Source organism: Streptomyces sp. NPDC055099, assembly GCF_053607685.1.
On record NZ_JBSGUA010000001.1, the window covers coordinates 525,083 to 639,198 of the forward strand.

Genomic DNA, 114,116 nt, shown 5'->3' on the forward strand with positions numbered 1-114,116 from the left:
GGCCGTGGACGACCTTGATGACCTCGTCGAAGTCGAGACCGTGCCGCTCGGACCAGCGCCGCCAGCAGCGCTCGACCACCGCGTCGGAGTTGACGAGGGTCCCGTCCATGTCCAGGAGGAGAGCCCGGGCGGTCAGAACAGAGGCGGTCTCAGCCGTCATCGGCGTACTCCAGAGGCACAGAGGACAGAGGGGGTGCGGAGATGTCGCGGGAAAGGATCAAGGCAGCTCCGCCCGCCGGTCAGGGAACACGGGCGGAGCCACTTTGTTTCTCCACGATACAAAAAGGGGCCAACAGACGCCAGCACCGCAGGTCACACCCCTTACAGGGCATCAAGCCCCCGCCCCAGCGCCCCGACAAACCCCGAACCCCAAGGCCCGGGGCCCGACCGCCCGCCCGTCCGCCCGTCCGCCCGTCCGCCGCTCAGGCAATCGCCTCGTACAAGCTCCACACCCCGAGCCCCAGCATCAACAGCGCCGCGATCTTGGTGATGAGCGCCAGCGGCACCCGCTTCATCAGCGCCTTTCCGCCGACGATGCCGAGCCCGGCGACCGCCCACAGCGCGAGCACCGCACCGAGACCCACGGAGAGCGGGTCGTCGTACCGAGCGGCCAGGTTCGCGGTCATGATCTGCGTCAGGTCACCGAACTCCGCGACCAGGATCAGCATGAAACCCGCGCCGGACACCTTCCAGAAGCTCTGGTCCTTGGGCTCGCGGACCTCTTCCTCGTCCTCGCCGCCCTTCAGGAGCAGCATCGCCGCCCCGCCGAGGAAGAGGACGCCGGTGAGGGCGTGCAGCAGTTGCTGCGGCAGGAGCGTCAGGACGCTGCCCGCCGCCACGGCGAGCACGACATGGACGACGAAGGCGGCCGCGACCCCGGCGAAGACGTACGAGGCGCGGTAGCGCGTCCCGAGGACGAGCCCGGCCAGCGCTGTCTTGTCCGGAAGTTCGGCAAGGAAGACGACGCCGAAGACGAGCGCCGTCACGCTGATGCTGATCAAGGTTCCTCAATCGGTCGGGGCTGCCCCACCGAGAGCAATCTGTACCTCACGTACGACACCTCGGCACGGCAGCACACACGGACGTACACGGTCATGTACGTCGGGTACTGCTTGCCGAAGGTCTCGCTGGCCGACCCGGTCCGCCGCGGTACACCGCGTGGACGACGGGGCCTGCCTCCGGGCGCCGGCTCAGGCGAGCTGAGCAGTATGTCGACGGTCCGGCGAAGAGCTACTCCCCTTCTGCGCCATCCATCGTACGGGACGCACGAACACCCCGGACCAGGGTCTTTCGACCCCCCATCATGTGACCCGGGTCACTCAAATCCAACTCCCGTACGCATGAACGCACATGACACGGCGCCAGAACTCTTGAACTGAGCACCTGATTGACGCGACCCTGTCACCTGACGCACATCCGCAGGAAACCCCACCGCGTCAGCATGGCCGCCCCAACGGCCAACATCCCCCCACATCAAGGGAGTTCGTATGTCCGCTGTCTACGCGCGTCGACGTCTCGCCACGGTCACCGCCCTGACCGCTCTCACCTCCGCGGCGGCCCTCCTCACCGGCGCACCCGCCCAGGCCGCTCCCCCGGCGCCGGTCTCCGCCGCCACGGCCCGCACCTACCTGGGCCAGCTCACCGAGAAGGCAGAGGGTTCGTCCGACGGCTACAGCCGCGAGAAGTTCCCGCACTGGAGCACCCAGTCCGGCGCCTGCAACACCCGCGAGGTCGTCCTCAAGCGCGACGGCACGAACGTCCAGCAGGACTCCAGTTGCGCGGCCACGTCCGGCACCTGGAAGTCCCCGTACGACGGCGGCACCTGGACCGCCGCGTCCGACGTCGACATCGACCACGTGATCCCGCTCTCCGAGGCCTGGAAGTCCGGCGCGAGCAGCTGGACCACCGCCCAGCGGGAAGGTTTCGCCAACGATCTCAGCCGCCCCCAGCTGATCGCCGTCACCGACAACGTCAACCAGAGCAAGGGCGACCAGGACCCGGCGGAATGGATGCCGCCCACCACGTCGTACCACTGCTACTACGCCCGGATGTGGGTGGACGTGAAGCACCACTACAACCTCACGGTGAACGCGGCGGAGAAGACCAAGCTGGCGTCGGTCCTCAACGGCTGCTGAGACCAGCGGCTCGCATGAGCCGTGAGACCAGCGGCTCGCATGTGCGGTGAGACCGCCGGCTCGCATGAGCGCTGAGGTCACCGGCCTGTAACCAGCGGGAATCCCCGGAACCTCCCCACTGGCCTCCGTCGTTCCGTACCGTACGGGGCGACGGAGGAGAGTGATCATCGTGGCACGGCTGCGCCTGGGTCCACTGCTGAGGTATGTCGACGGTTCGACGGCGACGGTCTGGGTCGAGGCCGACCGCCCGTGCACCGCCGAGGTGCGGTGCGCCGACGGCTCCAAGGGCACGGCGAACACGTTCCAGATCGCGGGCCATCACTACGCGCTCATCCCGGTCACCGGGCTGCGTCCGGGCACGGAGACCGCGTACGAGGTGCGGCTCGGCGACAGCGGCGCCCCCGTGTGGCCGCTGCCGGACTCGCCCTTCCCGCCGAGCACCATCCGCACGCCCGGCGACGGCGACGACGAGGCGCTCCGGGTCACCTTCGGGTCCTGCCGCTGGGCCGCACCGCCGAGCGACGAGCACGACCCCGTCGGGCCCGACGCCCTCGACACCCTCGCCGCCCGCATCGCCACCGGCACGCCCGCCGACCGCCCGGACGTCCTGCTCCTCCTGGGCGACCAGGTGTACGCGGACAACACCTCCGAGGCGACGCGGCGCTGGCTCGCGGCCCGCCGCAATCTGAACGACCCGCCGGGTGACCAGGTCGCGGACTACGAGGAGTACACCCACCTCTACTACGAGTCGTGGCTCGACCCCGAGGTGCGGTGGCTGCTCTCCACCGTGCCCAGCTGCATGATCTTCGACGACCACGACGTCATAGACGACTGGAACACCAGCGCGGCCTGGCTCGCCGAGATGCGCGCGACGCCCTGGTGGCGCGAGCGCGTGCTGAGCGGCCTGATGTCGTACTGGGTCTACCAGCACATCGGCAATCTGCCGCCCGCCGAACTCGAACGCGACGAGCTGTACGCCACGTTGCGCTCGACACCCGACGGCACGGACGCGCTGCGCGCCTTCGCCTCCGCGTCGGACGCCGATGCCGGGGCGACCCGGTGGAGCTACCGCCGGGACTTCGGCCGCGTACGCCTGCTCATGATCGACACCCGGGCGGCGCGCGTCCTGGACGAGCAGAACCGCGCGATGATCGACCCGGAGGAGGCCCGCTGGCTGCGCGAGCAGGCGCTGGACGGCGTGGCGGGCAGAACGGGTGGCGAAATCGGGGCGGGCAGCACGGGTGGCGAAATCGGGGCGGGCAGCACGCGCGGTGGCTACGACCACCTTCTGATCGGTACGTCGCTGCCCTGGCTCCTGCCGCACCTCATCCATGACGCCGAGGGCTGGAACGCCGCGCTGTGCCGTGGCGAGCGAGGGGCGCGCTGGGCCCGCTTCGGCGAGAACCTGCGTCGGCGTTCGGACCTGGAGCACTGGGCGGCGTTCCCCGCGTCCTTCGACGCCCTGACCTCCCTGATCGCCGAGGCGGGCACGGGAGCGGGCGCCCCGGCGACGGTGTGCGTGCTCTCCGGCGACGTCCACCACGCGTACATCGCGGAGCCCACGTGGCCGGACGGCGGCGGTCCCGAATCCCGCGTCCTGCAGCTGACGTGCTCCCCCGTCCACAACTCCATCCCCGCGTCGATAAAACTGGGCTTCCACTTCGGCTGGAGCAGGGTGGGCCGGGCGCTGGGCCGCCGCTTCGTACGCCACGGCCGTTCGGCACCGGCAGCCATCAACTGGCGCAAGACAGGCGGGCCTTGGTTCGGCAACCAGCTCATGACGCTGACGTTGCGGGGCCGCTCGGCCCACGTGCGTCTCGACCAGGCGCAGGTGGTGAAGGGCGTGGGCACGCACCTGAAGACGACCCAGGAGTCACAGCTCTCTTGACGCGGCGGGGGCGTGGCTCACGGGTTCGCGAGACCTCGTGAGACCCCTCAGGCCCCTTTGTTTTCCATAACCCCCCATAGGACACAGGCGCTTCACACACCTCACGTGACACAGGACACACCTGTCCGGTGATCCTCCGCTGCGGGGTTCGCCTTCCGGTGCCGCGGCGGCATGATGAGGCGGACCGTCCGCTTCCATCGCCCTCAACACCCCGCATCCCCCACCGCCCCTTGCAATGCCCGGGAGTCACGCCTTTGTCCGCACCATCCGCATCGGCCGCACCGGACCATGACGTCGCAGACGCAATCGCAGACGCAGAGGCAGTCGCAGTCGCCGTCGTCGGCGCGGGGCCCCGCGGGACGAGCGTCCTCGAGCGCCTCTGTGCCTCGGCAGCCGAACTCCTGCCGCCGGGAGCACGGCTGACGGTCCACGTCGTCGACCCCTCACCCCCGGGGCCGGGGCGTGTCTGGCGGACCGCCCAGCCGGCCGAGCTCCTCATGAACACGGTCGCCTCCCAGGTGACCCTCTTCACCGACGAGAGCGTCGACTGCGCCGGACCGATCCGGCCGGGGCCGAGCCTGTACGCGTGGGCCGCCGCCGGGCACGCGCCGGGGCTCGGCCCGGACGACTACCCGACGCGCGTCTGCTACGGCCGCTACCTGGAGTGGGTCTTCGCCGAAACCCTGCGCGCCGCGCCCGGATCGGTCCGGGTCGAGGTGCACGCGGCGCGCGCGGTGCGGCTGGACGGCCCGAGCGACGGCCCCCAGTCCCTCGTGCTCGACAGCGGTCGCGAACTCACCGGGCTCGGCGCCGTCGTCCTCGCCCAAGGGCACCTCCCCGCGGTGGGTGACGCCACGCAGGAGCAGTTCGCCGCGCACGCCGCGCGCCACGGCCTCCGCCACATACCACCGGCCAACCCCGCCGATGTGGACCTCTCGGCCATCGCCCCCGGCGAGCACGTCCTGCTGCGCGGGCTCGGCCTCAACTTCTTCGACCACATGGCGCTCCTGACGCAGGCGCGCGGCGGACGCTTCGTCCCCGCGCCCGGGGGCGGGCTGCGCTACCAGCCCTCGGGGCACGAGCCGAAGCTGTACGCGGGGTCGCGGCGCGGCATCCCGTACCAGGCACGCGGCGACAACGCGAAGGGCCCGTACGGACGTCACGAACCGCTCGTCCTGACCCCCGACGTCATAGCCCGTTTCCGCAAGCGCGCGGACAGCGGCGACGCCCCGGACTTCCTCGACGATATATGGCCGCTGGTCGCGAAGGAGGTCGAGACGGTCTACTACACCGCCCTCGTGCACCCCGCCGGACGCGGCGAGGAGTTCCGGGACGCGTTCCTCGCGGCGCCACACCGCAGCCCTCAAGAAGAGCGAGTCCTGGCCGAGTTCGGGATTCCCGGGACCGCGCGCTGGTCCTGGGACCGCCTCGCGCAGCCGCATTCCGGCCGTAACTTCCGTTCCCCGGACGACTTCCGCGCCTGGCTGCTCGCGTATCTGCGCGAGGACACCGCGCAGGCCGCGCTCGGCAATGTCGCGAGCCCCCTGAAATCAGCCCTGGACGTGCTGCGCGACCTGCGCAACGAACTCCGCTTGATCCTCGACCACGGCGGCCTGTCCGGGACCTCACGCCGCGAGCACCTGGACCGCTGGTACACGCCGCTCAACGCCTACCTCTCGATCGGCCCGCCCCGGCGCCGGATCGAGGAGATGACCGCGCTCATCGAGGCGGGCGTCCTCCATGTGCTCGGCCCGCGTCTCGACGTGCGCCCCACCGCGGACGGGACGTACCTCGCGCACTCACCCGACGTACCGGGGTCGGCTGTGTCGGTCACCACAGTGATCGAGGCCCGGCTCCCCGAACCGGACGTGCGGCGCACCGCGGACGAACTGCTCGGGCACCTCCTGAGGACCGGGCAGTGCCGCGCCCACGTCGTCGACGGCCACGAAACCGGAGGCGTCGACGTCACGCCTCGCCCTTATCACCTGATCAACCGTCAAGGTCGTGCGCACGTAAGGCGGTACGCGTTCGGCGTGCCCACCGAGGGCGTGCACTGGGTGACGGCCGCCGGGGCCCGGCCCGGTGTCGACTCGGTGACCTTGTCGGACGCGGACGCGGTGGCGCGGGCCGTGCTGCGAACGGCGGCGGGCGTCGCGAAGATCCCGTCGGCGAGGGGAGTGATCCCGTCCGCAGGGGAAACGGAATCGCCCGAATGGCCAGATGTTGAACTTGCAAGCATTGATTAGGTTCACCTAACCTTGGGCCTCCACTCGGTTACCGTCCCCGAAAACCGAAGGAGTCCCCCACCATGACTGGACGTCTCAACAGCGCCCAGCCCTACGCCCTCGGGCTTTTCCGCATCGTCATCGGCCTGCTCTTCGCCTGCCACGGCGCCGCCTCGCTCTTCGGAGTGCTCGGTGGCGCGATGGGCGGCGGCACGGTCGACGCGGGCACCTGGCCCGGCTGGTACGCGGCCGTCATCCAGCTGGTCGGCGGCGGCCTGGTCGTCCTCGGCCTCGGCACCCGCGCCGCCGCGTTCATCTCGTCCGGCTCGATGGCGTACGCCTACTTCAAGGTGCACCAGCCGGAGGCCCTGTGGCCGATGCAGAACGGCGGCGAGGCCTCCGCGATCTTCTGCTGGGCCATGCTCCTGCTCGTCTTCACCGGCTCGGGCGCGCTCGGCCTGGACCGGCTCTTCGCCTCGCGCGGCGAGAGCGCCGACAAGGCCGCCTCGGAGCGGACCCCGGTGGCCGCCTGACCCCGGTGGCCGCCTGACACGGGTGGCCGCCTGACGCGGACGCGCGCTCAGGTGCACCTGTGACGGTGCCCCCTTCCTCGTACGCGTACGAGGAAGGGGGCACCGTCACGTCTGCATCGTCAGCCCCGTCGCGCGCCCCGGGAGTGTCATCGCTCCCCCGAGGGCCTCAGTGGGTGGGAAGGAACGGCACCGTGAAGCACGCCACCCGCTCCCCCGCGCCGCCCCGCTCGCGGTGCAGCACGACGGATCTGGCCTCACCCGGCCGGAACTCCCAGTCATGGCGGGCCGTCGCCGTACCCGAGCCGTCCGTGCCCGCGGTGAAGTCCAGCCAGACCTCGTTCTCCGCGTTCACGTAGGCCGGGTCCTCGGAAGGCTGGACCGGGTCCTTGCGGTGCTGGTAGTGCCCGCCTGCCGCCTCGGGGTCGACACCGCACGGCTTCTGGTGCACGTGTGCGCCGTACGCGTGGCCAGGCTGCATTCCCTTCACCCGGAGCGTGACCGACATGTCGTTCGGCCTGCCTCGCTGGTCGATCTCGATCTGGGACCCGGCGGGAACCAGCTTCGTGTCGTAGGTGACCGCCCACACGTACATGGAGGCCGCGGGCGGTGCGAACCGCCCCCCGACCTTCATCTCGTAAAAGGGCGCACCCTGGTGCGAGGGCACTCCCTCGTCAAAGGGCGCACCGCCACCGGCCGTGCCACCGCCCGCTGCGAGCACCGCCGTTGCCACGGCCCCGGCGAGCATTCCTGCCACCATCGCCCCGCTCCTTCCGTACCGTCCGCCGACCTGCCGGTCGCTTGAGTTGGTGATGATGTTGGTACGGGACTTCGGCGCGGTATGCCCCATCGGGGGCGGCAGCCGGGTGAACGTGATGTAGCGAACATATGAGCCCCCCGTGGATCTCCGCGGACGGGCGCGGCGTACGCTGTACAGCTGTCACCAAGCCGCCCCTGCCGCTCCCCCGCGACGTCGCGGCAGTCAAGTCGTCGGCCGGGGAGTTACGGGGAATTTCGGTGCTTGAGAATCTGGGCTCACTGACCAGCAGCCCGTGGATCTACGCGGTGGTCGCGCTCTCCGTGCTCTTCGACATCGTCGTGCCCGTCCTGCCGAGCGGCGTCCTCGTCATCACGGCGGCCACGGCGGCCGCAGCGGCGGGCACCAGCGCGCAGAGCGTGCCGCACGCCGTCCCCGACATCCTGCTCCTGCTGCTCTGCGCGGCCACCGCCTCAGTCCTCGGTGACCTGGCCGTCTACCGCCTCGCCTGGCGCGGCGGCGACCGCCTGGACCGGGCCATCGCCCGCTCGCGCCGCCTGACCACCGCGCAGGAACGTCTCGGCGCGGCGCTTTCCCGGGGCGGCGGCGCCCTGGTCGTCATCGCGCGCTTCGCCCCCGCGGGCCGCTCGATCGTCTCGATCGCGGCGGGAGCCGCACACCGCAAGGTGCGCGAGTTCCTGCCCTGGTCGGCGTTGGCGGGGGTGGCCTGGGCGGGATACAGCGTCGCGCTCGGCTACTTCGGCGCGCAGTGGCTCGGCGCGACGTGGCTGGCCACGGGCGTCTCCCTGCTCGCGCTGTTCGCGGCGGGCGCGGGGGCGGCGTTCCTGGTCCGACGGCCGCGGACCGCGACGGCTACGGCCACGGCCACGGCGGGCACGCCTGCGGCGACCGCGGCGAATTAAGCCGCCGGGGCTTCCTCGGGCGCCTGCTCGGCGGCCCGCGGTTTGCCTCCTCCGCGCACCTCGATCCCGGCGAGCAGCTCGGCGGTGGCTTCGGCGACCGCGTCCACGGCACGGTCGAAGACCTCACGGTTGTGCGCGGCCGGGGCACGGAACCCCGAGACCTTGCGCACGTACTGGAGCGCGGCGGCCCGGACCTCCTCCTCGGTGGCGTCCTCGGGGATGGCGGGCGGACGGAGCGTCTTGATGCTGCGGCACATGCCTCCAGCTTGCCGCGAGTGTGCCGCGCGCGGGAAGTCGTGCGGAAAGTCGTGCCTGCGGTCGCTCAGAAGTCGTGTCGCGACCGCGAGAGCCCTCGCACTCGTAATTCGAACAGGAGTAGCATTACGGGGTGCCTGCAACCCCTGCATACGACTTTCCGGACGACCTCCTCGCGGGTCAGGAGGAACTGCACCAGGTCCGGGCCGAGCTCCTGGCCCTGCTGAAGCGGCTCCCCTGGTCGGTCACGCCCCTCGACGGCTTCAGCGACGACCACGGCTGGCGGAAGGTGGAGCGCCCCGCCTCCCCCGGCTGGACCCCGGACGAACAGGCGGAGGTCGAGAAACTCCGGGCGCGGGAAAGGGAGTTGGCGGTGTTTGTCACTTGTCACCGCTTCTGGGAACAGCTGACGGGACCCGACGCGGTGGCGGCTCGCGCACGGCTCAAACACATACACGAGAAAGTCATTGACACCGGGTGACGGCGGGCGTTGACTCCCCCTACGCCGAGGAGGTGCTGCCATGAATTTCTGGTTGGTCGTCCTGCTCCTTGCACTGGTCGGCCTGGGTTTCAGCCAGCCGCTTCTGTGGCTGGCCGCTGCGGCGCTCGTCTTCTTCATGGTCCAGCAGTACGACCGCGGGGGCTCGGGCAAGAGCAGCAGCGGAAGCGGTGCGGGCGCGGCCCCTGGTGGCGGGGGTGGCGGAGGAGGCGGAGGCGGCGGCTTCCCCAAGACCTACCGCGACTACCGCATCCGCAAGGAACGCCAGGAGCGCTGGGACCGCAGGTACAGGCGCACGCACCCGGGTTCCGGCCGCTGAGCGGACCGGTCGCCCCAGGGCGGCCGTGCCCGCCGACGCGACCTGTCGTCGGGCCGCGCGCCAACGGCGGCGACCACGACACCGGTTACGGTCCCGGCGCCGCCCGCGTCTACCGGCGCATCCGCAAGGACGCCTACGCCGGCAACTGGACGACCCGGGCCAGGAAGCTGTTCCGCGTCGGCGATTCACCCACGGGCCACGAACAGGCCTGACGTACGCGGACACCGCACCGCAGCGCCCGCGATCAACAGCGCCTGCCCTCCCCCCTCTCCCCGACTCCCCCCCCTGAGCGCCGCCCCGCCTCAGCCTCCGAGCGGCGCTCCGGCGGGAAGCCCTCCGAGCGGGGCCCCGGCGGGAAGCCCCCCGAGCAGTGAGACCGCGCTCTGTGCCGCGCCCTGCGCCGCGCGGTCGACCGTGGACGTGACGGCCGAGGGGTTGTTCGCCCGCAGCTCCCCGGTGGCAGGGTCGACGGCGACCTGGTCGAGGGGGTTCTGCACGTCCTCCAGGCCCGACGTGACGCGCGCGACGGAGTCGAGCAGCGCCCCGGCATCGGCGGGCGGCTGCGACGCGGCATGCTCGGCGTGCGCGGCGGAAGCGGTTCCCAGCGCGAGACCGACACCGAGGAGACCGGCGGTGGCCTTGGCGATCTTCATGAGATGAATCCTTTCCGGCGAGGGCCCCACACAGGCCATGCCGAACTCTTCAACTCACCCAAGATCCCCAAAGTTCTGGACGACCACCCGATCGATCGGGCGGCAGTCCCGCGGTGGCGCCCTCCGGTCGGCAGGCGGACGATGGAAGGTAAGGGGTCGGCTGGTGATGACGTCGGCCGTGGGCCCCGCGGCGACTCCAACTGACTCCGGACATGTGGGCGGGGCCCGGACGGAGGAAGTTGTCATGATCGAGGTCAAGGCGGTCGAAAAGCCGGACGAGCGGCGCGATTTCCCTCGCGGCCACCTCGAAGCTGTCCATCTCACGGGACTGGACTTCGCCGTGGGCACCTTCGAGCCCGGCTGGCGCTGGTCCGAATCCGTCGCCCCGCTCGCGGGCACGGAGAGCTGCCAGATCCACCACAACGCCTATGTCGTCAAGGGACGTATGCACGTCCGCATGGACGACGGAGGCGAGGCCGAGGTCGGCCCGGGCGACGTCTTCGTGTGCCCGCCCGGCCACGACGCCTGGGTGGTCGGCGAGGAGCAGGTCGTGGTGTACGACTTCGCGGGAGGCATGGCCCAGGAGTACGCGAAGGCGGACGGAAACTAGCCGTTTTGCAAAAGCACCGGCCCAGTCGTCGAGGGTTGTCCGACTCCGTCGCGTTCCGATGCCGCCCCTCTCGCCTCCGGGCGGGCGGGGCGGCATCTGCTGGTGCTGCTGCGACTTCTGGTGCTCAAGTCACTGCCGTCCCGATCTCAGGTTTAGCCCTGCGGTAACGAAGGGACTCTCCAACTCGACTTCGGCATAACGTGGTTGTTGAGAGAGGGGGCCCCGTCCATGCAGAACAAATCCGTGATCCTCGTCGTCGACGACCACAAGGACACCCTCTTCGCGTTGGAGAGCGCCCTGGCCCCTCTCGGCTATCCGCTGGTGAGCGCGACCAACGGCGACGACGCGCTCAGGGTGGTGCTGCGCGGAGACGTCGGGCTCATCCTGCTCGATGTGCGCATGCCGGGCGTGAGCGGTCTCGACGTCGTGCGCTACGTACGGCGCCTGGACCAGACGCGCGCCATACCCATCGTCCTGCTCACCGGTTTCGACGTCAGCCGCGAGGTCGCAGCGGCCGCCTTCCTGCTCGGTGTGGCGGACGTGGCCCTCAAGCCCATCGACCCGCTGACGCTGCGCACGAAGGTCCGCTACCTCTTCGACACCTACGAGCAGCTGAAGACCATGCGGCAGCAGATCGAGGCGCTCCAGGCCCAGTTGAGGGCCGGAACCGTCAAACCGACGAACGACAGCCACTCGGAACCCGGCTGGACACCCAGCCCCCAGGTGGAGACCTGACGCCGGCCCCCAGGCGGAAAGCCGGCGCGAGGAGCCACGTGACGCGACAGGGCCCCCACGCACACGAAACCGGCCCCCCGTCCGATCAAGGACGGGAGGCCGTTCCTGCCGCTTGCCTGCACGGCGTCACTGTGGGCGCGGACGGTTTCGAACCGCCGACATCTGCCTTGTAAGGGCAGCGCTCTACCGCTGAGCTACGCGCCCGGGATGTTTCGACAGCCTACCTTGCCTGCGGCCCCGGGCCGCAAACGCGTGCGGGAGCGGTCCCCGGCCGGTGGGGGCGCGGATGTTTCCGCCCGCAGCGAAGACGGCAAAGTCTCGGGGCGCAGCGCGAACTAACCGGCCCGTGTGTTCGTCATTAACCGGTGGGAGAATGTGACACCGGGCAAGGCGGATGACAGCACGGGAGAGGGATAGTGACGGCGACACCTTCGCAGCCGTACACACCGGACACGTCGGATAGATCAGCACTGCCGGACGAGGATGTGCGTCGCTGCGGGAGCGTGCGGCCTCATTCCCGCCCCGCGTCCCGTTCCCGCCCCGCGCCCGGTTCCGGCCCCGCGCCTGGTTCCCGCCCCGAACCCCGTTCCCGCCCCGGCCTCCGCCCGAGCCCTCTGCGTGACGCCGTGGCGCTCGTCCTCCTGCCTCTCCCCCTCCTCGCCCTGGCCATCCCCGCCGCCTTCGCGGGCGGCGGCACCCGGCGGTGGTTCGGCGGGCGCGGGGAGAGCGTGCGGGCCGACGCGCAGGCCGCCAAGGACGCGGCGGCCGCGGCCTTCTACGAGCTGGACACCGCCCAGCGGGATCTGCGCATCTCCATCGAGACCATCGTCGCCGTCGACTCCACGCCCGCCGCCCGGCGTGCCGTGTCCGACTTCGAGGCCATCGGGCGGCGGATCGACGAGGCCAGCCACCAGTACATCAGCGCGGTGGACGCCCACGATCTCGACCGCGACGACCTGGAGGCCTCCGTCGCCGCCCGCGCGCGGACCGAGCTCACCGAGGCCAAGGCCGAGCTGGACAAGGCCAAACAGGACCTGGACCGGTTCCAGCAGGGGCTCGGCCCGCTGCTCGACAAGGCGGAGACACAGCTCGCCCGGCTCGCCCCGGCCGTCGAGCGCGCCCGCCAGACCCTCCTCGCCGCCAGCAACGCCCTCGACGCCGTGCGAGGCGCCGGGCTCAAGGCCGACGATCTCGCCGCCCGCCTGGCCGCCCTCGGGCCCGAGCTGACCAAGCTCAACCAAGGAGCGGGACAGCACGGCGTGCCGGAGACGCTGCAGCGCGCCGACCGCGTCCTGCGGGACGCCGACGCCGTGCGGGCCGAGGCCGAGCGGCTGCCCGAGCGTGCCGCCGAGATCGACCGCCGCCTCGTCTCGCTGCGTACGCGCGCGCAGGCCCTCACCACGCGCAGCGGCCAGGTCGAGCCGGTCCTCAGCGAGCTGCGGCGGCGCTTCACCGTCGCCTGCTGGCAGGACCTCCAGCGCGTGCCGGACCAGGCCGCGGAGAACGTGCGCCAGGCCGAGATCAAGCTCAAGGAGGCCCGCCAGGCGCGCGACGAGCAGCGCTGGCCGGACGCCACGTCCTTGCTCTCGACGGTCCGCGCCCTGCTGAACTCGACGGACGAGGCGGTCTCGGCCGCCGGCGACCGGCTGCACCGGCTGAACGCGGTGGCGAAGGACCCCCAGCAGGAGATCGAGCGCACCCGCTTCGCGATCCGCGACGCCCAGCGCCTGGCCATGGCGGGACGCCAGACCCCGGAGCAACGTCACGCCCGCCCGCTGGACGAGTCCGTCGCCCGACTGGACCGCGCGGTGGCCTCCCTGGAGGGGCGCCACCCGGACTACTGGCACTTTCTGACCGAGACCGAAGGCGTGCGGCAGGCGGTGGGCCGCGTGGTCACCCAGATCAGGGAGGAGCGCGGGCAAGGGGCCTGAGGGCCCAGGGGGCGCAGGGGCGGGCGTGCCCCGAGGGCGCCTGGTGGCGGTCCGTGGCCCGCGGGCGGATCCTGGAGCTACGTACGCCGACATCGGGAGGCGGACATGGCCACGCACGTACTTCACCCAGGGACGAAGCGGCCCAGGCGGCGCGTCACGCTGAACGAACACCTGCCCGTCGACCACCGTCTCAGCACGATCTACCGCGTCGGCGCGGGCCTGATGGGGCTCGTCCTGATCGCGTTCGGCATCCTCGGCCTGATCGACAAGGTCGGCTTCTTCGACACCGGGGGCGACACCGTCGCCGGTCTGAACACCAACGGCGCGCTCAGCGTCCTGTCGATCTGTGTCGGGCTGCTCCTGCTCGTCGGCATGGTGATCGGCGGCAACTTCGCGTCGACGCTCAACATGATCCTCGGCTGCGCCTTCATCCTCAGCGGCTTCGTCAACCTCGCCCTCCTCGACACCGGCTTCAACTTCCTCGCCTTCCGCATCCAGAACGTGCTGTTCAGCTTTGTGGTGGGCGTCCTGCTGATGATCTTCGGGATGTACGGGCGGGTCGGCTCGGCCCTGCCGCACGACAACCCGTACTGGCGGGCACGCCACCCCGAACAGGTGCGGCACGCGGGGCGCGGGCAGGGGAGCCGCCGCCCGGAGCCGAGGTCCAAGGTCCCCGGCACCGAGACCTAGGGTCCGTGGGCAGGGCCCTGGCCCTGAGCAGGCACGCTGATCCCTCTGTGCGAGCCTTGGGGCATGTCGGACCTCACCACTGCCTTCAGTTCAGCCCTGCGGACCCGGCGCCTGGTCGCCATCGTGCGCGGCACCGACGCGGAAGCCTCCTTCCGTACGGTCATGGCGCTCGTCGAGTCCGGTGTCCCGCTCGTCGAGGTCTCCCTCAGCGGCGCGGACACCCTGGGCGTCCTGCGGCGAGCGCGCGCCGAGCTGGGCGGCGAGGCCTGGCTCGGCGCGGGCACGGTCCTCACCGCGGACGACGCACGGCGCGCCGCGGACGCGGGGGCGAACCTCGTCGTGACGCCGGGGCTCGGAGCCGGAGTGGACGAGGCGCTGCGGCGTGAACTGCCCGTGGCGGCAGGGGTGCTGACCCCCACCGACGTGATCGCGGCGAGCGCGGCCGGCGCCACCGCCCTGAAGATCTTCCCGGCTTCGGCGATGGGCGGCCCCGCCTATCTCAAGGCGCTGCGGGCCCCCTTCCCCGACCTCCCCTTCGTACCGGTGGGCGGCGTGGACGCGGCCGCCGCCGAGGAGTATCTGGCGCTCGGCGCGGTCGCGGTCGGCGTCGGCTCCCCGCTGATCGGGGACGCGGCGGACGGCGGCGACCTGGACGCGCTGCGCAAGCGCGCGGCGCAGTTCGTGGCGGTCGCGGGGTCCGGCCGATGAGCGCCATGGCTCACGGGAGTGCCGCCGATGTCCTCACCCTCGGCGAGAGCATGGTCGCCCTGCGCGGCAGCGGCCCGCTGAAGCTGGGCGGTTCGATGGACGTGTCCGTCGCGGGCGCCGAGTCGAATGTGGCCATCGGGCTCGCGCGCCTCGGCCACGCGGCGCGGTGGGCGGGCGCGGTCGGCGACGACGAGGCGGGCGAGCTGGTGCTGCGCACGCTGCGGGCCGAAGGCGTGGACGTCAGCGCCGCCACGCGTGATCCGGACGCGCCCACGGGCCTGATCCTCTTCGAACCCCGGCTGCCGGAGGTGACCCGCGTGCACTACTACCGCGCGGGCTCGGCCGGTTCACGCCTCGCGGCGACGGCGGTCGAGGCCGCCTTCGCCTCCTCCGGCGCGCCTCGGGTCCTGCACCTCACCGGCATCACCCCGGCCCTCGGCCCGTCCGCACGCGACGCGTGCCGCCGCGCCCTCGAACTGGCCCGGGAGCACGGCACGACGGTCTGCCTCGACGTCAACTTCCGCTCGCGGCTGTGGAGCGCGGAGGAGTCCGCCTCGGTCCTGCGCACCTGGATGCCGTACGTGGATGTCCTCATCGCGTCGGACGACGAACTGCCGCTGTGCGTACCGGAGACGAAGGGCGCAGGTGAGGCCTCCGCCCTGGCCGGGGAGCTCCTCGCCCAGGGCGTCCGCGAGGTCGTCGTCAAGCTCGGCGCCGACGGGGCCACCACGTACGACGCCGCCGGGGAGCTGTACGCTCCGGCGCGCCCGGTGCGGGCGGTGGACGCCGTGGGCGCGGGGGACGCGTTCGTCGCCGGATACCTGTCGGCGCTGCTCGACGGGGAGGACCTGGCGGGGCGCCTTGACCGGGCCGTGACCACGGGCGCCTTCGCCGTGGCGTCGTACGGGGACTGGGAAGGCGCGCCCACGCGGGCGGAGCTCGGGCTGCTGGGGGCGGGGCCCGGGACCGTGGTGCGCTGAGCACCCTTTCTCAGGCAGACCGGCCTGCTCCCGAAAAAAGCTGGCCCGCTAGCCGCAGCAGCCTCCGCCACAGCAGCCGCCTCCGCCGCCACCGCCGCCCGGGGCGGGGGCGGGCGCCGAGGCCGAGCCTCCGACGGCCACCGTGGACAGCAGCTTCACCGTGTCCTCGTGGCCGGCGGGGCAGGCCGCGGGGTCGGCGGACTCGGCCATCGGGCGGCTCAGCTCAAAGGTGTCGCCACAGGAACGGCAGCGGTACTCGTATCGGGGCATGGGCCAAGGCTAGCGGCAGCGCACCCGCCGGTGGTCAGCCCTCGGCAGGATCGGCGGGATCTTGTCCGAGGAACCGCCGCAGGATCTCCTCCCCCGCCGCGACGCCGCGTTCCGGCAGCACGGTGAGCCCCGGCCCCGTCCAACCCGTGTCCGCGAGCTCGCCGTGCCCCGGGCGCCAGGAGCGGTCGGCGGCGAGCAGCAGATCGGCGTCGAGGAGCGAGTCACCGGCGGCGAGGATCTCGTCCGCGCCGATACGGCGGGCCACCTCGCGCACCGCCGCGCTCTTGGTCAGCGGCTTCGGCACGGCGTAGATCTTGCGACCCTGCAGCGAGACGGTCCAGCCGCGCTCCTCCGCCCACACGGCCAGCTCCTTGACCCACTCCTTCGGCAGCAGGGAGCGCTCGACGACCAGGTAGGCGAAGAGGTCCTCGGCCACCCGTTCCTTCAGGAGCCAGGCCGGGTCGGCGGTGCGCACCATGTGCGCGCGGACCTCGTCGAGCGTGGCGCACTCGGCGGCGAGCCGCCGGTCCACGTCCGCCCGCCACGCGGTGTCGGTCACCCCGTCCACCAGCAGATGTCCGCCGTTGGCGCAGATCGCGAACTGTGGTGCGGGGCCCGGCAGATGGATGCGCCCGTACTGCTCGCGCGTCCGCGTGGTGGTCGGCACGAAGACCGTGCGGCGGCCCACCTCGTCGAGGAGACCGGCGGCGGTCTCGGTGACGTACGACAGCGGCTTGCTCTCGTACACCTCGACGCAGAGCAGGCGTGGCGCCTGGGCGTCGGGCATGGTCAGGCCCAGGGCTGCGGCCGAGTAGATGAGGGTGCGGTCGAGGTCGCTGGCGACCAGGAGCTTGCGAGAGGTGCTCACTTGGCGGCCACCGCCTTGCCGTCCGTGCCGGTGGCTCCGCGCGTGAACTGAGGGTGGATCAGTCCGACGCAGGTGTAGGGGAGTTCGTCCACTTCCTCGACCGGCACGCCGCGCTGCTCCGCGAGGAGTCGTACGTGATCGAGGTCGGCCCCCGCTCCCGCGCGCGCCAGGATCTTCCAGGGGACGCGCCGCAGCAGGACGCGGGTCGTCTCGCCGACGCCGGGCTTGACCAGGTTCACGTCGTGGATGCCGTACTCCTCGCTGATCCGCTCCACGGCGGCCCAGCCCTCCCAGGTCGGCGCCCTGTCGACCGAGAGCAGCTCCTTGACCTGGGCGTCGACGGCGTCGGCCACCTCGTCGAAACGGCCCGTGACGGCGTCCAGGAAGTCGAGGGAGACGTCGCCGTCCGCGAGCTCGCGGTAGAACTTCGCGCCGTGGAAGTCGTCGGGACCGACGAGGTCCGCGCGCAGCACGGTGCGCGATATGAGGCCGGACACCGTCGAGTTGAGGCAGGCCGAGGGGATGAGGAAGTCCTCGCGGGTGCCATAGGTACGGACGCAGGAGCCGGGGTCGGCGAGCACCGCGATCTCCGGGTCGAAGCCGGCCGGACCGCCGGACTCCTCGAACTCCCTCACCGCGTCGGCGAGTTCCCGTGTAATCGCGCCCTTGCCCGTCCAGCCGTCGACGAAGACGACGTCGGCCGTGTCGTGGTGGGCGGCGAGCCACCGCAGCGCGTTGGCGTCGATGCCGCGTCCGCGGACGATCGACACGGCGTAGTGCGGCAGGTCAAGGCCGTGCCGGTGCTGCGCCCAGCGCCGCATCAGTACGCCGACGGGCGTGCCCGCGCGGGCCAGTGAGACCAGGACGGGGCGGGGCGACCGCTCGGCGAGCACGGTCTCGGTGACGGTGCCGACGGCCTGCGCGATGCGGGCGGCGGAGGTGCCGAGCGCGGCGCGGAACAGCTCCTGATACTGCGGGCTCGGCTGGTACTCGACCGGCAGCGACTCGGCGTAGTGGGCGCCACCGCTCTGTATCGCCTCCTCGCGCTCCTCGGTGGGCGCCTCGAGACGTACGTCCGAGAGGTCCTGGAGCAGCCAGCCGACATCTTCGGCCGCGTACGAGGAGAAGGCGGGGCCGCGGAGGGGCTCGGGCAGCATGGAGGGCCTTTCGGGGACGTGCTCGGTGACGTGTTCAGGGGTCTGCTCGGGGATGTACGAGGGCACGACGGCGAGCAGCACCTGCGGAGCGTGCGCGGCGAGCCGCGCCAACAGCCCGTCGGGGGCGTGGAGTTCGGGGCGGTCGCCCACGGAGTCGACCACGAGGACGATCGCGTCGAAGCCGCCGCCCGCGACGTTGTACGCGTACCGGTCGCCCGGCCCGTCGGCGGGGGCATCGTGCGCGGGGAAGACGAGGCGGCTGCGTATCGCGTAGCCGGGGTCGTCGACGGCGAGGACGGGCGAGCGCGTGGTGGTGGAGTACCGCACCTCCGCGCTCCCGGCGGGCAGCCGCTCCTCCAGGGCCACGCCCAGGGCCAGCGGCGCGTACATCAGCTCCTCGAAGCCGAGGACGAGGACCCGGGCGGGAACGCGGCCGGGACCCGCGGTGGCCTTGGGCCCGGCTGCCGGAACCAGCGCCTTCGCGAGCCGGTCGGCCATCCCCGGCAGCGCCGCCTCAAGGGCCGTCCGGTGCTCGGGGGTGAACCCGTGGCGCCCGCCGTCCGGCACGCCGGCGGGCCAGCCGATGTCGACCCGGGTGACCGTGCCGCCCTCCTCGCGCGGGGCGGGCAGCGCCGAGGCCTCGTACTCCTCGACCAGCGCCTGCCCCTTCTCCAGGACGCCGTCCGGCAGGCTGACCGTGCCGGACGCCATGGTGATCAGGTCGACCCGCGCGCCGATCTCCCGGGCGAAGTCGGCCAGGCGGCCCTGGTCCCGCGGGGAGCGCATGTCCACGAGGGCCACGATGACGTAGCGCTCGCGCGGGTGCAGCTCGTGCAGGGCGCGGATGGTGTTGAGGACCGTGTTGCCGGTGGAGAACTCGTCGTCGACGAGCACCAGCGGGCCGTCCCTGGTGAGCAGCCGGGGGTCCTCGGGGAGCAGCAGGTGCGAGGTCGCGTGCGAGTGGGACTCCTCGAAGCCGCCGGCCCGGCGCACGGAGTCGACCGGGCGGCGCGTGGAGTGGAGGTAGGGCGCGAGGCCGATGCCGTCCGCGACGCAGTGACCGAGGCCGGTCGCCGTCTCCGCGTACCCGAGCACGACCGCGCGCCGGGCCTCCGCGTCGCCCAGGAGGGCGCGCACCCGGACACCGAGGTCGCGCCCGGCCGCGTACACGACGGAGGGCAGTTGCGGCACATGCTTGCCGAGGACGTTGGACACCAGGAGGTGCGCCCGCTTCGGGTTGCGGCGCAGGGCGAGGCCGAGCAGGTCGCGCAGCCCCTTGTCCCCGGCCAGTTCCACACCGAGCCGCTCGGCGACCCACGTCCCTGACCACACCGTCGCCGGCTCCACCACGTCGTCGTTCACAGTCCTCGCACAGTCCTTACGTTCAGCCGGATCGATCGGGGAAGTCCCGGCGGTCACCCGGGGAGTCCGGCGGTGAGCAGCTCCACGAAGCCGATGTCCTCGCGCGCGACGCCGAAGACCTCGGCGCGCTGGAGGGTCCGCTCGGCCCAGGCGCGGTGCGGCTTCACCTCGTTCATCTTGTTCGTGTACGCCGAGCGCATGACCCCGCCGCCGTCCCGGTCCGGGCGCAGGATGTCCTCGGCGTCGCTGAACTCCTCGTGGCTGACGACCGAGAGCGCGTGCACGGGCAGCACGTGCGAGGGGTGGATGCAGGTCTTGCCGAGCAGGCCGTTGGCCCGGTCGAGCTCGATCTCGCGCAGCAGTCCGTCGATGTCGTGCTCGATGAGCGCCTGGCGCAGCTCCTCAGCCCGGCCCTCCAGGAAGGGGCTGCGGCGCAGCTGCGGCTTGAACATCCGCTCCTGGGCGCGGAAGTACTCCCAGACGGGGCCGGTCACGGTGAAGCCCGTGCCGTCGGCCCTGCCGAGGTGGTTGACGACGTCGGCGATGACGGAGGCCACGATGTGGACGTCGTACGCGGTCATGTGCGGAGGTCTGCGCAGGCCGTACGCGGAGCAGAAGTCGGTGACGCCGAGGCGCAGCGCGAGCACCCGCTCGCGGTACTTGTCGACGGTGCGGGCGATCCCGGCGAGGGTCTCCGAGCGGCTCTCCAGATGCAGCAGCTCGGCCGATTCGAGGACGGGCATCGCGAAGAGCCGGCGGCCGGTGGCGGCCTCCGCCGCGGCGAGCGACTCCAGGAAGGCGACGCCACGCTCCTCGGTGAACTTGGGCAGCACGAATCCGGAGAGGAGACGGATGCTGGACCCGAGGCGAACCGCCAGGTCGGTTATCTGTTCGGGGGAGCGGACCCGGATGAACAGCAGCGGCGGCTCGGCGCCGTCCCGCTCGGCCAGCTCGGCGAACTGTCTGACCAGGTTCTCCTCTGCGCCGATCACCTCCGCGTCATCGATCGAGTCCTCGAGACAGAGGACCATCGAGATCACGCCACGTCCCGCTTGCTTCAAGATGTCGTCGGCGAGGCGGGGGCGCGTGGCCGGGCTGTAGAGCGTGGCTCCCAAAGCGGCAGCGAGCAGGCGCGGGGAGGAGTCCGCGGTGAAGGCGCACGGCTCCTGGTGGAAGAGACGCTGTCGCACCTCTGGGGCTATATGCCCGAAATGACGCATGATTTCCCCTGTACTCGTCGGCGCGACCCGACGTGATGTGGCCGGTAATAGTACGTAGGGACGGGTGTCAAGGGTTCCCCACGGGCATGAAATTCAAGTAACTCGGCCATGACAGACACACAGGCCACACACCGTCACCCCCGCGTTGTCCCGTCCAAACCCGGGAAGGCAGGATGACCGCATGACGCACGCGATGTTGAAGGGGTCGAACGTCCCGCTCGAAGCCACGGCCGTCCGCGCCGTGCTGCGCTGGACCCCCGGGCAGGGCGTCCCGGACGTCGATGCGTCGGCCTTGTTGCTCGGCGCCGACGGCCGCGTCCGGTCCGACGAGGACTTCGTCTTCTACAACCAGCCACGCCACCCGTCCGGCAAGGTCTGGCGGCTCGGCAAAAAGCGCGTCTCCCAGGGCCTCTCCGAGGGCCTGACCGACACGATCCAGACGGACATGGCAGGCCTCGATCCAGCGGTGAGCCGAGTCCTGCTCGTCGCGTCCGCCGAAAACGTCGCCTTCGAGAACGTACGAGCGCTGCGCATCCTGCTGTACGACGCGGGCGCGTCCGAGGCCGAACCGCTCGCCTACTTCGACATCACCCCGCAGACGGGCGCCGAGACGGCCCTGATCTGCGGCGAGCTCTACCGCCGTGGCGACGTCTGGAAGTTCCGCGCCCTGGGCGAGGGATATCTGAACGGCCTGGAGGGGCTTGCCGCCGACTTCGGCATCTCCGTGGACGAGTCCGAGGCGGTGCCCGAGCCGACGACCGAGGCCTCGCTCCCGCAGCCGTACCCCCAGCGCCAGCCGCTGCCCGCACCCGCACCCGCCACGCAGGCTCCGCCTCCGCAGCCCTTCCCCGCCCCGGCCCCGCAGCCCTCGTACGGCTACCCTCCCGAGCCTCCGCGCCACCAGCCCGCCCCGCAGCCGTCCTACGGCTACCCGCAGCACGCGCCCGCGCACCCGGCGCCGGTCCCGCAGCCCAGTTACGGCTATCCGCAGCCCGTGGCCCCGATGCCCGACCCGAACTTCCGGCTGCCGCCGCAGGGGCCGCAGTTCCTCGCACGCTGAGCGCGCGGGGTGGTCCGGGTGCTCGGGGCAGGCGCGGCCGGTGCGGCGCTTCAGGCGCCGCCGACCTTCGTCTTGTAGCCGCGGCCCCACTGCAGCCCCCAGCCGTACAGCCGGTCGAGCTCGGCCTGGAAGCCGTACACGAACTTCACCTCACGGCGCACGACCAGCTCGTCCTTGACGTTCTCCAGCGTGAATATCGCGCAGGAGCGGGCCTGCGGCTGGCGCTCGTCCAGGTCGATCTCGATCCGCGGGCCGTTGCTGGGGTAGAGCGTCACCTTGGCGTGCGTGCGGTCGAAGGCGGGCGTCTGGTCGTAGATGTACGCGAAGAAGAGCAGCCTCTTGATCGACTCGCGGTGGTCCAGGTTCACGTAGATCGTCTCGCCTGACGGCGAACCGAACCGGTCGTCGCCGCTGAGCTTCACGTACGGCGGCGCGTTCAGGTCCCCGAAGAAGCTGCCCAGCGGCTGCACGACGCCCTTGGCGCCGTCCATCGTCTCGTACAGGCAGCCGAGGTCGAGGTCCACGTTGACCACGCCCTGGGTGTGCGCCTGCACCACGTCGGGCTGGAACATCCGGAAGGGGTGCCGCAGCAGGCCGCCGCCCTTGGGCTTGCCGATGATGTCCGACGTACGCATCTGCCAGGAGAGGTTGACCCGGAGATTGCCGGTGGCCGCGCCCTGTTTGTTGAGCGAGACCGTCGGGTGCCGCTTGGTGAGTTCGATGGAGTTCGTCGCCGCGCTGCCCGACTCGAAGTCCATCGAGCGCCCACGCCACAAACCGTCCCAGAAGGACATCGCCGCCCCCAAAAAAGTGCCGGAGCCCCATGGGCCCCTTACGAATGCGACGGGGCGGCCAGGAGGACTCGTCCTCGATGGCCGCCCCGCTCAGAAGCGTTCCTCACTCGGCCCCGCGTCACACTCCGGGGACGGGTCGGACCCTGCGTCAGACGCCGGAGGGAACCTCGGTCTTCTCGTCCGAACCGGAGCCCTTGCCCTCCTCGGCCGCGATGCGCTTGTTGCGCATGACGGAGGAGATGAAGGACCAGGCGATCAGGACGACACCGATGAGGCCGGTGATGACCTCGTGGATCTCGTACTGGATCGTGATGATCAGGATCGCGGCGAGGGCGCCGATCGCGTAGTGCGCGCCGTGCTCCAGGTAGACGTAGTCGTCGAGGGTGCCCTGGCGGACCAGGTAGACGGTGAGCGAACGGACGTACATCGCGCCGATGCCCAGGCCGAGCGCCATCAGGACGATGTCGTTGGTGATGGCGAAGGCGCCGATGACACCGTCGAAGGAGAACGACGCGTCCAGGACCTCGAGGTAGAGGAACATGAAGAACGCGGCCTTGCCGGCCATGACGACGGCAGGAACCTTCTTGCCGCTCTTCTTGGCCTCTTCCTCCTGCTCGTGCTCGCGCTCCTCCTCTTCCTCGAGTTTGTTCTCGAAGAAGCCGGAGAGGCCACCCACGATCAGATACGTGATGAGTCCGGCGACGCCGGAGAGCAGCACCGTCTCCGCCTTGTCCACATGTGTGCCGCCGTGCTGGTGGGCGTTGGTGGCGACGGTCATCGCGGCGACCATGAGGACGATGAGCGCGATGCAGGCCGACAGCATGTCGATCTTGCCGAGCTTGGCCAGCGGGCGCTCCAGCCAGCCGAGCCACTTGATGTCACGGTCCTCGAAGATGAAGTCGAGGAAGATCATCAGCAGGAACATGCCACCGAACGCGGCGATCGACGGGTGAGCGTCGGTCACCAGCTGCTGGTACTGGTCCTTGTCGTTGAGCGCGAGACGCACAGCCTCGATCGGGCCGATCTTGGCGCTGATGGCCACGATCGCGACGGGGAACACGAGCCGCATGCCGAAGACGGCGATCAGCACACCGATGGTGAGGAAGATCTTCTGCCAGAAGGCACTCATCTTCTTCAGGATTCCGGCGTTGACCACCGCGTTGTCGAAGGACAGCGAGATCTCGAGGATGGACAGGATCGCCACGATCCCGAAACCTGTCCACCCCCCGTAGAACACCGCCGCGACCAGGCCGAGCGCGGTAACCGCGAACGACCAGCCGAAGGTTTTCAGAAGCACTGGCTACCCAATCGTGTGTGTACGGGCTCCCGTTTAGCGGTCTCCCCCGCGCCGGTCCCCGGCTTTACGAAACATTGACCCCGAAGTCTAGAGCGATGCCCCGCAGACCCGACGCGTACCCCTGCCCAACGGCACGGAACTTCCACTCCCCGCCATAGCGGTACACCTCACCGAAGATCATCGCGGTTTCCGTGGAGGCGTCCTCGGAGAGGTCGTACCGCGCAAGCTCCTGGTGGTCGGCCTGGTTGACCACGCGGATGAAAGCGTTGCTGACCTGGCCGAACGTCTGGCCGCGGTTGTCCGCCTCATGGATCGAGACGGGAAAGACGATCTTGTCGCAGTTGACCGGAACCTTGGAGAGGTCGATGAGGAGCGACTCGTCATCACCGTCACCCTCACCCGTGAGGTTGTCGCCGGTGTGTTCGACGGAGCCGTCCGGGCTCTTCAGGTTGTTGTAGAAGACGAACCACTCGTCGCCGATGACCCGGCCCGAGTTGCACATCAGCGCGCTGGCGTCGAGGTCGAAGGGTGCTCCGGTGGTGGAGCGCGCGTCCCAGCCGAGGCCGATCAGGACCTGTGTGAGGTTCGGTGCGGCCTTGGAGAGGGAGACGTTGCCTCCCTTGGCGAGCGTGACGCCCATGATGTGTCCTCCCCGTGGTTCGAGATCAAGAGTTCCCCGGTCCCCCATGGTGCGGGAGCACTGCCCGGGAGCAGGCGTTTTGAGCGCGTCCGGCGCCGCACTCGTGGTGTGCGGCGCCGGACGACAAGGCGGAGGGCGTTACTCGGCTCAGACGTTGACGCCGAAGTCCTGCGCGATGCCACGCAGGCCCGAGGCGTAACCCTGGCCGACGGCGCGGAACTTCCACTCCGCGCCGTTGCGGTACAGCTCGCCGAAGACCATGGCGGTCTCCGTCGAGGCGTCCTCGGAGAGGTCGTACCGCGCGATCTCCGCGCCGCCCGCCTGGTTCACGACGCGGATGAACGCGTTGCGGACCTGGCCGAACGACTGCTGGCGGGTCTCGGCGTCGTAGATCGAGACCGGGAAGACGATCTTGTCCACGTCGGCCGGGACGGCGGCCAGGTCGACCTTGATCGCCTCGTCGTCGCCCTCGCCCTCACCGGTGGTGTTGTCACCGGTGTGCTCGACGGACCCGTCCGGGCTCTTCAGGTTGTTGAAGAACACGAAGTTGCCGTCGCTGCTGACCTTGCCCTCGGCATTCGTCAGGATGGCGCTGGCGTCGAGGTCGAAGTCCGTACCGGTGGTGGTACGGACATCCCAGCCCAGGCCGACCAGAACCGCGGTCAGGCCGGGGGCCTCCTTGCTCAGCGATACGTTGCCGCCCTTGCTGAGGCTGACTCCCACAAATCCTCCCAAATTGATGTCCAGGGGCGGGGAGCCCCAGTCGTGCTTTGCCATCGGATCAACGAGTGGATCCTAGTGACCGGTTCCCGGCCGCCACAGGCTCTGCACCTGAAGAATCACAGGGTGTCACCCCTGAGGAATCACAGGGTGCCGAGCGCCTTGACGTAGTCGTTGAGGTCGCGGGCGTCCGGCAGGCCGTTCACGACAGTCCAGCGCACCACGCCCTCCTTGTCGATGATGAACGTGCCGCGCACCGCGCAGCCCTTGTCCTCGTCGAAGACTCCGTAGGCGCGTGACGCCTCGCCGTGCGGCCAGAAATCGGAGAGCAGCGGGTATTCCAGGCCCTCCTGTTCGGCGAAGACACGCAGGGTGTGGATGGAGTCGTTCGAGACGGCGAGGAGCTGGGTGTCGTCATTGACGAACTTCGGCAGCTCGTCGCGCAGGGCGCAGAGCTCGCCCGTGCACACCCCGGTGAACGCGAACGGATAGAAGAGCAGCACCACGTTCTTCTCGCCGCGGAAGTCCGACAGCCGCACGGTCCGGCCGTGGTTGTCCTTCAGCTCGAAGTCCGGGGCCTTGGTGTCGGTCGCGATGCCGGCGAGCGCCATGAGTTCGCATCCCTTCGGTGGGGCTGTTCGGGTGATGACCACCCTACGCAACGGGCGTTTCGTCCGATCACCCCGCAGGGCGGGCGCTTTTCGCGCGACACTCGCGCCCCCACACGCACGCGTGAGCCCCCACCGGCTTGCGTCGGTGGGGGCTCACGGCGGTTGGCTCAGTCGACTTCCTGCTGCCTGAGCGGCAGCTTCACCGCTTCTTGGCTGCCGCCTTCGGCGTGACCAGACGGCTGCCCGTCCAGTCCTTGCCCGCGTTGATGCTCTTGGTCTGAGCGAGGCCGGCGGTCTGGGCTGCTTCGTTGATGTCGCTCGGCTCGACATAGCCGTCACGGCCTGTCTTGGGCGTCATCAGCCAGAGGTCGCCGCCTTCTTCGATCAGCTGGGTGGCGTCCACCAGCGCATCCGTCAGGTCGCCGTCGTCCTCGCGGAACCACAGCACTACGGCGTCAGCAGTGTCGTCGTAGTCCTCGTCGACGAGCTCGCTGCCGATCACCCCTTCAATGGCCTCGCGGAGCTCCTGATCGACATCGTCGTCGTAGCCGATCTCCTGGACCACCTGCTCGGGCTGGAAACCCAGCCTCGCGGCAGGGTTGGTCCGCTCCTCCGCGTGGTCCGCGGTCGCGCTCACGGCTTGCCTCCTGATCATGTTTTCGGGAATGCCTTCATCCACGCGCGTGCGCGGGACATTGGCGGTAGTCCACACGGGCGGACCGGATCGCGCAAGTACCCGGCCGTCAAGACCGCTGAAACGGTGACGTTCCCGGCCGTGTCGCCGCAACTCAAGGCCCACCTGCCAGATCCTGCTCCGCTCGCACTTCGCTCGTACGACACCGAACGGAACTGAGGTCCGAACGGCCTTACGAACCGGCTAGGCGGGATGGGCGTATCGTTGCGATTTGGTCGAGCCTACCCCAGGGCCGCCGGGCGGACCCGTCGGTTACCCCTCAGTAGAGATGACGATTGCGTCTACGCGGTACACGATGGGGAACGTCTCACAGCCAGGCAGAACCCAGGCGAAAGCCCCAACAGCGAAGGAACAGCGTGGCTTCCGGATCCGATCGCAACCCGATCATCATTGGCGGCCTGCCGAGTCAGGTCCCGGACTTCGATCCCGAAGAGACCCAGGAGTGGCTCGACTCCCTCGATGCCGCGGTCGACGAACGCGGCCGCGAGCGGGCCCGCTACCTGATGCTCCGGCTCATCGAACGCGCGCGCGAGAAGCGCGTCGCCGTGCCCGAGATGCGCAGCACGGACTACATCAACACGATCGCCACCAAGGACGAGCCGTTCTTCCCCGGCAACGAGGAGATCGAGCGCAAGGTCCTGAACGCGACCCGCTGGAACGCCGCGGTGATGGTGTCGCGCGCCCAGCGTCCCGGCATCGGGGTCGGCGGCCACATCGCCACCTTCGCCTCCTCCGCCTCGCTCTACGACGTGGGCTTCAACCACTTCTTCCGCGGCAAGGACGAGGGCGACGGCGGCGACCAGATCTTCTTCCAGGGGCACGCGTCCCCCGGCATCTACGCCCGCGCGTTCCTCCTCGACCGGCTCTCCGAGCAGCAGCTCGACGCGTTCCGCCAGGAGAAGTCGAAGGCTCCGAACGGGCTTTCGTCCTACCCGCACCCGCGTCTGATGCCGGACTTCTGGGAGTTCCCGACCGTCTCGATGGGCCTCGGCCCGCTCGGCGCGATCTTCCAGGCACGGATGAACCGCTACATGGAGGCGCGCGGCATCGCCGACACCTCCAAGTCGCACGTCTGGGCCTATCTCGGCGACGGTGAGATGGACGAGCCCGAGTCGCTCGGCCAGCTCTCCATCGCCGCCCGCGAGGGCCTGGACAACCTGACCTTCGTCGTCAATTGCAACCTCCAGCGCCTCGATGGCCCGGTGCGCGGCAACGGCAAGATCATCCAGGAATTGGAGTCACAGTTCCGCGGCGCCGGCTGGAACGTCATCAAACTGGTCTGGGACCGCAGCTGGGACCCGCTGCTCGCCCAGGACCGCGACGGCGTCCTGGTCAACCGGCTCAACACCACGCCCGACGGCCAGTTCCAGACGTACGCGACCGAGACCGGCTCGTACATCCGCGAGCACTTCTTCGGCGACGACCACCGCCTGCGCGCCATGGTCGAGAACATGACCGACGAGCAGATCCTGCACCTGGGCCGCGGTGGCCACGACCACAAGAAGGTCTACGCGGCGTACGCGGCGGCCAAGGCCCACAAGGGCCAGCCGACCGTCATCCTGGCGCAGACGGTCAAGGGCTGGACGCTCGGCCCGAACTTCGAGGGCCGCAACGCCACCCACCAGATGAAGAAGCTGACGGTCGACGACCTCAAGGGCTTCCGCGACCGCCTGCACATCCCGATCACGGACAAGCAGCTCGAGGGCGGCGCCCCGCCGTACTACCACCCGGGCCGTGACTCCGAAGAGATCCAGTACATGCACGACCGCCGCCAGGGCCTCGGCGGTTACGTCCCGACCCGCGTGGTCCGCTCGAAGCCCCTCCCGCTTCCCGAGGACAAGACGTACGCGGCCGCGAAGAAGGGCTCCGGTCAGCAGTCGATCGCCACGACCATGGCGTTCGTCCGCATCCTGAAGGACCTCATGCGGGACAAGGAGATCGGCAAGCGTTTCGTGCTGATCGCCCCCGACGAGTACCGCACCTTCGGCATGGACGCCTTCTTCCCGAGCGCGAAGATCTACAACCCGCTCGGCCAGCAGTACGAGGCCGTCGACCGCGAGCTGCTCCTCGCCTACAAGGAGTCCCCGACCGGCCAGATGCTGCACGACGGCATCTCCGAGGCCGGCTGCACGGCCTCGCTGATCGCCGCGGGCTCGGCCTACGCCACCCACGGCGAACCGCTGATCCCCGTGTACGTCTTCTACTCGATGTTCGGTTTCCAGCGCACCGGCGACCAGTTCTGGCAGATGGCCGACCAGCTGGCCCGCGGCTTCGTCCTCGGCGCCACCGCCGGCCGTACGACGCTGACCGGCGAGGGCCTCCAGCACGCGGACGGCCACTCGCAGCTGCTCGCCTCGACCAACCCGGGCTGCGTCGCCTACGACCCGGCCTTCGGCTACGAGATCGCGCACATCGTCAAGGACGGCCTGCGCCGGATGTACGGCCCTGACAGCGAGGACGTCTTCTACTACCTCACCGTCTACAACGAGCCGATCCAGCACCCGGCCGAGCCCGCCGATGTGGACGTCGACGGCATCCTCAAGGGCATCTACCGCTTCAAGGCGGGCGAGCAGGGCGCCATCCCGGCGCAGATCCTCGCCTCCGGTGTCGCGGTGCCGTGGGCGGTCGAGGCCCAGCAGATCCTCGCTTCGGAGTGGAACGTCAAGGCGGACGTCTGGTCGGCGACCTCCTGGAACGAACTCCGCCGCGAGGCGGTCGACGTGGAGCGCCACAACCTCCTGCACCCCGAGGAGGAGCAGCGCACCCCGTACGTGACGCAGAAGCTGTCCGGCGCCGAGGGTCCGTTCGTGGCCGTCTCCGACTGGATGCGGAGCGTCCCCGACCAGATCTCCCGCTGGGTCCCGGGCACCTACCAGTCCCTGGGCGCCGACGGCTTCGGCTTCGCGGACACCCGCGGTGCGGCCCGCCGCTTCTTCAACATCGACGCGCAGTCGATCGTGGTCGGCGTGCTCACCGAGCTGGCCCGCGAGGGCAAGCTCGACCGCTCCGTACTGAAGCAGGCCATCGACCGCTACCAGCTGCTCGACGTCACGGCGGCCGACCCGGGCGCTGCCGGAGGCGACGCCTAGGCCTTGCGGGCCTTCGGGCCTTCGGGCCTTGCGGTGGTTGCCGTAGCCGTGTGGCCGCGCGGCACCTGTAGCACGTAGGACGTTCGGAGGGCGGTGGGGCGGTGGCTCCCGCCGCCCTCCGGCGTTTCCTACGATGCGCGCATGGAAGCGCCCGAAAAGCACCGGCCGGCACAGCTCCGTTGGGAGCGACGCACCCAAACCCCGCTCCTCGTGCTCGCGGTGGCCTTCGCCGTCGCCTACGCCGTGCCCATCGTGTTGCCCGACGCGAGCAAGGGCGTCGGAACCACCTGCACGGTGGTGGAGTGGATCGTCTGGGCTGCGTTCGCGGTCGACTATCTCGTACGCCTCTACCTCACCGAACACCGCAGGCAGTTCATCCGCTCGCACTGGCTCGACCTATGTGCTGTCCTCCTCCCGATGCTGCAGCCGCTGCGGTTGCTGCGGCTGGTCTCGACTCTGCTGCTGGTCGGGCGCCGGGCCCGGATGGCATCGCAGATCCAGCTGACGACCTATGTCGCCGGCGCTGTCGTGGGCCTCCTCATGTTCGGTTCGCTGGCCGTTCTCTCGGTGGAGCGGGAGTCGCCGAACGGCAACATCAAGACCCTTGGCGACGCGGTGTGGTGGTCCTTCACCACGATGACCACCGTCGGCTACGGCGATCACGCGCCGACGACCGGGCTCGGCCGCATACTCGCGGTCGGCCTGATGCTGTCGGGCATCGCGCTTCTGGGTGTGGTCACCGCCAACATCGCGGCGTGGTTCATCTCGCGCTTCGACCGGGACGACATCGAGGAGCGGCGCCAGACGGCGGCGATCGAGGCGCTGACGGCGGAGGTGCGAGCCCTGCGGGCACAGGTGACGGCGCTGTCGGCGGGGGCGAAGCCTGGCGTGGCGGGGGCGGGTGCCGGTGGGGGTGCGGGGGCGGGTGCCGGGGCCGGTGCGGGTGCCGGTGCGGGTGCCGGGGCGGGTGCCGGGGCGGGTGCCGGGGCGGGTGCCGGGGCTGGGGCTGCTCCCGCCGAGGGTGCTCCTCAGGTGCCTCCGGTCAGGTCTCCCAGACCTTGAACGCCCGTACGCGATAGGGCGATTCGGGGACCCAGGTGCCACCCCCCGGATAGGTGTCGAACTCGCCCGTCTCGCCGCACTCCGCGGACTGGTACGTGGTGACCGGCCGGCCCGTGCGGTTGGCGAGGGCTTGAGCGCTGCCCCCCTCCGGCAGCGCTACACAGCTCTCGATGTCGATCTCGGACAGCTCGAACGTCTGCCGGGCCCCTTTGAACTTCGCCTTGCCCCATAGGCAGAGCTCTCCCGGCCCACACCCGGCGAGCGTGGGTGGCGCGGCGGCCCCGGCATGCTTCGCGGGTGTCGCGAGGTCGGCCTGTGCGGCCGGTGCCGTGGCTCCGGCCTGGGTGGGGGCGAGGATCACTGTGGCGAGCGCGGCAACGGCGAAGGTCGTGGGCATGGTCCTACGCATCTGCATCAACTCCCGTGTCGTGTGGATCACTTGCTGGATCACTTGCCAGAACTGTGACCCACTCGCTAGCTCCGTCGGAAGGGGTACGAATGTGCGTCACCCAGATAGGCGAAAGCCCCCCAGTTGAACCCTGAGGGGCTTTCCCTGATGCGTGCTTGATACGAGACCTGACGGGTGCTCCGCCGGATGTGGGCGCGCCTAGATGTGCCCGACCCCGGCGCCCGCGTCGGCGTTGGCGCCTCGCTTGGTCGCCGTGGCGACCAGGGCCGCGACGACCGCGACGACACCGGCGACGGTGAAGGCCAGGCCCATGCCGGACACGAACGTGTCATGCGCGACCGAGGTGATCGCCTCGGCGACCGGCTCCGGCGCCTTCGGCGGAACCGGGGCGCCACCCATCTCGATGGCGGCGGACGCCTGGTCGAGCTGGTCCGGGGTCATGGGCGGAAGCTTGGCGTCCGCCCAGTTCGCGGGGAGGTCTTCGTCGACCCGGGCGGCCATCACCGCGCCGAGCACCGCCGTGCCGAGCGCACCGCCGACCTGCATGCCGGCCTGCTGGAGGCCGCCCGCCACGCCGGACAGCTCCAGCGGGGCGTTGCCGACGATGACCTCGGTGGCTCCCACCATCACGGGCGCGAGGCCGAGGCCGAGCAGACCGAGCCAGAGCGACATCGGCAGCGTCGCGGTGTCCGTCGTCATCGTGGACATGCCGAACATCGCGACGGCCGTGGCCACCATGCCGCCGACGAGCGGGACGCGCGGGCCGAACTTGGTGATGAGGGCGCCGGCGATCGGCGAGGCCACGATCATCATGGCCGTCAGCGGCAGGAGGTGCAGACCGCTGTCGACCGGGCTCATCCCATGGACGTTCTGCAAGTAGAACGTGACGAAGAACAGGCCACCCATGAAGGCGAAGGCCATCAGGACCATGAGCACCACGCCCGCGGACAGCGGGATGGACTTGAACATGCCCAGCGGGATGAGCGGTTCCTTGACCTTCGTCTCCCAGAAGGCGAAGAGCACGAAGAGAACCACGGCACCCGCGAGGAAGAGCAGCGTCGTGGATCCGCCCCAGCCCCACTCGGAGCCCTTGATGAGGGCCAGGATCAGCGCGAACATGCCGCCCGACAACAGGACGATGCCGGGGATGTCGAAGGACTTCGGCGCGTTCTCCGCGCGGTGGTCCTTGAGGATCACCAGGCCGAGGCCGAGCGCGATGATGCCGACCGGCACGTTGATGAAGAACACCGACTGCCAGCTGACGTGCTCGACGAGCAGGCCGCCGACGATGGGGCCGCCCGCGGTCGAGGCGCCGATGACCATGCCCCAGATGCCGATCGCCATGTTCAGCTTCTCGGCGGGGAAGGTGGCGCGCAGCAGGCCGAGCGCGGCCGGCATGAGCAGCGCTCCGAAGAGTCCCTGAAGCACACGGAAGGCGACGACCAGGCCGACGCTGCTGGAGAACCCGATGGCACCCGAGGCCACGGCGAAGCCCGCCACGCCTATCAGGAAGGTCTGCCGGTGGCCGAACCGGTCACCGAGCTTGCCGGCGGTGATCAGCGCGACGGCGAGCGCCAGGAGGTAGCCGTTGGTGATCCACTGGACGCCGGCCATCGAGGTGCCGAGGTCCTTGGCGATGGCCGGGTTGGCGATCGCGACGATGGTGCCGTCCAGGGCGACCATCATCACGCCGATCGCGACGGAGAAGAGCGTCAGCCAAGGGTGGCCGCGGAGCCCCTTGGCCGGGGCCGGAGCGGACGCCGGCTCCGGCTCCTTGTCCGCCTTGTCGACGGTGATCTGACTAGTCATGCGTTCGAGGCTAGTGTCAGTCGCTGACAGTTGACAAACCATTTCACAAGTCGGTAACTGTCACGTAGCTCACAGGTAAGGTGAGCTGGTCAGAACGGTGGAAAGAGGGCCATGGCGTGAGGACCGAGCAGCGAGCGGCGGACCCCGCGAAACCGCAGGCCGAGACCTCCGGAGACATCTCCGTCGAGCCCTCTCGGCCGGGCCTGCGCGAGCGCAAGAAACAGCGCACCCGTGACGCGCTCCTGCGTGCGGCGCTGGAGCTCTTCACGACCAAGGGGTTCGAGGAGACGACGGTCGACGAGATCGCCGAGGCGGTCGACGTCTCCCAGCGCACGTTCTTCCGGTACTTCGCCAACAAGCAGGAGACCGCCTTCGCCGTACAGGAGATGGTGGAGCGGCGGTTCGTGGAGACGCTGCGTGAACGCCCCGCCGACGAAACCCCGTTCGTGGCGCTGCGCGGTGCCGTCCTCGGAGCCTGGGACGCGATGGGCCGGTCCATCGAAGAGGTCGTTCCGGTCGAACTCCACATGCGGACCTACCAGATGATCGAATCCACCCCCTCCTTGCTCGCCGCGCACCTGCGCCGCTCCATCGAGATGGAGGAGGAGATCGCGTGCGTGATCGCCGAGCGTGAGGGGCTCGACCTGGACACGGACCCCCGACCACGCGTGGTGGTGGCCGCCTTCAGCGGCGTGATGCGCGTCACCGGGCGGCTGTGGGGTGCGGGTGAGGACTCGAGCGTGGAGTCGATCCGCGCGATCACCGAGACATATCTCGACCATCTGGGGCCCGCGTTGACGGATAACTGGCGCTCGAAGTGACGCCGCGCGTGCTCCACGGCGGGTCACTCGTTGGACCGACCCGTCGAACAAATCAACACGTTGGGTAAGTGATTGATGCACCATCAGTAGTGGTACGTCTGGGCGCGCAGCGCACTTGCGCCCTCTACGGAGTGTGACGAAAGCGCCCAAAGTGCGCCCGCTATGCCTCAATTACCCCAGAGGAAACGTGATCTGCCTCACCCGGTGCACGGTAGGCATCACGATTCTCCTAGGGTGTTCCGTAGTGACTTCCTTCGACTCCTCCCCTCAACTCAGCGCCTGGCGCGCACTGCTTGCGCTCGCCGTCGTGTTCGTCATGCTGGCGACCACGGGCTGGACAGCGGTACGCCACCACAAGGACGCCGCATCGCCGCTCGCGGCCTCGCTCTCAGCCTGGGAGCGCGGGCACATCGGTGGACGGGACCTGCCCGACGCCAGTGCCCCGGCCGGCAAGCTCGCCCACTTCTTCGCGTCGCTCAACCCACAGCAGCGCACCCGCCTCGCCACCCGCTATCCCCTTGCGGTCGGCAACATGAACGGTGCCCCCGTAAAGCTGCGATATCGCGCGAACCACATCGCCCTGGGGCAAGCGCGCAAGACCGAGCGACAGCGCATGCACGACAAGCGGCTCTCCCTTCTCGGGCAACAGGAGGCGGAGCGAAGAATGAAGCGCTTCGGCGTGATGATGCGCCCGGGGCGGCAGGTGCTGTCCTTCGACCCCATGGGAACGGGGCGCATCGCCGAGGTCTTCGGCGACCTCGACCGGGCCTCCAGGGTGTCGGTCGTGGTGCCGGGCGTGGACACGAACGTGCTGACGTTCGAGCGGACGAACCGCAAGTACTCGGCGCCCGTCGGCATGGCCAAGGCCCTGTACGGCGCGGAGCACGCGGCGAGCCCACGCGCGCGTACCGCCGTGATCGCCTGGGCCGACTACACCGCGCCCGTCGGGCTCGGAGTGGACGCCGCCACGTCCATGCGTGCGGATGACGGCGCGATCCGGCTCAATGCCCTGGTCCGTGGCCTGCCGGGGCACTCACCCGTCGCGCTGTACTGCCACAGCTACGGCTCGGTGGTGTGCGGGGTCGCGGCACGACAGCTACCCTCGCGTGTTTCCGACATCGCCGTCGCGGGCAGTCCCGGCATGCGCGCGGACACGGCGACACAGCTGGGCACAGGAGCCCGGATCTGGGCCACAAGGGACGGCGACGACTGGATCCAGGATGTGCCAAACATGGAGGTCGGCGGGCTCGGCCACGGTGCCGACCCCGTCTCCCGGGACTTCGGTGCGCGCGTGCTCTCCGCACGCGGCGCGATCGGCCACACCGGCTATTTCGAGCCGGGCACGGAGAGTCTCAAAAACTTCGCCGACATCGGCATCGGTTCGTACCGCTCGGTGCAGTGTGCGAGCGGGGATGACACCTGCCGGAAGGAATTTTCCGGCGCGGCAGTGGCCTGACGCGCGTAGAAATCGACAAAACAGCGGCACGCCGCAGGAGGGACGGAGGCGCGCGTGCCGCCTACGATGAGCCGCATGGGTGACGTACTGGCCGGATTTCATGCCGCCTGGGAGTTCGAGTCCGACTCCGTGCTCATCCGCTTCGAACGGGGGATCCGTACGCCGAAGCTCCTTCAGGCGCTCGGCGAACGCCGCATCCCCCACGAGGCGATCGCGGCGGTGACACTGACTCCTGGCAAGCGCGGGACGGTCGTCCTGCATGCCGTGCCGAGACCGGGGGCCGATCCGCTGATGGAGGCGGCCGCGGGCCAGCTCAAGGACGGCTGCGACCCGTATCGACTCGTGCTGCCCGCCGAGCGGGAGACGCTCGCCGAGTACTACGCGGACGAGTTGCGGGCCCAGCTCGCGGAGAGCGACTGCGGGCCACCGGACCGCTACCTGGTGGCCGCTCCGGAGACTCCGCTGCAGTTCAAGGCGTACGACGGGAAGGCGTCCTTCGACGGCAAGTCGGTGGCGTTCCGGTGGTTCTGGACGGGTGCTTCGTCCGCGAAATGGAAGGCCGGCGACCAGAGCTTCCTCGTCACGGACCTGAGCGGCGTCGAGTGGCGCTCCCCCGAGGTCTTCGAGGGCCATCTGCGGCTGCTGCGCCGTGAGACCCCGGTCGCCCAGCCCGCGCAGGCGGACCAGGATCCGGCGGCCGTCGTGTTCGGCCTCGGATACGGGCCGGTGCACGAGTCGCTGCCGTTCGCCGCGTCGGTGCTCGCCGCGGTGCGGGCGTCGGGCCCGGCCCTGACGCCCGGCACGGTCCCCGTCAGCGCTCCGGTGGCCCGTCGTGACCCGGCGGACATCGCTGAACGCATCCGGCACCTCGGTGAGCTGCACCAGTCCGGTCTGCTCACGGACGAGGAATTCACCATGAAGAAGGCCGAGCTGCTGGCGGAGCTGTGACCTGGCCGAGCTGTCGTTCGGCGGGGCCATGGGCTGCCGGCTCGGGTCATACCTGGGTAGCGCGCGGAGGCTGGTTCGTACCCGGGTATGAGGTGCAGGTCAGCTCCGCGGTACGACGCCGCGGGGCATGCTTCTTGCCTACGCTGATCAGGCCATGAGCACCGCATCGACACCACCTGACCAGGACCCCCGCGCGTCGGCCTCCGAGCCGGAGGGGCGCCGGGGCGCTTCCCGGCGTGCGGCCGCGGGCGTCCGCGAAGGGCTCGGCAAGGCAGGGGCCTTCCTCTCGACGCCCTCGGGGCGGGCGGAGCCACTCCTCGCGCGGGCGCCCAAGCGCTGGATGCGACTGCTCCCCTTGATCCTCGCGCTGGGATTCGTCGCGGCGCTGATCCCGGTCACCACCCAGGTGCTGGCGAACGACTACGGGGTGAGCGGCGGCCTCGCGGGTGCCTTGGGGGTGGCCCAGGCCGCGCCGCTGCTGCTTGCGGTCAGCCGGCCGTTGGCCGCCTGGTGCATCATCATCGTCGCGGACGTCCTCGGGGCGATCGTGACGCTGTCCATGGGCGAGGACCGCCCCGCCCCGTGGACGGCCATGATCATCGTGGGTTACGTGGTCGTGTGTCTTCTGCTGTCCCTGCGCGAGAGCCGCCGCACCCTCCTGGGGATCTGGCTGGTCACCGTCGTGGTGAGCCTCGTGCTCGGTGCGTTCCGCGACGACGGCAGCCAGGACACCAGCGTGCTCCTGATCGTGCTGAGTGGCGGCGCGCTGCTGCTCGGCGCGCTGCTGCGCGAGCGCGGCGACGCGCAGCGCAGACTCGTCGAGCAGGAGACCATCAGCGAGGCCGAGCGCGCCCAGCGCACGCTCCTGGAGGAACGCGCCCGCATCGCCCGGGAGTTGCACGACGTCGTCGCCCACCACATGTCGGTGATCACGGTGCAGGCCGATTCCGCGCCCTATCGCCTCGACGGTCTTCCGGACGCGGCGCGTGAGGAGTTCGGGAGCATCGCGGCCAGCGCCCGTGAATCCCTCACCGAGATGCGTCGGTTGCTCACCGTGCTGCGCAGCGAGGACACACCTGGCGAGCGGTCCCCGCAGCCGGGGCTCAGCCGACTGCCGCATCTGGTGGAGGCCACGGTGCGTGCGGGCATACCGATCGATCTGTCGCGTCCTGAGCTTTCGGTGCTCACCGAGCTGGCCGAGGTCACCCCGGCCGTCGACCTGTCCGCCTACCGCATCGTCCAGGAAGCCCTGTCGAACGTGATGCGGCACGCGCCGGGAGCTCGCACCACCATCACCGTGACCCTGGACGCGGAGCATCTGCTGATCCTCGTGGTCAACGGCCCGCCCACCGAGGCACCCGACTCGTTGGAGCACAGCGGCACAGGTCACGGACTCGTCGGCATGCGCGAACGCGTACGGTTGGTCGGCGGCACGGTCGACGCCGGGCCGCTGCCCGACGGCGGGTTCCGTGTGGCGGCCCAACTCCCACTCCTCAAGAAGGAATCCGGCACCGCATGACCATCCGCGTGATCATCGTCGATGACCAGAACATGGTGCGGGCCGGCTTCGCCGCACTCCTTTCGGCCCAGAGCGACATCGACGTCGTGGGCCAGGCACCGAACGGCAAGGCGGGTGTCGACGTCAGCCGCAGCACCCATCCCGATGTCGTCCTGATGGATGTCCGGATGCCGGAGATGGACGGACTCAACGCGGCACGTGCCCTGTTGGACCCGCCACCCGGAGTGGTGCACGTGCCGAAGGTGCTGATGCTCACCACGTTCGACGTGGACGACTATGTGTACGAGGCACTGCGCGCCGGAGCCTCGGGCTTCCTCCTCAAGGACGCCCCTCCCGCCGATCTGATCTCGGCGGTGCGCGTGGTGGCGGCAGGGGACGCACTGCTCGCTCCGTCCGTGACCCGTCGGCTGATCACGGACTTCGCCAAGCAGCGTCCGCGCACCGACCAGTCGCTGCGACTGAACGGCCTGACGGCGCGTGAGACCGAGGTACTGGCGCTGATCGCGCGCGGTCTGTCCAACCAGGAGATCGCCGAGCGCCTGGTCCTCGCCGAGCAGACCGTGAAGACCCATATCGGCAAGGTGCTGTCCAAGTTGGACCTGCGGGACCGCGCACAGGCCGTGATCTTCGCCTATGAGTCAGGGCTGATCACTCCCGGAGAGCAGTAGAACCCTCTTCCCCATACCGCGGTATGAGCTGCACATACCCCGGTATGACCCGCAAGTTGGCTCCCCAGTGTGAGGTGCCGACGGGCACCGTCTCCCTACTTTTCCCCTCGTCACGCCAGAGCGTGCCACGAGTAGGGGAGGGAGACGGGCCATGCGCCTTCGTTCTTGGAAAGCCCGCGGGAGCTGGAAGACCCGCAGCAAGCGGACACTGGTCGCCGCGGCGCTCACGACGACGATCGTGGCAGGCACGACCGGCTGGGCGGTCGGCAATGAGCAGCAGCCGATCACGGGCCCACCGCCGGGCACACAGGCCTGGCGTGCGGACCATACGTGGGGGGTCCGGCTGCCTGACCCGGCGGCCACGGCCCCCGCCCGGGTCGCCGCGTTCTTCGACTCACTGAGCCAGGCGCAACAGCACAGGCTGGCCGCTCGGCACCCTTCGGTCGTCGGCAACCTGGACGGCGCCCCGGCCTCTCTGCGCTTCGAGGCCAACTCCCTTGCCCTCAAGGCCGAGCGCGCCCGTGAGCAGGCTCGCGAGAACGATCCGGGCCTTACCCAGCAGGACCATGAGCGCTCCCGATCCCTCGCCGCGCGATACGAGGAGCTCCTGGCCCCCGGCCGGCAGATCCTCGCGTTCGACCCGCGCGGAAGGGGGCAAGTAGCGGAGGCTCATGGGGACTTGGCGAAAGCTCGCCACGTATCCGTTGTCGTGCCGGGCTCGGACATAGACCTGAGCACCTTCGACCGCGCGAACGACAAGTACGGCACGCCTGCCGGGATGGCACGCTCCCTGCACGCCGCGGCGGGCGACGACACGGCTGTAGTGGCCTGGGTCGGGTACACCACCCCGGTCGGACTCGGCCCCGACGCCGCGACGGGGCGGCTCGCGCAGGCGGGTGCACCGCGGCTCGCACGGTTCGTGCAGGGCCTGACGGCGACCGGCGCCCCACGTCCCGCCGTGTTCTGCCACAGCTACGGCTCGGTGGTGTGCGGCCTGGCGGCCCCCGAACTCCCGGCGTCCGACCTGGTGGTGCTCGGCTCCCCTGGCATGCGCGCGGACAACGTGGCCGATCTGCGGACCTCCGCCCGTGTATGGGTGGCCAAGGACGACAGCGACTGGATCGGTGACGTGCCGAACGTCGAGCTGTTCGGCCTCGGCCATGGCGAGGACCCGGCCGATCCGGGGTTTGGCGCCCGGCGTGTTCCCGCGGAGCGGGCCGAGGGGCATACCGGCTACTTCGCCCCGGGGACGGACTCCCTCCAAGCCTTCGCTGCCATCGCGGGCACGCCCGCCGACCGCACCCCTGACATCGGCAGCCTCGGCACCATCGGCACCGACGGAAGTGCGCCTTCCGTCGAGGCCCGCCCCATCGGAGAGCGGCCATGAGCCTCAACGCACTGACCAGCCTGCGCACGGCAGCTTCGGCGATCGACGCCAAGACGCCCGCGCATCGAGACCGGGCCATAGACGGGCTGCGAGCGCTCGCCCTGCTCGCCGTGCCGACCGGGCACTGGCTGCTCGGCGGATTCACGCTCGACGCGGGCGGCGCGCTGCACAACGCGAGCCCTCTGGCGTCGTTCGGCTTCTTCGCGCCGCTGAGTTGGGTGCTGCAGATGCTCGGCATCTTCTTCTTGGTGGGCGGCTATGCCTCCGTCCTGTCCTACCGGCGGGCAGCGGCGCGCAGGGAATCGACGAACAGCTGGCTTCACGGGCGTGTGGCGCGTCTTGGACGGCCGGTCCTCGGCGTGACGGCCGTCTGGGCCGCGTTGATCCCCGTGCTGTACGCGATGGGGGTGCCGGGCACGACATTGCGCACGGGGTCCACGCTGGTGATACAGCCGCTGTGGTTCGTGGGGATCTATGCGGTGATCACCGCGCTCACTCCTTGGTGCATCAAGGCCGCCGAGCGGCTAGGTGCATGGGCCGCGGCGCCGCTGCTCGGATCGGTCGCCGTCGTCGACTTCCTGCGCTACGGGCCGTTCGGTGGCGCGATGCCGTCCTGGCTGAGCCTGTTGAATCTGCTGCCCGGCTGGATGTTCGCCTACCAACTGGGCGTCAGTTGGGGCGAGAAGAAGTTGGGCCGGCGCGGGGCGTGGCTGTTGCTCGTCGGCGGAACCGCCCTCTTCGCGGCCCTGCTGTTCGTCTTCCACTATCCGGCGTCGATGGTGGGCGTCCCTGGCGAGGCCCGGACTAACTCCCACCCGCCCTCGCTGCTGGTCCTGGCGCTGGCCGCCGCGCAGAGCGGTGCGGCGATCCTGCTGCGGGATCACATCGGGAAGTTGCTGCGCAGGCCCGCCCTGTGGGCGCCGGTGGTGGTGATCAACCTGTCGGCGATGACGATCCTTTGCTGGCACCAGACCGCGATGCTCGCGGCGGCCGTGCCGGGCTCGTTCCTCGGCGGCACGGTGCCGGGGCTGACGGCGGGCCCGGACACCTGGACCTGGATAGCCGCCCGGATCGCCTGGCTGCCGGTCTTCGGAGGGCTCCTGCTGCTGATAGGCCGCTACACCCGCGGGTTCGAGTCCCCATGGAAGCGCGCCACACCCCCGCGAAGGGCCCTCGCCGGGCTCTTGGCCGCCGGGTTTGCGGTGTTCGCCCTGGGGCTGGCGTGATCGGCGGGATGGGGGGCCCGAGGGGCGGGCTGCGCCCCTCGGGGTGGCCGGTCTGTGGGCTGCCCCTCGGGGTGGCAAGTTCATGGGGTGGGCTGCCCCTCGGGTGGCCGGTCCGTGGGTTACTCGCGGCCCGCCGAGGTGAAGGTCATGTCGGCGTAGCGGTCGCCTGCCACCTGGGTGGCGATGGGGTTCAGGAGAGCGAGGTCGGAGGGGGTGAGTTCGAGATGGGTGGCTGCGGTGTTCTCCTCGACTCGGGTGCGCTTGCGCGTGCCGGGGATGGGGACGACGGCCAGTCCGTGTACCTGCGCCTGCTGTTGGACCCAGGCCAGGGCTACCTGGCCGAGGCTCGCGCCATGGGCTTCGGCGACGGTGCGGACGGGTTCGAGGAGGGCCGCGTTGGCGGCGGCGTTGTCTCCCGTGAAGCGGGGCTGCTGGCGGCGGAAGTCGTCCTTGCCGAGTTCCTTGTCGGCGCTGACGAACGAGCCGGTGAGGAAGCCACGGCCGAGCGGGGAGTAGGGGACGAGGCCGACACCGAGTTCGGCGGCGGCGGGGACCACGCCCCGCTCGATGTCACGGCTGAAGAGCGACCACTCCGACTGGAGGGCGGCGATGGGATGGACGGCGTGGGCGGCGCGGAGTTCGGGGCCGGTGACCTCGCTGAGGCCGAGGTGCTTGACCTTGCCGGCGGCGACGAGTTCGGCCATCACGCCGACCGTTTCCTCGATCGGCACCTGGGGGTCGCGGCGGTGCATGTAGTAGACGTCGATGACGTCCACGTCCAGGCGCTGGAGGCTGGCGTCGACGCAGGCGCGGATGTAGGCGGGGTCGTTGTTGATGATCCGCTTGGTCGAGTCGTTCGGGTCGATGGCCAGGGCGAACTTGGTGGCGAGGATGACCTCGTCGCGGTGGGCCTTGAGGAAGGGGGCGAGGAACTTCTCGTTCTCACCGGCGGCGTAGGCGTCGGCGGTGTCGTAGAAGGTGACGCCCAGTTCGAGGGCTCGTTCCAGGGTCGCGCGGGCCTCTTCGGCGTCGGTGGGGCCGTAGGCGAAGCTCATGCCCATGCAGCCGAGTCCCTGGACGCCGACTTCGGGGCCGCCTGTGCCGAGCTGCACCTTCGCGATCGATTCGGGCGTCCCGCCGAGGGCTCCGGTTGCCGTGGGGGGCTTGGGTGTCTCTGAGGTCATCGGTGTCAGTGCCTCTCCGACGCCGGGCGGGCGTCAGCGTAAAAGTTGATCTTGTAGTCGAGCACGGCGAGCGTGTCCTGCAGTTCCGCGATGCGGGTGCGGACGTCGCGGCGGGTCTGTTCGAGGAGCTCGTGGCGCTCGGTGAAGGTGTGGTCGCCCTCGCGCACCAGCTCGGCGTAGCGGACCATGTCCGCCACCGGCATGCCGGTCAGGCGGAGCTTGCCGACGAAGGTGAGCCAGTCCAGGTCGCGGTTGCGGTAGCGGCGCTGGCCCGTGTGGGAGCGGTCGATGTGCGGCATCAGGCCGATCCGCTCGTACCAGCGCAGGGTGTGTGCGGTCAGGCCGATGAAGGCGACGACCTCGCTGATCGTGTAGTGGTCCTGGCCGTTCGGGCGAGGGTGCGTGGTGGGTGCCGAGGCGCAGGCGTCAGCCCTGGTGCCGGTGCCAGTGCCGGTAGCGGTGCCAGCGCCAGTAGCGGCGGCGGTTTCGGTGCTGCCGGGGGCGCCTGGGGGCGCTTCGGTCACGCCCTGCGCGGGGCCCTTTGTTCGGGTGGTCTCGGTCTCCATCACCGTCATGACCACCACGCTAGAACCTTGGAGTGCGCTCTAAGCAAGCGGAACCGGGAGGAAATATGTGACGGAAACAAACCCTCGGAAAAACGGGGGACGCTGCTTCCCGCGGTGGTTACGGTGCCGATCATGAGTGTTGTGCGACGCGCCACGCCAGATGATGCCGAGGAACTGATCAGGTTGCGGCAGGTGATGATCGACTCGATCTTCGCCACCGGCTCGGCCGCCGCCGTCGAGTCCGACACCGGCTGGCATGCCGAGTCCCTGCCCATTGTCCGGAACAAACTGGCCGATCAGGACGGCGACTTCGTCGCCTTCGTCGTCGACCGGCCGGACCGGCCCGGCAAGCTCGCGGCGCTGGTGGTGGGAACGCTGGACTACCGCATCGGACGGGCGGGCAATCCGCGGGGCGTCATCGGCCATGTGTTCAGCGTGGCCACCGACCCGGACCAGCGGCGGCGTGGGTATGCGCGGGCGTGCATGGAGGTGCTGCTCGACTGGTTCCGGCAGCGGGGTGCGGGGAGTGTGGATCTCAACGCGTCGGCGGAGGCCGAGCCGCTGTACGCCTCGCTCGGGTTCGTGCGCAAGCCTGACCCCTCGATGCGGCGGAGCCTGTGAGGCGCATAGGCTCGTGGGCATGCAGAGCCTGGCGTTGATCGAGAACTGGCCGGTCCCCACCGCTGCCGCCGCCGTCGTGCGCGCGGACGGCACGGTCGTCGGGAAGCACGGACCCACCGGGCACCGTTTCGCGCTCGCTTCGGTCACCAAGCCGCTGGCGGCGTACGCGGTGCTGGTGGCGTACGAGGAGGGGGCGGTCGAGCTCGATGAGCCCGCCGGGCCCGAGGGTTCGACGGTGCGGCATCTTCTTGCGCACACGAGTGGTCTCGCGTTCGACGAGCACCGGGTGACGGCGCCCGCCGGAACGCGGCGGCTGTACTCGAACTCCGGGTTCGAGGTGCTCGGGGATCACATCGCCAAGGCGACGGACATTCCCTTCGGGGAGTATCTGCGGCAGGCCGTGCTGGAGCCGCTCGGGATGACGTCCACCACGCTCGACGGAGAGGCCTCGCCCGCCAAGGACGGGGTGTCCACCGTCGACGACCTGGTGAAGTTCGCCGCCGAGGTGCAGGCGCCGCGGTTGCTCGACGCGCGGACGGTGAGCGAGGCGATGTCCGTGGCGTATCCGGGGCTCAAGGGTGTGCTTCCCGGGTACGGGCATCAGAGTCCCAACGACTGGGGGCTCGGGTTCGAGATCCGGGACTCGAAGTCGCCGCACTGGACGGGGAGTTCCTCGTCGCCGCGGACGTTCGGGCACTTCGGGCAGGCGGGGACGTTCCTCTGGGTCGATCCCGATGCGGGGGCGGCGTGTGTCGCTCTGGCGGATCGGGCGTTCGGGCCGTGGGCCGTCGAGGCGTGGCCTCCGTTCACGGACGCGGTGCTTTCCGAACTCTGAGGGGTCGCTCGCGCTTTGCGGGGGCCTGGCCTGGCTTCAGCTGTGCCCGGCGGTTGCTGCGTGCCGTGCCGCCGCACTGCCTTGTGCCGCGCCCCGCGTCCCAGTTGCCGCAAGGAGCGTTTCCGCAGCCCGGCGGGAGCGGGGTGCTGCCGCTGTGCCCACCCGTGCCGCCCCAGCGGCACGACTGCCCACAGCGGCAGCGGCAGCGACAGCGGCAGCCGCAGAGGAGGCGCCCCCGAAGCGGCACGACTCCCCCAGCGGCATGCGCGCAGCCTCAGCCCCCGCCCGTCATCTCCCACACCAGCAGTTCCGCCGTGCCCCCGGGTCCCGCTACTGCCTCCAGGCCCTCGGCGTCCGTGATGCGGGCCGCGTCGCCCTGGGTCAGGGTTTCGGTGGCCACGTGGACTTCGCCGCGTACGACGTGGACGTACGCGAAGGGGGCGTCCGGGATGGCGGTGCGCTCGCCCGCGGCGAGCCTGCGGACGTGCAGGAGCGCGCCCGCGGCCGGGACCGCGTACGGAGTGGAGTCCGCGATGCCGTGGACCACCTCGTAGGCCGGGTCGCCGCCGGGACTGAGCGGGGAAAGCCACATCTGCACGAAGACCAACGGGTCGTCGCCGTCGTTGCGTTCCACATGCCGGACGCCGCCGGCCGCGCTCAGGTGCTGGACGTCGCCGGGGCGGACCACCGAGGCATGCCCCGCCGAGTCGCGGTGCGTCAGTTCGCCCTCGACCACCCAGGTCACGATCTCGGTGTGGCTGTGCGGGTGTTCGTCGAAGCCCGCGCCGGGCGCCAGACGCTCTTCGTTGCAGGCCAGGACCGCGCCGAAGCGGAGGTTGTCCGGGTCGTAGTGCGGCCCGAAGGAGAAGGCGTGGAAGGTCTCGACACCGGCGCCGGGCTCCCCGCCGCGGTACCGGCCTCCGGAGCGCCGTACATCAATCACACACCCCACGTTAGACCCGGCACCGCACTCCCCCGTCCCGATAAGGCAGTCTTGTCCCCGTGCCCGAACCTTCTGCGAACGAAGCCCGCCAGGACGCCCATCAGGCAGCCCACGAGGAAGCCGCGCGCCACGAGGAAGCCGCTCGTCAGGACGCACACCGGAAGGCTCACGCGCACTCAGCCACGCTGAAGCGCCTCGAACAGTCATCCGGCAGCCTCGCGGCGCAGGCCATCGCGCGCATGGACGAGACGCTGTCCTGGTACCGGGCCATGCCTCCCGAGAACCGGTCGTGGATCGGTCTGGTCGCGCAGGCCGGTATCGCCGCGTTCACCGAGTGGTTCCGGCATCCGGACGCGCCACAGGCGATCTCCACCGATGTCTTCGGGACCGCACCCCGCGAGCTGACCAGGGCGATCACCCTGCGCCAGACCGTGGAGATGGTGCGTACGACGATCGAGGTCATGGAGTCGGCGGTCGACGAGATCGCGGCGCCGGGAGACGAATCCATCCTTCGCGAGGCGCTCCTCGTGTACGCCCGCGAGATCGCCTTCGCCACGGCGCAGGTCTACGCGCAGGCCGCCGAGGCACGCGGTGCCTGGGACGCCCGCCTCGAGTCCCTCGTCGTGAACGCGGTGCTCTCCGGAGAGGCCGACGAGGGGGCGGTGAGCAGGGCCGCGGCGCTCGGCTGGAACTCCCCCGAGCACGTCTGCGTCGTTCTCGGCACCGCGCCCGACGGCGACAGCGAACTCACCGTCGAGGCCATCCGCCGCGCCGCGCGGCACGCCAAGCTGCAGGTCCTGACCGGTGTGCTCGGCGACCGTCTTGTCGTCATCGCGGGTGGCAGCGACAATCCGCTGCAGGTCGCCAAGGGTCTGATCGGCCCGTACGCGGCCGGACCCGTCGTCGCCGGGCCCATCGTCCCCGACCTGCTGGCCGCCACCCGGTCCGCGCAAGCCGCGGCCGCCGGGCTCAAGGCCTGTGCCGCCTGGCAGGACGCCCCGCGCCCCGTCCTGGCGGACGATCTCCTGCCGGAGCGCGCGATCGCGAGCGATCCCGCCGCGCGCGAGCAGTTGGTGGAGGAGATCTACAGACCACTGGAGGAAGCCGGCTCCGCGCTCCTGGAGACGCTCAGCGTCTATCTGGAACAGGCCAGCAGTCTCGAAGGCGCGGCCCGGATGCTCTTCGTGCACCCCAACACCGTGCGCTACCGGCTGCGACGTGTGACTGACGTCACCGGCTGGTCACCCTCCGATGTGCGCTCCGCATTCACGCTGCGGATCGCGCTGATCCTGGGGCGTCTGGCCGACGGAGATCTCCAACCGTAGGATTTTGTCGGGCCTCTACAATTCCCCCAGCGGTTCTTCGTCCCTGTCCCCACGGGCGGCTTCTACCGTCCACAAGAGAGAGTGTGAGAGTGCTCGTACTCGTCGCTCCCGGCCAAGGCGCTCAGACGCCCGGCTTCCTGACCCCCTGGCTCGACCTCCCCGGTGCGGCCGACCGCATCGGTGCCTGGTCGGACGCCATCGGGCTCGACCTTGCCCACTACGGCACGCAGGCCGACGCGGACGCGATCCGCGACACCGCCGTGGCCCAGCCCCTGCTTGTGGCCGCCGGTCTGCTGTCGGCCGCGGCACTCAGTGACGCCCTCGCCGCGCACAAGCCCGGCGCGGTCGCGGGACACAGCGTCGGCGAGATCACCGCCGCCGCGTACGCCGGTGTGCTCACCGAGGAGGCCGCCCTCGGCCTCGTGCGCAAGCGCGGTCTGGCCATGGCCGACGCCGCCGCGATCACGGAGACCGGCATGGCGGCGCTGCTCGGCGGCGACCCCGAGGTCACCATCCCGCACCTGGAGAAGCTCGGCCTGACGCCGGCGAACGTGAACGGCGCGGGCCAGATCGTCGCCGCCGGCACCGCCGAGCAGATCGCGGCGCTCGCCGAGGACAAGCCCGAAGGCGTCCGCCGCGTCGTACCGTTGAAGGTGGCGGGCGCGTTCCACACGCACCACATGGCACCCGCGGTCGCCACACTCGAAGAGGCCGCCAAGGCCCTCGACCCGGCCGACCCGAAGCTCACGTACGTCTCGAACCGCGACGGCCAGGCCGTGGCGACCGGCGCGGACGTCGTGTCCCGCCTGGTCGGCCAGGTGGCCAACCCGGTGCGCTGGGACCTCTGCATGGAGACGTTCAAGGACCTGGGCGCCACGGCACTGATCGAGCTGTGCCCCGGTGGCACGCTGACCGGCCTCGCCAAGCGCGCCCTGCCCGGGGTGCGCACGGTGGCCCTGAAGACCCCCGACGACCTCGACGCCGCATCTGAGCTCATCGCCGACACCGCATCCGCCGCCGACGCGGCGGGTGCCTGAGAAGGAGCCAGGAGAGCATGTCGAAGATCAAGCCCAGTAAGGGCGCCCCGTACGCGCGCATCATGGGTGTCGGCGGCTACCGCCCGACCCGTGTCGTGCCCAACGAGGTGATCCTCGAGACGATCGACTCGTCCGACGAGTGGATCCGCTCCCGCTCCGGCATCGCGACCCGCCACTGGGCCTCCGACGAGGAGACCGTGGCCGCGATGTCCGTCGAGGCCTCCGGCAAGGCGATCGCCGACGCGGGCATCGCCCCGGAGCAGATCGGCGCGGTCGTCGTCTCGACCGTCTCGCACTTCAAGCAGACCCCGGCCATCGCGACCGAGATCGCGGACAAGATCGGCGCGGGCAAGCCCGCCGCCTTCGACATCTCCGCCGGCTGCGCGGGCTTCGGCTACGGCCTGACGCTCGCCAAGGGCATGATCACCGACGGCTCCGCGGAGTACGTCCTGGTCATCGGCGTCGAGCGGCTGAGCGACCTGACCGACCTGGAGGACCGCGCGACGGCCTTCCTGTTCGGTGACGGCGCGGGCGCCGTGATCGTCGGTCCCGCCACCGAGCCGCAGATCGGTCCCACCGTCTGGGGCAGCGAGGGCGACAAGTCCGAGACCATCAAGCAGACCGTGGCGTGGAACGACCTGCACGTCGGCGATGTCTCGAAGCTGCCTCTCGACAGCAAGGGCAACATCAAGTTCCCTGCGATCACGCAGGAGGGCCAGGCGGTCTTCCGCTGGGCCGTGTTCGAGATGGCGAAGGTCGCCCAGCAGGCGCTGGACGCGGCCGGAATCACCGCGGACGACCTGGATGTCTTCATCCCGCACCAGGCCAACGAGCGGATCATCGACTCGATGGTGAAGACTCTGAAACTGCCGGAACACGTCACGGTCGCCCGTGACGTGCGCACCACCGGCAACACGTCGGCAGCCTCGATCCCGCTCGCGATGGAGCGGCTTCTGGCCACCGGCGAGGCGAAGAGCGGCGACACCGCGCTTGTCATCGGCTTCGGGGCGGGTCTCGTGTACGCCGCCACGGTCGTTACCCTCCCCTAGGCATGACGTCCGGATCATCCGATCCGTACGGCTGTAAACCAACCTGCCGCTGCCGCGGCGGGCGCCACACCCTCTGGATACATAGAAGGAGCGCCAAATGGCCGCCACTGAGAAGGAGATCGTTGACGGTCTCGCCGAGATCGTGAACGAGATCGCCGGCATCCCGGTCGAGGACGTCCAGCTGGACAAGTCCTTCACCGACGACCTGGACGTCGACTCGCTGTCCATGGTCGAGGTCGTCGTCGCAGCCGAAGAGCGCTTCGACGTCAAGATCCCGGACGACGACGTCAAGAACCTCAAGACGGTCGGCGACGCGACCAGCTACATCCTCAAGCACCAGGCCGCCTGACCAGGCTGCTCTGCTGTCGCCACCCGGCGGTGGCGCCGCTGATCCCCTCAACACCGTGGAGAAATTTCCTGTGAACTCGACCAATCGCACCGTGGTCGTCACCGGTATCGGCGCAACCACACCGCTGGGTGGCGACGCAGCCTCGACCTGGGAAGGTCTGCTCGCGGGCCGTTCCGGTGTACGCCTTCTCGAGCAGGACTGGGCGGCCGAGCTTCCGGTCCGTATCGCGGGCCAGATCGCGGTCGAGCCGGGCGAGGTCATTCCCCGCCCGCAGGCCCGCAAGCTGGACCGTTCGGCGCAGTTCGCGCTGATCGCGGCCAAGGAGGCCTGGGCCGACGCGGGTTACACCGCGAAGGCCGGCGAGGACACGTCCGTCGACCCGCACCGCCTGGGCGCGGTCATCGCCTCCGGCATCGGCGGCGTGACGACCCTGCTCGACCAGTACGACGTGCTCAAGGAGAAGGGCGTACGCCGCGTCTCCCCGCACACCGTGCCGATGCTGATGCCCAACTCGCCGTCGGCCAACGTCGGCATCGAGCTGGGCGCCCACGCGGGTGTGCACACCCCCGTGTCGGCGTGCGCCTCGGGCGCCGAGGCCATCGGCTACGCGATCGAGATGATCCGCACCGGCCGCGCCGACGTCGTCGTCGCGGGTGGCACGGAGGCCGCGATCCACCCGCTGCCGATCGTCGCGTTCGGCAACATGATGGCGATGTCCAAGAACAACGACGACCCGGCTGGCGCCTCGCGTCCCTACGACGTCGACCGCAACGGCTTCGTGCTCGGCGAGGGCGCCGGCGTGATCATCCTCGAGTCCGAGGAGCACGCCAAGGCCCGCGGCGCGAAGATCTACGCGGAGGCTGTCGGCCAGGGCATCTCGGCCGACGCCCACCACATCACGCAGCCCGAGCCGTCCGGCAACGGCATCGCGGCGGCGCTGCAGAACCTCGTCGACGGCACGGACCTCAAGCCCGCCGAGATCGTGCACGTGAACGCGCACGCGACCTCGACGCCGCAGGGTGACGTCGCCGAGATCAAGGCGCTGCGCAAGGCGTTCGGCGACGACGTGGACCACATGGCGATCGCCTCCACGAAGTCGATGACCGGTCACCTGCTCGGTGGCGCGGGCGGCGTGGAGACCGTGGCCACGGTTCTCGCGCTGAAGCACCGCATGGCCCCGCCGACGATCAACATCGAGAACCTCGACCCCGAGGTCGACGCGGACATCATCCGCGACGAGGCCCGCGCACTGCCCGAGGGCAGGATCGCGGCGCTGAACGACTCGTTCGGCTTCGGCGGCCACAACGTGGTGCTCGCGTTCAGGACCGTCTGAGCAGTCACCCGTCATTGACGAAGGGCCCCCACCGCTCGGTGGGGGCCCTTCGTCGTACGAGACGGAGCCAGGTCAGACGACCTGGTGCAGCCAGCGGACCGGGGCGCCCTCGCCCGCGTACCGGAAAGGTTCGAGCTCGTCGTCCCAGGGCTTGCCGAGCAGCTTGGCCAGCTCGCCCTCCAGGTCGCTCTCGCCGCCCTGGGAGCGGGCCAGTGCGGCGCGCAGGCGGTCCTCCGGGATCAGGATGTCGCCGTGGATGCCGGTGACGGCGTGGAAGATCCCGAGGTCGGGCGTGGCGCTGTACCGCTCGCCCTCGGCCGTGGGGCACGGCTCGGACGTGACCTCGAAGCGCAGCAGCTGCCAGCCGCGCAGGGCCGAGGCGAGTTTGGACGCGGTGCCCACCGAGCCACGCCAGGAGAACTCGGATCTCCAGCTGCCGGGCGCCGCGGGCTGCCTGATCCAGTCGAGGTTGACGCGCGCGCCGAGTACGCCCGCGACTGCCCATTCGACGTGCGGACACAGCGCGCGCGGTGCGGAGTGCACGTAAAGAACTCCACGTGTCGTCACCGGGACCTCCAGTGTGGGTCGAGGTTCGCCTTCCCCAGCGGCCTCGCGCCCGTGCCGAGCGTTGTCGCCCTGAATTCGGGAAACTCCCGAAAACGGGACAGATGTGACGTGATGTAATTTAGCGGAACCGGAAGAACAGGGTGCCACTGGGTGGCGAGGCTACCGTGCGGTGGAACAAGGAGTGTGACGTACGGTCGGTCCCAAGGCCAGGAATCGCCCAGGCTTCACCCGGCCGGGGGTCTGTGGGGGCGCGGTCGGCCTACGGCAGTGGATCGGTCTACGGCAACAGAGGGGGACCCGGGATGCGGAACCGAAGGCACCGCTCGCGTGCCGCCGTCGCCATGGCGACGGCGGTTCTTCTTGGCGCCACCGCGCTCACGGCGTGTGACGCCTCCGGCGGCGACTCCCCCGCGCCCCAGGGACCATCCGCCACCAAGCCGTCCCCCAAGCCCACTCCGGTCTGGGACACGAGCCCGGACTCCCTGGCGGCCGTCGGCGACTCCATCACCCGCGGTTTCGACGCCTGCTCGGTGCTCGCCGACTGCCCCGAGGCGTCCTGGGCGACCGGCACGGACTCCGAGGTACGCAGCCTCGCCACCCGGCTCCTGGGCAAGGAGCGGGCCGCCGGGCACAGCTGGAACCACGCGAAGACCGGCGCCCGTATGGCGGACCTCCCCGCCCAGGTCGAGCAGGCCGCGGCGCGGCGGCCCGAGCTGATCACGGTGATGGTGGGCGCGAACGACGCGTGCCGGCCCACCGTGGACTCCATGACGCCGGTCGCCGAGTTCCGCGCGGACTTCGAGGAGGCGATGCGCACGCTGCGGCGTGAGCTTCCCAAGACGCAGGTGTACGTGACCTCCGTGCCGGACCTGAAGCGGCTCTGGTCCCAGGGGCGCACCAACGCGCTGGGCAAGCAGATCTGGAAGCTGGGCATCTGCGCCTCGATGCTGGCGGACCCGGACGCGCGGGACGCGGCAGCGACGCAGCGGCGGGCGAACGTGCAGAGCCGCGTGGTCGCGTACAACGACGTGCTCAAGGACGTGTGCGCCAAGGACCTGCGCTGCCGGTACGACGGCGGGGCGGTCTTCGACTACCGCTTCGACGGCGACCAGTTGAGCCGGTGGGACTGGTTCCACCCCAGCAAGGACGGCCAGTCGAGGCTCGCCGAGCTGGCCTACCGGCAGGTGAAGGCCAAGAATCCCAAGGCTCCCGGGGCCTGAGGTCACAGCTTCCCGGCGTAGGGTCGCGATCATGCGCAGTGAACTCTTCGGGGCACTCCCCGACGGCACGCCCGTCCATCGCTGGACCCTGGAAAGGGGCGGGGTGCGGGTACGCGTCCTGACGTACGGCGGGATCGTCCAGTCGGCGGAAGTTCCCGACCGGTCGGGGCGGCGCGAGCCGGTGGCGCTCGGCTTCGACGGCCTCCAGGGCTATCTCGACCATCCAGGGCCGTACTTCGGGGCGCTGGTGGGACGGTACGCGAACCGGATCGCGGGCGGCCGGTTCACGCTCGACGACCGGGCGTACCGGTTGGAGCGGAACGACGGGCCCAACGCGCTGCACGGCGGCGCGGCCGGTTTCGACAAGCGGGTGTGGGACGCGGCGGAGGTCGAGCACGGGGTGCGGCTCTCCCGGGTGAGTCCGGACGGCGAGGAGGGCTATCCCGGGCGGCTCGCGGTGTCGGTGACGTACTCGCTGGACGCGTCGGGCGCGCTGCGGATCGCGTACGAGGCGACGACGGACGCCCCGACGGTCGTGAACCTCACCAACCACACGTACTGGAACCTCGCGGGTGCCGGGAGCGGCAGCGCGGGCGGGCACGAGCTGCGGATCGACGCGGCGCGCATCACGCCGACGGACGGGGCGCAGATTCCCACGGGGGTCTACGAGGACGTCGAGGGAACGCGGTTCGACTTCCGCCAGGCGCGGAAGGTCGGGGCCGGGATCGACCACAACTACGTGCTCGACAAGGGGCTCACCGCGCGGCCCGTCGAGGTGGCCGAGCTGAGCGATCCGGCGTCCGGGCGCGTGCTGACCGTGGCGACGACGGAGCCGGGCCTCCAGCTCTACACGGCGGACCACTTCGAGGAGCCGCTGCCGTTCGGCCCGGGGGACGGGGTCGCCCTGGAGACACAGCACTTCCCCGACTCCCCCAACCGGCCGGAGTTTCCGGGGACGGTGCTGCGGCCGGGTGGGGTGTACGAGTCGGAGACGGTGTACGGCTTCGCCGTGCGCTAGCGGCTTTCCGCGCGTCGGCGCACCGGCCGGTCAGACAGTGATCGTCTCGCTCAGCCTGAGGTCGGCGAGGGAGCGGCCCGCCTGGATCTCGTACGAACCGCCCTGCCGCGCCCAGGCGTTGGCATCCTCGTCCCAGATCTCGAAGGCGCGGGGCGGGAGTTCGATCCGTGCCTCCACGCTCTCGCCGGGCGCGGCCTCGACTCCCGCGAAGCCCGCGAGCCAGCGGGCCGGTCGGTTGCTGTCGGCCTCGGTCGGGGCGAGGTAGACCTGGACGACCTCGCGGCCCGCGCGCGGACCGGTGTTGCGGACGCGGACGGTGGCCGTCGTGCCCCGCACGTCCAGGGACTCGTACGTCCAGTCGGTGTAGCCGAGGCCGTGGCCGAAGGCGTACGCGGGGGTGGCGCCCGACCGCTCCCAGGCGCGGTAGCCGATGAACACGCCCTCGGTGTAGGCGAGTTCGCCATCGGCCGGGGTGACCCGGGTGACCGGCGCGTCCGCGAGGGAGCCCCATGTGGTGGGCAGCCGTCCGCCCGGCTCCTGGGCGCCGAGCAGCACGTCGGCGAGCGCGGCGCCGCCCTCCTGCCCCGGGAACCAGCCGAGCAGCACCGCCGCCACGTCGTCGCGCCACGGAAGTTCCACCGGGGAGCCGGAGTTGACGACCACGACCGTGCGGGGGTTGGCCGCGGCCACCGCGCGCACCAGGTCGTCCTGGCGGCCCGGCAGCCGCAGGTCCTTCCGGTCGAAGCCCTCGGACTCGACGCGTTCGGTGGTGGCGACGACCACGACCGCGGTGTCCGCGCCGCGCGCCGCCTCGACGGCCTCGGCGATCAGGTCGTCGGGGTCGCGCCGCGGGCCCAGGTGCACGAAGGAGAACACCACGCCGGGGAGCGGGGCCGCGTACTCCTTGTCGAGCGGGTGGAACAGGGAGACCTCGACCGTCTCGCCCGCCGTCAGGGGCACCTTGGCCCGCTCGACCGGTGAGCCGAAGAACGCCTCGAAGGGGTCGGACGCGGCGCCCATCCCCTCGGTCCCGTCGAAGACGACCTCGCCGCCGACACGGAGCGTGAAGGCACCCAGGCCGCGCGTGCCGAAGGAGTGCTCGCCGCTCTCGCGGGGCGTGAACGTGCCGACGACCTCGATGGAGGCCAGCGTCTCGTGGGTGACACCGTCGGGCAGGTCGTCGCCGATCCACTGGACCTGGCCGGAGGGGAGGCTGCCCTCGCCGAGGAGGTCGCCGTTGGCGTCGCGGCAGACGGCGCGCAGCTCGAACCCCTTGTCCGCGGGGGCGAGTTCGTCGCTCGGGTCGGCCCCGACGGCGTACGACAGGGTGTCCTCGCCGAGTGCTGCCGTCAGGCCGTCGAGCGGGGAGACGACGCGGGCGGGGAAGACGGTGGCGGAGCCGCCGCCCAGGACGCGGGCGTCGCGTGCGGCGGCGCCGATGAGGGCGACGGACGCGGCGGGCCGCAGCGGCAGCGTGTCGTTCTCGTTGCGCACGAGGACGAAGGCGCGGCGGGCGATCTCGCGGGCGAGTGCCTCGCCGTCGATCTCGGCGGGCAGATCGGTGACCACGGGTTCGGCGCCTTCGAGGATGCCGACGCGGGCGGCGAGCCGCAGGACGTTGCGGACGGCCTCGTCGACCGTCGCCTCCTTGACCCGGCCGCCGCGCACCGCTTCGGCGAGCGCGTCGCCGTACACGGTCCGCGGCCCCGGCATGGCGACGTCGAGGCCGCCGTCGATGGCGCCGGTGGTCGAGCGGGCGGCCATCCAGTCGGAGACGTTGTAGCCGTCGAAGCCCCACTCGCCGCGCAGGACCTCGTTGACCAGGTAGCGGTGCTCGGTCATCGTCGAGCCGTTGACCTGGTTGTACGCGGTCATGATGCCCCAGGGGTGGGCATTGGCGACGATCGCCTCGAAGGGCGCGAGGTACAGCTCGCGCAGGGCGCGCGCGCCGACCAAGTTGTCGACGGTGAAGCGGTCGGTCTCGGCGTCGTTCGCCACGAAGTGCTTGACGGTCGTGCCGACGCCGCCCGCCTGCACGCCCTGGACGTAGCCGGTGCCGATGACGCCGGTCAGATACGGGTCCTCGCTGTACGCCTCGAAGTGCCGGCCGCCCAGCGGCGAGCGGTGCAGGTTCACGGTGGGCGCGAGGAGGACGTGGACGCCCTTGCGCCGGGCCTCCTGGGCGAGGAGGGTGCCCACGCGGCGGGCGAGGTCCTGGTCCCAGGTGGCGGCGAGCGCGGTCGGTGACGGCAGGGCGATCGACGGGTCGTCCGCGGTCCAGCGGGTGCCGCGCACGCCGATCGGGCCGTCCGACATCACGAGGGGCGCCAGGCCGATCCCGGGCAGCGCGTGCAGCGACCACATGTCGCGCCCGCCGAGCAGCCGGGCCTTGGAGTCCAGATCCAGCCGGGCGAGCGCGGCCTCCACGACCGCCTCGCGCGCCTGGTCGGCCTGTGTGGTCCCGGGGCCCTGGGTTCCCGCCATGGCGGTACCTCCTCGTCGAAGTCCGTTCCGTGCGTTCCCTCCATCCTGCCTCGCCCACCTGTAGGCCGGTAGTTTTCGTTATCTGGACGTTATATTGAGAGGAGGCATGACGTACGGTCGTCCCGCGAGCAGGACCGAGAGCGTGAAGGGCAGAGACCATGGCGACCAGGGCCAGAAGCGAGGAACGGCGCGCGGAGATCCTCCGGGCGGCCCTCGAGGTGATCGCCGAGCGGGGCTACCGGGGCGCGAGCCTGGGCGCCGTCGCCGAGCGGGTCGGGCTCACCCAGCAGGGTCTGCTGCACTACTTCCCCACGAAGGACGCCCTGCTCGTCGCCGTCCTGGAGGCCCGCGACCAGTGGGACGCGGTGCCGGCGAACGAGATCCGCCTCGACCTGCTCGGCTCGCTCGTCGACTACAACGCGATGCGTCCCGGCATCATCCAGACCTTCTCCGCACTGCTCGGCGAGAGCGTCACGGACGGGCACCCGGCACGGGAGTACTTCACCGAGCGGTACGGATCGGTGCGGGCGAAGTTCGCCGCGGTCCTGCGCGCGGAGTATGGGGAGCGGCTCCCCGGCGGCCTCACCCCGGAGGCGGCGGCGCCCCTCCTCGTCGCGGTGATGGACGGACTCCAGTACCAGTGGCTTCTGGACCCCGAATCGGTGGACATGGCGGGGGCGTTCAGGGATTTCCTCGGGCTGCTGGGTGCCGACGGCGAGTGAGACCTTTGAGACCCGTGATCAGGCCGCCGGTACGGCCGCCACGACGTCGATCTCGATGAGCGCCTCCGGCCTGAAGAGCCGGGGCACCTCGACCGTCGTGCTGGTGGGCGGTGTCGCGGTGAGGAACTGGGCGCGTACGGCGGCGTATTGGGGGAGGTCGCCGAGGTCCGTCATGAACGTACGGATGTTGATGACGTCGCCGAGCGTCGCGCCGTGCGCCGCAAGGAGGGCGGACAGGGTCTCGAAGATGCCGCGGCTCTGGGCGGCGACGTCGTCACCCCCGGCTATCTGCCCGGAGAGGTACAACAGGGCCCCGCCGCCGTCCAGTTCGACGCGGGCGACCTGGGAGTAGGGGCCCAGGGGCTGGGGCGCGGAGGCGGGGTTGCCGATGGTGATGTTCATGGTGCGGACTGCTCCTCTTGGGTCGTGACCAGGTCGTGGCTAGTGGGTGTCGCGGGTACGGATGTGGGCGACCGCCCGCGCGATGTCCTCGTGGACGACCTCCGGGTCGGCGGCGGCGGCCCGGTAGTGGCCGAGGACCGCCTCCATCGCGGGGAGCGCGGTGACCTCGGTCGCGAGCGCCACGTCCTTCACGGCGAGGTCGCTGCCGAAGTGCACGTCGGTGGCGAAGGCCCGGTTCACCGCGCCGCCGAGCGGCCCGCCCGCGAGCGCCCCCTTCGCCGTCTCCTCGTCGAGGCCCAGCGCGTCCGCCAGCCTCATCGCCTCGGCCACAAGGGCCACGCCCCCGATGACGGCGGTGTTGACGACCAGCTTCAGGGCGGCTCCCGAGCCGAGCGGGCCCGTACGGGTCACCGGGCCGAAGCGGGCCAGAATGTGCTCGATCCCGTCCGCCTCACCCCCCGCGAGAATGCCGAGCCGCCCCGCCGCCGCCTTGTCCGTGCTGCCCATCACGGGAGCGTCGACCAGGGTCACGCCCTCCGGCATCCTCGCCCCCAACTCCCGTACGGCGTCGGGCCCGACGGTGGACATCTCCGCCCAGTGGGTCCCCGCCCGCAGCTCCGGCACGACGGCGTCGGCGACGGCACGCACCGCTTCGGGGCCCGCCAGCATGGTGATGACGACATCGGCGTCACGCACCGCGTCCGCGGGACCGGCGGCGAGCCGGGCCCCCTCCTCCACCAGTGGCTCCGCCTTCGGGGCGGTCCGGTTCCACACCGTCAACGGGTGCCCTGCCGCCAGGAGTTGGCGGGCCATCGGCGCGCCCATGTGTCCGAGTCCCAGAAACGCGATCTTCTCCATGGCTTCGACGCTAGGGCCGGGCCCGTGATGCGACAAGCGAATGTCTAGCATGCCTCCCATGCCCGGACCGCATACCGCACGGATGGCCCAGGACCCGGCCCCGCCCGACCTCTCCACCGTCTGGCTCCGCGTCTTCCTGGACGTCGCGCGGCACGGCTCGTTCACCGTGGCCGCCCGCTCCCTCGGCTGGACGCAGTCCGCCGTCTCGCGGCAGATCTCCTCGCTAGAGGCCGCACTCGGCGGCGCCCCGCTCTTCGACCGGCTGCCGCGAGGCGTGCGCCTGACCGCGCACGGCCGCACGCTCCTGCCGCACGCCGAGGAAACCGTGGCCCGACTGCGTGCCATGCAGCGGGAGTTGGCGTCGCTGCGCGACCTGACCGGCGGGACCCTGCGCTTCGGGGCGTTCGCGACGGCCGACGCGGCGCTCGTGCCACGGGCCATCGCGGCCTTCCGTGCCCGGCATCCCGGCGTGACGCTCACCCGCGAGGAGGGACTGACGCCGGGGCTGCTCGCCCGCCTCGGGGCCGGTGAGCTCGACCTCGCGATCGTCTCCTCGACCGGCGGTGCGCTCAGCGGCGACATGAGCGCGTTCGAACTGCGTCACCTTCTGGACGAGGGGCTGTACGTCGCGCTCCCTCCGGCTCATCCGCTGGCGGGCCACGCGTCGGTGCGTCTGTCCCAACTCGCCGGGGAGGAGTGGATATCGGGCAGCGCGGACGTCGGGGGGACCCTTCTGGAGGAGGCGCACCGGCACGGTTTCCGCCCCCGGGTCGCCCATGTCGTCGCCGAGTGGACCGCCAAGCAGGGTTATGTGGCGGCGGGGCTCGGGGTCACCCTCGTGCCCGCCCTCGCCGCCGAGTCCGTACGCCCCGACATCACCCTCGTCCCGGTGCACGGCGACGACGTGCCGCCCCGGGCCGTGTACGCGGCGACGGTGCGGGGCCGGGCGGCCCCACCAGCAGTCGAGCCGTTCCTGGAGGCGTTGCGGACACCGAGCTGCCGTGGACGGCCGGAGCCCTAGCGGACGCCGCCTTCCTGCCGGAATACTGCGATCACCCCCACCGGCCACGGAAGGACTCCCGTGTCACTCACGCCCACCGTCTCCCCGCGGCTCGCCGCGCTCGGTGTCACCCTGCTGCTCTCCCTCGCCGCGGTACCCGCGTCGGCGGCCACCGCCCCTGCCGTGACCGCCGAGGAGCAGCGCCTCGACCGGGCGGCCCCGCAGGAGATCCTGCGCCGCAGCGGATTCGACTCCGTGGCGCCGGAGTTCGCACGCGCCCTCGACCGCGCCCACTCGTACGCCGAGGCCAAGCGCGTCGTCGTACGGCAGGGAGACGCGCTGTGGCGGCGCGCCGTCGACCGGGCACAGGGGCGCGGCCCCGCGGCGGACAGGACAGCGGACCTCAGCCGGGACGACGACCGGCCGCTGTACTGGGCCCGGCTCGGGATGACGCGGGAGCTCCGGCAGTGGGAGCCGAGCCGGTTCGGGGTGAGCGAGGCCCAGCACGCGCGGCTCATACGGGCGTTGGAGAACGCCTCGCGCGGGCACGACTCCATCCGCTATCCGCAGAAGGACCGCGCGGGTCACCGCCTCAAGCGCATCCTCGTCACCGGCTTCGACCCCTTCACGCTCGACCGTGACGTCCGCATCAGCAATCCCTCGGGCGCCACCGCATTGGCACTCGACGGCGCCGTCATCGAGACCGCCGACGGGCCCGCCCGCGTGGAGACCGCCGTCTTCCCCGTCCGCTGGGACGACTTCGCCGAGGGGACGGTCGAGCGCACCCTGCGCGCCCACCTCCCCCGCGTCGACCTCTTCACCACCATCAGCCAGGGCCGGGTGGGACGCTTCGACATCGAGCGGACCAACGGGGCCTGGCGGGGCGGCTTCCCCGACAACGAGAACCTCTCGCGCACCGAGACCGTCCCGGTCACCGACCCGGCCACGCAGCCCCAGTGGACGTCCACGACGCTCCCGTACAAGGAGATCGTGAGCGCGGAGACGGGCCGCTTCCCGGTGTACGACAACACGTCGGTGACCGAGATCCCGGCGGGCCAGAGCACTCCCGTGGTCCGCCCGGACGGGCCCACCGCCGGTTCGACGGCCCGCGAGGGCGGCGGCGGCAACTACCTGTCGAACGAGATCGCCTACCGGGCGACGCTGCTTCGCGACCGCCTCGGGCTGCACGACCGGCTGCCCGGCGGCCATGTGCACACGCCGGTCCTGCAGTTCGGGGCGGGCAACACGGACCCGGCGACGGGCGCGATCACCGATCCCGAGTTCGTGCGCAACCGGCTCGACATCATCGCGCAGGTGCGCGGGATCCTGACGACGGCTATGAACGCCCGCCGGTAGCGGCCTGCGGGCCGCCGGGGGCGGCGGGGTCCGCCGCGCCCCGGGGGTCGTCGTCGTCCGGGGCCGGGTCGCTGTCCTCGCCCAGCAGTTCCCGCGCCATGAGCGTCGCGCCCGCGACCGCTCCAGGCATCAGGAACACGGCGACGAACGGCACCAGGAAGGCCACGGCCAGCGGGGTGCCGAAGCCCCACGCCATCAGCCTGCGGCCGCGCAGCAGCGCGAGGCGTTCGCGGACCTCGACGCCCCGGCGCTGCAGCGCCACCCCCGTCAGCTCCTCCACCAGGAAGAAGCCCGTCACGCAGAAGCCGATCACGGGCACGACGGTCTGGCCGACGACCGGGATGAAGCCGAGGGCGAAGAGCAGGATGCCCCAGACCAGGGCGCGGACGACGATACGGAGGCTGTCACGGGCGGAGATCCACAGTTCGCGCCAGAGCGGCAGCCCCGACTCGGGGGCGAACCCGGAGACGGAGATGTCGACCTTCTCCGAGAGCGACTCGTAGAAGGGCTGGCCCACCAGGAGCGTCACCGCCGTGAAGGTGACGACCGACAGGAGGAGCGCGAGCGCGAAGAGGAGCCCCGTGAGGAAACCGCGGAACAGGCCGGTCCACGGCGAGGACCAGTCGTCGGCGAACGGCGTGGCCCAGCCGACGAAGTCCGCGCCCCACGTCGCCAGCGCGACGAGCGCGGCCGCGTAGAGAAGCAGGGTGATCAAGCCGGGCAGCAGGCCGACCCCGTACTGCTTGCCGTGCTGGGCGACCCAGCGCTGGCCCTTCATCAAATAGCCGAAGCCACGTCCCAGATCGCGCATGCGGCACAGCCTATCCGCCGGTCACGGCCCTGCGGTCCACGGGACGCGTGGGGGTGAAGGGAGGCGAAGGCCCTCTTGTTGCGCGGTGGTTGAACCGGTAGACCACGCGTACTGACTTCTTTCCCGGAGGTACGTATGGGCATATCCCGGCCGTCCAGACCCGTTCTGCTCACCACGCTCGCCTCGGCGGGCGCCCTTCTGTTCACCACCGTCGCGCCCGGCGCCGCGACCGCCGACCCCCGTCCGGGCGGCCGTGACATCCTCCGCGAGGGCTCGCCCCTCAGCAGCACGGAACGGGCCGCGAAGAACCCGGAGAGCGCCGCCGACCGGGCCCTGGGAACCACCAAGACCCCCGGTCTCGACTCCGGCCTCGACTCCGGTCGCGGCGGCAAGGACCGCGGCTATCCCCGCGAGCAGAAGCTCACCCCGCCGCCCGTGAATCCTGACGACAAGTCGATAAAACTTGGCCTGGCCCCCTATCACTCGATCGCACCGAAGCTGAATGACATCCAGGGCATCGGCGACCGTGTCAGCGTGGAGATCGCGGGCCGCTCGGCGGGCGGCCACCAGCTCTATCTGGTGACCGTCACCTCCCCCGAGTCCGCCAAGGAGACCACCCGCCAGGAGCGGATGCGGGAACTCATCGAGAACGAGCCCGGGACCGCCGCCAAGGACCCCGCGGTCAAGTCCTCGTACAAGACGCCGGTCTTCATCAACAACAACATCCACGGCAACGAGTGGGAGGGCACGGACGCGGCCCTCAAGCTCATCGAGAAGCTCGCGAAGGCCAAGGACGGCAAGACGAAGGATCTGCTCGCGCACAACCGGCTGTACTTCAACGTCACGGCCAACCCCGACGGCCGCATCGCGGGCACCCGCGCCAACGCCAACGGCTTCGACCTCAACCGCGACTTCATCACCGCGTCGCAGCCCGAGGCGCGCGTCATGCGGCAGATCGCGATCGACAAACAGCCCGCGGTCATGATCGACCTGCACGGGTACGTCAACGGCACGCTGATCGAGCCGACGACTCCCCCGCACGGCGAGAACTACGAGTACGACCTCTTCCTGAAGAACACCTACGCCAACGCCCTCGGCATGGAGGCCGCGGTCAACGGCCTCGGCTACACGCCCGAGAAGGACGGCGTCGAGCCGGCGATCATCCCCTTCCGCGACCAGGAAGAGGGCTGGGACGACTGGCCGCCGATCTTCACCCCGCAGTACATGCCGTTCCACGGCACGGTCGCCGCGCACACCATCGAGTTCCCGATGGCCGTCAACAACGACGAGTACGACGAGCTTCCGGTGCCCGAGCTGCGGCGGCGGTCCGCGATCAACGTGGACATCGCGGGCGCGGCCATGTCGGCGACGCTCAAGTACACGCAGGAGCACCGCACTTCGGTGATCGCCGACCAGATCGAGACGTTCCGGCGGGGCGCCGTGGGCGCGAAGCAGGTGCCGGTGTCGCCGGAGACCGTGCCGGGCGTGCCCGGCATCGGTCCGGAGGACGTCTACACGACCGATTTCCCGCGTGCGTACGTGATTCCGCGAGGACAGTCGAAGGGTGAGCGCGGGCAGCGCTCGGCTGCGGCGGCCTCGCGTCTGGTCGAGCATCTGCTCGACAACGACGTCGAGGTGCGCAGGGCAGCCAAGGGATTCAGGCTAGGCGGGAAGTCGTACGCCGAGGGCTCGTACGTCATCGACATGCGTCAGCCCAAGCGCGGACTCGCCAACGTGATGCTCGCCGACGGGCGGGACATCAGCGACAAGGTGTCCACCATGTACGACATCTCGGGGTGGAGCCTCGGGCGGCTGTGGGGCGCGACCGTGGACTCGGTGAAGGGCGGCTCGCTGTCCGGTGTGCGGTCGCGTGTGGTGGACTCCGCGTCGAGGGTCGGCCATGTCGCCTCGCGCGGGGACCTTCGGCTGCGGCTCGACGACGCGCGGGAGGTCGCGGCTCTCAACTGGCTGCTGGCGCGCGGTACTTCCGTGCGGCGGGCTGAGGACGGCAGCGTGATCCTGCCCTCGTCGGCGCGGGGCGCTGCGGTCGCCGCGGCGAAGAAGTACGACGTCGCCTTCGACGCGACGAAGGCGAAGGGTGGCGCGGTGGTCCGTCCCACGCGGGTCGCGGCGGCCGTCACTCCCGGGGAGTTGTTCGCGCTGCGGGAGATGAATTTTGACGTGGTGCCGGTTTCGACTGATGTCCTCAACGCCGGGTTCGACTGGAAGAAGTCGGGTGCGGACGCGCTGTTCGTGTCGGCCGGGCTTTCGTACGGGGAGCTGAACGCGGGGGCGAAAGCCGGGCTCGACTCGTTCCTCGCCGGGGGCGGTGGTCTGGTCGGGCGTGGCTCGGAGGGGGCCTCGTTGAACTCCGACGCGAAGTTGCTTTCCGTTGAGGCGGTCTCCGGGAACGGGGATGCGAATGGTGTGGTGCGGGTCGTGAATTCCGGGGGGCCTGTCACCGGGGGCGCGGTGTCGCATTCGTTCGTCTACTCGCCGATGTGGTTCAAGGGGCTCGGGAGTGGGGTGCGGGTCGATCAGTCCTATGGGGGTGGGAATCCGCTGGTTTCCGGGCACTGGCGCCCTGCGGAGGGCGGTGCGGGGGGTCCTGCGGACGCTGCGGGTCAGCCTTCCGTGGTGAGCGGGTCCGCTGCGGGGTCCCGGGTCGTCCTGTTCGGCACGGAGCCTCTCTTCCGGGACCACCCGAAGGGGGTGTTCCCGCAGGTGGGGCGGGCGCTGCTGAGTGTGAGCCGGGGCTAAGGCAGACCCTGCGGGGCCTTCCCCAATCCCGCCCCTTCCCGAAACTGGGGCTCCGCCCCAGACCCCGTACAAGATGGCCTCAAACGCCGGCCGGGCTGAATTGGGCCCTCGCGCCAAGCGAGTTTTCGGGAAGGGGTGGGGTTGGGGATGAAGAACGCATGACACGTGAGGTCAAGGTCCAAGGCACCACCGCAGCCGGATACGAATCCGTGCGGGACGAGTTCACCGCCGTACTCGCCGGGGAGAAGCCCGAGCATGCCGCGCAGCTTTCCGCGTATGTACGCGGGGAGCAGGTCGTCGACCTGTGGGTGGGGCCTGACACCGACGGCGACACGCTGTTCGGCGTCTACTCGTCCACGAAAGGTGCCGCCCATCTCGTCATGGCGCTGCTCGTCCAGGACGGGGCCCTGGACCTGGACCGCGAAGTCGCCTACTACTGGCCGGAGTTCGGCGGCCAGGGCAAGGGCGATGTCACGCTCCGGGAGCTTCTCTCCCACCGCGCGGGCGTCGTCGGCGCCGACGACGGCCTCAGTCCGGAGGAGGTCGCCGACGACCGCGCCAACGCCGCCCGTCTCGCGGCCCAGCGGCCCTACTGGCGTCCCGGTACCGCCTTCGGCTATCACGCACTGTCCGTCGGGGCGCTGGCCGGCGAGGTCGTGTTCCGGGCGACGGGGCAGACCTTGCAGGAGGTGTACGAGGAGCGGGTCCGCGCCCCGTTCGGCCTTGACTTCCATCTCGGGCTTCCGGAAGCCCTTGAGCCCCGCTTCCGCTCCGTGCTGCCGGCGATCCCCTCCCCCTCGGAGCGCGCCCTCATCGACGCGCAGCCGCCGCAGCCCGGCACCCTGAACTCCATCGCCTTCAACCGCAACGGTGCCCACCCCACCGATCTGGAGTCGCTCCCCAACTCCCGCCTGGTGCGCGCCAAGGGGCCCGCCTCCGTCGGCGGTGTCGCCTCCGCGCGTGGACTCGCCACGATGTACGCGGCTGCGGTCGGCGGGCTCGACGGGCGGGAGCCGCTCCTGAAGCCGGACACCGTGGCCGAGTTCGGGCAGATCCATTCCAACGGGTTCGACCTGGTGGCGCGGGCCCACAAGTCGTACGGGGTGGGGTTCCAGAACGTCGCCGAGGCCTGGCACCCGTTCCTCGGTGCGGGGACCATCGGGCACCGGGGCGTGGGCGGCTCGCAGGCGTTCGCCGATCCGCGCAGCGGGCTCGCCTACGGGTACACGCGGCGCCGCTTCCCCGTCCCCGGCAGCCCGGCCCCGGAGGAGGAGCGGCTCGTGCGGGCGGTCCACACCGCCGCCGTGACGTGAGGGAGGGCCGCACCCCTGCCCGGGGTGCGGCCCTCCCTCACGTACGCGAAGAGGCGATCAGGCGACCGCGAGCTCCACCTTGATGTTGCCGCGCGTGGCGTTGGAGTACGGGCACACCTGGTGCGCCTTCTCGATCAGGGCCTGCGCGGTGGCCGCGTCCACGTTCGGGATGGAGGCGGAGATCGCGACCTCCAGGCCGAAGCCGCCGGCCTCGGTCTGGCCTATGCCGACCTTGGCGGTCACGGTCGAGCCGGAGATGTCGGCGTTCTCCTTGCGGGCGACCACGCCGAGGGCGCCCTGGAAGCAGGCGCTGTAGCCCGCCGCGAAGAGCTGCTCGGGGTTGGTGCCGGCGCCGCTGCCGCCCATCTCCTTCGGCGGGTTGACGACGACGTCGAGCTTGCCGTCATCGGTGGCGACGCGGCCGTCACGGCCGTTCTCGGCGGTGGCGACGGCGGTGTACTTGACGTCGATCTGCTGGATGGACATAAGTGCCGGTTCCTCCTGAGATGTTCCGCGATGCGCGCCCACAGTCGCGACAATGTGGAATTACTTTATCGGATGACGGAAAACGACGGGCGGCGGCCACCTGCTCCGGCCGCCGCCCGCCGCCCTCACCTCACCGGCTCACCACTCTCAGGCGAGAGAAACGACCATCTTTCCGGTGTTCTCGCCGCGCAGCATGCCGAGGAATGCCTCGACGCCGTTCTCCACGCCCTCGACGACCGTCTCGTTGTACTTGAGCTCGCCGGAGCGGATCCAGGCACCGACCTCCTTCACGAACTGCGGCTGGAGGTTCTCGTGGTCCCCGACGAGGATGCCCTGCAGACGCAGGCGCTTGCCGATGATCATGGCCATGTTGCGCGGGCCGGGCGTCGGCTCGGTGTCGTTGTAGCCCGCGATCATGCCGCAGATGGTGGCGCGGCCGTGCACGTTCATGCGGCTGATGGCCGCTTCGAGGTGCTCGCCGCCGACGTTGTCGAAGTAGACGTCGATGCCGTCGGGGGCCGCCTCCTTGAGCTGCTCCACGACCGGGCGCGGGTCCTTGTAGTTGAACGCGGCGTCGAAGCCGAGCTCCTCGACGAGGTGCTTCACCTTCTCGTCCGAGCCCGCCGAGCCGATGACGCGCGAGGCACCCTTGAGCTTGGCCATCTGGCCGACCTGGGAGCCGACGGCGCCCGCGGCGCCGGAGACGAACACCGCGTCGCCCTCCTTGAAGGAGGCGACCTCGAAGAGCCCCGCGTAGGCCGTCAGGCCCGGCATGCCGAGCACACCGAGGTACGCCGAGAGCGGCGCGGCCTGCGGGTCCACCTTCACGGCGTGCTTGGCCGGGACGGTGGCGTAGTCGCGCCAGCCCGCGAAGTGCAGGACGTGGTCGCCCACGGCCAGACCGTCGGCGTTCGACGCGATGACCTCGCCGACCGCACCGCCCTGCATGGGCTCGTCCAGCTTGAACGGCGGGGTGTACGACTTCACGTCGTTCATCCGGCCCCGCATGTACGGGTCCACGGAGAAGTGCAGGTTGCGGACCACGACCTGGCCGTCGGCCGGGGCGGTCACGGGGGCCTCGCGCAGGGCGAAGTCCTCCGGGACCGGCCAGCCGTGCGGGCGGCGCACGAGGTGCCACTCGCGGCTGACGGCGGGGAGCTGCGCGGACCCGGGGGCCTCGGGGGTGACGGACATGCGGGCGTCCTCCTCCTGCTCAGGCTGCCGTTGCCGACAGGCTGACATCGTCGAAATGCTTCAGGTTGTGAAACAACCATGCGCCTACATATTTCACTATGTCAAGTATCGGGGTAGCCTGGAGCGCATGGCCACCAGCAGCTCCCGCACCCCGCGCACGGACCCCCTGACGCTCGAAGTCGTCGAGCTCATCGGCACGGTCGTCGCGCGCTACCACGAGGAGTACGACGCCGCGGCGGGCAAGCACGCCCTCACCGGGGCGCAGGCGCGCGTCCTTGGTCTGCTCTCCCTGGAGCCGCTGCCCATGCGTCGCATAGCGAAGAAGCTGAAGTGCGAGCCGTCGAACATCACGGGGATCATCGACCGTCTTGAGGCACGCGGCCTCGTCGAACGGCGGCCCGACCCGGCCGACCGCCGCGTGAAGCTGGCGGCGCCGACGGACGAGGGCCTCGAGGTCGCCCGCAGCCTGCGCGATTCGCTGGACTTCGCACGGGAGCCGCTGGCCGAGCTCTCCAGGGAGGAACGGCTTTCGCTGCGAGCACTGCTGCGCAGGATGATCGGCGAGGACGCCGCGGCCTGACGGACCCTCCATCCGTCACCGGCCCGCGTCGCCGTTCGCTACGTGCACCACCACAGGAAGCGGTCGCACGTCCTGGTCGGCTCCGGCTCCGGTGTCGGATCGGGCTGCTGCGAACTCGGCGGGGGCGTGGTGGGACCCGGGGTCCCTGGGGTGCCCGGCGCGTCGGGAGAATCCGGTGCGTCCGGCGCGGAGGTCGCGCCCGGGGTGGTCGCGTCCGGCTCCTGCCCGGCCTCCCCCGTCTCCTCCCCCTTGTCGTCCTCGTCGTCCTCGCCGTTCTTGGTGCCCTTGCCGTCCTTGGCCTTCTTGGACTCCTTGCCCGTCGCGGACGCCGACGCGGAGGGTGTCGCCGACGTGGCTCCGCCACCCGTGGCCGCCCCGCCGCCCGGGTCCGTCGGCTTCCGGGACGCGGACCGGCTCGCGTCGGCGTCCGGCGCTGAGGCCGCCGCCGGTTCGTCCGAGGGCCCCTCGATGCCGAGCTCGGCCAGGCTCAGGCCACCGGCCGCGAGCGCGAGCCCGGCGGTGACCAGGAGGATCTTGCGGCGCCTGCGGCGGTGCGCCGCCCGGCGCCCGCGCTCCCGGCGGCGGCTCCTGCCGCGCGGCGCCTCGTCGTCGTACGGGCGCTCGGAACCCGGCGTCTCGTCCTGCGCGGCGACCGCCTCCGCGTACTCACGGCAGGCTTCGGCCGGAGTGCCGCACCCCGGGCAGGCCAGGGCGCCGTTGAGGTGCCTGTGGCACGGGTGGCAGTAGTCCATGAGGCATGGAGGCTAAGTGAGCCACGGGTAACAGAGGAAGCCGCTGCCGTGAAGGTTGTGTGCGGAATCGAATGTTCCAGCGGCGCGGACACCCCGATGTGCGGCAAACCGCCTGATCAGCCCCTATCCGGCGAACGCCGCCTGCGGCACGCCCTGTCCCGCGTCCGGCACCACGAGCACCGACCCGGAGAGGGGATGCGGCGCCTCAAGTCCCGTACGCGCGGAGGTGATGTAGAGGTCCCGCAGTCCCGCGCCGCCGAACGCGCACGCGGTCGGGCGGGCCACCGGGAGCTCGATCACCCGGTCCAGGGCGCCGGACGGGGTGTAACGGCGGATGGCGGCGCCGTCCCACAGGGCGACCCAGACGCAGCCGTCGGCGTCGACGGTGAGGCCGTCGGGGTATCCGGCGTCGGCCTCGATCTCCGCCAAGGGCCGCCTGGCGGGCGGGAGTTGGCCCTCGCGCGGCTCCAGTACGTCGATGCGGCGTGTCAGGGTGTCGACGTAGTACATGAGCCGGCCGTCCGGGCTCCAGCCGATGCCGTTGCTGACGGAGACGTCGTCGAACACCTCGGTGACGGTGCCGTCCCCCGTGACGCGCAGCAGGTTGGCGGCCCCCGGCGTCTCGTCGTAGGCCATCGTGCCCGCCCAGAGCGCCCCGTCGGGGGCGACCGCCGCGTCGTTGCCGCGGCGGCCCGGCACGACCTCGCGGTGCAGCCAGCGGAAGGCGCCTCCGTCGGCCATGGAGTCGTAAAGGCCCACGCCGTCCCGGAGGTTGACCACCAGTCCGCCGCCCGCGCGCGGCTTCGCGGCGCCCACGTGCTGCTCGGTGGCCAGGACCGAGCGGTGCCCGCTCGACGGGTCGTACGTGTGGACGCGTGAGCTCAGGATGTCGACCCAGATGAGCCGCCTGGCGGCGGAGTCCCAGGTGGGGCCCTCGCCGAGTGCTGCCTGCGCGCGTACCGCCATGTCGATTGCGACCATTGCGGCAGGCTACCCGCAAGCACGGCTCCGGGGACCTTGGCCGTGCGCCTCAGCCCGCGCGGCCCAGCTCTCCCCTCAACCGCCGTGCCCTGAGCACCAGTTCGAGCTCGAAGCGGCGGTCGGGGTCGTCGACCTCGTCGCCCCACAGTTCCCTGATCTGCCGCAGACGGTAGCGCACCGTCTGCGGGTGCACCCCGAGGCGGGCCGCGACCTCCGGTGCGCCGCCCCGCGTCTCCAGCCAGGCGAGCAGGGTCTCGGCAAGCCGGCGGCCGTGCGCGGGTCCGCAGTGCGCGAGCGGGGCCAGGCAGCGGCGGGCCAGGTCCTCGATGAGCTCCTCGGGCTGGAGCAGGACCAGCGCCTCGGTGTGCTCGGTGCAGTGCAGGACCTCGCCGGAGGGCAGCAGTCCGCGTTCCATCAGACGCACCGCGGCCTCCGCCCAACGCAGCGACTTCGCCGCGTCGGCCAGCGGCACGGGCGGGCCGATCGCGCCGGACCAGCCGGCCATGGCGCGCCGCAGCAGTTCGGGGCGGCCCGCCGCGTCGGGGTCGGGGACGACCATGCGCGGCTGTTCCGTCTCCATGTCGAGCAGGACGCCCTGGCCGACGGCGGGCGCCACGGCTTCCCGCGCGGGGCGCAGGAGCACGCCGACGGCGACCCGCTCGGGCAGCTGCCAGCCCACGCGGGCGGCCCGTTCGTCGAGGGCGCTGCGGGCACCGGGCTGCCCCGCGGCGGCGGAGGCGCCGGAGGCGTGACCGAAGTCGGCCGGTGCCGCCGCTCCCGGGTCCCCGCGCCGCTCGGAGAGCAGCAGTTCCATCAGCTTGCGCTGCAGGCGCAGCCTCTCACCCGCCTGCCGGGCCGCGGCCTCGGCGTATCCGCGGACGGACTGGTCGACCAGGCCGTCCAGATACTCGAAGCCCGACTCGGCCAGTTCGTACATGGCCGGCGGCGGGATCTCGATCTGCTGGCCGATCTCGGCCAGGCGGCGCCAGGCGAGCCGTACGCCGAGGCGGTAGATCGCCTGGAGCGAGTCGAGGCTGCGGCCGTGCAGGCCCTCGCCCCTGCCGAATTCCTGGAAGACCTCAAGGGGGTAGCACGGCCGCCCGCCCTCGGCGGAGGCGATCTGCTGGACGAACCCCTCCAGCGCACGGCGTATGCCGATGAGCGCCATGGGTTCGCCCGAGTCGTCGAGGACGACGGGCAGGCCGGGGTACTCGGAGCGGATCTGCCGCAGGATGTCCTGCGCCAGGGCGGGCACCTCGTCCAGGGCGAGCGCGGCGAAGCGGCGCACCTGCATGGGCGGTACGTCGCGCCAGGCCGAGCGGACGGACAGTGACCCCTGGCTCTCGGTCACGGGCACGGTCACTCACTGTCCCCTGGGGGCAGTCTCGTAGTGCACGAGGGGGGTGTTGGGCTGTTCCGGGGTCGCGTTCAGGAGCGCGACGACGCCGAACGCGGCGGCCACGGCGAGTGCCGCGGCGGCTACGACGGTCAGACCGGCGGCGAGCAATCGGTGCATGTCAGGGTCAGCCTCTCTGCTGGAGGTCGATCCCACCCAGGTCGCGCGGTTGTCGTGCACACAGTCCCTCACCGGCCCCACCCGGTTGGTGCACAGTTTCATCAACGCATTGACACTTCGTCAAGGGTCCGCCTAGCGTTCCGGCCCCTACGGCTCGGTAACACTTCTCACCCGCCACCAGGAGTGCCGGATGCGCCGCACAGCCTCGCCCCTCTCGCTGATCCTGCTCGGACTCGGCGTTTTTCTGCTCGTCCTGGCCCCGATGCTCGCGTGGTACGTCGAGCCACGGGCGAAACGTACGCCCGTCGACATCGACACGACCACCGTGTTCAAGGGCAAAGGGAGCTATTTCGACACCAAGAAGATCAAGACGGTCCATAACAAGAACCTCACGATCACGCGTCAGGTACGCGGCGACGTCGACGACAGCAACAGCGAGCACGCAGTCTGGGACGTGGTCACGTCCGTCGATCCGGACGCGTCACTGCCGGCGTCCGATCCGCACGACGCACTCCAGTTCACGCAGGAGCGCTGGGTCACCGACCGCGAGACGAACAAGCCGGTGCACTGCTGCGACGAGAAGCCCTACTTCGAGGGTGAGGCCTACCTCAAGTTCCCCTTCGACGTGGAACGACGTTCCTACGTCTGGTGGGACAACACCCTCGGCGCGACCGTCCCGCTCACCTTCCGGGGCACGAAGAAGATCCAGGGCTACGAGGGCTACCGCTTCACGGCCAAGGTGAAGCCCGCCAAGACCGGGACCCGGCTCGTGCCGGGCCGCCTGGTGGGGCAGCCCAAGCGCAGCAACGTGCTCGCCGAGGAGTGGTACTCCAACCACGGCATCGAGCTGGTCGCCGACAAGCGAACCGGCCGGATCATCTACGCGGCGATCGGACCCCGCAAGACGCTGCGCGCGCCCGGCTCGGACAAGGACGCGACGAGGCTGCTGGACAGCAAGCGCATCGCGTTCACCGAGAAGACCCAGAAGGCGCAGGTCAAGCTCGCGGACGACGACAGCAGCCGGCTGAAGCTCCTGGGCGAGACGCTGCCGGTCGGGGCGGGTGCGCTGGGTGCGCTGCTCACCATCGCGGGAGGCGTTCTCGTCCTGCGCGGACGGCGTTCCGACAGTGGGGCACAAGGGCCCGGAGGGCCGGGTTCCGCAGCGGAGCCGGGCGGTCCGAATAGCGATACGTCACCAACCGCCCTGCAACCCACCACGATGTGATGAGACGTCAGCAGTTGAAACCCCGAAAGTTGTCACTTCGGTGAGTAGCCGCGTCGAACACTGCGGCGAAAACTAACGGTCCCACCCCAGCACAGTCCCCGCACCGCCCCCGCACCACCCCCGCACAGTCACAGCACAGCACCTCCGCAAGCGACCCCCGAACGGTGCAACCCCCCATAGCGACCTCACGGTTCCGCACCCTGACGAGTTGGAGCACGCATGCCCCAGCACGTGCCTTCTCCGCTGCGCGCCGCAACCCCGCGGGTCGCGCAACGGCTACCGGCACCTCCCCCGCAGCCGCGCCGGATCGTTTTTCTCGCCCGGCGCGACCTGGCGAATCCGGCCGCGGGCGGATCCGAACTGCTCGTCGACCGGCTGGCCGACGGCCTGAGCAAGCTCGGCCATCAGGTCACCCTCTTGTGCGGAGGGCCCGCGGCCTTCCGTGACTACCGCGTCGTGTCGGCGGGCGGTGACCTCGGGCACTACCTGCGCTCACGCTCCGCCTTCACCCGGCAGGTCGGCGACTGCGACCTCCTCGTCGAGGTCTGCAACGGCATGCCGTACCTGGCGCCGCTGTGGCACCGTGGGCCCACGTTGTGCCTGGTCAACCACGTGCACACCGATCTGTGGGGGATGCGCTTCCAGGGCGCCCTCGCCCCCGCGGCCCGGCTCGGCCGAAGACTCGAACACTGGTCGCTCTCGGGTGCCCAGCGCGGCAACCTCCTGGTGGCCGTGTCGCCGTCGACGGCCACCGCGCTGCGTGCGATAGGCGTCGACCGGGAGCGCATACGCATAGTCCACAACGGGGTCGAGGAGCCGGGTCCGCTCCACCCCCGCTCGGACGAGCCGATGTTCCTCGCGATGGGACGGCTCGTCGAGTACAAACGCATCGATCTGCTGCTCCGTCTCTGGGAGCGGGTCAGGCCCGTCACCGGAGGACGTCTGGTGATCGTGGGCGACGGCCCCGAGCGGGCCAGGCTGGAACAGATCGCGGGACCCGGCGTCGAGTTCAAGGGCCATGTCTCCGAGGCCGAGAAGCACCGGCTGCTCTGCGAGGCATGGATGCTGCTCCACCCCTCCGCCGTGGAGGGCTGGGGCCTGGTGATCACCGAGGCGGCGACCCGCTCGACCCCGGCCATCGGCTTCGACGTACCGGGCGTCCGTGACTCCATCGAGGACGGCGTGACCGGGCTCCTCGCCCGGGGCGAGAGTTCCTTCGCCGCCGCCTGGTGCACCCTGGCGCTGAGCACCGAGCGCCGTGAGACCTTCGGCAAGGCGGCGGGCGAACGGGCCACCAGCTACCGGTGGGCCAATTCCGTGCGCGAGTTCCAGGCGGTGGCCTCCGAGGCGATCGTCACGCACCAGGCAGCCCAGGGGTCCGCGTGAAGGACCCGTCCCTGCGCCGTTCCGCCACCCTCTTCCGGGCCTTCCTGCGCGAGCAGCAAGAGCCCGAGCGGTGTTACACCCTGCTCGCCCGTGATGCCGCCGACCAGGTCGAGGCCTACGGACCGGTCAAGGGCCGTGTCGTCGTCGATGTCGGCGGCGGCGGTGGCTATTTCACCGAGGAGTTCCGGCGCCGCGGCGCCCAGAGTTTCCTGTTCGAGCCGGACCCGGCCGAACTGGGAGCCAAGCCGCCGGAGGGCTCCGTCGTCGCCGACGGATATCTGCTCCCGCTGGCGGACGGCGTCGCCGACGTCACCTTCTCCTCCAACGTCCTCGAGCACGTGGACGATCCGCAGACGTTCCTCAGCGAGATGGTGCGGGTGACCAGGCCGGGAGGCCTGATCTATGTCTCCTTCACCAACTGGTACTCGCCGTGGGGCGGCCACGAGTGGGCGCCCTGGCACTACCTGGGCGGCGCCCGTGGGCGCGCCCGCTATGAACGGCGTACCGGTAAAGCAGCAAAACACACGCTCGGCGAGAACCTCTTCGCTCACCACGTCGGCCCGACCCTGCGCCAAGTGCGGGCGAGGGAAGACGTGTCCGTCGTGTCCGCGCGGTCCCGCTACTGGCCGTTCCTGGCCAGTGGCATCACCAAAGTGCCGGGTGTACGCGAGTTCGCCACCTGGAATCTCCTTCTCATCCTCAGGCGGTGTCCATGACCACGGTCCAGGCTCCACCCCCGGCGGCAGTCCGGCCGACGGCTGACGCCCCCGAACCCGGCAGAGGCCCGCGCTCCAAGCGCTGGCTCCTCGGGTTCTGGGCCGTGGTGTTCGTCCTCTTCCTGGCGGTGAAGCCGGGGCGGATGACGTTCGACACGAAGCTGGGGGTCGCCGTCGACCCCTGGCAGTTCATCTCCGACCTGGGCCAGCTGTGGCAGGACCAGGGCGGTTTCGGCAGCATCCAGAACCAGTACGTCGGCTATACCTGGCCGATGCTGCCGTTCTACGGCCTCGCGGACCTCGTCCAGCTGCCGGTCTGGTTCGCGGAGCGCCTCTGGCTCTCGTTGATCGTGGCGACCGCCTTCTGGGGTGCGCTGCGGCTCGCGGAGCGGCTGAACATAGGCAGCAGTTCCAGCCGGCTGCTCGGCGCGGTGGCGTACGCCCTGTGGCCGACCTTCACGGTCGTCGTCGGATCGACGTCGGCGGCGGCGCTGCCCGGCGCCCTCCTGCCGTGGGTGCTGCTCCCGCTGACGAACGACCGCATCAGCGCGCGCTCGGCGGCCCTGCGCTCGGCGCTCTTCATCCCCTTCATGGGTGGCGTCAACGCGGCCTCGACACTCGCTTCGCTGCTGCCGGTGGGCCTGTATCTGTTGTCCCGGCCGAACGGACCGCGCAAGCGGAAGCTGATCACCTGGTGGGTGCCCGGCGTCATCCTCGCCACCGCCTGGTGGGTGGTGCCGCTGCTCGTGCTCGGCGTGTACGGCGAGAACTTCCTCCCCTTCGTCGAGAACTCGGCCACCACCACCGGCACCATGTCGGCCACGGAGACCCTGCGCGGCGCCGGCAACTGGGTCGCCTACCTGCACTTCGGCGAGGCATGGCTGCCCGCGGGATGGACGGTCGCGACGTCCGCGATCGTCGTGGTCTGCTCGGCGTTCGCCGCCGCCCTCGGCCTCGCCGGGCTCGCGCGGCGCGACCTGCCCGAGCGGCGCTGGCTCGTCCTGACCGTGCTCTCGGTCGCGCTGATCACCCTCGCCGGCTACGGCGGCTCGTTCGGCGCGCCCTTCCACGACACGGTGCAGTCGTGGCTGGACGGCGGACTCGTCCCCTTCCGCAACATCTACAAGTTCCAGACGGGACTCGCGCTCGCGCTGGTCTTCGGCCTGATGCATCTCGTCGGCGTGGCCGCGCAGGCACGCGGGGCGCGGCCGGTCCGGGGGCGCAAGTTCGCCCCGCTGATCGCCGCCCTGCTCGTGCTGCCGGGGCTCGCCTTCCCCTATCTGAACGGCTCGATCCTCCAGCCCGGCTCGTTCCAGAAGCTTCCCGACTACTGGGAGGCGACGGGCGACTGGCTGAAGAAGTACTCCCCCGACTCCCGCGCCCTCGTGGTGCCCGCCACCGCGCACGGCATCTACACCTGGGGCTCGCCCATCGACCAGCCCCTCGACGTGCTCGCCGAGTCGCGCTGGGCACAGCGGGACTACGTCCCGTTCGGCACGCCCGGCAACCGGCGCGCGATGGACGCGGTGGAGCAGGCGCTCACGACCGGCGGCGCGGTCCCGGGGCTGCAGGACTACCTGACGCGTGCGGGCCTGTACTACGTCGTCGTGCGCAACGACCTCGACCCCGACCAGGTCGGCAACGTGCCGTCCGCGACCGTGAAGCGGACCCTCGAGGAGTCCGGCTTCAAGCGGATCACCGGCTTCGGTCCGACACAGACCGGCGGGATCATCCCGAAGGACACGCCCCTGCAGGTCGAGGGCCTCTACCCGCGTGAGCGCGCGGTGGAGATCTACGCACCGGGCACGGGCGCCGAGCGGCCCGGCCAGGCCGGGATCAAGCCGGTCTCGAACACGGCCGTGGTGAGCGGTGGCCCCGAGTCGCTGCTCCCGCTGTCCGCCGACCCCTCGATGCGGGACCGCCCCTCCGTCCTGACGGGCGACAACCACCCGGGTGTCGGAACTCCCGGTCTGCAGGCGGTCGGTGACGGTCTCCGTCGCGCGGACACCCGCTTCGGCCTGGTCAGCTCCAACACCTCGTACACCTACACACCGGACGAGCGCAACGCGAGCGGAGCCCTTCAGGAGCCGGGCAAGAAGCCGCACCAGATCCTTCCCACCACCGGGATCGAGCACCAGACGACTGCTCACCTGCGCGGCGCGAAGTCCGTGACGGCGTCCAGCTACGGCAACTGGCTCTTCCACCTGCCGCAGTACGACCCCGTGAACGCCTTCGACGGCAACCCGGCCACGTCCTGGGCCGAGGGAAGCCCCGGCAAGCCGAAGGGCGCGTGGATCAAGGCCGAGTTCAGGGCCAAGGAGTCGATTCCGTCCATGCTCCGGGTCACGCCGCTGCCCCAGGAAGGCGTGCGGGCCGCGCCCACCAAGGTGCGCGTGGAGACGGAGCAGGGCAGCCGCACGAGTTCGCTGAAGCCCAACGGCATGCGCCAGAGCATCAAGGCGCCCGAGGGTGATTCGAGCTGGCTGAAGGTCACCATCCTGGACGCGGAGATCGGCCACGAGGGCCTGACCGGCGCCGGATTCGCGGAGATCACCGTTCCGGGTGTGCGCGTGACGAAGCTGCTGCAACTGCCCACGGACACCGGGTCCGAGTCCAGGACGCCCGCCGAGGGCGCCGACGCGACGACGTACTCGATGCACCGCGCCTCCGACCCGAGCGCCCTCTCGCCGGTGAACACCGAGTCGGGGCTGCACCGCCGCTTCACCACTCCGGCCGAGGCCGAGTACGAGGTGAAGGCGAGCGCGCTCCCCGTGGCGGGGGCCGAGCTCGACGAGTTGCTCTACAAGGTGGCGCCCGAGCAGAAGGACCAGATCATCGCGAGCGCCGACTCCACGTCGAAGCTCGGCGGCGGTCTCTCCCCGCGCAACCTCACGGACGGCGACCTGACGACGGCGTGGATCGCCGGTGACAGGCCCGTGGTGCACCTGAAGTGGAAGGGCAAGGTGCCGGTCGGCGAGGTCGTGCTGCCCGCCGCCGGCGGACTCTCGACGCGTCCCGAGAAGGTCGAGATCAGCTCGCCGGACGGCGCGACGATCGCCGGCGTCGACGAGAACGGCAACACGCGGTTCCCGCCGATCACCACGGACGAGCTGACCATCACCATCACCGAGACCGCGCCGCTTGCGGTCCACAACCCGGTGGCGGACAAGGAGCTGCAGCTCCCGGTGGGTCTCACCGAGGTCTACGTCCCGGCGCTCGACAAGTTCCGGACGAAGCAGCCCTCGGCGTCCAAGAAGTTCGAACTCGCCTGCGGTGAGGGCCCGGTGCTCGCCGTCGACGGCAAGCTGCACGCGACGAGCGCGAAGGGTTCGGTACGGGACCTGACCGAGCGGCGGCCCATCGAGGTGACGCTCTGCTCGCGCGGCTCGGAGAACACGACCCTGTCGCTCGGCGCGGGCAAGCACACCGTCGAGGCCGGGGACGGGGGCCCGCTCGCCCTCATGGACGTCTCGATGACGCAGGGCACGCCGGGAGCGATCGACGAGGAGTCACGCTCCCTGGACGTCAAGGACTGGCTCGGCGACCGGCGCGAGGTGTCGGTGGGCGCGGGTTCGGCCTCGTACCTCTCGACCTTCGAGAACATCAACGACGGCTGGAAGGCCACGCTCAACGGCAAGGAGCTGTCGTCCGTACGTCTCGACGGCTGGCAGCAGGGCTTCCTGGTCCCCAAGGGTGAGGGCGGCACGGTCAAGCTCTCCTACGAGCCCTCGCGGATCTACGAGATCGGCCTGATCGGCGGTGGTCTCGGCATCCTCGCCCTGATCGCCCTGGTCGTGATCAAGCGCCGCGAGCCGAACCCGGACGGTCCGGACCTGGCGCCGCCCGCCCCGGGGCTGATCCTGGGCACGGTCGCGCTGACGCTGGTGGCCGCGGTCATCGCGGGCTGGTTCGCCCTGCTCGTGCCGGCGCTCGCGCTGGTCGCCTGGCGCCGTCACGCGCTGCTCGTGCCGCTCGCCTTCGTGGCGATGGCCGGGGCGGGGATCGCGGCGGCCATCGGTGCGGGTGAGCCGAGCACGGCCGACGAGGGCGCGTTCAGCCCTCTCGCCCAGCTGCTCGCGCTGATCGCTCTGTTCGCGGCGCTGGTGAGTGTGAAGGGTGCCCAGGAGGGGACCACCGCGGCAGCCGGGGGACCCGGTGGCGGCGGCGAGTTCGCTCCGTATGAGCCGCCTCCGCACCAGCCGCCGCCCGCCGCTCCCCCGGTGATGCCTCCGCCCCCGGTCGGCGGCGGCACCCCCTCACCGGGCCCTGACCGGGACCTGGGCACGACTCCGCTGCCGCGCCGCAAGCGCGGGGAGAGCGGGCCGGGCTCCGACGCGAGCGACGACCCGCGGGCCACCAGTTCGACCATCTCGGCCAGGGGCCCCGCGGCGGCCCAGCCGGAACCGGCACCGCCGGGTGCGCGGACCACGCGGACCACGCGCTTCAGGCGGCGCAGGCCAAGCAATACGGAGGGGCTCGCGGGAGCCGCGGCGCCGTCCGCCTCCGGGGAGGACACCGACCGATGACCGCACTCGATCAGCCGGCCCGTCACGCCGACGGACCCGAACGGCCGCCGCGGCGCGTGCCGTTCCCCGTCGTCGACGAGGTCTCCCGGCACTGCCTCCAGGAGGAGGAGCCGGAGACGGTCCACATCGAGGTCCACCTGCCCGGCACCCCGGACCCGGCCCGCCTGAAGGCCGCGTTCACCGAGGCCCTGCGCCGCCACCCGCGCATCCTGATGCGGGAGGCGCGGGGGCCTTGGTACCGCCGTCGCTACGAATGGGAGCTGACGGCGGAGCCGGACGTGGAGGTGGTGACGTTCCCGCCACCGGAACGGGACGCGCTCAAGAAGGCCCGCACCCGTTCCCTCTCGCAGGCCCCGCCTCTGTCGGCCTCACCGCCGATCCGCCTTGAGGTGATCGCCCAGGAGGAGGACAGCGGCGAGGCCACCTCCGGCAGCGTCCTCTTCCTCACCATCAATCACACCGCTCTCGACGGCCCCGCCTGCCTCCGGGTCCTTGCCACCGCCGCCGAGCTGTACGGCGGGCAGGACAACTCGCCCGCCGCGCCCCCGTCGCGCACGCCCACGTCCGCCGATGCCGAGAGCACGGTGGACGTGGGGGACGCGCCCTCCGGGTGGGCTCCGCCTGCCCGGGTCTCGCGCGGGACGCCCGAGCCCTCTCCCGGCAACGGCATGCTCGTCGCCGAACTGCCGGTGCCCCGGCGGCCCAAGGGCGCGCCGTTCACCGTGAACGACCAGCTCATGGTGGCGACCGCGCTGATGATCGCGCACTGGAACCGGGAGCACGGCGCGCGACCGAAGCCGTTCCGGATCACCATGCCGGTCGACGACCGGCCCCGCAGCATGGACATGCCCATCGGAAACGGCACCCGGCTGGTCGAAGTCCCCTTCAGCGCTGCCGAGTTGACCTCCAAGGAGTGGGGCCCGGAGGACATCGGGGCGCTCCTGCGCCGCACCGCCGACCGCACCCGCGCACTCAAGGCCCTCTCCCGGCCCCAACTCGGCCGCGGGGCCGCCCTCCTGACCTCGCCCGTCCTGCCCGTCACCCTCAGGGCCGCCGTGACGCGCGGCCTGCGCAGAGCCGCCGCGCCCTGGACGTCCACCACGCTGCTCAGCAACATCGGCCGCGTCCCGTACTCCCTGGACTTCGGCGACGCCGGACGCGCGCACGCCGTGTGGTTCTCCGCGCCCGCCCGGCTGCCCCGCGGCCTGACCGTGACCACGGCGTCCACCGCGGGCCGGCTGCACGTCGCCCTGCGCTGGTCGAAGACCCTGCTCAGCAGCGGCGACGGGGCGCACCTGCGCGACCTCTTCGAGCACTACCTCCACGCCACGGAGCACACGGAGCCGACGGAGCACACGGAGGAGGGGAAGAAACCTTGACCAGCACCAGCACCGCGCCCCGCGACCTGCGGGACTTCTACGAGGACCCCTCCGTCCCGGTGGCCTCCGGCGACGCCCGCAGCCTGCGCCAGGCCCGGATGCTCGCCGACGCCATCGGCCCCGCCACCGCCCGCACGGCCGTCGTCCTCGACATCGGCTGCGGCGACGGCACCGCGGCCGCGACCGCCGCCCCGCTCCTCGCGGGGCATCGCGTCGTCGGCGTCGACTGGTCCCAGGACGCCCTCAAGCGGGCGCACGCGCATCTGCCGTACGTCGTACGCGGTGAACTCACCGACGGCGGACTCCCGTTCGCCGACGGTTCCGCGGACGCCGTCCTGTTCAGCGAGGTCATCGAGCACCTCGTCGACCCCGACAGTGCCCTGGACGAGCTGAGAAGAGTGCTCAGGCCAGGGGGGCATCTGATGCTGTCCACGCCCAATCTCGCCGCCTGGTACAACCGCGGGCTCCTGCTCGCGGGGGTCCAGCCCGTCTTCTCCGAGGTCAGCCTGCGCGGCATCCACGGCCGCCCGGGGAGCGAGGTCGTCGGACACCTGCGGCTCTACACCGCCCGTGCGCTGCGGGAGTTCGTCGCGGCGTCCGGCTTCGACGTGGTGCGCGTCGCCGGTGCGCCCTTCCACGGCGTACCGCGTCCGCTGCGCGCCCTGGACCGGCTCGCCTGCGCCGTGCCGAGCGCCTCGTCGATCCTGCTGCTGCACGCCCGAAGGACGTAAGGCCATGTGGTGGGGTGTGGCCGCCGCCCTGCTGGCGAACGTCCTCTACAGCACCGGGTTCGTCCTGGAGAAACGGGCCCTGACCGCCATGCCGTCCGTCAGCGTGCGCAAACCGGCGCGGCTGCTCAGGCAGGTCGTCTCCAGCCCGCTGTGGATCGGCGGATCGCTCGCGCTCGCCGCCGGGTTCGGCGCGCAGCTCGCCGTTTACCGGACGCTGCCGATCGCCGCCGCGCAGGGCATCTTCGTCTCCGGGCTCGTGCTCCTGCTGCTGCTCTCCTCCGTGCTGCTCGGCGAGCAGACATCGGGGCGCGAGCGGTACGCCGTCGGGGCCATCCTCGCCGCGCTGCTCATGGTGGTCCTCTCGCTCGACGAGGAGGCGGACACCGTGAGCCGCGGCGCGCCCGTCGCACTGGTCCTCACGGTCTGTCTGCCGTCGCTCGCGGCGGGGGTCCTGCTGTACGGATCGGCCGAGCGCCGCGCGAAGCACCGGCACCGGCTGCCGACGACGGGCGTCGAGTACGGGGTCGCCGTCGGCCTGCTCTACGGGGTCAGTTCGCTGGCCATCAAGGGCGTGTCCAGCTACCTGACCACGCAGGAACTCGGCTCGGCGCTGCTCGACCTGCTCGCCTCCCCGTATCCGTATCTCCTGATGTTCACCGGTGCGTTCGGCCTGATCATGTCCCAGGCCGCGCTGCAGCGCTGCCGGGCCTCGCTCATCGTCCCCGTGTGCACGACGGTTACCGCACTGTTCACCGCGGTACTCGGCACGCTGGCGTTCGGCGAGCCGCTGCCGGAGGAGCCCCTTCGTCTCGCCCTGCGGATCGCGGGCACCGCGCTCGCGGTCTCCGTGCTCCTCGCCATGCCCAAGCATGACGCCCCGCCCCCTCAACCGACGCCCCCGACCAAGGAGTTGACCAGCTGATGAACCCCGAAGATCCGCTGCTGAAGATCCTCGCCTGTCCGCTGGACAAGGGCCCGCTGCACCTTCTGGAGCCCGCGGAACCCCTCGTGCCGGACGAGGCCCTCTACAACCCGCGGCTGCGCCGCCGCTACCCGATCGTCGACGGCATACCGCAGCTCCTGCCCTCGTCGGGAGAGCAGATATCGGAGGACGAGCACGAGCAGCTCCTGAAGCGGATCTCCCCGTGACGGGCCCCAGCGAGTCCGGGGCGAGCCCCCACAAGACCGTGGCCGCCCGCCTCGCCCCGCACCTCCCCGCCCGGCTCATCGGCGCCCTGGCCCGGCTCGTCTACCCCCGCTTCGAACCGGAGCTGGCCCGCCTCGCCGACCTCTGCCCACGCGACTGCGGCACGGCGGTCGACGTCGGCGGCTGGTACGGCCCCTGGTCGCGCCGGCTGGCCTCGCGGGCGCGCCGCGTGGTGACCGTGGAACCGGTGCCGCATCTGGCCCGGCTCCTGGAGACCTCCACGCCCGGCAACGTCCGGGTGATCCAGGCCGCGGCCACCGACCGCCCCGGCACGGCACGGCTCTGGCTGCCGCAGGGCGACCGCGGGGACCGAGGGGTCTCCTCCCTCATCCGCAGGGACATCCACGCCAAGGCGGTCGAGGTGCCCTGTCTCACCCTGGACGGGCTCGGCCTGCGTGACGTCGGCTTCATCAAGATCGACGTGGACGGCAACGAACTCCCGGTCCTGCACGGCGCCCGCGATCTGCTGACCCGGGACCGGCCCGCCCTCTTCATCGAGCTGGAGTCCCGCATCCAGCCGATCGAGCCGATCGTCGAGCTGCTCACCCGGCACCACGGCTACGAGGGCTGGGTCCTGCCCCACCACACCTGGCTGCCGCTCGCCGACTTCGACCTGGAGACGCACCAGAACGACACGTCGTACGTCGTGTCGCAGGGCCTACTTCGCAGGGTGCTCACGCCGCGCAGGCCCCGGTACGTCAACTCCGTCCTCTTCCTTCCCGGCGGGCGCCGCCCGGGAGCCGCGACGGTGCGCGACCATGGAGCCCATGTCCGCTAGCTCCGCGTTCACCCCGCTCGACTTCCAGCTGGTCCTGTTGCGCCGCATGGCCGACCACCACCCGGACCTGGTGGAGGCGGCCCGGCACGAGCTCGGCGCCTCCGTCGCGGACATGCGCGAGGCCAACCGCCGCTGGCAGGCGATGTCCCGCTCTTCTCCGAGCTCTCGGCTTCGCTCGAGCAGGGGAGACCCCAACCGCTCGCGCGGCGCGGCCTCCCGTTACCGCTCGGTCCTCGGCCCGCCCGAGGCCACCGTGACCCGCCGGATCGGCGACCTGGAGTGCGAGGCCCTGTTGTGGCCGGTGCCGCTCTGGCCCGACCTGCGCTTCGAGGTCCTTCGCGCACCGAACGGCGCGGTGTGGAACGAGTGGCTGATCCGGGCGACCGGCGCCCCGGGCCCCGCGCTCCGCACCCTTGAGGACCTCACCCCCTGGTCGTGCACGGTCGACGAGGCCGCCCGCGCGTTCGCCCCGGCCCGCCCGATGGAGGGCACGGCACCCACGCGCTGGCGGCTCGCCTTCACCGCGCCGGACGGCGCCGGTCAGCCGCGGCGCTGCGTCGCGGAGTTCACCTGGGGACTGCTCCAGCGGCTGTCGTTCCCGGACGGCCCCTGACCCCTCCTGCTAAGGAGGAGGGCCACGGCCCCCACCGCGAGCGCGAGCGTTACGAGCAGCGCGCTGACCCACAGCGGCGAGCGGTGGCCGAGCCCCGCCGCGAGGGCGACGCCGCCGACCGCGGGACCGATCGCGGCCCCCACGTTCAGCGCGGCCGTGGCGAAGCCGCCGGAGAGCGTGGGGGCGCCGGTCGCCGCGTACAGCGCCTGGGTGATCAGCGCCGAGCCGACGCCGAAGGACAGCGCGCCCTGGACGAGGACGAGCACGACCGCCGCCACGGAGTTCTGGGCGGTCAGCGCGAGGAGCACCCATCCCGCGAGCAGCGCCACCGCGCCTGTGAGGAGGAACGGGACGGGCCGCGCGTCCGCGAACCGCCCCGAGACCGTGACCCCGGCGAACGACCCGACGCCGAAGAGCGCGAGGAGCGCGGGCACCCAGCCCTCGGAGAAGCCGGTGACGTTCGTGATCACCGGCGAGAGATAGGTGAACGTACAGAAGGTCGCGCCGTTCACCAGCGCCCCGAGCAGCAGCGTCACCACCAGACGCGGCTCGCGCAGCGACCGCAGTTCCGCGCGCGCGTCGGCCCGGTCGGTGGCGGGAGCACCGGCGGGCACGGACCGCAGGATCGCGAGGACGGCGGGCACCGAGACGAGGGCCACCGCCCAGAACGCGGGCCGCCACCCCCAGAACTGCCCGAGCAGCGCGCCGCCCGGGACGCCCGCGACGCAGGCGAGGGTGACGCCGCCGAGCAGGACCGACGTGGCCCGCCCCTTGGCGTTCGGCTCGACCATGCCGACGGCGGCGACCAGCGCCACCGCGAGGAACCCGGCGTTGGCGAGCGCGCCGACGACGCGGGTCGCGAGCAGCACGGCGAAGCTGGTGGTCAGCGCGCCCACGACGTGGACGAGCAGGAAGGTGACCAGGAAGGCGAGCAGCGCGGTCCTGGGTGGCCGGCGGCGGCCGAGCACGGCCATCAGCGGGGCGCCGACGACCATGCCGACGGCGAAGGCCGAGGTCAGGGTTCCGGCTGTCGAGAGGGACACGTCGAGGTCGGCGGCGATGTCGGGGCCGAGACCGGAGAGCATGAACTCGGATGTGCCTTGCGCGAAGACGGCAAGTCCGAGCATGTAGAGAGCAAAGGGCATGAGAAGACTCCGCACCCACGTCATGGGTCGACAAGGCGGCGGCTCAGCCGTGCGGCTACCGCGCCAAGGAGAAAAGGGGAAGGTCAGTCCGCGCTGCGGCGATGGGTCCGGTGACGTGAGAGAGAGCCACCGGTCATGCCGGCCGGTGGCTGGAGTCTGTCGGACTCGGGACTGGACATGGCGGCAGCGTAGACACGCCTCTGACGCCACGTCCACCCCAATACTCGGAGTGCCCGGCTTACCCGGCGGCGGTGAGGATCTCCTCGGTGACCGCGGACAGCGAGCCCTCGTGCAGGTCGAGGAAGAGGTTCGGCTCGACGAGTTCGAGTTCCATGACGCAGGGCGCGCCGTCCGCGTCGTCGACGAGGTCCACGCGGGCGTACAGCAGCTCGGGCGAGCCCGGCACCGCGGCCAACGCCCGTGCGGCAACGCCCAGTTCGCCGGGGGTCGGCTGCCACGGGCGCAGGTCGGGGTGCGGCATCTTCTCGTCGTCGTACGCCGCGCCCGGCGCGAGCACCGCGCCCTTCCGCACGGCGTGCAGGAACCGGCCGCCGACGTAGACGAGCGCGCGTTCGCCGGTCTCGTCGACCTCCGGCATGTAGGGCTGCACCATCGCGGTCAGACCCTCGCCGTGCATCCGCTCGATGTGCCGTACGGCGGCGTCGTACTCGCCCTTCTCGTACCGGGCGGCATAGCGCGCGCCCGCCCCGGCGGTGGGCTTGACGACGAACTCGCCGTCGTCGGGTATCTCCAGGGGGTCGCCGGGTGCCAGATAGCGGGTCGGCACGACGGACACCCCCTCCGCCGCGAGCTCCGCGAGGTACCGCTTGTCGGTGTTCCACCGCACCACGGAGGCCGGGTTGGCCAGGACGGTGAGCCGCGCGACCCGTCCCGCCCAGGCCACGAACTCGGCGACGCGCTCGCTGTAGTCCCAGGCGGACCGTATGACGACGAGGTCGAACCGCTCCCAGTCGACCTCCGGGTCGTCCCAGGAGACGGTGGCGACATCGGCGTCCGCCGCGCCGAGCGAGCGTGCCAGCTCGGGGAGGTCACGGTCGCGGCCGGTCTCCAGCTGAGGTCTGCTGGTGACCAGGGCGATCGTGGGGCGGTCGGGTGACACTAGGCCTCCTGGGGTCGAATATTCGCCCCGCAGGCTAACAACTTCCCGACGTGCTCCCGACAAGCCCCGTCCCAGGTAGCGGCGACCCGCTCCTTGGAGACCGCCCACGCCCCCCGCATCTCGAAAATGCGAACAGGGGAGCAGTTGTTCCCTGGAACAGGTGATCGTCACGCCAGAGATTGCATGTGGCCTCTGTGATTGACGATGATTACGGTGCGCAAGCGACGGGCTGCAGACCGTAGTTACAGCGCTCCCGACTCATGTCCCATACGGAGTCCGGGAGTTGGAACATCCTGAAAGTCCCACAAGGAGAAGCACCACCATGAACATCATCACTGACGTCGTCGCCGGTATCGCCCACTTCCTCGGCTGGCTGGTCTGACGTCACCCAGAAGTACTCACAGCGACGCCGCCTCCCCCGTCCCAGGGGAGGCGGCGTCGCCGCGTTCGGGGCCTTCGCTACTTCACCCCGGCCGCCCGCACGATCTCCTGCGTGACGGAACCGCCCCGGTCGTCCTTCGCCGAGGCCCGCAACGAGATGAACTCGGCGGAACCGGGAACCTTCAGCTTTCCGCTCCAGGCGGCCTTGGTGCCGTCCCGGTCCAGCTTCACGCCGGTCCAGCTCTTCCCGTCGTCGTACGACACCTCGAGCTTGCCGCCGCCGATGGTTCCGGTGTCCGGCGCGCCCTTGACGTACTCGGAGAAGATCCCGACCGGCACGCTCCGGCCGCCCCGTACGTCGCCCGCGAGGTCCGTGTCCACGTCGAACCCGAGGTTGAGCAGCGGCAGGAAGGTCTTGCGGTCGCTTGCCGTCTCCTTCGACGTGAAGGTCCACTCGGAGTGGCCCTTCGTGGCCAGGCGCCACCGCTCCGGGTCGAGCGTCGTGTCCGTCACGACCTTGTACGTCGTCGGCTCCGGGTTCGCGTCCCATGCGTACGCCGCCGAGCTCTGACGCCGGTCGACCAGCTTCCCGTCCGCGTGGACCTCGGTGAACTGCGTCATCGACTCGTCGTTCCACACGTCACCGAACCCCGTGTGGTCGGGCCCGGAGTCGCCCCACCCGGGGACGTTGAACTCCAGGTTGTTCCCGGTCCGCTGCTGGCCCCAGCCGAGGCCCGTGCCCAGCCACGGGTGCCACACGGGCTTGAACCAGTTCAGCTCGCCGTGCTTGCCGCCCCGGTAAGTGACCAGGCCGCTGCGCTCCTCCAGGACGCCAGGACCGACCGACACCGACTCGTGCCACAGCTGGCCGGCTCCCGTGGACGCGTAGTCCGTCCGCTCCACCGGATAGTCGATCTTCTCCTGGAAGCCGATCCCGACCTCGAAGGTGTCGGTCAGGGAGTAGCGGAACTCGCCGCCCGCGACGGGCTTCACCGCGTGGAACTTCGTGTCCAGGACGGCCAGTTCACGATTCGACGGCTCGTACGTCAGGTCGCGGGGCACCGCACCCTTGTGGCCCTCCGAGACGTCGTAGACGTACGGGGTGCGTGAGGTCGCCGTCGTCTCCACGGTCCGGCCCGCCTTCGCCGCCGCCCGCAGCCGCGCGCCGTCGGCGGCGTCGACCGTGCCGATCCGCAGCGGCCGGTCCGCGTTGTCGTCCGTGCCGAACCAGGCGTTGAGCCTGCCCGGCGCGTCGTCCGTCACGAACAGCGCCTTCGCGCCCGCGTCCTGGGCCGCCTGGCCGATCTGCGCGGGCGTCGCCTCCGATCCGGCATCGCGCCGCACGATCACGGCCTTGCCCTTGACGTCCTTGCCCGCGTACTCGGCCGCCGTGCCGCCGCCCACGTCCACGATCCGCAGCCTGCTCCGGCCGTCGCCCACGGTGCCGCCGGGCTGGGCGACCACCTCGCCGAGGCCCTTGACGTCCAGGGACGGCTTGCCGAGGCGCCAGACGGTGCGGTACTCGAAGCTGCCGTCGCTCACCTTCGCGGTGGGCGCCGCGAAGACGCTGTCGTACTTGACCGGCACCTGGACCGCGCCCTGCAGAACGGCGCCGTTCGCGCGGCGGTCGTACTCCATCAGGAGCTGGCGGGTCTCCGTGCGCTTGCCGACGTCCACGCCGATCTCACGCAACTTGCGTCCGTCCAGCGTGACTTCGCGGTCCCTGTCGAGGACGATCTCGGGCGCGGCGAGGAAGCCGAGGCCCAGGGAGTCCTTGCCGTCGGCGCCGCGCACGTCGAGGAACGAGGAGAGGGCGTACGTGCCGGGCTTCAGGCGCAGTTCCAGCGTGCCGGACGCACCGACCTCCGCCTGGACGGGGTCGACCTGCTCCGCGAGCCGCTGGTAGACGAGGCCGGCTCCGGTCGCGGCGCCGTCACGGTCCTTGACGCGGACGGTGAGCGTGTACCGCTCCTCCTCCTTGACCAGGCCGAACGCGGTGTGCGCGACGGGCTTCCCGGCGGCGCTCGCGACGATGCGGCCACTGGTGTTGCCGACGGGCGCCTTCGCGCCGTCACCGGTCACCGTGGTCGACGCGGTGCCGTGCGCGGGAACGGTGAGCGTCTTGTCGGCGAGGGTGGCGACACCCTCGGCCGCTCCCTCGGCGGCGAGGCTCAGCTCCACCGCCGCGTCGGAGGTGTTCGTGTACGTCACCGTCCTGGTGACGGGCTTGTTGTCCTCGTACGGCCAGGAGTAGAAGCCGAGGTCGGCGCTGCCGGTCGCGGTGACCCGCGCGTCGATCGCGTCGGGCACGCTGACCCGCCCCGCGCCCAGCGCGTACGCCGACGCGTCCAGTCGCGTGGACGTCGACATCAGGGCGTCCTTGAGGCGGGCCCCGCTCCAGTCCGGGTGCTTCTCGGCGAGCAGGGCGGCCACGCCCGCGATGTGCGGCGTCGCCATCGACGTACCGCTCATCTCGGTGTAGTAGCCCTCGCCCGCGGCGAGTTGGGACCGGGCGGCGAGGATGTCGACGCCCGGCGCCGACAGGTCGGGCTTGAGGGCGTTGTCCCCGGCACGCGGGCCCTGGCTGGTGAAGTAGGCGGCCTCGTCGGCGGAGTCGACGGCACCGACGGTCAGCGCGGAGTCCGCCGCGCCGGGCGAGCCGATCGAGGAGGGGGCGCCGGTGTTGCCCGCGGCGACGACGAAGAGGGCGCCGGTCTCCTTGGACAGGGTGTCGACCGCGGCCGCCATCGGGTCGGTGCCGTCACTGGCCTCCTGTGAACCGAGGCTCATCGAGACGACCTTGGCGCCGACGTCCTTGGCCGCCCACTCCATGCCCGCGATGATCTGCGACTCGCTGCCGGAGCCCTCGTCGCTGAGCACCTTGCCTACGGAGAGCGCGGCACCCGGCGCCACGCCCTTCTCCTTGCCGGCCTCGGACTCGGCGCCGCTGCCAGCGACGGTCGAGGCCACATGGGTGCCGTGGCCGTTGCGGTCGGCGACCTCCTCGCCCGGGATGAAGCTCTTGGCGGCGTCCACCCGGCCCTTGAGGCCGGGATGGCCCGCGTCCACACCCGTGTCGAGGACGGCCACCTTCACGCCCTTGCCGGTGAGCCCTGCCTCCCAGGCCTTGGGGGTGCCGATCTGCTCGTTGCTGAGGGCCATGTCGGCCTCGACCCGGCCGTCGAGCCAGATCTTGTCGATGCCGTCCGCGAGGTCCCCGCCCTGAGCGACATCCCGCCAGAAGGTTCCCGGCTCGGCCGCCTTCACCGCCAGGCCGCCCACGCTGGGCAGCGCACGCACCTTGTCGGCACCACGGGGCGTCGCCGGTCCCGCGCCACGGCGGGCGTTCTTGTCGTACGTGACGATGAGCGGCAGCGCGCCGCCCTTCTCGTCCCCGAGCCCCTGGCGTATCAGCTCCGTCACATCGAAGAGCCGCTCGTCGAGGGTGCCCGCGCTCAGGTAGGGCCGCGCCTCGTCCGGTACGACGGTGATGCGGTCCCCCGCGATCTCGCTCCGGACGGCTCCGGTGGCCCCGGCGGGGCGGTCGACGGTGACGGTCCGCTTGCCGCCGCCGAGTTCCGTGACGGTGACCTTGTCGCCGGTCACCAGGGTGACCGTGTGGGCGGCGCGCGCGGCGGACGTGGCGGGAGTGGCCCGCCCTTGCGGCACGTCGGAGGGAGCCGCGGTGGCGGCCTGCCCGGCCGGCAGCAGCGCGAACGCGAGGCCGACGGCAGGCAGCAGCCTGGCTCTTCGCCACGCGGGGGATCGGGTCATGGGTGCCCTCTCTTCGTCGGACCCGGGCGGGGGTGGTTCCCGGGTGCTGCGAAAAGTGTCGGGGGGCTTGTGTTGCACGGGTGTTGACGGGTGCTGGCGGGAAGCCGCCAGGGCACCTTCCCGCCAGCCTCACCCGTACGGTCCGTTGCCCGGGACGCGGGTGACAGCCGCAAGGACCTTCCGTAACAATGCGGTTGGCAGGTGCGGCACGGGTTCGACGGGGGCATTGATGGACGATCTGGTGGAGTTCACGACCGACGACGGCACGCGGGTCGTCATGGCCGACGTGGAGGACACGCACGGCTCCCACCTCATCTCACGCGGCGAAGGCCCCTCCCGCGCGGTCCGCACCTTCGAGGAGTCGCTCGCCGGAGCCCGCGCCGCCGCCGAGTCCGCACTGCGGGTGTTCCGCGACGGCAGCCTGCGCCCGGACTCGGTGGAGATCGAGTTCGGCGTGCGCATGTCCGCGGAGGCGGGCGCGGTGATCGTCAAGGGCACGGCCGAGGGCCACCTGGTGGTGCGCCTCGCCTGGACCCCGGACGGGCCCTCCGCCGCGACCCCGCCGGAGGCCACCCCCGCCCCATGAGCAGCGCATCGTGGCACGCCCGCATCGCGTGCGGGAGCGAGGTCGGGGCGGGCTTCCTCGTGTCCGAGCGGCACGTGCTGACCTGCGCGCACGTGGTCCGCAGCAGTGGCGCGCCCATCACCGTCTCCTTCCCGCACCGCGAGGATCTCGGCGGCGTGAGCGCCGTCGTCGAGGCACACGGCGGCTGGGACGGACACGGCAGCGACCTGGGAGACCTCGCCGTCCTGGAACTCGCCCACGCGGTACCTGTACGGCCCGCCGAGTTCGCGGCACCCGACGACGCCTACGCCGAACCCCGCCCCCGGCTCCTGGTGTACGGATTCCCCAAGGGCTACCGCGAGGGCACCCTCGCCGAGTACCGCGCCACCGCCGCCCAGCGGATCGCGGACGAGTGGGTCCAGCTGGAGGCGTGGAGCGCGCACGGGCAGCCCCTGGCACCGGGGTTCAGCGGCGCGGCGGTGACCCTCGCGGACAGCAACCGCGTGGTGGGCATGGTGTCGGCCGCCGCCCGCGCGTCCAGCGGCGTACGCAACGGTCGGATGCTGCCCGCCTCCGTCATGGCGCGCTACTGGCCCCCGCTCGGCGACCTGGTCCCCATCCCCGGCCAGCAGCGGCCCGCGAAGGAGCGGCTGCGCGCCCTGGTGGACCGGGCGCAGGAAACCGACGTCGCCCGCGACGCGGAGCGGCTGTACCGCGACGCGGTGGGACCGTTCGGGCCGCCCGTGCCGCCGGAGGGCTTCGGATCGCTGTGGTCGGCGGCCTGGTACATCCTCTGGGAGGTCGAGGACCCGGAGGCGGTGACGCGCCTCGCCGACCGACTCGCGGGCCTGCTCGAAGCGCCCGCGGCCCCTGCCCCGCCGAAGCCGGGGGAGCCTGGGGAACCGCCCGTCTGGTCCCCCATCCTCGTCGAGATCGACCACAGCGGCGCGGGCGACGACCAGCTCCTGGTCGAGGTGTCCGCCTACCGCGAGGGGCTGCGCCACCCCGTGAGCTCGCACACCCTGCCCGCGGGGCACGTGCGCGCGTACGTCCAGGAAAGCGTCGACGACGCCTTCTCCCATCTCACCCCCGGAACCGACGAGTTACTTGCCTTTGTGCTGCCGCGTGCGCTGCTCAACTGGCCGGTGGCCCGGTGGGCGTGCGGGGCCGACGACCCGACCCCGCTCGGCTGCTCGTACCCCCTGGTCGTGACCGACCGCTCCCGCCGCAAGGGCGGTCTGCGGCACCGGCTCGCCCGCAGGTGGGAGCACCTGGACGACAGCCCGGCGACCGCCTTGCACCGCGTCGAGTGCGGCACCGAGGAGAAACCGAACAAGCTGCGGTTCCGGCTGCGGCGCGACGGCGCGGACCTGGCCGGGTTCGCCGCACCGCCCCGCGCCGAACGCGCCGGTCCCGACGCCGAGGTGACGCACTTCGACGTCTCGCTCACCGTGCCGGTGCCGGTCATCCTGTGGCCGCGCACGGGCTGCGAGGACCCCGGCCACCGCGACGACACGGGGTGCGCGGGCTCCGACTTCCTGGACCGCATCGCCGCCCACGTCGAGGGGCGTTCGCCCGCCGAACTCCCGCGCACCATCCTGTCGTTGCGGGAGAGCGCGGAGGCGTCGGACGAGCCGGACACCCACTGGGCGAGGGACGTGCAGCTCCTGTGGGACGACCCGCGCTGCTTCCCCGACGCACCCGCCGCCCACCACCACTCCCCCGTCGCCTGAGCCCGCCGCCCGCCTCGCGCCCCTCGCGCCCCTCGCATCCCGAACCCGACGCAGGAATACGGAGAACCCCGATCATGTCCCTGTGGCCCGTCTACACCGGCACGAACGAGCCCCACGACGGGATCACCCGGCTGCCTCCGCCGCCGCCCTGGCGCGCCTTCGACGGCGGCCCGGTCCTCGACCCGCCCACGGACGACGGCTCGGCGACCTCCCCGGACCGCGTGCACCGCGCGCACACGTACCGGGCCACGGAGACCTGCGTCCAACTGGTCAACGCCGCGCTGTACTTGCGGCGTCCGCTCCTGGTGACGGGGCCGCCGGGCAGCGGCAAGTCGAGCCTCGCGTACGCGGTGGCGCGGGAGCTTGGGCTCGGCCCGGTGCTGCGCTGGAACATCACGAGCCGCAGTGCCCTGCACGACGGCCTCTACCAGTACGACCCGCTGTCGCGGCTGTACGCGGCGGGGCGCGCCCCGCGGGCCAGGGCGTCGCGGGACGGCGCGGGCGTCGAGGACCACCTCCGCCTCGGCCCGCTCGGCACGGCGCTCCTCCCCTACGAACGCCCGCGTGCCCTCCTCATCGACGAGATCGACAAGAGCGACCTGGACCTGCCCAACGACCTCCTGAACATCCTGGAGGAGGGCCAGTACGAGATCCCCGAGCTGGTACGGATCGCCAAGCACACCCCGAAGGCGGCCCTCCTTGCCGACGGCTCGGACGACCCGGTGACCGTCGAGCGCGGCCGTGTGCGCTGCCGGGCCTTCCCCTTCGTCGTCCTCACCAGCAACGGCGAACGAGAGTTCCCGCCCGCGTTCCTGCGCCGCTGCGTCACGCTGCGCCTGCGCCAGCCCCGCGACGAGCACCTGGAGGAGATCGTCCGGGCCCACCTCGGCGAACCCGACGCCTACGCCCGCACGCTCATCGCCCGCTTCCTGGAGCGCGGCTCCGGCGGTGAACTCGCCACGGACCAGCTCCTGAACGCGATCTACCTGACCGGTGCGGCGGGGGTGGACGCGGGGTCGCGCGACGAGCTCGCGCGCCAGCTGATGCCGTACCTCACGCAGGCCGCGGACCCGGGCCCCGATGCACTCTGACACGCCCCGGCCCCGGGGCCCCGTCGCGCGGCTCGCCGATCTCCTCGCGGAGGCGGCGGCCGGGTCACGCCCCACGTCGACCGAGCTGGCCGAACTCCTCTGGCTCGCAGGCCAGATGGAGGGTTCCGAGCCGACACGGCAGGAAACCTCCGCCGACGCGGGGGCGGCGGAGCCCACGCCACCGCCGGTCAGCCCGTCGCCGTCCCCGCACCCGGCCGATCCCTCCCCCGCTCCCGCGCAGGACGACCGGGTGCCGCTCCTGCTGCCCCCGCGGACGGACGGCGACGCGTCGGCGACCTCCGCCTCCCCCGAGGACCCGTCGCGCACCTCCGACGCACCGGCAGCGGAAGCAGCAGCGAACCACACCCCGGTCCGGGTCCCGGTCCCCCCGATGGTGACGCACCCCCTCACCCTGCAACGCGCCCTGCGCCCCTTGAAGCGCCGCGTCCCCTCCCCGGTGGGCCAGGTCATCGACGAGGAGGCCACGGCCCACCGCATCGCCCGCCTGGGCGGCCACCCGCGCGGCTGGCTGCCGGTCCTGCGCCCCGCCGAGGAACGCTGGCTGCGCCTGTGCCTGGTGTACGACGCGGGCCCCACCATGCCGATCTGGCGCCCCCTGGTCCACGAACTCCACACGGCGCTCGCCCAGTCCGGCATCTTCCGCACGGTGGAGCTGCACCGCGCGGAGCCCGACGGCACCGTCCCGCCCCAGGCGGCGCACGCCCCCGCGTCGGGCCGCACGGTCACCCTGGTGATCAGCGACTGCATGGGCCCGCAGTGGCGCTCCGGCGCGGCGGGCACCCGCTGGTACCGCACGCTGCGCCGCTGGGCCGCGCACCAGCCGGTGGCCGTGATCCAGCCACTTCCGGAACGCCTCTGGCGCACCACGGCTCTGCCCACGACCCCGGGCTCCCTCTCGGCCCCGCACCCGGCGGCACCGTCCGCGGCCCTCGCCTTCACGCCGTACGCCGCCTCGGAGGCGCCGCCCGACGGAGCGCTGCCGATCCCGGTCATCGAACCCGCCGGGACGTGGCTCGCCAACTGGGCGGCGCTGGTGGCGGACGCGGGCGGGGCGCGGCTGCCGGGGGCGGTGGGGTGGCTGGGCACGGCGCCTCCAGGTGCCGAGGCGGCCGCCGAGGACGTCACCCGGGCCTCGCCCGAGGACCTCGTGCTCCGCTTCCGCTCCACCGCCTCTCCCGAGGCCTTCCGCCTCGCGGGCCATCTCGCGGTGGGTGAGGCGCAGTTGCCGGTGATGCGGCTCGTCCAGGCCGCGGTGGAGGAGCGCCCGCGTCCGCAGCATCTGGCGGAGGTGATCCTCAGCGGGATGCTTTCCTCGGGCGGGAGCCCCGGGTCCTATGAATTCCGGGACGGCGTACGGGACTTGCTGCTCCGTACGCTTCCCCGCACCGCGCGGGGGCGTACGCGGGAGCTGCTGGCCCGGGTCGGCGGGCTGATCGACGAGCGGGCGGGCACCGCTCCCGGGGAACTGCGGGCGGTGGCGGCATCCGGCGGGGGCGCCGGGCCGGAGGCTTCGGTGGGCGAGCCCTTCGCCACAGTCACTCCGGACAGCGTGCGGCAGCTCGGCGGGGGCCGGGAGGCGGGGCTTCTCGGTGACCGCTACCGGATGGTGCGGCTCATCGGACGGAGCGACAGCGTGTGGCTCGCGGAGGATCTGCGCCGGGGCGACGAGCCCGTGGTGGTGCAGCGCTACCCGCAGGCGCCCCAGTGGCTCCGCGCCGACTTCACACGGGCGGCGCGCCAGCTGTCCCGGTTCCGCCACGCGCAGGTGGCGGCCGTACGGGACTACGCGAACGGTGAAGTCCCGTACGTGGTGATGGATTTCATCGAGGGCCGCAGCCTCGCGGAACTTCTGGCGGACCACCGGGACGGCCTGCCCGCGCACCTCCTGCTCGACCTGGTGCCGCCCCTCGCCCGCGCCGTCTCCGCCCTGCACACCGCGGGCATGACCCATGGCGCCCTCTCCCCCCACTTCGTGCGGCTCCCGCCGCAAGGGGGCGCAGTGCTCTGCGGCTTCACGCTCATCCCGTACGGCGAGGAGAGCAGCCGGGCCGACCTCGCCGCACTCGGCCTCCTCGTGCGCCAGATGTACGCCGGGACCGGCGAGGCCGCCGGAACGGACCTGTTCGAACCGTCAGACGCGGATGCGGATGCGGATGCGGACGAGGTGGCAACACCCTCTGAACTGGCCGCGGGCATCGACCGATTGAGCTCGCGTCCAAGGCCGAGGCCAGGCGGCGTCAGCGGGCCCGACGGCATCGGTGTGCCCGGCGGCCTCGGCGAGACGCTCCTCTCGGCCGTCGCGGATCTCGGCTCCGCCGACCCGGAGCGCCGGGACCAGGGCCTCCAGCGGCTCACGCAGCTCTCCACGCCCGCGTCGCACGAGCGCACGTACTCCCTGCTGGGCCCCCTTCGCGTCGCCCGCGGCGGCCGGCCCCTCGCCACCGGCTCCGCCCGGGAGCAGGCCATGCTCTGCATGCTGCTGCTCGGGCGCGGCCGAGGCGTGCCCCACGACGAGCTGCTGCACGGCATGTGGGGCGGGGGCGACCGGCCCGCCGACGCACCCCGGCTCCTGGGCACCTACGCCTCCCGCCTCCGCAACGCGCTGGGTCCCGACTCCGTGGTGGCCGGGAACGGCACGTACATGCTGGCCCTGCCGACAGGCCCGGACGTCGTCGACCTGTTCCGTTTCCAGCGGCTCCACGACGACGCCCGTGACGCCCGTTTCGCGGGAGACCCCACCCGGGCCCGCGATCTGGTCAGGGCCGCCCTGGGCCTGTGGCGCGGCACCCCCCTGGAAGGCGTTCCCGGCCCGGCGGCCCGCTCCACCCGCGCCGAGATCAACCGCCTGCGGCAGTCCCTGCTCCACACGCGGCGCGAACTGAGCCGGGAGCTCGGCGCCGACGAGGAGGAGCAGGCCGAACTGGACGAACCGCTCTCCCCGAACGAGGAACTCCCCAGCGACCAGCTCGACGATCTCGGCGTCCGACGGGAGACCGCGGACGACCAGCCGGTCACCCCGCCGACCACCCTCACCTTCGAGTACCTGGCCCGCCCGGCGGGAAGCCAGGAGGACGTACGGCAGAACCTGGGCCGGGAGATCTCCCACCTCCTCATCCGGGGCGGCATCACCCCCGATCAGTTCGCGATGCGTTCCCGCCCACGCGGCTGGGACGTGACCGTGGCCCCCGAGGTGCACGTCCTGCACGTGCTGACCACCACGGTCAACGAACTCCCGTCCGCGCTGGCGGCCTTCCCCGTGCTCGGGCTCGGGGTGACCTTCACCCATGAGCCGGACCCGACGGTCTCGGCGCCCACGGTCCCGTCCGGGCTGCATCATCTGCTCGGGCCCGACAGCAGCCGCGCCATCGTGATCGTCTCCAGCGACCTGCACGAGCGGCTCAACCGCTCGGGCCGCCTGCGGCACCGGTTCCGGGCCGTCCCGCAGTCCGACGACTGGTACTGCGAGGTCACCACCGAGCCGTCCAACGCCCCGATGCCCACCGCCGTCGAAGCCGTGCTCCTCGGCTTCGACGGAACCCTCGCCCAGCTCTACACGGCACAGTCGGCGCGCCACGCGGCCCGCGCCCTCACCGCGCTGATCGCCGAACAGCGCGACCCCGAGGCCGCCCTGGCCGGCACCCCCCTCCTGCCCGAGCCCCGCCCGGCCGGCGGCACGGCGGACCGGGTCCACCCCATGGACGTCCTCCGCGCCTTCGCCCGGCGCCGCACGCTCTCCCAGGAGCTGCACTCGCGCCTGGAGGAGATCGAGATGCAGGCCGCCCTCACCGCGAGGCCCTCGCCCCACGCCGCAAAACTCCTGCACACCCTGGCCCGGCCCGACGAGCCCCTCCGCCTGGCCATCGTCACCGACACCTCGCCGCGCGCCGTGACGGCCTATCTGGGCGCCAAGGGACTCCACCTCCCCCGGGCCGGGTTCCACGGCCGCACCCAGGACCTCACCCTCCTCATGCCCGACCCCGACTGCCCGCGCCGCGCGCTGGAGCAACTGGGCTCCCCGGCGGACCGCTGCGTCATGGTCGGTTCCTCGCCGGAGGAGGCGGCCGCCGCCCGGAGCCTGCGCATCGCGTTCATCGGGTACGCACCGGGCCGCAAAGCCCGCGAGCGCCTGGCCGCCGCCGGAGTGCGTACGACGGTGAGCGATCTGGCACCCCTCGTCGACCTGCTCCACGACCGGTGAACTCCCGCGCCGCTACGCCTCCGGCGCCTTCGCGTCGTACCGCGCGAATCCCCGCCACTTGACGGCCAGGAGTCCCACGGCGACGACACACGCGACCCCGCCGCCCACCACAGCCAGCGAGGGTGAGCCCAGGTCACCCACCGACCCCGCGATGAAGTCCCCGAGCCGCGGCCCGCCCGCCACGACCACGATGAAGACGCCCTGGAGCCTGCCCCGCATCTCGTCCGGTACGGCCGCCTGGAGCATCGTGCTCCGGAACACCATCGAGATGGTGTCCGCGCAGCCCGCCACCGCGAGGAAGAACAGTCCCAGCCACAGATTCCGGGTCAGGCCGAAGACGGCGATCGCCGTGCCCCACCCGGCCACCGCGAGCAGGATCGCCAGACCGTGCCGCCGGACCCGCCCCAGCCACCCGGAGAACACCGCGCCGAGCAGCGCCCCCACCGCGGGCGCCGCGACCAGCAGACCCACCGTCTTCGCGTCGCCCCCGAACCACACCGCCGCCACCGCGGGGAACAGCGCCCGCGGGTGCGCGAGCACCATCGCGCACATGTCCGTGAAGAAGGTCATCCGCAGGTTCGGCCGGGTGGCGAGGAACCGCAGCCCGTCGAGGACCGAGGCCCGCTTCCCGCGCGCCCCTTCCTCCGCCCCCTCCGGCCGCATCGCCGGCAGCCGCCACATCGCGTACAGGGACGCGCTGAAGGCCACCGCGTCCACCGTGTACGCGGCCTGGTACCCCCACAGGCCGACGATGAGACCGCCCAGCATGGGGCCGAGCATCGTGCCCCCCGTCGTCGTGATCGACGACAGCGCGTTGGCCGCGGGCAACTGCTCCGGCGGCAGGAGCCGCGGGATCATCGAGGACCGCGCCGGCGAGTTCAGCGCCCCGCAGACCGCCTGCAACGCGACCACGGAGTACAGGAACCACACGTGGTGGAAGCCCGCGAACGCGCCCGCGGCCAGCGCGACGGAGAGCCCGCAGGAACCGAGCGACGAGTAGAGGCCCAGCTTCCGGCGGTCCACGGTGTCCGCGATGGCGCCCCCGTACAGGCCGAACACGACGAGGGGGACCAGCGAGAAGAGCCCCACCAGGCCGACCGAGAAGCTGGAGTGCGTGATGTCGTAGACCTGGAGGGAGACCGCGAGCGCGGTCATCGCCTGGCCGATCCAGGAGATCGTGTTGCCGGCCCAGAGACGGCGGTAGTCGGCGGACGTACGCAAAGGCGTCAGATCGGCGAGTATCCGCCTTTTCGCGACGGGCCCCTGGGGCTCCACTGGTAGCGGGGACAGCGGGGGGCTGTCGGCAGCTCCGGGTATGCGGGAGCCGTCGGCTTCGTCTTCTTCCGGGGGCGAATGCGTCACACGGGATGCTAACTGCGCCGCCAGCGACGCGATCAAGACCACCCGTGCGGCGGCACCCCACCCGGCTCAGCCCGACGCGCGCGCCGCCCGCGGCCACCGCACGATGCGAGATGGGACCGTCGTCCGACGGTCCGTACGGTCTGCGCTCTCGGGAGGATCTGCCATGACCGTCAGTCTGGAGCAGTTGCGCCGCTGCCACATCGCCGTCGACCTGGGTGCCGCGAGGACCCGGGTGTTCGTGAAGGGCGCGGGCCTCGTCGTCGACGAGCCCAGCGCCGCCGCCGTGAACACACGGACGGGCGCGCTCATCGCGGTCGGCCAGTTCGCCGAGCAGATGACGGGGCGCACCCCGGGCTACATCCGGGTCGTGCGGCCGGTCTCCGGCGGCACCGTCGTCGACATCGAGATGGCCCAGCGGATGCTGCGCCACCTCCTGGGCGAGAAGCTCCGCCGCACCCTGCGCCGCAAGCCCCGGCTGCGCGCCGCCGCCTGCACACCGCACGACGCGGACCCGCTGGCCCAGCGCGCGGCCGTCGAGACGATGGTCGGCCTCGGGGCGCGCAGGGTCGAGCTGGTGGACACGCTCATCGCGGCCGCGGTCGGCTGCGGGCTGCCCGTGGAGCAGCCGGAGGCGACCATGATCCTGGTGTGCGGGGCCGCGACCACGCAGGTCGCGGTGCTGTCCCTCGGGTCAATCGTGACGGCTCAGCGCATCCCGGTGGGCGGCGAGGCCATCGACAACGCGATCGTCCAGCACCTGCGCCACCACCACGAGCTGATGCTCCCCAGCCAGTCGGTACGCCCGCTCCAGCTCGCCCTGCGCGGCAACGGCCTCACTCCGCAGGGCCCGGAGTCGACCGAGATCCACGGCCGTGACGTCGCCACGGGCCTGGCCCGGTCGGTGCACGTGGACACCGCCGCGGTCCGCGAGGCGATCCACACGCCGCTCACCGCCGTGCTCGACGGCATCGGCAAGGTGCTGCGGGACTGCCCGCCCGACCTGGTCGCCGACCTGGCCGACCGCGGGATCATGATGGTCGGCGGCAGCGCGCTGCTCCCGGGCCTGGACCAGATGCTGCGGGACGCGACGGGGATGCCGGTGCAGATCGCCGAACGGCCGGACGTGTGCGCCGTGCTCGGGCTCGGGGCGATGCTGGAGGGCAAGATCCAGCCGCTGGTCCTCAACCCGCTCTCCGGCTGACCGGGCTCGGCACGGGCACCTGGTGGTGACGTCGATGGGCCCGGAGTTGATCGGCCCGGAGTTGACGGGCCCGGAGTTGATCGGCCCGGTCGAGAAGGCGTGGGTCGCCGCGCGATGAACGGCGACGACCTGCCCCTCTCCCTGGTGCCTCTCCTGGACGCGGTCCTCGGCGTCGGCTCGGACCTCGAACTGCACACCACGCTCCAGCACATCGTGGAGAGCGCGACCGAGCTGACCGGCGCCCGGTACGGCGCGCTGGGTGTCATCGACCCCGGGCACGGCAAGCTGACGGACCTGTTCACGGCGGGCCTGACCGCGGCCGAGCGGGAGCGCATCGGCCCCCTCCCCGACGGCCACTCGGGCCTCCTGGGCACCCTGATCCGCGAGCCGAAGCCGCTCATCCTGGACGACCTGACGGCGGACCCCCGCTCGTGCGGCGTACCGCCGGAGCACCCAGAGATGCACAGCTTCCTGGGCGTCCCGGTGCACGTCCACGACGAGGCGTTCGGCAATCTCTACCTCACCGAGAAGCGCGAGGGCCGCTTCACCGAGGAGGACCTGCAACTGCTCCGCGTCCTGGCGAGCCAGGCGGGCATCGCGATCGGCAACGCCCGCCTGTACGAGGCGGCCAGGCAGCGCGAACGGTGGATCGACGGCGCCGCCGCGGTCACCACGGCCCTGCTCACCGGCGAACCGGCGGCCGACGCGCTGATGAAGGTCGCCGAGCAGGCCCGCATCCTGGCGAGCGCGTCGGCGGGGGTGATCCTGCAGCCCACGGACCAGGGCGGCATGCGGATCGTCGCGGCGGCGACGCAGGAGGAGGACGGCATCACGCCCCCGAGCGACGCCGGCGCCCATCCGAACGCCCTCCAGAACGACCTCATCGGCACGACCATCGAGCCAGGCAGCGCGGTCCTCGAGCAACTCCTCGGGGGTGAGCCGGTGTTCGTCGAGGACTCCGCGACCGACCCCCGGATGACCACGCACGTACGGACCAACTTCGGGCCCAGCATGATGCTGCCGCTGCAGGCGGGCGGGAGGCTCATCGGGACGCTCGCGCTGCCCCGCCGCAGGGGCGAGCGCGCGTACACCTCCGTGGAGCGTCTGCTCGCCACCCAGTTCGCCTCGCAGGCCGCGCTGGCCCTCGTCCTGGCGGACGCCCAGCAGAGCAGGCAGCGCCTCGCGGTGTTCGAGGACCGCGACCGCATCGCCCGCGACCTGCACGACCTCGTCGTCCAGCGGCTCTTCGCGACGGGCATGATGCTGGAGTCGACCCGGCGCAGGGACACCTCCCCGCAGGTGGAGTCCACCCTCGACCAGGCCGTGGACGAGCTGGAGTCCACCATCCAGGAGGTCCGCACGGCGATCTTCGCGCTCCAGCAGCCACCGGCCGACGCCCCGACCACGTTCCGCGGCAAGGTGCTCCGCGAGACGGCGGGCGCGGCGGCGGTGGTCGGCGTCCAGCCCTCGGTGCACTTCACCGGAGCCGTCGACGCCCGCGTCACGGAGCCGACGGCGGGCCACCTCCTGGCGGCCCTGCGCCGCGCCCTGGCCGCCGCGTCCCGCCGCACCGACGTCACCCGCATCGAGGTGGCGGTGGACGCGCGGGCGACGCTGCCGGACGGCCGCACGGGCGTACGCCTGACGGTCTACGACGACGGCACGACGGACGGTGTCGGCTCGGGCACGACAGCCACCTGGCAGGCACCGCTCTAGGCGGAGGCCGCTTTACGGAGTCGCGCCTACGCCGCTTCGTAGTGGTGCGCCACGCCGCCGCGCCACTTCACCCACGCGGGATCGTCCAGGAGCTCCTCGGCGTCCGGCAGCCCGGCGACGCGCAGGAACTCGACGACGTCCGCGTCACAGTGCGCGAGGCCGAGGATCTCCCCCCGGACCGTCACCCGGCGGCCTCCGGTGCCCGCGGGCGGATGCACGGCCACCGGAGCGGCTGCCGTGGACCCGGCGTGCGCGTTCAACGCCGCTTCCGCGACTGCACGTACCAAGCCGCGGCCAGGCCGATGACCACCAGGACGATCAATATCTTCATGAGCCCCTGCTGCCCCGGATTTCGGGGCTGAAGCTCACCCGCGCGTCACTTCACAGCGAAGGACGGGGGGAGGTTTGCGCTGCTGACGCAGGTGGAATCGTTCCTGCGCCCCAGCGCTTCGGTGGGGCGGGTGGGACTCGAACCCACGGCCGACGGATTATGAGTCCGCTGCTCTAACCGGCTGAGCTACCGCCCCTAACGGCGCGTCGCGCACATTTGTGCGCGCCGTCTGCCGCAGCATAGCCGCTCATACGATCTCCTGCTTCGGATGGTCGGCATCGCTCGACCATGAGGACCGCAGGGCTGCCCCGATGGTTCCACCAGGCACGAAAAAGGACCCCTGAGGGGAATCCCAGGGGTCCTTCTCACAGCTCTCCCGACTGGACTCGAACCAGTAACCTGCCGGTTAACAGCCGGCTGCTCTGCCAATTGAGCTACAGGAGACCGAGCTCCCCCGACTGGACTCGAACCAGTAACCTGCCGGTTAACAGCCGGCTGCTCTGCCAATTGAGCTACAGGGGATCGTCTCGTTGCATCGAACGCAGCTACCTGGGAACTCTCCAGGCGGCGGGCGGTCGCTGCGACACATACATTAGCGCAAGCAGGGGGGTGCTCCGCCAATCGGTATCCCCACCGCATCCCCACCGCCCGCACAGGGCAACAGACGAGCGAACGATCGATGCCGACGCAAGGGAAGGGTGGCAGCCATGCGCTACCGGCTCACATTCGTCGCGGGAGTGGCTCTCGGGTACGTGCTCGGTACCCGGGCAGGCCGCGAGCGCTACGAGAAGCTGAGGAAATCCGCCCGCGAGTTCGCGCAGAACCCGGCGGTGCGCAACACCGTGGAGTCCGCGACACAGCAGGGCCGCGACGTGGCGGGCAAGGCCTTCCACACCGTGTCCGAGAAGGTCGGGGACCGGGTCCCGGACTCGGTGGCCGACCGGGTGCGGTCGCTGCGCGAGCGCGGGCAGGGCAGCGGTGAGGACGACTGGGGCACCAGCAACACGTAACGGGCGCGGCTCCTGTGAGCTGGGGTACGGGTCACGGCGCGCGGTGCGGCAGAATTCCAGGCATGGGGATAGTCGCAGGGTTGGACAGTTCGCCCGATTTCACGCGCATCGTGGTCTGTGACGCGGACACGGGCGCCGTACTCAAGCAGGGCTATGCCCCGCATCCGACGGAGGGCCCCGAAGGAGGCGGCCGTCCGTCGGACGTGGATCCGCAGGCCTGGCTGCTCTCGCTCGGTGAGGCAGCGGGCGGCGGGCTGCTCGAAGGCGTACAGGCGATCGGCGTCTCCGCGCAGCAGAACGCGGTCGTCCCCCTGGACCAGCACGGCAACACCGTGCGGCCCGCGCTCGTCGGCAACGACCGGCGGGCGCAGGTCGCGGCCGCCGACCTGATCGACGGGCTCGGCAGCCGCGAGGCCTGGGCGCAGGCCGTCGGATGCGTCCCGCAGGCGGCGCACCCCGTGACGAAGCTGCGCTGGCTGGCGAAGAACGAACCGGAGGCGGCGCGGCGCGTCGCCTCTCTCATGCAGGCGCACGACTGGCTGGTGTGGCAGCTCCTCGGGCGGCCCGCGCGGCGCACGAGCGACCGGGGCGGGGCCTCCGGCACCGGTTACTGGTCGGCGGCGACGGGCACGTACCGCCCCGATCTCGTGGAGCTCGCGCTCGGCCACCAGGCGATGCTGCCCGAGGTGATCGGTCCCGCCGAACCGGCGGGGACGACGCCCGAGGGGCTGCTGATCTCGGCGGGTACGGGCGAGACGATGGCGGCGGCGTTCGGGCTGGGGGTCCAGCAGGGCGACGCGGTCGTCTCGCTGGGGGCCTCGGGGTCCGTGATGGCCGTGCACCACGAGGCCCTGGTCGACGCGAGCGGGACGATCACCTCGCTCGCGGACGCCACCGGCATGCATCTGCCCGTGGTGCACACGCTGAACGCCGTGCGGGTGCTGCGCGGCGCGGCCGAGATGCTGGGGGTGCCCGATCTGGAGGGGCTCTCGGAGCTGGCCATGAAGTCGACGCCGGGTGCGCACGGGCTCGTGCTCCTGCCGTACCTGGAGGGCGAGAAGACACCGAACCTGCCGCATGCCGCGGGCACCCTGACCGGGCTTCGGCGTGAGTCGATGCGGCCGGAGCATCTGGCGCGGGCGGCCTTCGAGGGCATGCTGTGCGGGCTCGGGGACGCGCTGGACGTGCTGCGGTCGCGGGGCGTGGAGGTGCGGCGGGTCTTCCTGCTCGGCGCGGCGGCCGAGCTGCCCGCGGTGCAGGCGGCGGCGCCGATGCTGTTCGGCACGCAGGTCGTGGTGCCGCAGCCCGCGGACTACGCGGCGATCGGCGCGGCACGACAGGCGGCCTGGGCACTGAACGGCCAACTGCCGTACTGGCAGGGGGCAGCGGCGCAACTCTTCGAGCCGGGCGAGGAGCACGCCGTGGGCCAGGCGGTGCGGCAGCAGTACCGGACGGTGCGGGAGCAGACGCACCCCGGGGCGCTCGACGGCGCCCCGTAAGGGGCGCGGGGAAACCTAGTTCTTGACCCGGACAATCTTTTTACCGGGTCATGGCTTAATCGGTTGCGCAGCCCCAGGTGCGGTATCGGAGTATTGAGGCGCCCACGCCAGAACCCCCGCCCACGCCTCTCGAAGAGACCATGCTCATACGACTCCTGCGGGCCCACCTGGGCCCGTACAAGAAGCCCATCGCCCTGCTGGTGCTGCTGCAGTTCCTGCAGACGTGTGCCTCGCTCTATCTGCCCACGCTCAACGCCGACATCATCGACGAGGGTGTCGTGAAGGGCGACACGGGCTACATCCTGTCGTTCGGCGGCATCATGATCGCCGTCACCGTCGCCCAGGTGGTCTGCAACGTGGGCGCCGTCTACTACGGCGCCCGCACCGCGTCGGCGCTCGGCCGCGACGTGCGGGCCGCCGTCTTCGACCGCGTGCAGTCGTTCTCCGCACGGGAGTTGGGGCAGTTCGGCGCGCCGTCGCTGATCACCCGGACCACGAACGACGTCCAGCAGGTGCAGATGCTGGTCCTGATGTCGTTCACGCTGATGGTGTCCGCGCCGATCATGTGTGTCGGCGGCATCGTCATGGCGCTCGGCCTCGACGTACCGCTCTCGGGCATCCTCGTCGCCGTCGTGCCCGTCCTCGCGATCTGCGTCAGCCTGATCGTGAAGCGCCTCCGCCCGCTCTTCCGCACGATGCAGGTGCGCCTGGACACCGTGAACCGCGTGCTGCGCGAGCAGATCACCGGCAACCGCGTCATCCGCGCCTTCGTCCGCGACGCGTACGAGAAGGACCGCTTCCGGAAGGCCAACGCCGAGCTGACCGACGTGTCGCTCGGCACCGGCAAGCTGCTCGCCCTGATGTTCCCGATCGTCATGACCGTCGTGAACATCTCGTCGATCGCCGTGGTGTGGTTCGGCGCGCACCGCATCGACAGCGGCGGCATGCAGATCGGGGCGCTCACCGCGTTCCTCGCGTATCTGATGCAGATCGTGATGTCCGTGATGATGGCCACCTTCATGTTCATGATGGTGCCGCGCGCCGAGGTCTGCGCCGAGCGCATCGAGGAGGTCCTGGACACCGAGAGCAGCGTGGTGCCCCCGGCCTCCCCCGTGACGGAGCTGCGGCGTCACGGCCACCTGGAGATCCGCGACGCGGGCTTCCGCTACCCCGGTGCCGAGGAGCCCGTCCTGAAGGCCGTCGGCCTGGTCGCGCGGCCCGGTGAGACGACCGCCGTGATCGGGTCGACCGGCAGCGGCAAGTCGACGCTGCTCAGCCTCGTGCCGCGGCTCATCGACGCCACGGAGGGCGAGGTCCTGGTGGACGGCGTGCCCGTGCACACCATCGAGCCCGCGCTGCTCGCGAGGACCGTGGGTCTGGTACCGCAGAAGCCGTACCTCTTCGCCGGCACGGTCGCCACCAACCTCCGCTACGGCAACCCCGAGGCGACCGACGAGGAGCTCTGGCACGCGCTCGAAGTGGCCCAGGCCAAGGGCTTCGTGGAGAGCCTGGAGGAGGGACTGGACGCGCCCGTCTCGCAGGGCGGCACGAACGTCTCCGGCGGTCAGCGCCAGCGCCTCGCGATCGCCAGGACGCTCGTACAGCGCCCGGAGATCTATCTCTTCGACGACTCCTTCTCGGCCCTGGACTACGCCACGGACGCCGCCCTGCGGGCCGCGCTCGGCCGCGAGACCGCCGAGGCGACCGTCGTGATCGTCGCCCAGCGCGTGGCGACGATCAGGGACGCCGACCGCATCATCGTCCTGGACGAGGGCCGGGTCGTGGGGACGGGACGCCATCACGAGCTGATGGAGAGCAATGAGACCTACCGGGAGATCGTGCTCTCCCAGCTGACGGAAGCGGAGGCCGCGTGATGGCCGGTCCGGGCGGACAACAGATGATGGGGCCGGACTCCCGGTCGATGGACTTCAAGGGGTCCGGCAAGCGGCTCCTGGCCCAGTTCAGGCCAGAGCGCACCACGATGTACGGGATGATCGCCGCCGGAGTGCTCAGCGTGGCGCTCACCGTGCTCGGCCCGAAGATCCTCGGCAAGGCGACCGACCTGCTCTTCGCGGGCATCGTCGGCCGTGACATGCCGGACGGGGTCACCAAGGAGCAGGCCATCGAGGGCCTGCGCGACAAGGGTGACGACGGCATGGCCGACATGCTCTCGGGGGTCGACTTCACGCCGGGCCAGGGCATCGACTTCGACGCCGTCGGCGAGGTGCTGCTGCTCGCTCTCGTGACGTTCCTGGTCGCCGGTCTGCTGATGATGATCTCGACGCGGCTCTCGAACCGCGCCATCAACAGGACCGTCTTCAAGATGCGCGGCGACGTGCAGGAGAAGCTGTCGCGGCTTCCGCTGTCGTACTTCGACAAGCGGCAGCGCGGTGAGGTGCTCAGCCGGGCGACGAACGACCTCGACAACATCGGCCAGACGCTCCAGCAGACCATGGGCCAGCTGGTGAACTCCCTGCTCACCATCGTCGGCGTACTGATCATGATGTTCTACGTCTCGCCGCTGCTCGCCCTGGTGGCGCTCGTCACCGTGCCGCTGTCGTTCTTCGTGGCGACGAAGGTCGGCAAGCGGTCGCAGCCGCAGTTCGTGCAGCAGTGGAAGTCCACCGGCAAGCTCAACGCGCACATCGAGGAGATGTACACCGGGCACAACCTGGTGAAGGTCTTCGGGCGCCAGGAGGAGTCGGCGAAGGCGTTCGCCGAGCAGAACGACGCGCTCTACGAGGCCGGGTTCAAGGCGCAGTTCAACAGCGGGGCCATGCAGCCGCTGATGTTCTTCATGTCGAACCTCAACTACGTGCTCGTGGCCGTGGTGGGCGGCCTCAGGGTCGCGTCCGGCGCCCTGTCGATCGGTGACGTGCAGGCCTTCATCCAGTACTCACGGCAGTTCTCGATGCCGCTCACGCAGGTCGCCTCGATGGCGAACCTGGTGCAGTCCGGTGTCGCCTCTGCCGAGCGCGTCTTCGAACTGCTCGACGCGGACGAGCAGGAGGCCGACCCGGTGCCGGGGGCGCGGCCCGACCAACTGCGCGGCCGGGTCGAGATGGAGCAGGTGTCCTTCCGCTACGAGAAGGACAAGCCGCTCATCGAGGACCTGTCCCTGAAGGTGGAGCCCGGCCACACGGTGGCGATCGTCGGCCCGACCGGCGCGGGCAAGACCACGCTGGTCAACCTGCTGATGCGGTTCTACGAGGTCACCGGCGGGCGCATCACGCTCGACGGGGTCGACATCGCGGAGATGTCGCGCGACGAACTGCGGTCCGGCATCGGCATGGTGCTCCAGGACACCTGGCTGTTCGGCGGCACCATCGCGGAGAACATCGCGTACGGAGCGGCCAAGGACGTCACGCGTGAGGAGATCGAGGAGGCGGCGCGGGCGGCCCACGCCGACCGCTTCTGCCGCACGCTGCCCGACGGCTACGACACGGTCATCGACGACGAGGGCACGGGGGTGAGCGCGGGCGAGAAGCAACTGATCACGATCGCGCGGGCGTTCCTCTCCGACCCGGTGATCCTGGTCCTTGACGAGGCGACCAGCTCGGTCGACACCCGTACGGAGGTGCTCATCCAGAAGGCGATGGCGCGGCTCGCCCACGGGCGGACCTCGTTCGTCATCGCGCACCGTCTGTCCACGATCCGCGACGCGGACACCATCCTGGTGATGGAGAACGGGGCGATCGTGGAGCAGGGCACGCACGACGACCTGCTGGCCGCCGAGGGCGCGTACGCGCGTCTGTACGCGGCTCAGTTCGCACAGGCCGTGGCCGAGGTCGACTGACCCTTTCAGTCGAGGTAGCCGCGCAGCTGGTCCGCGAAGGCGTGGTCCCGCAGCTTGTTGAGGGTCTTGGACTCGATCTGGCGGATGCGTTCGCGCGTCACGCCGAAGATGCGTCCTATCTCCTCCAGGGTGCGGGGCCTGCCGTCCGCGAGGCCGTAGCGCAGCTGGACGACCTTGCGTTCGCGCTCGCCGAGCGTGGAGAGGACCGCCTCCAGGTGCTCGCGCAGGAGGAGGAAGGCCGCCGACTCGACGGGGCTCGTCGCGTCGCCGTCCTCGATGAGGTCGCCGAGCGCGACGTCGTCCTCCTCGCCCACGGGCGCGTGCAGCGACACCGGTTCCTGCGCCAGGCGCAGGACTTCGCTGACCCGCTCGTGCGGCAGGTCGAGGTGCGCGGCGACCTCTTCGGGCGTCGGTTCGTAACCCCGTTCCTGGAGCATGCGGCGCTGGACGCGGACGACGCGGTTGATGAGTTCCACGACGTGCACGGGGACGCGGATGGTGCGGGCCTGGTCGGCGAGGGCCCGCGACATCGCCTGACGGATCCACCAGGTCGCGTACGTGGAGAACTTGTAGCCGCGGGCGTAGTCGAACTTCTCGACCGCCCTGATCAGGCCGAGGTTTCCCTCCTGGACGAGGTCGAGCATGGTCAGCCCGCGGCCCACGTACCGCTTGGCGACGGAGACGACCAGGCGGAGGTTGGCCTCGATCAGACGGCGCTTGGCCATCCGTCCCGCGACCACCAACTTGTCCAGGTCGAGCGCCAGTTGGGAGTCCAGGTCGGTGGCGAGGCGCAGCTTCTCCTCGGCGAACAGGCCGGCCTCGACGCCGCGTGCCAGTTCCACTTCCTCCGCCGCCGTGAGCAGGGGTATCCGGCCGATCTCGCGCAGATACTGCCGGAACAGGTCGGACGAGGGGCCGCCGGTGTCGGCGCGGCTGCGGGGCGCGGGCGGCAGGGGCAGCTCGCCGCTGTCCGGTTCGAGTGCCTCCGGGGCGTCCGGGGGCTCGGGTGTCGCCTGGACCCCGGGGCTTTCGTGACCCGCCTCCGGGTGCCGTGCGGGGCGGCCCTGCTGCGGCACGGCCGCGATGACGTCCGTATCCGCCGCTGCCTCCGCTTCCGCGGCAACGGCGGTCTCGCTCTGGCTGAGGGTCTGGGTCTGCACGGGGGCGACCTCCATGATGATCGCTGCTGAGGCGTGCGGCAGCGGTACAGCGGGATCGGCTTCGACGGCCTCGCCGCTGTCCGTCCCGAACACGATGTGTGGAATCGCGGGTGTACCGGTTCCGCATGCGCTGTCTGCGGGCCGGCCGCGCTCCGAGGACTCAGGCACCGCAACCCAGTGTGGGGTACGACACACGGCCGCCACGAGGGGCGTGCGGTGACTTTTTGAGTCCGGTGCGTGACCGTGCGGTTACCCGACGGGTAACCAGCCGGGCCCCGGACGAACCTCAGAGCGCGTCGGCGCCGCGTTCGCGGAGGGCCTGGGCGTACTGCTGGAGGATCCACAACTCGTTCTGCACCGCGGCCAGTTGTGCCGGGTCGCCCTGTGCGCTCAGGCGGGTCAGGCTGCCCTGGACGTCACGGATGCGGCGGTCGACCGCGCGCAGCCTGACCTGGACGAGCTGCACGCCCGCGTAGATCTCGTCCACCTGCTTGCGCAGGATCGCCTCGACGGCCAGCTCGGTGACCATGGCGCGGACCATGTCGTCCGGCGCGGCGTCCAGGACGCGGGCGAGGTAGGTCTGCGGTTCGGGGATGCCCGCCTCGGCGCCGCCGGCTTCCTCGATGCACCGGCGCACCGCCGCGTACGGCGGCGCGGTGAACTCGTCCACGCCGTACGCGTCGAAGGCCGGGGAGACCAGCTCCGGGCGCTGCAGCGCCAGCTTGAGCAGCTCGCGCTCGGTGCGGTGGGCGGGGCTGCGCAGGGTGAGCGCGGGGCCGGAGGGCCCTGAGGGAACAGCTGGCGCCGAGGGCCCGTACTGCTGGCCCTGGTGGGCGCGCTGCTGCTGCGGGGCCGGGCCCCTGCCGCCCCGGTCGCGGGCCCAACGCGCGAGCTGGGCCACGCGCTTGACCACGAACTGGGTGTCCAGGATGCCGAGCATCCCGGCGAGCTGGACCGCCACCTCGTGCTGCGCGCCGCTGTTCTTGATGCGGGCCACGACCGGCGCCGCCTCGTCCAGGGCGGCGGCACGGCCCGCGGGGGTCTCCAGGTCGTAGCGTGCGACGATCTGGCGCAGCGCGAACTCGAAGAGCGGCGTGCGGGGTTCGACGAGGTCGGCGACCGCCTCGTCCCCCTTGGCGAGGCGCAGCTCGCAGGGGTCCATGCCCTCGGGCGCGATGGCGATGTACGTCTCGGCGGCGAACTTCTGGTCGTCCTCGAAGGCGCGCAGGGCGGCCTTCTGGCCTGCCGCGTCACCGTCGAAGGTGAAGATCACCCGCGCCGAGCCGTTGTCCATCAGGAGGCGGCGCAGGATCTTGATGTGGTCGCCGCCGAAGGCGGTGCCACAGGTGGCGATGGCCGTGGTGACACCGGCGAGATGGCAGGCCATGACGTCCGTGTAGCCCTCGACGACGACCGCGCGGGAGGTCTTGGCGATCTCCTTCTTGGCCAGGTCCACCCCGTAGAGCACCTGGCCCTTCTTGTAGATCGGCGTCTCGGGGGTGTTGAGGTACTTGGGGCCGTTGTCGTCGTCGCGCAGCTTGCGCGCGCCGAAGCCGACGACCTCGCCGCTGATGTCGCGGATCGGCCACATCAGACGGCCGCGGAAGCGGTCGATGGGGCCGCGGCGGCCCTCCTGGGAGATGCCGGAGAGGACGAGCTCCTTGTCGGTGAAGCCCTTGCCGCGCAGGAACCGGGTGAGGTGGTCCCAGCCCGCGGGGCTGTAGCCGACGCCGAAGTGCGCGGCGGCGGCCTGGTCGAAGCCGCGCTCGGCCAGGAACTTCCGGCCGATCTCGGCCTCGGGGCTCTCCAGCTGGTCCACGTAGAACTGAGCGGCGATCTTGTGGGCCTCGACGAGGCGGATGCGCTCGCCGCGCTGGCTCGTGGGGTTGTACCCGCCCTCTTCGTACCGAAGGGTGATGCCCGCCTGGGCGGCGAGGCGCTCGACCGTCTCCGAGAACGTGAGGTGGTCGATCTTCATCACGAAGGCGATCGTGTCGCCGCCTTCCTGGCAGCCGAAGCAGTGGAAGAGACCCTTGCTGGGGCTGACCTGGAAGGACGGTGACTTCTCGTCGTGGAAGGGGCACAGGCCCTTGAGGTTGCCTCCGCCCGCGTTCCGCAGCTGGAGGTAGTCGGAGACCACGGCGTCGATCGGGACCGCGTCCCGAACCGCCTTCACGTCCTCGTCATTGATCCTGCCTGCCACGTAGGAATACTACGGCCCTGCTGTGACACTCCCGTCCGGCCCGTCACCCGAGCAGCGACTCCAGGGGGACGGACGGGTCGGAGAGGGACTCGGCGGGCGGCGTCGCGCCCGCGCGGATCAGCCGCTGGATCGGGTCCGTGACGTCCCACACATTCACGTTCATCCCGGCGAGGACCCGGCCCTCGCTCAGCCAGAAGGCGACGAACTCCCGCTTCCCCGCGTCGCCCCGGACCACGACCTGGTCGTACGTACCCGGCGGCGCCCACCCCGAGTACTCCAGGCCCACGTCGTACTGGTCCGAGAAGAAGTAGGGCACGCGGTCGTACGACACGTCCTGGCCGAGCATCGCGCGGGCCGCGGCCGGACCGCCGTTCAGGGCGTTCGCCCAGTGCTCCACCCGCAGCCTGGTGTCGAAGAGCGGGTGCTGCACGGCGGCCACGTCGCCCGCCGCGAAGATGTCCGGGTCCGAGGTCCGCAGCGAGGCGTCGACCACGACACCGCCGCCGTGCGCGCGGTCGGCGATCTCGAGGCCCGCCGCCTCGGCGAGCCCGGTGCGCGGGGCCGCGCCGATCGCGGCGAGCACGTCGTGCGCCGGGTGCTCCTCGCCGTCGTCCGTGCGCGCGGCCAGGACCAGGCCGTCCTCCCCCGCGATCTCGGTGAGCGTGGCGCCGAAGTGGAAGCGCACCCCGTGCTCGGCGTGCAGGTCGGTGAACATCTGGCCGATCTCGGGGCCGAGGACCGCGTGCAGCGGGGTGGCCTGCGGCTCGACGACGGTGACCTCCGCGCCGTACGTCCGCGCGGCGGCGGCGACCTCCAGGCCGATCCAGCCGGCTCCGGCGATCACCAGGTGGCCGTTGTCCCGGCCGAGACCGGCCAGGACCTGTCGCAGCCGGTCGGCGTGCGCGAGGCGGCGCAGGTGGTGCACGCCGACCAGGCCGGTGCCGGGGACGTCGAGGCGGCGCGGCTCCGCTCCGGTGGCGAGGAGGAGCTTGTCGTAGTGGATGACGTCGCGGTCGCCGAGGCGGACGGCCTTGGCCTCGCGGTCGATGGAGACGACGGTCTGGCCGAGATGCAGCTCCACGTCCGACTGCGCGTACCAGGAGGGTTCGTGGACGAAGACGCTGTCGCGTTCCTCCTTGCCCAGGAGATACCCCTTCGACAGGGGCGGGCGCTCGTAAGGGTGGTCGCGTTCGTCGCCGATGAGGATCACCCGGCCGGTGAAGCCCTCCGACCGGAGCGTCTCGGCCGCTTTCGCGCCCGCGAGACCTGCTCCGACAATGACGAACGTCTGATCCGCGTCGACCACTTGATGCCTCCTCAAAGCCTTGCCGTCAGGGGAGCGTCCCGCACGGAGCGTGATGCGGGAAGGGGTTGCGACCCGATCCGGCCAGTTTTCGTCACGCCCCGTGGTCGATCGGCTCATTCCGCATATGTCAGGGCCCTCTGTGCAGGGCCTCCTGTGTCAGGGCCGTCTCGCCGTGAGCCGCGCGTGCAGGGAACGCGCGGCGGCGTCCGTGAGGGACGCGATCTGGTCGACGACCACGCGCAGGGCCGCGCGGTCGTCGGGCGCCGTGTCGTACAGCGCGCGGAACTGCGGGTCGAGGCCTTCGGGGGCGCGGGCCGTGAGCGCCTCGGCCAGCTCGGCGACGACGATCCGCTGATCCGCGCGCAGCCGCTCCTGGGCGGGGCGCTGCATCACGTACCGGTCGGCGACGGCCTTGAGGACCGCGCACTCGTGGCGGGCCTCGCGCGGGACGACGAGTTCGGCCGCGTACCGCGTGAGGGGGCCCTTGCCGTACCGCAGGCGGGTGGCGGTCTCGGCGGCGAGGCAGAAGTGGCCGATGAGCTGGCTGGTGGCGTCCTTCAGGCGGCCCTGGGCGATCGCCGAGCCGTCGTACCCATGCGGCCACCACTCCTGTTCCAGGAGGCGGTCGAGGGCCTCGGAGAGCTCTTCGGGGTCGGTGTCCGCCGGTACGTAGCGGCCGATGGCGACGGCGAAGATGTCCTGGCGCTCGGGCTCGGCGTGCAGGAGGTTCGGGTCGAGGTGCCCGGCGTGCAGACCGTCCTCGATGTCGTGCACCGAGTACGCCACGTCGTCCGACCAGTCCATGACCTGGGCCTCGAAGCAGGTGCGGCGGCCGGGGGCCTCCTTGCGGACCCAGTCGAAGACCGGCCGGTCGTCCTCGTAGACCCCGAACTTGGGCGAGTCCGGGTCGGTGGGGTGGCCGCCGCGCGGCCAGGGGTACTTGGTGGCGGCGTCCAGGGCGGCCCGGGTCAGGTTGAGGCCCACGCCGACCAGTTCGCCTGTCTCCTCACTTCTTACGAAGCGCTTCGGCTCGATGCGGGTGAGGAGGCGCAGGGACTGGGCGTTGCCCTCGAAGCCGCCGCAGCTCTCGGCGACTTCGTTCAGCGCCTGTTCGCCGTTGTGCCCGAAGGGCGGGTGGCCCATGTCGTGCGAGAGGCAGGCGGTCTCCACCAGGTCCGGGTCGCAGCCGAGGGCGGCGCCGAGCTCGCGGCCGACCTGGGCGCACTCCAGGGAGTGCGTCAGGCGGGTGCGGGCGCTGGCGTCCCACGCCTCGTTGCTGCGCGTGCCGGGGGTGACCACCTGGGTCTTCCCGGCGAGGCGGCGCAGCGCCGCGGAGTGCAGGACACGCGCGCGGTCCCGCTGGAAGGCGGTGCGCCCCGGCCTCTTGTCGGGCTCGGTGGCCCATCGCTCGACGGCGGCCTTGTCATAGGCCGCCTCTTCGTCGTACGCGTTCGGTGCAGTGCCTTCCATGCACCGACAGTAAACGCAAGGAGTGACAAAGAGGGCTTCAGGGCCCCTCGGTGGCCGACAGGCGACCGTCGGGCGGAGGTCGGCCGGAGGTCAGGCGGAGGTCAGCTGACGGGGTGGCAGGTGCGTGGCGGGGGTGGCGGGGGTGGTCGCGCGGGCCTTGTCGTAGCGGTGCAGGAGGAGCTGGGCCATCGCCGGGTGGTCGCCGAGCGGGGCCGACGCGATCCAGGGGGCGGCGTCGGCGCACTGCGTGGCGAAGCGGCCGGGCGCCGTGAAGTACGAGGCCACG

At 71.2% G+C, this 114,116-nt stretch carries 99 protein-coding genes and 4 tRNA genes (2 of these 103 running past the window's edge); 58 read left to right on the forward strand and 45 right to left on the reverse strand.

Going from position 1 to position 114,116, the window contains the following annotated elements:
• Both ACWFRU_RS02365 and ACWFRU_RS02370 read right to left on the reverse strand, forming a co-directional pair.
• Positions 1-160 carry the 5' portion of an HAD-IA family hydrolase gene (locus ACWFRU_RS02365; RefSeq protein WP_453683875.1) on the reverse strand. Its footprint begins 506 nt before the window's first position, so the window shows 160 of its 666 coding nt (coding positions 1-160); the start codon lies at positions 158-160; the stop codon falls past the left edge of the window.
• 262 nt (positions 161-422) lie between these two features.
• A complete protein-coding gene (locus ACWFRU_RS02370) occupies positions 423-1,001 on the reverse strand; it encodes a TMEM165/GDT1 family protein (protein WP_453683877.1) in 579 nt (192 codons plus the stop codon).
• A gap of 486 nt (positions 1,002-1,487) precedes the next feature.
• Between ACWFRU_RS02370 and ACWFRU_RS02375 the strand changes: the two genes are divergently transcribed.
• The 4 genes from ACWFRU_RS02375 (at position 1,488) to ACWFRU_RS02390 (ending at position 6,781) form a co-directional block, all read left to right on the forward strand.
• Positions 1,488-2,135, forward strand: a complete 648-nt coding sequence (locus tag ACWFRU_RS02375; protein ID WP_453683878.1) for an HNH endonuclease family protein — start codon at positions 1,488-1,490, stop codon at positions 2,133-2,135.
• A 169-nt stretch (positions 2,136-2,304) separates the two neighbouring features.
• Entirely contained in the window at positions 2,305-4,023 is a 1,719-nt protein-coding gene (locus ACWFRU_RS02380; protein ID WP_453683880.1) for an alkaline phosphatase D family protein, read from the forward strand.
• Positions 4,024-4,328: 305 nt separating this feature from the next.
• The gene (locus tag ACWFRU_RS02385) at positions 4,329-6,269 is read left to right on the forward strand and encodes an FAD/NAD(P)-binding protein (RefSeq protein ID WP_453684497.1); all 1,941 of its coding nucleotides are present in this window, start codon (positions 4,329-4,331) and stop codon (positions 6,267-6,269) included.
• Between the two features lie 62 nt (positions 6,270-6,331).
• Positions 6,332-6,781 carry a DoxX family protein gene (locus ACWFRU_RS02390; RefSeq protein WP_453683882.1) on the forward strand — a complete coding sequence of 150 codons (450 nt, stop codon included), beginning with the start codon at positions 6,332-6,334 and terminating at the stop codon, positions 6,779-6,781.
• 166 nt (positions 6,782-6,947) lie between these two features.
• On the opposite strand, the gene ACWFRU_RS02395 is transcribed toward ACWFRU_RS02390, so the two are convergent.
• Positions 6,948-7,538, reverse strand: a complete 591-nt coding sequence (locus ACWFRU_RS02395; protein WP_453683884.1) for a superoxide dismutase family protein — start codon at positions 7,536-7,538, stop codon at positions 6,948-6,950.
• 257 nt (positions 7,539-7,795) lie between these two features.
• On the opposite strand from ACWFRU_RS02395, the gene ACWFRU_RS02400 reads away from it, so the two are divergent.
• Positions 7,796-8,458 carry a DedA family protein gene (locus ACWFRU_RS02400; RefSeq protein ID WP_453683886.1) on the forward strand — a complete coding sequence of 221 codons (663 nt, stop codon included), beginning with the start codon at positions 7,796-7,798 and terminating at the stop codon, positions 8,456-8,458.
• On the opposite strand, the gene ACWFRU_RS02405 is transcribed toward ACWFRU_RS02400, so the two are convergent.
• Positions 8,455-8,715, reverse strand: coding sequence for a DUF2277 domain-containing protein (locus ACWFRU_RS02405; RefSeq protein ID WP_453683887.1), 261 nt, complete (start codon positions 8,713-8,715; stop codon positions 8,455-8,457). The two genes, ACWFRU_RS02400 and ACWFRU_RS02405, sit on opposite strands and share 4 nt — an antisense overlap.
• Before the next feature lie 131 nt (positions 8,716-8,846).
• Between ACWFRU_RS02405 and ACWFRU_RS02410 the strand changes: the two genes are divergently transcribed.
• On the forward strand, positions 8,847-9,194 hold the full coding sequence (locus ACWFRU_RS02410) for a hypothetical protein (protein WP_453683888.1): 348 nt from the start codon (positions 8,847-8,849) through the stop codon (positions 9,192-9,194).
• Between the two features lie 40 nt (positions 9,195-9,234).
• Positions 9,235-9,531: a hypothetical protein gene (locus ACWFRU_RS02415; protein WP_453683889.1), complete on the forward strand. Its 297-nt coding sequence runs from the start codon at positions 9,235-9,237 to the stop codon at positions 9,529-9,531.
• Positions 9,532-9,833: 302 nt separating this feature from the next.
• On the opposite strand, the gene ACWFRU_RS02420 is transcribed toward ACWFRU_RS02415, so the two are convergent.
• Positions 9,834-10,184 (reverse strand): hypothetical protein, encoded by a 351-nt coding sequence (locus tag ACWFRU_RS02420; RefSeq protein ID WP_453683891.1) that lies wholly within the window; start codon positions 10,182-10,184, stop codon positions 9,834-9,836.
• Between the two features lie 244 nt (positions 10,185-10,428).
• Here ACWFRU_RS02420 and ACWFRU_RS02425 point away from each other — a divergent pair, with 244 nt between their 5' ends.
• On the forward strand, positions 10,429-10,794 hold the full coding sequence (locus ACWFRU_RS02425; protein ID WP_453683893.1) for a cupin domain-containing protein: 366 nt from the start codon (positions 10,429-10,431) through the stop codon (positions 10,792-10,794).
• A gap of 228 nt (positions 10,795-11,022) precedes the next feature.
• Positions 11,023-11,529, forward strand: coding sequence for a response regulator (locus ACWFRU_RS02430; protein WP_453683895.1), 507 nt, complete (start codon positions 11,023-11,025; stop codon positions 11,527-11,529).
• A gap of 132 nt (positions 11,530-11,661) precedes the next feature.
• Here ACWFRU_RS02430 and ACWFRU_RS02435 read toward each other — a convergent pair.
• A tRNA-Val gene (locus ACWFRU_RS02435) sits at positions 11,662-11,733 on the reverse strand.
• 212 nt (positions 11,734-11,945) lie between these two features.
• On the opposite strand from ACWFRU_RS02435, the gene ACWFRU_RS02440 reads away from it, so the two are divergent.
• The 4 genes from ACWFRU_RS02440 to ACWFRU_RS02455 all read left to right on the forward strand — a co-directional run bounded on the left by ACWFRU_RS02440 (position 11,946) and on the right by ACWFRU_RS02455 (position 15,838).
• Entirely contained in the window at positions 11,946-13,460 is a 1,515-nt protein-coding gene (locus ACWFRU_RS02440; RefSeq protein ID WP_453683897.1) for a hypothetical protein, read from the forward strand.
• Between the two features lie 105 nt (positions 13,461-13,565).
• Positions 13,566-14,150, forward strand: coding sequence for a DUF4383 domain-containing protein (locus tag ACWFRU_RS02445; RefSeq protein ID WP_453683899.1), 585 nt, complete (start codon positions 13,566-13,568; stop codon positions 14,148-14,150).
• Between the two features lie 63 nt (positions 14,151-14,213).
• Positions 14,214-14,858, forward strand: coding sequence for a bifunctional 4-hydroxy-2-oxoglutarate aldolase/2-dehydro-3-deoxy-phosphogluconate aldolase (locus tag ACWFRU_RS02450; protein ID WP_453683901.1), 645 nt, complete (start codon positions 14,214-14,216; stop codon positions 14,856-14,858).
• Entirely contained in the window at positions 14,855-15,838 is a 984-nt protein-coding gene (locus ACWFRU_RS02455) for a sugar kinase (protein WP_453683903.1), read from the forward strand. Before ACWFRU_RS02450 ends, ACWFRU_RS02455 begins: the two co-directional genes overlap by 4 nt.
• Before the next feature lie 48 nt (positions 15,839-15,886).
• Here the strand turns inward: ACWFRU_RS02455 and ACWFRU_RS02460 are convergent, their stop codons facing one another.
• From ACWFRU_RS02460 to ACWFRU_RS02475, 4 genes are all read right to left on the reverse strand, one after another.
• Entirely contained in the window at positions 15,887-16,108 is a 222-nt protein-coding gene (locus tag ACWFRU_RS02460) for an FmdB family zinc ribbon protein (protein ID WP_453683904.1), read from the reverse strand.
• A gap of 34 nt (positions 16,109-16,142) precedes the next feature.
• The gene (locus ACWFRU_RS02465) at positions 16,143-16,895 is read right to left on the reverse strand and encodes an HAD family hydrolase (RefSeq protein WP_453684499.1); all 753 of its coding nucleotides are present in this window, start codon (positions 16,893-16,895) and stop codon (positions 16,143-16,145) included.
• 77 nt (positions 16,896-16,972) lie between these two features.
• Complete coding sequence (locus ACWFRU_RS02470; RefSeq protein WP_453683906.1) at positions 16,973-19,495, reverse strand: phosphoribosyltransferase; 2,523 nt, start codon at positions 19,493-19,495, stop codon at positions 16,973-16,975.
• A gap of 53 nt (positions 19,496-19,548) precedes the next feature.
• Positions 19,549-20,715 (reverse strand): HpcH/HpaI aldolase/citrate lyase family protein, encoded by a 1,167-nt coding sequence (locus ACWFRU_RS02475; protein ID WP_453683908.1) that lies wholly within the window; start codon positions 20,713-20,715, stop codon positions 19,549-19,551.
• A gap of 181 nt (positions 20,716-20,896) precedes the next feature.
• On the opposite strand from ACWFRU_RS02475, the gene ACWFRU_RS02480 reads away from it, so the two are divergent.
• Complete coding sequence (locus ACWFRU_RS02480) at positions 20,897-21,775, forward strand: TerD family protein (RefSeq protein ID WP_453683910.1); 879 nt, start codon at positions 20,897-20,899, stop codon at positions 21,773-21,775.
• 50 nt (positions 21,776-21,825) lie between these two features.
• Here the strand turns inward: ACWFRU_RS02480 and ACWFRU_RS02485 are convergent, their stop codons facing one another.
• The 6 genes from ACWFRU_RS02485 to ACWFRU_RS02510 form a co-directional block, all read right to left on the reverse strand.
• Entirely contained in the window at positions 21,826-22,569 is a 744-nt protein-coding gene (locus ACWFRU_RS02485) for a TerD family protein (RefSeq protein WP_453683911.1), read from the reverse strand.
• Positions 22,570-22,717: 148 nt separating this feature from the next.
• A complete protein-coding gene (locus tag ACWFRU_RS02490) occupies positions 22,718-23,866 on the reverse strand; it encodes a DUF475 domain-containing protein (RefSeq protein WP_453683913.1) in 1,149 nt (382 codons plus the stop codon).
• Between the two features lie 64 nt (positions 23,867-23,930).
• Positions 23,931-24,506 carry a TerD family protein gene (locus ACWFRU_RS02495; RefSeq protein WP_365817340.1) on the reverse strand — a complete coding sequence of 192 codons (576 nt, stop codon included), beginning with the start codon at positions 24,504-24,506 and terminating at the stop codon, positions 23,931-23,933.
• 147 nt (positions 24,507-24,653) lie between these two features.
• The gene (locus tag ACWFRU_RS02500) at positions 24,654-25,229 is read right to left on the reverse strand and encodes a TerD family protein (protein WP_361827689.1); all 576 of its coding nucleotides are present in this window, start codon (positions 25,227-25,229) and stop codon (positions 24,654-24,656) included.
• Positions 25,230-25,369: 140 nt separating this feature from the next.
• Positions 25,370-25,837 carry a peroxiredoxin gene (locus tag ACWFRU_RS02505; protein ID WP_363208502.1) on the reverse strand — a complete coding sequence of 156 codons (468 nt, stop codon included), beginning with the start codon at positions 25,835-25,837 and terminating at the stop codon, positions 25,370-25,372.
• Positions 25,838-26,036: 199 nt separating this feature from the next.
• Positions 26,037-26,474, reverse strand: coding sequence for a DUF3052 domain-containing protein (locus tag ACWFRU_RS02510; RefSeq protein WP_361189495.1), 438 nt, complete (start codon positions 26,472-26,474; stop codon positions 26,037-26,039).
• A gap of 413 nt (positions 26,475-26,887) precedes the next feature.
• Between ACWFRU_RS02510 and aceE the strand changes: the two genes are divergently transcribed.
• Both aceE and ACWFRU_RS02520 read left to right on the forward strand, forming a co-directional pair.
• On the forward strand, positions 26,888-29,620 hold the full coding sequence (gene aceE / locus ACWFRU_RS02515) for a pyruvate dehydrogenase (acetyl-transferring), homodimeric type (protein ID WP_453683915.1): 2,733 nt from the start codon (positions 26,888-26,890) through the stop codon (positions 29,618-29,620).
• 141 nt (positions 29,621-29,761) lie between these two features.
• A complete protein-coding gene (locus ACWFRU_RS02520) occupies positions 29,762-30,682 on the forward strand; it encodes a potassium channel family protein (protein WP_453683917.1) in 921 nt (306 codons plus the stop codon).
• Here ACWFRU_RS02520 and ACWFRU_RS02525 read toward each other — a convergent pair.
• Entirely contained in the window at positions 30,663-31,079 is a 417-nt protein-coding gene (locus ACWFRU_RS02525) for a peptidase inhibitor family I36 protein (RefSeq protein WP_453684501.1), read from the reverse strand. The two genes, ACWFRU_RS02520 and ACWFRU_RS02525, sit on opposite strands and share 20 nt — an antisense overlap.
• A gap of 210 nt (positions 31,080-31,289) precedes the next feature.
• Positions 31,290-32,900: an MFS transporter gene (locus ACWFRU_RS02530; RefSeq protein ID WP_453683919.1), complete on the reverse strand. Its 1,611-nt coding sequence runs from the start codon at positions 32,898-32,900 to the stop codon at positions 31,290-31,292.
• Positions 32,901-33,076: 176 nt separating this feature from the next.
• On the opposite strand from ACWFRU_RS02530, the gene ACWFRU_RS02535 reads away from it, so the two are divergent.
• The 7 genes from ACWFRU_RS02535 (at position 33,077) to ACWFRU_RS02565 (ending at position 40,925) form a co-directional block, all read left to right on the forward strand.
• Entirely contained in the window at positions 33,077-33,721 is a 645-nt protein-coding gene (locus tag ACWFRU_RS02535) for a TetR/AcrR family transcriptional regulator (RefSeq protein WP_453684503.1), read from the forward strand.
• Positions 33,722-33,965: 244 nt separating this feature from the next.
• Positions 33,966-35,177, forward strand: coding sequence for an alpha/beta hydrolase (locus ACWFRU_RS02540; RefSeq protein WP_453683921.1), 1,212 nt, complete (start codon positions 33,966-33,968; stop codon positions 35,175-35,177).
• 66 nt (positions 35,178-35,243) lie between these two features.
• The gene (locus tag ACWFRU_RS02545; protein ID WP_453684505.1) at positions 35,244-36,125 is read left to right on the forward strand and encodes a DUF4429 domain-containing protein; all 882 of its coding nucleotides are present in this window, start codon (positions 35,244-35,246) and stop codon (positions 36,123-36,125) included.
• A gap of 154 nt (positions 36,126-36,279) precedes the next feature.
• Positions 36,280-37,644 carry a sensor histidine kinase gene (locus ACWFRU_RS02550; protein ID WP_453683922.1) on the forward strand — a complete coding sequence of 455 codons (1,365 nt, stop codon included), beginning with the start codon at positions 36,280-36,282 and terminating at the stop codon, positions 37,642-37,644.
• Positions 37,641-38,312, forward strand: coding sequence for a response regulator (locus tag ACWFRU_RS02555; RefSeq protein ID WP_453683924.1), 672 nt, complete (start codon positions 37,641-37,643; stop codon positions 38,310-38,312). Before ACWFRU_RS02550 ends, ACWFRU_RS02555 begins: the two co-directional genes overlap by 4 nt.
• Before the next feature lie 151 nt (positions 38,313-38,463).
• Positions 38,464-39,699 (forward strand): alpha/beta hydrolase, encoded by a 1,236-nt coding sequence (locus tag ACWFRU_RS02560; protein WP_453683925.1) that lies wholly within the window; start codon positions 38,464-38,466, stop codon positions 39,697-39,699.
• Entirely contained in the window at positions 39,696-40,925 is a 1,230-nt protein-coding gene (locus tag ACWFRU_RS02565; RefSeq protein ID WP_453683927.1) for an acyltransferase family protein, read from the forward strand. The genes ACWFRU_RS02560 and ACWFRU_RS02565 overlap by 4 nt, the downstream gene beginning before the upstream one ends.
• Before the next feature lie 119 nt (positions 40,926-41,044).
• Here the strand turns inward: ACWFRU_RS02565 and ACWFRU_RS02570 are convergent, their stop codons facing one another.
• Both ACWFRU_RS02570 and ACWFRU_RS02575 read right to left on the reverse strand, forming a co-directional pair.
• A complete protein-coding gene (locus ACWFRU_RS02570; protein WP_453683929.1) occupies positions 41,045-42,109 on the reverse strand; it encodes an aldo/keto reductase in 1,065 nt (354 codons plus the stop codon).
• A gap of 5 nt (positions 42,110-42,114) precedes the next feature.
• Positions 42,115-42,684 carry a MerR family transcriptional regulator gene (locus ACWFRU_RS02575; RefSeq protein ID WP_453683930.1) on the reverse strand — a complete coding sequence of 190 codons (570 nt, stop codon included), beginning with the start codon at positions 42,682-42,684 and terminating at the stop codon, positions 42,115-42,117.
• Positions 42,685-42,807: 123 nt separating this feature from the next.
• Between ACWFRU_RS02575 and ACWFRU_RS02580 the strand changes: the two genes are divergently transcribed.
• Together ACWFRU_RS02580 and ACWFRU_RS02585 are read left to right on the forward strand one after the other, a co-directional pair.
• Entirely contained in the window at positions 42,808-43,296 is a 489-nt protein-coding gene (locus tag ACWFRU_RS02580) for a GNAT family N-acetyltransferase (protein ID WP_453683932.1), read from the forward strand.
• Positions 43,297-43,315: 19 nt separating this feature from the next.
• Positions 43,316-44,131, forward strand: coding sequence for a serine hydrolase domain-containing protein (locus ACWFRU_RS02585; protein ID WP_453683933.1), 816 nt, complete (start codon positions 43,316-43,318; stop codon positions 44,129-44,131).
• A gap of 274 nt (positions 44,132-44,405) precedes the next feature.
• Here ACWFRU_RS02585 and ACWFRU_RS02590 read toward each other — a convergent pair whose 3' ends face one another.
• The gene (locus ACWFRU_RS02590) at positions 44,406-45,074 is read right to left on the reverse strand and encodes a pirin family protein (protein ID WP_453683935.1); all 669 of its coding nucleotides are present in this window, start codon (positions 45,072-45,074) and stop codon (positions 44,406-44,408) included.
• A 185-nt stretch (positions 45,075-45,259) separates the two neighbouring features.
• On the opposite strand from ACWFRU_RS02590, the gene fasR reads away from it, so the two are divergent.
• The 5 genes from fasR (at position 45,260) to fabF (ending at position 50,167) form a co-directional block, all read left to right on the forward strand.
• Positions 45,260-46,399, forward strand: a complete 1,140-nt coding sequence (gene fasR / locus ACWFRU_RS02595; protein WP_361822989.1) for a fatty acid biosynthesis transcriptional regulator FasR — start codon at positions 45,260-45,262, stop codon at positions 46,397-46,399.
• Positions 46,400-46,488: 89 nt separating this feature from the next.
• A complete protein-coding gene (locus ACWFRU_RS02600) occupies positions 46,489-47,436 on the forward strand; it encodes an ACP S-malonyltransferase (RefSeq protein WP_453683937.1) in 948 nt (315 codons plus the stop codon).
• Between the two features lie 17 nt (positions 47,437-47,453).
• Entirely contained in the window at positions 47,454-48,485 is a 1,032-nt protein-coding gene (locus tag ACWFRU_RS02605; RefSeq protein ID WP_453643128.1) for a beta-ketoacyl-ACP synthase 3, read from the forward strand.
• Between the two features lie 97 nt (positions 48,486-48,582).
• Positions 48,583-48,834: an acyl carrier protein gene (locus ACWFRU_RS02610; RefSeq protein ID WP_453683939.1), complete on the forward strand. Its 252-nt coding sequence runs from the start codon at positions 48,583-48,585 to the stop codon at positions 48,832-48,834.
• Between the two features lie 70 nt (positions 48,835-48,904).
• Complete coding sequence (gene fabF, locus ACWFRU_RS02615) at positions 48,905-50,167, forward strand: beta-ketoacyl-ACP synthase II (RefSeq protein ID WP_453683941.1); 1,263 nt, start codon at positions 48,905-48,907, stop codon at positions 50,165-50,167.
• A 72-nt stretch (positions 50,168-50,239) separates the two neighbouring features.
• Here the strand turns inward: fabF and ACWFRU_RS02620 are convergent, their stop codons facing one another.
• Entirely contained in the window at positions 50,240-50,734 is a 495-nt protein-coding gene (locus tag ACWFRU_RS02620; RefSeq protein ID WP_453683942.1) for a DUF3145 domain-containing protein, read from the reverse strand.
• A 302-nt stretch (positions 50,735-51,036) separates the two neighbouring features.
• Here ACWFRU_RS02620 and ACWFRU_RS02625 point away from each other — a divergent pair, with 302 nt between their 5' ends.
• On the forward strand, positions 51,037-51,954 hold the full coding sequence (locus tag ACWFRU_RS02625) for an SGNH/GDSL hydrolase family protein (protein WP_453683944.1): 918 nt from the start codon (positions 51,037-51,039) through the stop codon (positions 51,952-51,954).
• Positions 51,955-51,985: 31 nt separating this feature from the next.
• Positions 51,986-52,972: an aldose epimerase family protein gene (locus ACWFRU_RS02630; RefSeq protein ID WP_453683946.1), complete on the forward strand. Its 987-nt coding sequence runs from the start codon at positions 51,986-51,988 to the stop codon at positions 52,970-52,972.
• Positions 52,973-53,002: 30 nt separating this feature from the next.
• Here ACWFRU_RS02630 and ACWFRU_RS02635 read toward each other — a convergent pair whose 3' ends face one another.
• The gene (locus ACWFRU_RS02635) at positions 53,003-55,456 is read right to left on the reverse strand and encodes a glycoside hydrolase family 3 protein (RefSeq protein WP_453683947.1); all 2,454 of its coding nucleotides are present in this window, start codon (positions 55,454-55,456) and stop codon (positions 53,003-53,005) included.
• Positions 55,457-55,614: 158 nt separating this feature from the next.
• Here ACWFRU_RS02635 and ACWFRU_RS02640 point away from each other — a divergent pair, with 158 nt between their 5' ends.
• Positions 55,615-56,178, forward strand: coding sequence for a TetR/AcrR family transcriptional regulator (locus ACWFRU_RS02640; RefSeq protein WP_453683949.1), 564 nt, complete (start codon positions 55,615-55,617; stop codon positions 56,176-56,178).
• Between the two features lie 18 nt (positions 56,179-56,196).
• On the opposite strand, the gene ACWFRU_RS02645 is transcribed toward ACWFRU_RS02640, so the two are convergent.
• Together ACWFRU_RS02645 and ACWFRU_RS02650 are read right to left on the reverse strand one after the other, a co-directional pair.
• Entirely contained in the window at positions 56,197-56,580 is a 384-nt protein-coding gene (locus ACWFRU_RS02645; protein ID WP_453683950.1) for a RidA family protein, read from the reverse strand.
• Between the two features lie 39 nt (positions 56,581-56,619).
• A complete protein-coding gene (locus tag ACWFRU_RS02650; protein ID WP_453683952.1) occupies positions 56,620-57,438 on the reverse strand; it encodes an NAD(P)-dependent oxidoreductase in 819 nt (272 codons plus the stop codon).
• A gap of 49 nt (positions 57,439-57,487) precedes the next feature.
• Between ACWFRU_RS02650 and ACWFRU_RS02655 the strand changes: the two genes are divergently transcribed.
• Positions 57,488-58,459 (forward strand): LysR family transcriptional regulator, encoded by a 972-nt coding sequence (locus ACWFRU_RS02655; RefSeq protein ID WP_453683954.1) that lies wholly within the window; start codon positions 57,488-57,490, stop codon positions 58,457-58,459.
• Between the two features lie 60 nt (positions 58,460-58,519).
• Positions 58,520-59,794 carry a pyroglutamyl-peptidase I family protein gene (locus ACWFRU_RS02660; RefSeq protein WP_453683956.1) on the forward strand — a complete coding sequence of 425 codons (1,275 nt, stop codon included), beginning with the start codon at positions 58,520-58,522 and terminating at the stop codon, positions 59,792-59,794.
• Here the strand turns inward: ACWFRU_RS02660 and ACWFRU_RS02665 are convergent.
• Positions 59,775-60,605, reverse strand: coding sequence for an EI24 domain-containing protein (locus ACWFRU_RS02665; RefSeq protein ID WP_453683958.1), 831 nt, complete (start codon positions 60,603-60,605; stop codon positions 59,775-59,777). The two genes, ACWFRU_RS02660 and ACWFRU_RS02665, sit on opposite strands and share 20 nt — an antisense overlap.
• A 135-nt stretch (positions 60,606-60,740) precedes the next feature.
• Between ACWFRU_RS02665 and ACWFRU_RS02670 the strand changes: the two genes are divergently transcribed.
• Positions 60,741-63,365, forward strand: coding sequence for a M14 family zinc carboxypeptidase (locus tag ACWFRU_RS02670; protein WP_453683960.1), 2,625 nt, complete (start codon positions 60,741-60,743; stop codon positions 63,363-63,365).
• Between the two features lie 158 nt (positions 63,366-63,523).
• Positions 63,524-64,678 (forward strand): serine hydrolase domain-containing protein, encoded by a 1,155-nt coding sequence (locus tag ACWFRU_RS02675; RefSeq protein ID WP_453683961.1) that lies wholly within the window; start codon positions 63,524-63,526, stop codon positions 64,676-64,678.
• 57 nt (positions 64,679-64,735) lie between these two features.
• Here the strand turns inward: ACWFRU_RS02675 and ACWFRU_RS02680 are convergent, their stop codons facing one another.
• Positions 64,736-65,164: an organic hydroperoxide resistance protein gene (locus tag ACWFRU_RS02680; protein WP_453683962.1), complete on the reverse strand. Its 429-nt coding sequence runs from the start codon at positions 65,162-65,164 to the stop codon at positions 64,736-64,738.
• Between the two features lie 147 nt (positions 65,165-65,311).
• The gene (locus ACWFRU_RS02685) at positions 65,312-66,358 is read right to left on the reverse strand and encodes an NADP-dependent oxidoreductase (protein ID WP_453683964.1); all 1,047 of its coding nucleotides are present in this window, start codon (positions 66,356-66,358) and stop codon (positions 65,312-65,314) included.
• A 127-nt stretch (positions 66,359-66,485) separates the two neighbouring features.
• Here ACWFRU_RS02685 and ACWFRU_RS02690 point away from each other — a divergent pair, with 127 nt between their 5' ends.
• Complete coding sequence (locus ACWFRU_RS02690; protein WP_453683965.1) at positions 66,486-66,938, forward strand: MarR family winged helix-turn-helix transcriptional regulator; 453 nt, start codon at positions 66,486-66,488, stop codon at positions 66,936-66,938.
• A 38-nt stretch (positions 66,939-66,976) separates the two neighbouring features.
• On the opposite strand, the gene ACWFRU_RS02695 is transcribed toward ACWFRU_RS02690, so the two are convergent.
• From ACWFRU_RS02695 to ACWFRU_RS02710, 4 genes are all read right to left on the reverse strand, one after another.
• Complete coding sequence (locus ACWFRU_RS02695; protein WP_453683967.1) at positions 66,977-67,690, reverse strand: SCO2400 family protein; 714 nt, start codon at positions 67,688-67,690, stop codon at positions 66,977-66,979.
• 123 nt (positions 67,691-67,813) lie between these two features.
• On the reverse strand, positions 67,814-68,671 hold the full coding sequence (locus ACWFRU_RS02700; RefSeq protein ID WP_453683969.1) for an SMP-30/gluconolactonase/LRE family protein: 858 nt from the start codon (positions 68,669-68,671) through the stop codon (positions 67,814-67,816).
• Between the two features lie 49 nt (positions 68,672-68,720).
• Positions 68,721-69,965: a PucR family transcriptional regulator gene (locus ACWFRU_RS02705; protein ID WP_453684507.1), complete on the reverse strand. Its 1,245-nt coding sequence runs from the start codon at positions 69,963-69,965 to the stop codon at positions 68,721-68,723.
• A gap of 69 nt (positions 69,966-70,034) precedes the next feature.
• Complete coding sequence (locus tag ACWFRU_RS02710) at positions 70,035-70,187, reverse strand: hypothetical protein (RefSeq protein ID WP_249590098.1); 153 nt, start codon at positions 70,185-70,187, stop codon at positions 70,035-70,037.
• Positions 70,188-70,377: 190 nt separating this feature from the next.
• Between ACWFRU_RS02710 and ACWFRU_RS02715 the strand changes: the two genes are divergently transcribed.
• From ACWFRU_RS02715 to ACWFRU_RS02760, 10 genes are all read left to right on the forward strand, one after another.
• Positions 70,378-71,412: a DUF3068 domain-containing protein gene (locus ACWFRU_RS02715; protein ID WP_453683971.1), complete on the forward strand. Its 1,035-nt coding sequence runs from the start codon at positions 70,378-70,380 to the stop codon at positions 71,410-71,412.
• Between the two features lie 219 nt (positions 71,413-71,631).
• Positions 71,632-72,798, forward strand: a complete 1,167-nt coding sequence (locus ACWFRU_RS02720) for a glycosyltransferase family 4 protein (RefSeq protein ID WP_453683973.1) — start codon at positions 71,632-71,634, stop codon at positions 72,796-72,798.
• Entirely contained in the window at positions 72,795-73,514 is a 720-nt protein-coding gene (locus ACWFRU_RS02725; protein WP_365817266.1) for a class I SAM-dependent methyltransferase, read from the forward strand. Before ACWFRU_RS02720 ends, ACWFRU_RS02725 begins: the two co-directional genes overlap by 4 nt.
• Complete coding sequence (locus ACWFRU_RS02730; protein ID WP_453683975.1) at positions 73,511-78,040, forward strand: alpha-(1->3)-arabinofuranosyltransferase domain-containing protein; 4,530 nt, start codon at positions 73,511-73,513, stop codon at positions 78,038-78,040. The genes ACWFRU_RS02725 and ACWFRU_RS02730 overlap by 4 nt, the downstream gene beginning before the upstream one ends.
• Positions 78,037-79,419, forward strand: a complete 1,383-nt coding sequence (locus tag ACWFRU_RS02735) for a condensation protein (protein ID WP_453683976.1) — start codon at positions 78,037-78,039, stop codon at positions 79,417-79,419. The genes ACWFRU_RS02730 and ACWFRU_RS02735 overlap by 4 nt, the downstream gene beginning before the upstream one ends.
• Positions 79,416-80,150: a class I SAM-dependent methyltransferase gene (locus ACWFRU_RS02740; protein ID WP_453683978.1), complete on the forward strand. Its 735-nt coding sequence runs from the start codon at positions 79,416-79,418 to the stop codon at positions 80,148-80,150. The genes ACWFRU_RS02735 and ACWFRU_RS02740 overlap by 4 nt, the downstream gene beginning before the upstream one ends.
• 16 nt (positions 80,151-80,166) lie before the next feature.
• Positions 80,167-81,072 (forward strand): hypothetical protein, encoded by a 906-nt coding sequence (locus tag ACWFRU_RS02745; RefSeq protein ID WP_453684509.1) that lies wholly within the window; start codon positions 80,167-80,169, stop codon positions 81,070-81,072.
• Entirely contained in the window at positions 81,072-81,299 is a 228-nt protein-coding gene (locus ACWFRU_RS02750) for a Trm112 family protein (RefSeq protein WP_453683980.1), read from the forward strand. Before ACWFRU_RS02745 ends, ACWFRU_RS02750 begins: the two co-directional genes overlap by 1 nt.
• Positions 81,296-82,135 (forward strand): FkbM family methyltransferase, encoded by an 840-nt coding sequence (locus tag ACWFRU_RS02755; RefSeq protein WP_453683982.1) that lies wholly within the window; start codon positions 81,296-81,298, stop codon positions 82,133-82,135. The genes ACWFRU_RS02750 and ACWFRU_RS02755 overlap by 4 nt, the downstream gene beginning before the upstream one ends.
• On the forward strand, positions 82,116-82,748 hold the full coding sequence (locus ACWFRU_RS02760; RefSeq protein WP_453683984.1) for a hypothetical protein: 633 nt from the start codon (positions 82,116-82,118) through the stop codon (positions 82,746-82,748). The genes ACWFRU_RS02755 and ACWFRU_RS02760 overlap by 20 nt, the downstream gene beginning before the upstream one ends.
• Here the strand turns inward: ACWFRU_RS02760 and ACWFRU_RS02765 are convergent.
• The 3 genes from ACWFRU_RS02765 to ACWFRU_RS02775 all read right to left on the reverse strand — a co-directional run bounded on the left by ACWFRU_RS02765 (position 82,676) and on the right by ACWFRU_RS02775 (position 89,168).
• Positions 82,676-83,893 carry a Cmx/CmrA family chloramphenicol efflux MFS transporter gene (locus tag ACWFRU_RS02765; protein ID WP_453683986.1) on the reverse strand — a complete coding sequence of 406 codons (1,218 nt, stop codon included), beginning with the start codon at positions 83,891-83,893 and terminating at the stop codon, positions 82,676-82,678. The genes ACWFRU_RS02760 and ACWFRU_RS02765 overlap by 73 nt on opposite strands.
• Before the next feature lie 238 nt (positions 83,894-84,131).
• Entirely contained in the window at positions 84,132-85,013 is an 882-nt protein-coding gene (locus ACWFRU_RS02770) for an ATP-grasp domain-containing protein (protein WP_453683988.1), read from the reverse strand.
• A gap of 459 nt (positions 85,014-85,472) precedes the next feature.
• Positions 85,473-89,168, reverse strand: coding sequence for a S8 family serine peptidase (locus tag ACWFRU_RS02775; RefSeq protein ID WP_453683990.1), 3,696 nt, complete (start codon positions 89,166-89,168; stop codon positions 85,473-85,475).
• 229 nt (positions 89,169-89,397) lie between these two features.
• On the opposite strand from ACWFRU_RS02775, the gene ACWFRU_RS02780 reads away from it, so the two are divergent.
• The 4 genes from ACWFRU_RS02780 (at position 89,398) to ACWFRU_RS02795 (ending at position 96,776) form a co-directional block, all read left to right on the forward strand.
• Complete coding sequence (locus ACWFRU_RS02780; RefSeq protein WP_453683991.1) at positions 89,398-89,754, forward strand: CU044_2847 family protein; 357 nt, start codon at positions 89,398-89,400, stop codon at positions 89,752-89,754.
• Positions 89,751-91,466 (forward strand): VMAP-C domain-containing protein, encoded by a 1,716-nt coding sequence (locus tag ACWFRU_RS02785; RefSeq protein ID WP_453683993.1) that lies wholly within the window; start codon positions 89,751-89,753, stop codon positions 91,464-91,466. Before ACWFRU_RS02780 ends, ACWFRU_RS02785 begins: the two co-directional genes overlap by 4 nt.
• A gap of 74 nt (positions 91,467-91,540) precedes the next feature.
• Complete coding sequence (locus ACWFRU_RS02790; RefSeq protein ID WP_453683995.1) at positions 91,541-92,557, forward strand: AAA family ATPase; 1,017 nt, start codon at positions 91,541-91,543, stop codon at positions 92,555-92,557.
• Positions 92,547-96,776 (forward strand): SAV_2336 N-terminal domain-related protein, encoded by a 4,230-nt coding sequence (locus ACWFRU_RS02795; protein ID WP_453683997.1) that lies wholly within the window; start codon positions 92,547-92,549, stop codon positions 96,774-96,776. The genes ACWFRU_RS02790 and ACWFRU_RS02795 overlap by 11 nt, the downstream gene beginning before the upstream one ends.
• Positions 96,777-96,788: 12 nt before the next feature.
• Here ACWFRU_RS02795 and ACWFRU_RS02800 read toward each other — a convergent pair whose 3' ends face one another.
• Complete coding sequence (locus ACWFRU_RS02800; RefSeq protein ID WP_453684511.1) at positions 96,789-98,051, reverse strand: MFS transporter; 1,263 nt, start codon at positions 98,049-98,051, stop codon at positions 96,789-96,791.
• Between the two features lie 250 nt (positions 98,052-98,301).
• Between ACWFRU_RS02800 and mreB the strand changes: the two genes are divergently transcribed.
• The gene (gene mreB / locus ACWFRU_RS02805) at positions 98,302-99,339 is read left to right on the forward strand and encodes a rod shape-determining protein MreB (RefSeq protein WP_451203393.1); all 1,038 of its coding nucleotides are present in this window, start codon (positions 98,302-98,304) and stop codon (positions 99,337-99,339) included.
• Positions 99,340-99,453: 114 nt separating this feature from the next.
• Positions 99,454-101,055 (forward strand): GAF domain-containing sensor histidine kinase, encoded by a 1,602-nt coding sequence (locus tag ACWFRU_RS02810; protein WP_453683999.1) that lies wholly within the window; start codon positions 99,454-99,456, stop codon positions 101,053-101,055.
• A 26-nt stretch (positions 101,056-101,081) separates the two neighbouring features.
• Here the strand turns inward: ACWFRU_RS02810 and ACWFRU_RS02815 are convergent, their stop codons facing one another.
• The 4 genes from ACWFRU_RS02815 to ACWFRU_RS02830 form a co-directional block, all read right to left on the reverse strand.
• Positions 101,082-101,315, reverse strand: a complete 234-nt coding sequence (locus ACWFRU_RS02815; protein ID WP_453684001.1) for a hypothetical protein — start codon at positions 101,313-101,315, stop codon at positions 101,082-101,084.
• Between the two features lie 193 nt (positions 101,316-101,508).
• Positions 101,509-101,582 (reverse strand) — tRNA-Ile (locus ACWFRU_RS02820).
• A gap of 175 nt (positions 101,583-101,757) precedes the next feature.
• Positions 101,758-101,830, reverse strand: a tRNA-Asn gene (locus ACWFRU_RS02825).
• A gap of 5 nt (positions 101,831-101,835) precedes the next feature.
• Positions 101,836-101,908 (reverse strand) — tRNA-Asn (locus ACWFRU_RS02830).
• Positions 101,909-102,093: 185 nt separating this feature from the next.
• Here ACWFRU_RS02830 and ACWFRU_RS02835 point away from each other — a divergent pair.
• The 4 genes from ACWFRU_RS02835 to ACWFRU_RS02850 all read left to right on the forward strand — a co-directional run bounded on the left by ACWFRU_RS02835 (position 102,094) and on the right by ACWFRU_RS02850 (position 107,691).
• Positions 102,094-102,396 carry a YtxH domain-containing protein gene (locus ACWFRU_RS02835; protein ID WP_363307573.1) on the forward strand — a complete coding sequence of 101 codons (303 nt, stop codon included), beginning with the start codon at positions 102,094-102,096 and terminating at the stop codon, positions 102,394-102,396.
• Positions 102,397-102,458: 62 nt separating this feature from the next.
• Positions 102,459-103,895: a xylulokinase gene (locus ACWFRU_RS02840; protein ID WP_453684002.1), complete on the forward strand. Its 1,437-nt coding sequence runs from the start codon at positions 102,459-102,461 to the stop codon at positions 103,893-103,895.
• Between the two features lie 140 nt (positions 103,896-104,035).
• A complete protein-coding gene (locus ACWFRU_RS02845; RefSeq protein WP_453684004.1) occupies positions 104,036-105,769 on the forward strand; it encodes an ABC transporter ATP-binding protein in 1,734 nt (577 codons plus the stop codon).
• Positions 105,769-107,691, forward strand: a complete 1,923-nt coding sequence (locus ACWFRU_RS02850; protein WP_453684006.1) for an ABC transporter ATP-binding protein — start codon at positions 105,769-105,771, stop codon at positions 107,689-107,691. Before ACWFRU_RS02845 ends, ACWFRU_RS02850 begins: the two co-directional genes overlap by 1 nt.
• 5 nt (positions 107,692-107,696) lie before the next feature.
• Here ACWFRU_RS02850 and ACWFRU_RS02855 read toward each other — a convergent pair whose 3' ends face one another.
• The 5 genes from ACWFRU_RS02855 to ACWFRU_RS02875 form a co-directional block, all read right to left on the reverse strand.
• Complete coding sequence (locus ACWFRU_RS02855; protein WP_453684008.1) at positions 107,697-109,019, reverse strand: RNA polymerase sigma factor; 1,323 nt, start codon at positions 109,017-109,019, stop codon at positions 107,697-107,699.
• 118 nt (positions 109,020-109,137) lie between these two features.
• Entirely contained in the window at positions 109,138-111,054 is a 1,917-nt protein-coding gene (gene dnaG, locus ACWFRU_RS02860; RefSeq protein WP_453684009.1) for a DNA primase, read from the reverse strand.
• A 43-nt stretch (positions 111,055-111,097) separates the two neighbouring features.
• The gene (locus tag ACWFRU_RS02865) at positions 111,098-112,360 is read right to left on the reverse strand and encodes an NAD(P)/FAD-dependent oxidoreductase (RefSeq protein ID WP_453684011.1); all 1,263 of its coding nucleotides are present in this window, start codon (positions 112,358-112,360) and stop codon (positions 111,098-111,100) included.
• Positions 112,361-112,516: 156 nt separating this feature from the next.
• Positions 112,517-113,830: a deoxyguanosinetriphosphate triphosphohydrolase gene (locus ACWFRU_RS02870; protein WP_453684013.1), complete on the reverse strand. Its 1,314-nt coding sequence runs from the start codon at positions 113,828-113,830 to the stop codon at positions 112,517-112,519.
• Positions 113,831-113,920: 90 nt separating this feature from the next.
• A protein-coding gene (locus tag ACWFRU_RS02875) for a sirohydrochlorin chelatase (protein ID WP_453684015.1) crosses the window boundary here: on the reverse strand, positions 113,921-114,116 show its end. It continues 722 nt past the right edge of the window; only the last 196 of its 918 coding nucleotides appear in the window; the start codon falls outside the window, past its right edge; the stop codon is at positions 113,921-113,923.

What these genes read in the sequence shown, in the direction of transcription:
- ACWFRU_RS02555 (WP_453683924.1), top strand. Translation starts at nt 37,641, where the DNA reads ATGACCATCCGCGTGATCATCGTCGATGACCAGAACATGGTGCGGGCC.
- ACWFRU_RS02645 (WP_453683950.1), bottom strand. Translation starts at nt 56,580, where the DNA reads ATGAACATCACCATCGGCAACCCCGCCTCCGCGCCCCAGCCCCTGGGC.
- ACWFRU_RS02695 (WP_453683967.1), bottom strand. Translation starts at nt 67,690, where the DNA reads ATGGACTACTGCCACCCGTGCCACAGGCACCTCAACGGCGCCCTGGCC.
- ACWFRU_RS02530 (WP_453683919.1), bottom strand. Translation starts at nt 32,900, where the DNA reads ATGACTAGTCAGATCACCGTCGACAAGGCGGACAAGGAGCCGGAGCCG.
- ACWFRU_RS02730 (WP_453683975.1), top strand. Translation starts at nt 73,511, where the DNA reads ATGACCACGGTCCAGGCTCCACCCCCGGCGGCAGTCCGGCCGACGGCT.
- ACWFRU_RS02675 (WP_453683961.1), top strand. Translation starts at nt 63,524, where the DNA reads ATGACACGTGAGGTCAAGGTCCAAGGCACCACCGCAGCCGGATACGAA.
- ACWFRU_RS02565 (WP_453683927.1), top strand. Translation starts at nt 39,696, where the DNA reads ATGAGCCTCAACGCACTGACCAGCCTGCGCACGGCAGCTTCGGCGATC.
- ACWFRU_RS02715 (WP_453683971.1), top strand. Translation starts at nt 70,378, where the DNA reads ATGCGCCGCACAGCCTCGCCCCTCTCGCTGATCCTGCTCGGACTCGGC.
- ACWFRU_RS02415 (WP_453683889.1), top strand. Translation starts at nt 9,235, where the DNA reads ATGAATTTCTGGTTGGTCGTCCTGCTCCTTGCACTGGTCGGCCTGGGT.
- ACWFRU_RS02425 (WP_453683893.1), top strand. Translation starts at nt 10,429, where the DNA reads ATGATCGAGGTCAAGGCGGTCGAAAAGCCGGACGAGCGGCGCGATTTC.
- ACWFRU_RS02790 (WP_453683995.1), top strand. Translation starts at nt 91,541, where the DNA reads ATGTCCCTGTGGCCCGTCTACACCGGCACGAACGAGCCCCACGACGGG.
- ACWFRU_RS02375 (WP_453683878.1), top strand. Translation starts at nt 1,488, where the DNA reads ATGTCCGCTGTCTACGCGCGTCGACGTCTCGCCACGGTCACCGCCCTG.
- ACWFRU_RS02840 (WP_453684002.1), top strand. Translation starts at nt 102,459, where the DNA reads ATGGGGATAGTCGCAGGGTTGGACAGTTCGCCCGATTTCACGCGCATC.
- ACWFRU_RS02625 (WP_453683944.1), top strand. Translation starts at nt 51,037, where the DNA reads ATGCGGAACCGAAGGCACCGCTCGCGTGCCGCCGTCGCCATGGCGACG.
- ACWFRU_RS02460 (WP_453683904.1), bottom strand. Translation starts at nt 16,108, where the DNA reads ATGCCCCGATACGAGTACCGCTGCCGTTCCTGTGGCGACACCTTTGAG.
- ACWFRU_RS02630 (WP_453683946.1), top strand. Translation starts at nt 51,986, where the DNA reads ATGCGCAGTGAACTCTTCGGGGCACTCCCCGACGGCACGCCCGTCCAT.
- ACWFRU_RS02550 (WP_453683922.1), top strand. Translation starts at nt 36,280, where the DNA reads ATGAGCACCGCATCGACACCACCTGACCAGGACCCCCGCGCGTCGGCC.
- ACWFRU_RS02765 (WP_453683986.1), bottom strand. Translation starts at nt 83,893, where the DNA reads ATGCCCTTTGCTCTCTACATGCTCGGACTTGCCGTCTTCGCGCAAGGC.
- ACWFRU_RS02505 (WP_363208502.1), bottom strand. Translation starts at nt 25,837, where the DNA reads ATGGCGCTCGCCGGCATCGCGACCGACACCAAGGCCCCGGACTTCGAG.
- ACWFRU_RS02610 (WP_453683939.1), top strand. Translation starts at nt 48,583, where the DNA reads ATGGCCGCCACTGAGAAGGAGATCGTTGACGGTCTCGCCGAGATCGTG.
- ACWFRU_RS02680 (WP_453683962.1), bottom strand. Translation starts at nt 65,164, where the DNA reads ATGTCCATCCAGCAGATCGACGTCAAGTACACCGCCGTCGCCACCGCC.
- ACWFRU_RS02475 (WP_453683908.1), bottom strand. Translation starts at nt 20,715, where the DNA reads ATGCGTCATTTCGGGCATATAGCCCCAGAGGTGCGACAGCGTCTCTTC.
- ACWFRU_RS02445 (WP_453683899.1), top strand. Translation starts at nt 13,566, where the DNA reads ATGGCCACGCACGTACTTCACCCAGGGACGAAGCGGCCCAGGCGGCGC.
- ACWFRU_RS02430 (WP_453683895.1), top strand. Translation starts at nt 11,023, where the DNA reads ATGCAGAACAAATCCGTGATCCTCGTCGTCGACGACCACAAGGACACC.
- ACWFRU_RS02525 (WP_453684501.1), bottom strand. Translation starts at nt 31,079, where the DNA reads ATGCCCACGACCTTCGCCGTTGCCGCGCTCGCCACAGTGATCCTCGCC.
- ACWFRU_RS02655 (WP_453683954.1), top strand. Translation starts at nt 57,488, where the DNA reads ATGCCTCCCATGCCCGGACCGCATACCGCACGGATGGCCCAGGACCCG.
- ACWFRU_RS02670 (WP_453683960.1), top strand. Translation starts at nt 60,741, where the DNA reads ATGGGCATATCCCGGCCGTCCAGACCCGTTCTGCTCACCACGCTCGCC.
- ACWFRU_RS02520 (WP_453683917.1), top strand. Translation starts at nt 29,762, where the DNA reads ATGGAAGCGCCCGAAAAGCACCGGCCGGCACAGCTCCGTTGGGAGCGA.
- ACWFRU_RS02785 (WP_453683993.1), top strand. Translation starts at nt 89,751, where the DNA reads ATGAGCAGCGCATCGTGGCACGCCCGCATCGCGTGCGGGAGCGAGGTC.
- ACWFRU_RS02735 (WP_453683976.1), top strand. Translation starts at nt 78,037, where the DNA reads ATGACCGCACTCGATCAGCCGGCCCGTCACGCCGACGGACCCGAACGG.
- ACWFRU_RS02420 (WP_453683891.1), bottom strand. Translation starts at nt 10,184, where the DNA reads ATGAAGATCGCCAAGGCCACCGCCGGTCTCCTCGGTGTCGGTCTCGCG.
- ACWFRU_RS02545 (WP_453684505.1), top strand. Translation starts at nt 35,244, where the DNA reads ATGAGCCGCATGGGTGACGTACTGGCCGGATTTCATGCCGCCTGGGAG.
- ACWFRU_RS02750 (WP_453683980.1), top strand. Translation starts at nt 81,072, where the DNA reads ATGAACCCCGAAGATCCGCTGCTGAAGATCCTCGCCTGTCCGCTGGAC.
- ACWFRU_RS02485 (WP_453683911.1), bottom strand. Translation starts at nt 22,569, where the DNA reads ATGTCCTTCTGGGACGGTTTGTGGCGTGGGCGCTCGATGGACTTCGAG.
- ACWFRU_RS02580 (WP_453683932.1), top strand. Translation starts at nt 42,808, where the DNA reads ATGAGTGTTGTGCGACGCGCCACGCCAGATGATGCCGAGGAACTGATC.
- ACWFRU_RS02405 (WP_453683887.1), bottom strand. Translation starts at nt 8,715, where the DNA reads ATGTGCCGCAGCATCAAGACGCTCCGTCCGCCCGCCATCCCCGAGGAC.
- ACWFRU_RS02780 (WP_453683991.1), top strand. Translation starts at nt 89,398, where the DNA reads ATGGACGATCTGGTGGAGTTCACGACCGACGACGGCACGCGGGTCGTC.
- ACWFRU_RS02700 (WP_453683969.1), bottom strand. Translation starts at nt 68,671, where the DNA reads ATGGTCGCAATCGACATGGCGGTACGCGCGCAGGCAGCACTCGGCGAG.
- ACWFRU_RS02455 (WP_453683903.1), top strand. Translation starts at nt 14,855, where the DNA reads ATGAGCGCCATGGCTCACGGGAGTGCCGCCGATGTCCTCACCCTCGGC.
- ACWFRU_RS02450 (WP_453683901.1), top strand. Translation starts at nt 14,214, where the DNA reads ATGTCGGACCTCACCACTGCCTTCAGTTCAGCCCTGCGGACCCGGCGC.
- ACWFRU_RS02585 (WP_453683933.1), top strand. Translation starts at nt 43,316, where the DNA reads ATGCAGAGCCTGGCGTTGATCGAGAACTGGCCGGTCCCCACCGCTGCC.
- ACWFRU_RS02835 (WP_363307573.1), top strand. Translation starts at nt 102,094, where the DNA reads ATGCGCTACCGGCTCACATTCGTCGCGGGAGTGGCTCTCGGGTACGTG.
- ACWFRU_RS02760 (WP_453683984.1), top strand. Translation starts at nt 82,116, where the DNA reads ATGGAGCCCATGTCCGCTAGCTCCGCGTTCACCCCGCTCGACTTCCAG.
- ACWFRU_RS02810 (WP_453683999.1), top strand. Translation starts at nt 99,454, where the DNA reads ATGAACGGCGACGACCTGCCCCTCTCCCTGGTGCCTCTCCTGGACGCG.
- ACWFRU_RS02650 (WP_453683952.1), bottom strand. Translation starts at nt 57,438, where the DNA reads ATGGAGAAGATCGCGTTTCTGGGACTCGGACACATGGGCGCGCCGATG.
- ACWFRU_RS02685 (WP_453683964.1), bottom strand. Translation starts at nt 66,358, where the DNA reads ATGTCCGTCACCCCCGAGGCCCCCGGGTCCGCGCAGCTCCCCGCCGTC.
- ACWFRU_RS02665 (WP_453683958.1), bottom strand. Translation starts at nt 60,605, where the DNA reads ATGCGCGATCTGGGACGTGGCTTCGGCTATTTGATGAAGGGCCAGCGC.
- ACWFRU_RS02480 (WP_453683910.1), top strand. Translation starts at nt 20,897, where the DNA reads ATGACGCACGCGATGTTGAAGGGGTCGAACGTCCCGCTCGAAGCCACG.
- ACWFRU_RS02635 (WP_453683947.1), bottom strand. Translation starts at nt 55,456, where the DNA reads ATGGCGGGAACCCAGGGCCCCGGGACCACACAGGCCGACCAGGCGCGC.
- ACWFRU_RS02845 (WP_453684004.1), top strand. Translation starts at nt 104,036, where the DNA reads ATGCTCATACGACTCCTGCGGGCCCACCTGGGCCCGTACAAGAAGCCC.
- ACWFRU_RS02575 (WP_453683930.1), bottom strand. Translation starts at nt 42,684, where the DNA reads ATGACGGTGATGGAGACCGAGACCACCCGAACAAAGGGCCCCGCGCAG.
- ACWFRU_RS02640 (WP_453683949.1), top strand. Translation starts at nt 55,615, where the DNA reads ATGGCGACCAGGGCCAGAAGCGAGGAACGGCGCGCGGAGATCCTCCGG.
- ACWFRU_RS02775 (WP_453683990.1), bottom strand. Translation starts at nt 89,168, where the DNA reads ATGACCCGATCCCCCGCGTGGCGAAGAGCCAGGCTGCTGCCTGCCGTC.
- ACWFRU_RS02705 (WP_453684507.1), bottom strand. Translation starts at nt 69,965, where the DNA reads ATGCAGGTGCGCCGCTTCGCCGCGCTCGCCCTGGACGAGGTGCCCGCC.
- ACWFRU_RS02870 (WP_453684013.1), bottom strand. Translation starts at nt 113,830, where the DNA reads ATGGAAGGCACTGCACCGAACGCGTACGACGAAGAGGCGGCCTATGAC.
- ACWFRU_RS02465 (WP_453684499.1), bottom strand. Translation starts at nt 16,895, where the DNA reads ATGCCCGACGCCCAGGCGCCACGCCTGCTCTGCGTCGAGGTGTACGAG.
- ACWFRU_RS02395 (WP_453683884.1), bottom strand. Translation starts at nt 7,538, where the DNA reads ATGGTGGCAGGAATGCTCGCCGGGGCCGTGGCAACGGCGGTGCTCGCA.
- ACWFRU_RS02495 (WP_365817340.1), bottom strand. Translation starts at nt 24,506, where the DNA reads ATGGGCGTCACGCTCGCCAAGGGAGGCAACGTCTCCCTCTCCAAGGCC.
- ACWFRU_RS02710 (WP_249590098.1), bottom strand. Translation starts at nt 70,187, where the DNA reads ATGCACCGATTGCTCGCCGCCGGTCTGACCGTCGTAGCCGCCGCGGCA.
- mreB (WP_451203393.1), top strand. Translation starts at nt 98,302, where the DNA reads ATGACCGTCAGTCTGGAGCAGTTGCGCCGCTGCCACATCGCCGTCGAC.
- ACWFRU_RS02720 (WP_453683973.1), top strand. Translation starts at nt 71,632, where the DNA reads ATGCCCCAGCACGTGCCTTCTCCGCTGCGCGCCGCAACCCCGCGGGTC.
- ACWFRU_RS02390 (WP_453683882.1), top strand. Translation starts at nt 6,332, where the DNA reads ATGACTGGACGTCTCAACAGCGCCCAGCCCTACGCCCTCGGGCTTTTC.
- ACWFRU_RS02560 (WP_453683925.1), top strand. Translation starts at nt 38,464, where the DNA reads ATGCGCCTTCGTTCTTGGAAAGCCCGCGGGAGCTGGAAGACCCGCAGC.
- ACWFRU_RS02795 (WP_453683997.1), top strand. Translation starts at nt 92,547, where the DNA reads ATGCACTCTGACACGCCCCGGCCCCGGGGCCCCGTCGCGCGGCTCGCC.
- ACWFRU_RS02570 (WP_453683929.1), bottom strand. Translation starts at nt 42,109, where the DNA reads ATGACCTCAGAGACACCCAAGCCCCCCACGGCAACCGGAGCCCTCGGC.
- ACWFRU_RS02690 (WP_453683965.1), top strand. Translation starts at nt 66,486, where the DNA reads ATGGCCACCAGCAGCTCCCGCACCCCGCGCACGGACCCCCTGACGCTC.
- ACWFRU_RS02605 (WP_453643128.1), top strand. Translation starts at nt 47,454, where the DNA reads ATGTCGAAGATCAAGCCCAGTAAGGGCGCCCCGTACGCGCGCATCATG.
- ACWFRU_RS02850 (WP_453684006.1), top strand. Translation starts at nt 105,769, where the DNA reads ATGGCCGGTCCGGGCGGACAACAGATGATGGGGCCGGACTCCCGGTCG.